Source organism: Algoriphagus sp. (genome assembly GCF_013373065.1).
GTDB lineage: Bacteria > Bacteroidota > Bacteroidia > Cytophagales > Cyclobacteriaceae > Algoriphagus.
On record NZ_JABXIN010000008.1, the window covers coordinates 1 to 115,343 of the forward strand.

The window sequence follows — 115,343 nt, forward strand, 5'->3', positions numbered from 1 at the left end:
CAACACGCTGGTTTTCACGGAACTGGCCGCTTTGTTTGAGAAGTTCGTCCACCAGAGTCGTTTTACCGTGGTCAACGTGTGCGATAATCGCGATATTTCTAATATTCTGCATGCGCTGCGTTTTTCAAGCCGCAAAGGTACGGAAAATAAATGGGAAGAAGGTTAAGGGATTGTGAATTGAAAGACTTGATTTTAAAATATCTAAGCAATCGATAAGAAAACCTTAAAAAGCATCAGAAAAATATCCAAAAGCCCATTATATATCCTCTTTTGAAATTTTTGAATGAAGTTCAAGTAAAAGTGGTAGAGCTGCCGAACCATACCATTCTTTCAATTCCATTTTAAGTACTCCCGCTTTGATGGAGGGATCTGATTCTGTTAATGCTTTTGCCTCTTCGATGGATTCAACATTAAAGAAAAATAGTCCTCTAAGGTCTTCATTTCCGAAAAAAGGACCCGCCAATACCATTTTCCCTTCTTCTGCCAGGCGGGTAATGTTATCCATATGACCACGCTGAAGTTGGGCCCGCTCTTCTTCGCTGTACTCACTGATCTTGTCTCCTCGGTATAAAAATGCAATGACATACTTCTTCATCCCATAATCATCGGCGCCAAGTTTTTTTGCCAATTCCTCATCATAAGAAGAGTTTTGGGCATAGGAACTAAGCATGCAAGAAAATATGAGAGCAAAAGAAAGGCTAAGGATTTTCATCGTGGATTTATTTTAGAATGAGGGCAACAGTATCGGATTTCGTTCTAATTTTCAGCCAATCCAAAAAGCGCTTGGTTTCAGAATGGGTTGGTTTTTTTCTAAATTCTGCAAAAGCCATCAATAAAGTATCTGATTGAGCTTTTTCCAAATCGCTTAAGACTGTCCGATTTAAAGTGAATTTACGCAAATTTGGATGGTTAATTTTTGCTTCTTGGGCAATTTCTGGCCCCAAAGCCCGGATCTGTCCATAATTCGCTACTTCTTCCTCCAATAAGGAAATGCGCTCATCTTTATTTCTAATGATCTCTTCATTTCGCTCATACAAGTCTTTCAAAATATCGGATCGTAGCACATTTAGGTCGGTAGGGGAGTTGCCACTTTGTTGAATGATAATTTCAGTATTCCCCAGATTATAGTCTGCCGCCTTTGATTTGGTAATTTCCAGGATTTCCTCATCCAATTCCTCCCCAATAAGCATCACTTCGATTTGAGGTGGGTTATTTGAATAATCAAAATTAGAGTTTAAAACTTGAGTTCGGGGAAACTTCATTTCTACCTGAATAAATTTTCGGGCTTGTTCTTGCCAAAGAGTCCGGATTACAATTCCATATGCCAAAAAAACACTCGGGATGATGGTCAATAAAGTGAACAGGGTGATGTACGTTTGGACCCGCTTTTCTTTTTTCTCATCCATGAATTCCTTTTTCGGATACTTCATGAATCGAACAATCAAATAAGTGGAAAGACTGATAAAAACTGAGTTGATAAAGAAGAGATAAAAGGCTCCGAAAAAGAAGTAAAGATTCATTGTCGCTAGGCCGTATCCAGCCGTACAAAGAGGGGGCATCAAAGCCGTCGCAATGGCTACTCCGGGGATTGCATTACTCTTCTCTTTTCGTGAGCCTGCCACGATTCCGGCAAGGCCTCCGAAGAGGGCAATTAATACATCCCAGATGGTTGGTTCGGTCCTTGCCAAAAGCTCTGATTGTGCATCATCGAGAGGTGTAAAAAGGAAGTAAATAGAAGAGGTTAAAATCGCAATAAATACAGCCACTCCCAAGTTTCGCAAAGAGCGTTTCAACAACTCAAAATCATTGATGCCGGCAGCCATCCCAATACCCATAATTGGACCCATTAATGGGGAGATCAACATGGCACCAATTATGACTGCCGTGGAGTTGACATTAAGTCCGATGGAGGCTACAAAAATCGCAAAGATCAGGATCCAAAGATTAGCTCCTCTAAACTCTACATTCTTTCGGATATACTCGATAGTTTCGAGCTCATCTTCCTTTCCATCATGAAGATCAAAACGTTCTCTGAGGTAAATTAAGAATCGGATAAATTGGTTTCGTTGTCTTTTTGTTGGAGTCGTTGATTCCGGCATAGGTTAGTTCTTAGAAGCGGAAAAATACTTAGATATAGGGAAAATCTATCGTAATCGATACTCCTTTTTTCTGGCCCGAATCTTGAAATAGGATGATGTAGGATTGCTGGAACAATTATTTTTTTATTTCACACATGGCTAAAAATTAGCTTATAAATAAGTTTAGTAAAAAGTTCATAACTAATTGATTTAAAATTGTATATACCTAGTTTAGGAGTCTCAAAATTAGTGTTAGCTAAAAAAATTAGATTTATCTAAAAAATAAAACTTTCATTCAAAATTCAGCTTTTCAGCAATTCGGAATATTTTTGGAGATCCAAAATTTTCAGGAGAATTAGATTTCCAAAAGTTTAATCAGATCAACCTACTTTACCTTATGCCCCGATTGATTTTTTTAGATGATGATCGAATCCAGCACCTATTGTTGCGCAAGTTATTTCAAATTCACCTTCCGAATTGGGACTCTGAATTTTTTGAAAATGCCCAAGATGCGAAGGGTTGGTTGTCACAAAATGAGGTTGATTTGATAATCTCAGATTTGAATTTGGGCAGTGAGATTGGTTGGAAATTTGTGTCCGAAATCCAAAAGTTTTCACAGGCTCCTGTTGTCTTTTTAACCGGTAATATTTCGCCACTAGACCAACAGAAAAAAGCGCAAGTTGATCAGGTGAAATTGATCCTCGAAAAGCCGTTGGAAGAGTCAGGATTTATCCAAATTTTGGACGTCTTGAAGGCATGATTTTTTACGTCTCTATTGAGTAAAAATTATTAGAAAAATTGACTTTTATTTCCTTCCATAATTCTCTTTTTCCAGTTCAGGAATTCTCTAAGATTTCACTTAAAAGATTGAACGAATTTTATCAATATTTCATCTTTTGACCAGAAGTCAAAATCATTTTTTTTTGCTTGGCCTTTGTGAGTTTATTAAAATTAAATTCAGGTGAATTTTTCTTGAATCACCTTCTAGCTTTGGTCAAAGAAATAGCTCTTTTTTTCTCCATTTTTAATGGCTTCAAAATTCTTTCATTTGTCAAAAATTTTGTTTCCTCTTAATTGAATCTTTGGAAAGTTTTCGGTTCAAAAAGATTAAAGGAGAAAACATGTAAAATTTTAAAGATGATGTTTTCTGAAGCCCTTTCTTTTAAAGTAAAGAGAAGGCTGGAAATCATATTTTAAGTTGAAGTTGGATTTAGAATAAAGTTTTGTTTCAGGTCACTAAAGTTTCGTTAAATTTAATGGTGATATTGAACTCGTTGATTTTTATTTTATTTTCTTTGCAAAGCTTCCTACGGGCAATTAGACCAAACTCTTTAGATTTAGCATCCTATGGCTGAAGAAGCAGACGATCGTAAACCATTTCTTTCAAAAAAAATTGACAAATTTTTCACGGGTCTCGCTGACGCGTGGAATTTTGTGAGACGATTTTGGCAGGAGGTATTTCTTCCACCATATGAGTTTAAAGAGGTGGTGCATCAATGTTACCGTATTGGTGTAGAGTCCCTTCCTTTAATCTCTTTGACAGGATTTATTGTCGGGATTGTATTTACCAATCAATCGCGACCATCCTTATCTGAATTTGGAGCGACTTCCTGGTTACCTTCCTTGATATCAATTGCGGTTGTTCGTGCCATGGGGCCTTTGGTTACAGCCTTGATTGCTGCTGGAAAGGTAGGATCCAGCATTGGTGCTGAAATCGGCTCTATGAAAGTAACCGAGCAGATTGATGCCATGGAAGTGTCAGCTACAAGTCCATTTAAATTTTTGGTGGTTACTCGAGTTTTGGCTACCACCTTTATGATTCCGGTTTTGGTAATGTATACCGACTTCGTGGCGCTTATCGGATCTTTTCTAAATGTTAATGCAAACGAATTGGTCAGTCTTTCAACCTTTTTTGTTCAAGTGTTTGAATCCATCTCGTTCTTAGATATTTGGTCTTCGGTTTTAAAATCCCTTCTTTTTGGCTTCACAATTGGAATTGTGGGCTGTTATAAAGGCTATCATTCTTCCAAGGGAACCGAAGGAGTAGGGCGTGCTGCCAATTCAGCAGTCGTTATTTCTATGTTCTTGATCTTTATTGAAGAATTGCTTGTTCTTCAAGTAGTAAACGCAATACGGGGGATGTAGTCATGACAAATAAAGTTGTTGAAGTAAGGGGTTTATACAAGAGTTTTGGTGATCTAGATGTCTTGAAAGGTGTTGATTTGGATCTCCATCGGGAAGAAAATTTGGTGGTTCTCGGACGATCTGGAACGGGAAAGTCCGTATTGATCAAAATCATGGTTGGACTTCTCAAACAAGATAAAGGTCAGATGGAGGTTTTGGGTCAGGAAGTATCCAACCTTACTCAAAAAGAATTGAATGCCCTGCGGCTTAAAATTGGATTTTCTTTCCAAAATTCAGCTTTGTATGATTCCATGACTGTTCGGGAAAATATGGAGTTCCCTCTGGTAAGAAACATAAAGAATCTGACAAAGAAAGAAATCAATTATCGAATAGAGGAGTTGCTCGATGCAGTTGGGCTTCCTCAAACTATCAATCAAATGCCTTCCGAGCTTTCGGGCGGACAAAAAAAGCGAATCGGTGTAGCCCGCACGCTAATCCTTAACCCTGAGATTATGCTTTATGATGAGCCTACTGCAGGATTGGATCCAATTACTTGCGTGGAGATCAATAATTTGATCAATGAGGTGCGAGAGCGGTACAAAACCACTTCCATCGTGATTACCCACGATTTAGCCTGTGCAAAAATGACAGGAGATCGAATGGCGGTTCTTTTAGATGGACAATTTAGAGCAATGGGGACTTTTGAGGAAGTATTCCCTCATGCCGAAGACAGGCGAATAAAATCATTCTACGATTATAATTTTATTGAATCATGAGAGGCGAAAATAAACGGTCCGTTATCGTCGGAATCTTTGTTTTTCTGGGAATTGCTATTCTCGTAGCAGGCGTATTGACCTTGGGAGGTCAGCAGAAAAAATTTGTGAAATCTATTGCGCTTAAGGCCGTTTTCGATGATATCGGCGGTTTGCAAACAGGAAATAATATTTGGTTTTCAGGTGTTAAAATCGGAACTGTTCGTAAAATCAATTTCTATGGAGATTCCCAGGTTGAAGTAGAAATGAATGTGGAGGAGTCCGTCGCCGAATTTATCAGAAAAGACTCTAAGGCCACCATTAGCTCAGATGGTCTTATTGGGAATAAAATTATTGTGATCTATGGAGGGTCAACTCAGGCTCCACCTGTTCAAGATGGAGATCGATTGGAGGCGGTAATGCCTTTGGATACGGATCAAATGATGGAAACTCTTCAGGTTAATAATGAAAACCTGGTGGAAATCACCAATGATCTCAAATTGTTAACAAGCAAGCTTGCTCAAGGAGAGGGGATTGTGGGAGCGGTGATGACAGATTCATTATTGGCTGAAAACTTCAAGTCTATTCTGAATAATCTTAATCGAGCCAGTATTAACAGTAATCGAATGTTGGCTGAGTTGAATGAATTTACAGGAAAGTTGAACGAAGAAGGAAATCTATTCAACGATTTGGTGAGCGATAGAGAAATAGCTCAGGATATTCGTGCCACCATGGAAAGCTTCAAATCCGCTGCTTCAAATACAGAGGAATTAACCCAAAAGCTGACGGAAATTTCTGAAAAGCTTGATGATCCTAATAATACCTTGGGCTTGTTGCTCAATGATCCGGAATTCGCCGAATCACTGAAGAGCACCTTGATAAATACTGACTCTGCTACTTATAATCTCAATCGTGGAATGGAAGCTTTAGAATATACTTGGCCATTCCGAAAAGGCTTTAAGAGGAAAGCCAAAGCAGAAGAAAAAGCACAGAATCAAAATTAAAAACGGTACCCATTGGAATCTTTCCAATGGGTATTTTTTAGATATTGGCTAGATCACGAATCGATAAGCTGTTGCTTACTTTTTAATACCTAAGTCTTGGATTCTTAATTCAAGCATAAATCTTATTTTTGTTCCCAATCCTATTGAAACCTATGTTATCGAATATAAATCCTGTAAAAACTGAGGCTTGGGCTAGATTGCAAAGCCTGTCTGAGAAATATAAAGATCTTACCATAGCTAGTCTTTTCTCTGAATACGAAAGGTTTGAACGTTATAGTTTGACCCTTGAGGATATGTTGGTCGATTTTTCTAAAAACCGCATTAATGATGAAATTTTTGATGCGTTGTTTGACCTAGCCAGAGAAACCAAATTGCATGAAGGGATAGAGGCGATGTTTTCCGGTGAGCACATTAATGGAACGGAAGGCAGAGCCGTTCTGCATACTGCATTAAGGAACCGGACAAATTCGCCTGTTTACGTAGATGGGGAAGATGTAATGCCTGAGGTTAATCGGGTGTTGGAGAAAATGAAGGTTTTTTCTACCAAAGTCCAAAAAGGACAATGGTTGGGATATACAGGAAAGCCAATCAAAAGCTTGGTTAATATTGGAATTGGTGGTTCGGATTTGGGACCTGTAATGGTAACCGAAGCCCTAAAGCCATTTCAATCTAAAGACTTGGAAATCTACTTTGTTTCGAATGTGGACGGGACCCATATTGCGGAAACGCTGAAGAAAGTCGATCCAGAGACAACGCTCTTTTTTATTGCCTCCAAAACATTCACGACGCAAGAGACCATGACTAATGCACATACTGCAAGAAATTGGTTTCTCGAGAAGGCAAACGATGAAAAAGCAATTGCGAAGCATTTTGTGGCCCTTTCTACCAATCAAAAAGGCGTAGAGGCATTTGGAATTGATCCCGAGAATATGTTTGAGTTTTGGGATTGGGTTGGGGGTCGTTACTCCCTTTGGTCTGCGATTGGTCTTCCCATCGCATGTGCCATTGGATTTGAAAATTTTGAACAGTTGCTAGCTGGAGGTCATGCCATGGACTTACATTTTAGAAATTCCATGTTTGATCGAAATATCCCTGTAATCTTAGCTTTGATAGGAATCTGGAATACCAATTTTCTAGGAGCTTGTTCGGAGGCGATTTTACCCTATAACCAGTATATGCATCGCTTTGCCGCTTACTTTCAACAGGGAAATATGGAAAGTAACGGTAAGTATGTTTCCAGAACAGGGGAGAAGGTCACCTATACCACGGGGCCGATTATTTGGGGTGAACCTGGAACGAATGGGCAGCACGCTTTTTATCAATTAATCCATCAAGGGACCCACTTGATTCCTTGTGATTTTATTGCACCGGCAATTTCTCACAATCCAATTGGAGATCATCACCAAAAATTACTTTCCAATTTCTTTGCTCAGACAGAAGCTTTGATGAATGGAAAGAGCTTAGATCAAATCCGAAAGGAAATGAATCAAGCTGGAAAATCATTGGAAGAAATTAATAGGGTAGCGCCTCATCGAGTTTTTGAAGGAAATCGTCCTACCAACTCAATTCTGGTTAAAAAAATCACACCATATAGTTTAGGTATGCTGATCGCAATGTATGAGCATAAGATTTTCGTCCAAGGGGTGATTTGGAATATTTTCAGCTTTGATCAATGGGGTGTGGAGCTTGGGAAAGTATTGGCAAGTAGCATTCTTCCCGAACTTCAAAATGATGAGGAAATCACAACCCATGATAGTTCTACCAATGGGTTGATCAATGCTTATAAGAAAATGAGAAATCAATAAAAAAAGGTCCTTAGGACCTTTTTTACTTTTTAAGAAATTTGATTCCTACAGCTTCAATTCCTTTCAGTTGTTCCTCTCGCATATATTGAAGGAGAACAAGGGAATTGACTTGATCCTCCACTTCAAGTGTAATGGAGTCATATACCGTATAAGTGCTTCCAAAACCTTCTCCCAATGGTTCACCTTTGGAGTCAAAAAGGGTAATATCAATTAACTTATCTTCCAGAATGGTGTGGGTAGAATCTCTCTTCAAAAGCCGGATATAGCAATTGGAATAGGGATAATCATCCTTATACCGCACTCCAATTAAAGTATGAGCAGGTTTTTCGGTAAGAGATGAAATATCGTATACCAAACTATCGCTCATTCCCCACCCATCTGGAGAGATGGATTCATAAGATTCATAGAGCCTGTTATCCGTGCAGGAAAACAAGAGGATAGAAAGAACAAGAAAAGGGAATGCTAGCCTATTCATCACTCTTTCCATTATTTGGTTTTTGGTTCCTCCTTGGAGGGAATTTTCGCTTTTGCCGCTGATTGTTAGAGTTTTCAGAAGCAGAAGCCGTGGGTTGATTTGAATTTTTATTCTCCTGCGATCCCATTTCTGGTTTTTGACGAGGTTTTCGCTTCGGATTTCTTCGCTTTTGAGGTTGATTACCAACTCGTTTTCCCTCTTCCCTTGAATTATTTGAAAGCTCTTGTTTCGGCGGTGCAGGTATTTGCTTCGTGTTTTGCGCCGTTCCTTCTTGGGGCCGAGGTCTGTTTCGGTTTTTCTTTTTCTTCTTTTTCTTTTTGGAGAATTTCTTGTCCAAAAGTTCAAGTTCCAAAGTAGATTGAGCGGCTATGTCTTCTAGTTCAGTTGATTCATTGACATGCAAATTGAATACTTTGATGCCTTTTGAATTCAATTCCATAATCTCAATAACCCGGTCGCAACTGATGGTATGCCAGTCATTGTCATTGTTATAGCTAAACCACATCAAACGTCTGAAAATATCCGTCTTTTGAAGTTTTGCTGGACCTTGCTCTGTTTGTAGAGGCTTCTCTATTGTAGGGATATTTTTGATAGCCTCCATGTAGGTGTCCAATTCGTAATTCAGACAGCATTTTAACCTACCACATTGTCCGCTAAGTTTGGATGGATTCAGGCTGAGATTTTGATACCGGGCTGCCGAAGTACTGACGTTTTTGAAATCAACCAACCAGGTAGAGCAGCACAATTCCCGTCCACAAACCCCAATACCTCCCAATCTACCAGCTTCTTGACGAAGGCTGATTTGACGCATTTCTACCCGAATTCGGAATTCTCCAGCTAAGAGCTTGATCAATTCTCTAAAATCAACTCGCTCATCTGCGGAATAATAAAAAGTAGCCTTGCTATTATCCGCTTGGTACTCTACGTCTGAGAGCTTCATTTTGAGCCCTAATTCTTGGATGATTTGACGGCACCGATAAAGGGAAGGTATTTCTCGATTTTTGGCTTCCTCCCATTTTTCGAGATCCTTTTCAGTGGCGATGCGGTAAATACGGGTAATATTGTCATCATCCCGGATTTTTCGCTTTTGCATTTGCAAGCGAACAAGCTCTCCCTGCAAGGATACATATCCAATGTGATGCCCGCTAGGTACATCTACTACCACAGGATCTCCGGTATGAAGGTCCAAATAATCTACATTTCGAAAATATTCCTTTCTGCCTCCCTTAAATTTAACTTCGACGATGTCGAAATTGTCCACTTCGGGAATTCCCATGTGGGCAAGCCAGTCAAAGGAATTCATTTTATTACAATCGCTCGTGCCGCAGGTACCGTTATTTTGACAACCTCCGGTGCCTCCTGTGGAGGTAGAGCAGCTACTACATCCTGACATATATTGCTACAGGAACAAGTCCTGATTTGATTTGGGTTTAGTTAATCAATTTTAGAATATCCTGACCGATATCCTTTCGGTAATAATGGTCTTTCCAGCTGATCTTTTCGACGATAGAAAAGGTCCGCTCTAAAGATTCTTGAAGCTCTTTTCCTCGACCGGTTATCGCTAGTACACGTCCACCCTGATTGGTCAAGTCTCCAGTTTCATTTCTTCCAGTTCCAGCATGGAAAATGGTTGTATTTTCCGTATCTGATGGAAGCGAGATAATATGCCCTTTTTGATAACTTCCTGGATAACCTCCACTGACCATGACTACTGTAGTTGCATAATCAGGAGAGATTTTCAATTCATAATCTTTTAGAGATTCTGTGGCGATTCCCCATAATAAATCCACAAAATCACTTTCTATCCGCGGTAAAACGGCTTCAGTTTCCGGGTCTCCCATTCTTACATTGTACTCAATGACATAAGGGTCACCGTTTTTATTCATCAGGCCTATAAACAAAAAGCCTTTATAAGGAATGTCTTCAGCAGCAAGTCCAGCTACTGTCGGTTGGACGATCCGCTCTTCTACTTTTTGCATGAAGCTGGCGTCTGCAAAAATCACAGGGCTTACAGCACCCATTCCGCCGGTATTCAAACCAGTATCTCCTTCACCGATTCTTTTATAATCTTTCGCTTCAGGGAGAATTTTGTAGTTCTTGCCATCTGTTGCTACAAATACAGAAAGCTCAATTCCTGTCAAAAACTCTTCGATTACAACTTTTGCTGAGGCCTCTCCAAATTTTTGTTCAAGAAGCATTTCTTGAAGAGATTCCTTGGCTTCTTCCAGTGTCTGGCAAATGAGGACACCCTTTCCAGCTGCTAAACCATCGGCTTTAAGGACAATCGGGAGATTTTGTTTTTCCAGATAGGCTAATCCTTGTTCCAGTTGATTGGCATCAAAGGTTTCATATGCGGCCGTCGGAATTTGATGGCGCTGCATAAACCTCTTCGAAAAATCTTTACTTCCTTCGAGCGTTGCCCCAAGTTGGGAAGGGCCAACAACTGGAATGGATTTAGTGGATTCTTGACTGGCCAAATAATCGACTAGCCCTTTTACCAAGGGTTCTTCCGGCCCAACGACCAATAAATCAATCTGATGGTTGATAATTGCGGATTTGATTTTTTCAAAATCAGTTACGCCAATGGCCAAATTAGTAGCGATAGCTGCAGTTCCGGCATTTCCCGGGGCAACAAAAAGTTGACTGCATTTTGGACTTTGTACAATCTTCCAAGCAAAGGCATGTTCACGGCCTCCGCTTCCAAGGAGTAGTATATTCATTTAATTACGTCGATTTAATTTGCATGCTCTGAAATAAACTTGATTCGGTAGACTCGCAGTTCATCTTCTGCAAAGTCTTCCTCTTCCAGCTCATCCAGTGCAGCTTGAATGTTGTCGCTTTCTGCATTCATAAAGTAATCATGGAGAATGTCTTCTCGTTCTTCATCCATGATGTGCTGAATGTAGTAGTCGATGTTCAATTTGGTGCCGGAGTAAATGATTTGTTCAATTTCCTGAAGCAATTCATCCATACTAATATTCAGGTTGTCGGCGATTTCGTCCAAGTCAATTTTCCGATCGATTTGTTGAATGATGGAAATTTTAACTTTTGACCTCGCTCCGGCTGTTTTTACAACAACCTCAGATGCCGTTTCGATCTCATTTTCCTCCACGTAGTTGGCAATGAGTTTTAGAAAAGGTGCTCCAAATTTAGCGACTTTTCCCATTCCCACTCCATTGATTTGTGCCAGTTCCTCACGCGTAGTAGGATAGAGGGTGGCCATTTCTTCCAATGAAGGGTCTTGGAAAATCACATAAGGGGGTAAACCTTTCGAACGGGCAACTTTTTTTCGTTCCGCTTTGAGGAGTTCAAAAAGCTTCTCATCATAAGCTACTCCTCCTGCAGAAACATCAATTTCCGGCTGTGCATTTTGAATTTCGTGTTCATAATCATGATCCTTATACAGATCCACTTCATTAGGGCTGTCTAAGAACTCTAAGCCTTTTGGTGTGATTTTAAGGATTCCATAATTCTCGATATCCTTTTCAAGGAAATTCATGACCAATGCCTGCCTTATGACTGAAGTCCAGATTTTAGGAGATTCCCCTTTGCCTTTTCCATAGACAGGAAGCTTATTATGCTTATAGCTTTCAATATAGTCATTGGATTCGCCTAGGATCACATTTACCAAATGATCCAAACCAAAGCGTTCTTGCGTTTGAGTAACTGCTTCTAGGACGGTTTGCAGCAATTCCATGCCTTCAAAGGTTTCCCGCTCCCGCTTACAATTGTCACAAAAGCCGCAATCCTCTTCCATGGTCTCCCCGAAATAGTCCAGAATGAATTTCCTTCGGCATACTCCAGTCTCAGCATATGCAGCCATTTCTTGGAGAAGGATTTTTGCATTTTCCCGTTCTGTTACCGCCTTGTCTTTGTTGAATTTATCCAGCTTGATAATGTCTTCATAGCGATAAAACATCAAGCAGTGGCCTTCTAATCCATCTCTTCCCGCACGACCGGTTTCTTGGTAGTATCCTTCCAAAGATTTCGGAACATCATAGTGAATGACGTATCGTACATCCGGCTTATCGATTCCCATCCCAAAGGCAATGGTAGCCACTATCACATCCACTTCTTCATTTAGGAAGTCATCCTGATTCTTCATTCTCACAGATGCTTCCAAACCTGCATGGTAAGGAGCAGCGTTGATTTGGTTGACGCGAAGTAAATCAGCGATTTCTTCTACTTTTTTACGACTTAAGCAGTAAATAATTCCTGATTTCCCTTTATGGGATTTGATGAATTTAATCAGCTGTTTTTTGGTCTCATTTTTCACTTTTGCCCGAACCTCATAGAAAAGGTTGGTTCGGTTAAAGGAAGATTTGAACAAATCCGCACTTTCCATTTGTAAATTGCGTTGAATGTCCTGTTGCACCTTTGGGGTAGCGGTGGCAGTCAAGGCAATTATGGGTAATTGAGGAGCAATTTGTGCTACTATTGATTTGATTTTTCGATATTCAGGACGGAAATCATGCCCCCATTCGGAAATACAGTGCGCTTCATCGATAGCGACAAAACTTATTTTTGCTGACTTGAGGAATTCGATATTGTCTTCCTTGGTCAAGGATTCCGGCGCTACGTAGAGCAACTTGGTTTTTCCCGAAAGAACCTCGGATTTCACCCGATTTGATTCGCTTTTGGTTAGGGTAGAGTTCAGGAAATGCGCATTGACTCCAATTGCATTGAGTTGATCGACTTGATTTTTCATTAGAGCGATCAATGGCGAAATTACAATAGCCGTGCCTTCGCTGACCACCGCGGGAAGTTGGTAACAAAGTGATTTTCCTGCACCAGTGGGCATGATCACGAAGGTATTCCGATCTTTGAGCAAATTGTCTACAATGGGCTCTTGATTTCCTCTGAACTGACTAAATCCAAAGATTTTCTTTAATTCCGATTTAACTTTCTCTTCCACTGTAAGGGGTGATTAACAGATGCCAAAATCTCAATAGATGGATTACTTTTATACCTTTGTACAATATTAATGAATAACGCAGGTAAAGTTGAATTTAGCGAAAAATATTAGAAAAACAGCCACGCGGGTTTTGCAAAATGAAGCAAATGCAATCAAAAACCTGATTGGATTTTTAGACGATGATTTTGAGTCCTGTGTCAATACTATTTTGAATTCGAAAGGGCGAGTGGTAATTACGGGGGTTGGAAAAAGCGCCATTATTGCGAATAAAATTGTAGCCACCCTAAATTCAACAGGGACCCCAGCCTTATTTATGCATGCGGCCGATGCTATCCACGGAGATTTGGGGATGGTACAAGAGGAAGATGTGGTCATTTGCATTTCAAAAAGTGGGAATACTCCAGAAATCAAGGTCTTGGTGCCTCTTTTGAAAAAGCGCGGTTCAGTGTTAGTTGCTTTGGTTAGTAATCTCAATAGTTATCTGGCGGAACAGGCGACCTATATATTAAATGCAACGATTTCGGAAGAAGCCTGCCCTCATAATTTGGCTCCTACAACCAGTACGACCGCGCATTTGGCTCTTGGTGATGCCCTAGCTGTTTGCTTATTAGAGGCTAAAGGATTTACATCGGATGATTTTGCCATATACCATCCAGGAGGAGCGCTTGGTAAGCAATTATACCTGAAGGTGGAGGATATTATTCGAGAGGATGAAATTCCTTTGGTATTGGAAAGTGCTGGTTTGGCGGATGTGATTGTTGAGATATCCAGCAAACGACTCGGTGCTACGGGCGTGGTGGACTCGAATGGGGAATTGTTGGGAATTATTACTGATGGCGATTTGCGGAGAATGCTTCAGAAAACTTTGGATATCCGATCCCTCGTAGCAAAGGATATAATGACCCGGAATCCAAAGACAATAGCCAAAGATGATTATGCTATTCGAGCATTAAACATCATGAAAAGACATAATATTACACAATTGGTCGCGATGGATGGCCAAAAAATTGCGGGGTTCATCCATATTCATGAACTTATGAAAGAAGGAATCGTCTAATCGTATCAATGCAGCAAAAACCTTTTATTGTTATCATGGCAGGGGGAATTGGTTCCCGCTTTTGGCCATATAGTCGTAGAAAAAGACCCAAGCAGTTTTTAGATATTCTCGGAACAGGTCGAACCTTGCTCCAAATGACCTATGATCGTTTTCGAGAGCTTGCCGAGCCCGAACAGTTTTTTGTAATTACTTATCGTAAGTATGTCCATTTGGTCAAAGAGCAACTTCCAGAATTGGAAGACCATCAAATTCTAAGTGAACCTAATCGTAAAAATACGGCCCCATGTATCGCTTACGCTGGGTATAAAATTCATTCTATTAGTCCTGGAGCGACCATGATAATCACACCTGCAGACCATTTGATCCAGCAGGAGATGAAGTTTTTCAAGGCTATTCAAAAGGCGCTGAATGCAGCCCAGACCGAAGGACATTTGATTACGCTCGGAATCCAACCGAACCGACCGGAAACAGGGTATGGATACATTCAATATGTGGAAGGTAGTGGGAAAGATGCTGTTAAGGTGAAGACCTTTACGGAAAAGCCAAATTTGAAATTGGCTAAAACCTTCTTGGAAAGTGGGGATTTTGTTTGGAATTCGGGGATGTTTGTCTGGAAAAGTACCAGTCTAATCTACGCCTTGGAAAAGCACATGCCTGATTTGGCAGAAGTGTTTCAGGAAGGAATGGAAAATTTTGGTACTGAAAAAGAAGCTGAATTCATTTCCAAGGCTTATCTCCAGTTCAAAAACATTTCTGTTGATTATGGTCTCATGGAGAAATCCTCGGATGTATATGTGGTTTTAGGAGATTTTACCTGGTCAGATTTAGGCTCTTGGCGAAGTCTCCATGAGATTCGAGAGAAAGACGAAGAGGGAAATGTAATTGAAGGTCAAGCCATTCTTATTGATACTAAAAACAGCTATATCAAGTCTGATTCTGAAAAATTGATTGTCGTGGAAGGACTGGAAGATTACCTAGTCAGTGAGTCTGAAAATGTACTTCTCATTTGCCCTCTAGATGGGGACAAGCGATTCCGACATTTTGTAACTAATGCTAGAAAAAAAGGGGAGGAATATATCTGATTAGGCTTTTCGCTGCCGAATGGCTTCATAAATAGCGATGCCAGCCGACACAGAAACGTTCAAACTATCAATGTTTCCTGCCATAGGGATTTTTACACGATCATCAACGATCTGTAAAATTTCATTCGAAATCCCACTTTCTTCGGATCCTAAAACCAAGGCGGCAGGAGCTGAAAAATCAGCTTCGTACATTTCCTTTTCTGACTTTTCTGTAATAGCAACTAGAGAAAGTCCCATTTTTTGTAAATCCCGGCACGTAAAAAATAGATTTTTGACTCGGGCAACAGGGATGAAATTGAGCGCTCCTGCCGAAGTTTTTACGGCTTCTGCGTTAATTTGAGCACTTCCTTTTTCTGGAATAACCAAGGCATCTACGCCTGCACATTCTGCGGTACGTGCAATAGCTCCAAAATTCCGAACATCCGTAATCTGATCTAAAACGAGAATTAGGGGAGCTTTTCCAACTGCATAGCAATTATCAATAACATGGTCTAGCGATGCATAGGAAATCGAAGAAAGATGTGCGATTACCCCTTGGTGGTTTTTACGGGTAATGCGGTTTAGTTTTCCTTCTGGAACCCGAACAACCGGAATACCAGCCTGTTTACTTTCGAGGAGAAGTTCTTTGATCAAATCATTGTTAGCATCCTTTTGAACTAGGATTTTGTCAATTTCCCGGTTGGCATGAATTGCCTCAAGAACTGCACGGGTACCGAAAATAAAATCCTTATCATGTTCGCTTTTTTCGATCAAAAAGCCATCTTTCCGCTTCTCCATTGAGATATGTTTTTGAACCAGATCGGTTGGTAAGCCCGAGATCGGTTGAGGGTATAATAGTGTGGGCTTAGAATATTTTTAACGCGGGCAAAGGTAAATCGAATTTTTGAACTTTCGCCTATTCCCTGATAGCTCCAAACTTCCCGATCCAGGTAAAAATTAACTTCTTGCGGAGGCCCCATAATGATGTAGACCATGCCCTTATCCGTTTTCCAACCTTCTTTGAAGTCTGTAAATAAAATGTTGGCAAATTCAACCTGTCGGAAATACTCTCGAATTAAATCCTTGGCAATCTCCGGATTCCTTGTGAGTTTGAGCCAATATTCATCCAATGCTTTCTTTTTGTCCTGAGCTAAAAGCAAATCTTCATGTTCTTTTCGCGTGGAGATGTAGGTGACCATTTGGACCATTTCATCCCAATCTCTCACTTTTGGAAAAGCCTCATGTGTGGTTTTGATTAATAATCCCGTAAGCTCACTGGTATCCTGTTGAAAGAAATAGTAACCTACAGCATCCAGTTCCTTCGGAATGTTCTCTAAAAAATCTCCCTGATCTATTACTTCCAATTCTTTGGGAACGGGAGCTGGTTTGGTTTCCATGGGAGGATATGGAACCTCAAATTCCACCGGGTAAAAGAAAGAGTGTATAGAAGGGCCTTGGGTGGTTTTAAATAATAATGCCTCTCCGGCATTCAAATAATTTTGGTCGAAAGGAACCTCATTTGCATAATAGGCACCGAATGTCGGATGCTCTTGTACAAAAGGACTTTTTAGATCGAGATGATAAAAATATTCGTCTCCTTGTCGAGTGTCTAATGCAGTGAACAAAATAATGGCTTGGCTTTGTCCCGCAGGTAGTATGATTGTTCTTTCGAAGACCCAATGACGGTCTGTGTCATATTTAAGGTCCTCAGAAGCGAACAGTTGGGTGTCTTCCTGCTGAATATCTTGATCATAGCTGCTCAATATTTTGTAAGAAAAACTATAAGCACTCAAATCAGGGTTTTCTTCAATCTTCTCTGCCAGAAACTGAACTCGATATTCGTTATTATCTACTTTTAAAGGAATGATTTTCAACCCTAACCTGGAAAACCGGGAATAGCGAAGTGCCTGATTCAGACTGCTCAAGTTTTGCTGAGCGGTTAAGGAAAAAGGTAGGTTGAGAATAAGGAGAAAAAATATCCAAAGGAGGAGGTTTTTCTGCTTCATTGGTTCGATTTCAGTGGTTTTAAAAATTAAACTTACTTTTGCCAAAATAGTAAAATTTTACATGGCTACCTACACTACGGAAATTGCCTCAGATAAGTTGGTTAGTGACAATCCGATTCACCAACGATTACTCAAAGCCTATATTGCTGCAAAGCCTTGGATCAGTGGAAAATTACTGGAAATTGGCTGTGGAGAGGGAAGGGGAGTGGAGACCTTGCTTCCTTTGGCTGAGTCCTATGTCGGGATAGATAAGATCGGAGAGGTAATCGAAAATTTACAGCAGAAATTTCCCGGCGTGGATTTCCGTCAGGCAGTAATTCCGCCTTTTCGAGATTTTGAAAATGAAAGCTTCGATACCATTGTGAGTTTCCAGGTGATCGAGCATATACAAGATGACCGACTTTTTCTCCAAGAAATTTACCGGATGCTAAAGCCAGGTGGGAAAGCGATTATATCTACACCAAATAATACCCACACTTTATCTAGGAATCCATGGCATGTTCGTGAATATGTGCCTCAGGAGTTAATTGATTTATCTGCAGGGATTTTTGATCAGGTGGAGGCAAAAGGCATCGGTGGAAATGAAAAAGTGTGGAATTATCATGAAGCCAACCGGAAATCTGTTCAAAAAATCATGCGGTTCGATGTCTTGGATTTGCAGCATCGACTTCCAGCATGGATCCTTCGCATGCCTTATGAAGTGTTGAATCGTATGAACCGTAAAAAGCTCCATCAACAGCAAGGGGAATCGGTAGTCAAGATTAGTCATGAAGATTATCCCTTAGTGGATGATCCGGCAGAAGGTTTGGATTTGTTTTATATTCTTTGGAAGAAATAAGGAAAAAAAGGCTGGAATCATCGTTCCAGCCTTTTTCAATTTATCTTCTTGGCAACAAGGTTCCTGATTCTTCAGGACCGAGTAAGCTTTCCATTCGGGTTCGAAGCTCTTCAGCTTTTTCCTCATAGCCTCGCTCTTCCAGGAGTGGAATGAAATAGCGGATCATTTCGATGGAGATCATCATGTCTCGATCGTAATCGCGATTTTCAGCCAGATAAAATTCGATCATATCCAAAGAACGCTTGGAGACCTTATCTACGATTTCCAATGCGGTTTCATCTTCTCCCACCTCAAAGAACAAAGGAACAGATTGACCATTGGATAGATCGTATGGGATCGCTTCATTCGGCATGGCTTGAATACTCTTATTAAGTATTTCTGAGGCTTTATCCATTTCATCCCGATCCAATAGCGCCATGGCAATGCTATTTGCTGTACTTCTATGGTTAGAAGCAAAGCGTCTGTATTCCTCGTCCAAATATGCCTTTGGATTATCCATTCCACGGAAAGCAAATTTGTTCATGTAGTTATCATAGGCCAGTTCTGCATTCACCAATTCTTCCCGGATGAAAGAAGGCTTACGGATTGGCAATAGTCGATATGTCAAGCCTTCCATGACTACATGATCTTCTAAGTTTAATCCGATTGTCGCAAGGGAAGTATTGTTGAAATAGATAGGACGTTCCCAATTGTTGGATACAATTAGGTCGATCAACATCATGGTGCCTTTGCTGACATATTGCCCTTTTACCTGCAAATTGATTTGAGGTGTAAAAAGCGGTTCAAACTCATAAGGAATGATTCCTTTTTGGAATACGGAAGCACTATCCACCTCCAAAATCAAATTGCGGGAAGGAACCATATTGATCTCGCTTTTTCCTCCGGTTTGCATTTTCAACAGATTAGAACCTGAATTCAAAAGCTTTAGGTATTCTCTAGCGGAAATTGCATCCAGGCCATCACGCTCCATCACAAAGAGCACATCATTGGTGCCTTTTTGATAGCGGTCCGGCTCCAAAGAGAATGGAAGAGGAGCAGATTCATTCGCAGGTCGGGTCATTTGATCCACATACCAATCAGTATCAAAATAGCTGAGTACAATTACCCGAACATCAGTTCGGAACCCTTCAACTTCTTGAACATACCACAAAGGGAAGGTGTCATTATCCCCACCTGTAAATAAGATGGCATTCGGTGCGCAAGAAGCGAGGAAATTACGAGCCGCATCTACCGAAAAGTATCTTCCTTTCCGGTTGTGGTCATTCCAGTTTTCAGCTGCCATCAAACCTGCAACAGGTAGTGTTAAAAGGATGGCAATGATCCCTGCAGTCGTCAGATTTTTAGTGGCTTTTTGGAGTCCTTGCGCAATAGCCATTACGCCTAATCCCGCCCAAATGGCAAAGGCATAAAAACTACCCACGTAAATGTAATCTCGCTCTCGAGGTTCGACAGGAGGAGAGTTTAAATAAAGCACCAATACAACCCCCATCATCAGGAAAAGCATCAGATTAACGTAGAAAGACTTTGGATCTACTTTGGCCTGAAAGAAAAGCCCGATGATGCCTAGCAAAAGGGGAAGCATCAGGTAATTATTATGCCCCTTGTTTTCTTTGATATAATCGGGGTATTTATCTGATAGTGCATCCGTCAAACCAATCCATGGAGCATCGGTGAAGTCACTTTCTCGTCCGGAGAAATTCCACATGAAATAACGCCAATACATATGCCCTAGCTGATGGCTGAACATAAAGTATAGGTTGTCCCCAAAAGTAGGTTCTTGTCCTTCCCGTAATCCCAGTTTTTGACGGTAAATCCGCTTATGATTTTCTTGGGTGGAATAAATTCTAGGGAGAATAGTGGTTTTTTCTTTTTCGTAGGTATTGATTAGCTGGTAGTCAGCAATTTCATACTTGTCTTTTCCTTTTCGGTAGATCGGGTCTCCTTCTTCCTGGTCGACTAATTTGGCGGTAAAATACTGTCCATGGAGTAAAGGGCGATAGCCATATTGCTCCCGTTTCAGGTAGGATACAAAGCTGATGATGTCCTTAGGGCCATTTTCGTTGATCACAGGATCCTGATTGGCTCGTACGACAATCAAGGTATAGGAACTATAGCCTATGAGAATAAAAATCAAGGAAAGCAAAATCGTATTAAGACCGGCCATTTCCTTTTTATAGGAGTACCGGTAAGCGAAATAAAGTGCTGAGAAAAATAATACGATGAAGAAAATTATTCCTGATCCAAATGGAAGTCCGAGACTGTTGACAAAGAAAATTTCCGTAGAGCCCGCCAAACTTGGCAATCCAGGTATGATAATATTGTTGATGATAACCAATGCGACACCTCCCAAGAAAAAGGCTGTGATTGCATCTTTCAGGTTTGGATTAGGGTATTTTTTGAAATAATAAATCAATGCCAGAGCAGGCAGAGTTACCAAGTTCAACAAGTGTACTCCTATGGAAAGGCCAACTAAATAAGCGATAAAAATCATCCATTTATTGGCCTCTTTCGGGTCCTCAATTACATCCCATTTTAAAAAAGCCCAAATTACGATCGCTGTAAAAAAGGATGACATGGCATATACTTCTGCCTCAACCGCTGAGAACCAAAAGCTATCAGAGAAGGTGTAAATCAAAGAACCAACGATGCCGGCTCCCAAAAGGCTGATGGTTTGGCCTTTGCTTTCTTGTCCTGGAAGGATTCCCAAAAGTTTTCTTCCGAATAGGGTAATTGACCAAAATAAAAATAAAATGGTCAGGCCAGAGAAAACCGACGAGCCCACATTCATCCAATAAGCGATGTTCAGTTCATTGCCAAAGGCTAAAAAGCTGAACATGCGGTAAACCAATAAGAAGAAAGGTGCTCCAGGAGGGTGGGGGACCTGTAATTTGTAGGAAACGGCAATAAATTCTCCCGGATCCCAAAAACTAGCTGTTTGTTCGACAGTAAGGATATAGACAAGCGTTGCGATCACGAACATCACCCAGCCGGTAATGTTATTGAGTTGCTTAAAATTGAGCATCAATGACTGTAATTTATGACGGACGAAAATAGGAAATTTATTCCCAAGTGAGGGTTTTTTAGCACTTTTTAAAATTTCCTCTTCCTGACTCCTGTGATAAAAATTACTGATCGGAGGAAGCGAGTCCCTCTATATTTGTTCCATCATTTTAAAAATGCAGATTATGAGCGCACAACCAAAAACCTTTCAAGAATTGATTAATGGGGATACCCCGGTGTTAGTGGACTTCTTTGCTACTTGGTGTGGCCCCTGCAAAATGATGCAACCGATTTTAGAAGATACGGCTAAGCATTTGGGAGACCGATTGAAAATCGTCAAAGTGGACGTTGACAGAAATCCTTTAGCGGCATCGACATTTCAGGTGCGAGGGGTACCTACCTTGGTGCTTTTCCAGAAAGGAAAAATTCTATGGAGAGAATCCGGGGTTGTTCCAGCGCATCAGTTGATCAAAGTTGTTGAATCCCAATTAGGGGTAAATGCTTGATCCAGAAGTGACAAAAGTCATTTAACGCCCTAAAGGCAACCATTAAATTTGAATTATTATTTGAAAGAACCTAAATAAACTTAATCTATGAAGATCGAACAAATCTATACCGGATGTTTGGCTCAAGGAGCTTACTACATCGAGTCTGACGGCGAAGCAGCAGTCATTGACCCTTTGAGAGAGGTACAACCTTATATTGAGAAAGCAGAACGTAGAGGTGATAAAATCAAATATGTATTGGAAACACACTTCCATGCTGACTTTGTATCTGGACATAAAGATTTAGCAGCTAAAACCGGCGCCAAAATCGTCTATGGACCTACCGGTATGAAAATGGGATTTGATGCGATTATTGCTGAAGACAATCAAGTATTTGAATTGGGTAAGGCAAGAATCAAAGTGATCCATACACCAGGTCATACTATGGAGTCTGTTTGCTACCTTTTGATCAATGAAGAAGGAAAAGAAGAGGCGTTGTTCACAGGTGATACCTTGTTCATCGGTGATGTAGGCCGACCTGACTTGGCTCAGAAAGTTGTAAAAGATTTGACTCAGGAAAAATTAGCGGCACACTTGTACGATTCACTTCGCAATAAGATCATGCCTCTTCCTGATGAATTGATCGTTTATCCAGCGCACGGAGCAGGTTCTGCTTGTGGTAAAAATATGAGCAAGGAAACTTCTGACACTTTGGGTAACCAAAAGAAAACCAACTATGCGCTTCAGGAAATGACCAAAGAAGAGTTTATCAAAGAAGTCTTGACAGGATTGACTCCTCCTCCAGCTTATTTCCCTCAAAACGTGCTGATGAATATCCAAGGATATGATAGCATCGATGAGGTATTGGAAAGAGGTATCAGACCGTTAACTCCTGCTGAATTTGAAGCTGCTGCTAACGAGACTGGAGCAATGATTCTAGATACTCGCGATGCTCAGGTATTTGCCAAAGGTTTTATTCCAAACTCAATTAATATTGGTATCGATGGAAGCTTCGCCGTATGGGTTGGAGCTATGATTCCTGACTTGAAGCAAGAAATTTTGATTGTTGCTGAAGAGGGAATGGAAGAAGAAGTAGTGACTCGATTGGCACGCGTTGGTTATGATTACTCTTTGGGATACTTGAAGGGTGGTTTCAAATCATGGAAAGAAAGTGGCCACGAAGTTGATTCTATTACTTCCATCACTGTTGATGAATTAGCAAAAATCCAAGAAGGAGATCCAGATATTCACATCTTGGACGTAAGAAAGAATTCTGAGTTCTTGTCTGAGCATGTGATTGGCGCTGAAAATGCACCTTTGGATTACATCAACGATTCCATGCTAAAAGTGAAAAAAGATGAAACCTACTACGTGCATTGCGCTGGTGGTTATAGATCGATGATTTTCAACTCTATCCTAAGAGCTAGAGGATATGATAATCTTATCGATGTTGCTGGTGGTTTTACAGCCATCAAAGAGTCGGGGAAATTCAAAGTTTCTGATTATGTGTGCCCTACCACTCTATTATAAGTTGTGTCAGAGAAAAGTTGCTTAAAGGAAAATGGCAGGCCGAAAGGTTTGCCATTTTTAGTATTCACCCTACAGATGTGATTAAAGTCACAATTCAAAGCAAGAAATGAAACGCAATTTTGTCATCGGTTTGGTGTTTTTGACCTTTCTGTTTGCTGGCTCAGGTACTCTGAAGGCACAGCACGGTCACGATTCCGAACAAGAGGCTACCAACGAGCGTCTTTTTGGAAAGGTGTTAGAAAGTGGCTCCTTCGAATTCCATCTACGTTCTTTCTTTATGTCTACCATAAATCAGGGCGCTTTGACAGATTATAGCACTTGGGGTACAGGTGCGGGTCTGGGTTATTTCAGTCCAAGATGGAAGGGACTTGGTGTTGGGTTTAGTGGATTTTTTGTTTTCCGACATTATGAAAACAATATCCAAGAACTCGATCCTACCACGGGGGTTGGAAATAGATATGAAATAACGCTCTACGATGTCCATCATCCATCAAATTACAAGGATATGGATCGTTTGGAGGAGCTTTACATTTCCTATCAAAATGAAAATCTATCCGTTTGGGCTGGAAGGCATCATTTCGAAAGCCCTCTTCTGAATGCTTCTGATAACCGGATGCGACCAAACCTCTTCAGTGGTATTTCCATTGATTATACCCCAGGTAAATTTCATTTCAATGGAGCTTGGTTTTCTCATGTAATTTCAAGGGGGTCTTTGGAATGGTTGCCGGTTGAGGAGTCTTTTGGGTTTTATAATACGGGAAGAAATCCTCTGGGCGCAGATGAATCGTACAAGCATCATGTTGAATCGAAGGGAATAGGAATTGTTGGGTTTGAGTATTTGGCAGAGGATGTTCATATCCAATCTTGGAACTATTTATCAGAGGGGGTTTTTGGACTTTCTTTCCTTCAAGGAACGGGTACAGCTAAATTCAATGGAGCGGTTGATGGTGTTTGGGGGGTACAGGGTTTTGCCCAAACTGCAATTGGTGACGGTGGAAATCCTGATCCGGAGAAGGCCTACATTCTTCCAGACGAAAAGTCGTATGGACTTGGTCTTCGAGCGGGAATCAAATGGCCACATGCGCTATTGACCTTCAATTACCTAGGTGTATCCACTCACGGCAGGTTTTTATTTCCACGAGAGTGGGGGAGAGAGCAGTTCTTTGTGAGTTTGCAGCGAGAGCGATTTGAAGGATTAGGTGGAGGAAGTTCCTTTATGATTCAATACGACCACACCTTTATTCATGATAAATTAAAAATTAGTGTGGGAGCCTCCCATACGGATACTGCGGATTTTGAAGATGTACGTCTAAATAAATATGGAATACCAAACTATTACCACTTTAGTGGGTTGGTTGATTACCGTTTTGATGGCTTCTTCAAAGGCTTAGATTTGCAATTATTGGTAGTAGGAAAAAAGCAATATAAGAATCAATTGACCCCGGTTGAATATGTAATCAACCGCGTAAATATGGTCAATACATCGATAATATTAGATTATAGATTTTAAACAACGTAAAACTTAATAAACATATGAATCAATTTATGGAGTGGATTACACAACCTTGGCCTTGGTACGTGGCGGGTCCCTTGATCGGACTAATGGTGCCGGCGCTTTTGATTTTGGGGAATAAGACCTTCGGTATTTCTTCCTCATTGCGACATGTCTGTGCGATGTGTGTGCCTTCAGGTATTCCTTTTTTTACCTATAACTGGAAAAAGGAAATTTGGAACCTGTTGTTTGTATTGGGAATCTTGATAGGTGGTTTTGTAGCTACAAACTATTTGGCAAACCCTGATTCTATCATTGTCTCCGAAGCGACACAGGCTGATTTAAAAGCCTTGGGAGTTACTGATTTCGGCAACTTGCTTCCAGCTGATATTTTCTCTTGGGAAAATCTCTTTACTGCAAAAGGCTTGTTGTTTTTTGTGATTGGAGGGTTTCTAGTTGGTTTTGGTACTAGATATGCCGGAGGATGTACATCAGGCCATGCTATTATGGGTATCAGTTCCCTTCAGTGGCAATCCGTATTGGCAACGACCTTCTTTATGATTGGTGGTTTCCTTATGACCCACGTATTCCTAGAGCCATTAATGAAATTAGTAGGATTTTAAAATTTAAATGAAATGAAAGTAGCAGAAAAAGAAAACCCTACGAAGAATATCACCTTTGAAACGCTGGGGAAAAAGCCTTACGAGGAAAAAGGTTTAGAATTGCTTAAATACCTGATTTTGGGTGTATTGTTCGGAATTGTATTTGTGAAAGCTGAGATTATTTCTTGGTTTAGAATCCAAGAAATGTTTAGACTGCAATCCTTCCATATGTATGGAGTGATTGGCTCAGCTGTGGTAGTGGGAATTATTTCCGTTCAAATCATCAAGCGATTCAATATCAAATCCATCCATGGAGACCCGATTAATATTCCAAACAAGGAATTCAGAAAAGGCCAGATTATTGGAGGATTTATCTTTGGCTTGGGTTGGGCATTGACAGGAGCTTGCCCGGGACCATTATTTGCACAGATCGGAAGTGGTTATACCGTGATATTGGTAACCTTGATTTCTGCCTTAGCGGGAACCTGGGTTTATGGTCGATTTGCCAATAAATTACCGAATTAATATACGAGGTTTAATGTAAGCCGCTGTTTGAAAAAGCAGCGGCTTTTTTGTAGGTATCGGATAATCAGAGAGATACGGTTCTAATTCGTGCGAAATAGAATTTTCTGAAAAAAATCGAGTTGAAAAATGTCGAAAAGCCTTTTGCAAAATTCAGAATCGTCTTACTTTTGCAAACCGAAACGGAGAAATCCGAATCTTTAAAAGAGTGGCAGAGTGGTCGTCCCGATAGCTATCGTGGAGAGGCTGTTTTGAAAACTCTACAATTAGAGGAGTGGCAGAGTGGTCGATTGCGGCGGTCTTGAAAACCGTTGTACCGAGAGGTACCGGGGGTTCGAATCCCTCCTCCTCTGCAACAAAAAAGCCAAGCATTTCGCTTGGCTTTTTTATTTCCTTCTTCTCCGAGTCATTTTTAAACTACTCCTCATCGTAATCAATCTCTGTATATTTCTCTTCGGCGATTCGTTTCTTTTTCTCATCCATTAAGTCTAAGGTAACATTCATCTCGAAGGAAATTAACACGATCAAGGAAGTGATGTAAAGCCAAAGCATGAGACCGATCAAGGTTCCTATTGACCCATAAAGCTTGTTGTAACTGGCAAAATTGGTCAGGTAATATGTGAACCCATAAAAAGTCAACGTGATCAACAGACCAGCGACGTTGGATCCGATTGAAAAAAAGTGCCATTTGTCATGGACGGCAGGGGCATTTCGGAAAATAAAGGCAGAAGTGAAATAGAACACCATTAAAAGGACCAAAAATTTCAAAGCATTAAATAGGAAGATCAAAAAATCGGAATTGAATAGGTGAGTGTTTTCAACTCGCTGAATGGCAATACTGCCAAAAATCATAATGGTACTCGCCGCACAAATGGTTAAGACTAGAATGACCACAATTGAAACAGCAATCAAACGGCTTTTGAAAAAACCTCTACTTTCCTTGGTCTGATACACCGAATTAAAGGAGCTCATCATGGAGACCACGCCTTGGGTAGAGGCAAATAGGGCAAAGAAAAAACCAAAGGATAATAGACTTTGTCGCGGTTTGGACACAATATCCATAATGGTTCCCTCCATCTGTTGGTAAATTTCATTAGGAAGGATTTCCCTTACAAAATTCAGGATATTCTCTGTGGTTACTACTGGGAAAAAATCCTGAATGTAGGGAATGAGGTTTAATAGGAATAGTAGCAAAGGAAAAAGTGCAATGATAAAGCTGAAAGCCATAGAGCCAGCCCGCTCATTGATATCGTCTTTTTGGAGTTGCTGTATAAAAAGTTTTGAGGTATCGTAGAGGTTTTTGTCTGGATTGCCAAAATGAACTTTTCGCAATCGCAAAAGTTGATCATGAACTCGATCCTCTATTTTTCGAATGTGTTTTTTGACCACAGATTCTAACTATTGAAAAAAGGTTTTAATAAATCTAATAAATTCTGAGGGGGTCTCGTAGGTTGATGGTTTTCTTTTTTCAGAAAAGCCAATACCGTCCATCCTTCAGTAATAATTTCCCCAGACTCATTAAGGACCTCGTATTCAAATCTTATTTTCACCCCTGGAAGTGTGGGGATTTTAGTTCGGATTGTCAACAACTCATCGTATTTACCCGGTTTAAGATAGCGGAAGTGACTTTCTAAGACGGGCATCATAACGCCTTCCTGCTCCATTTTTGCATAAGAAAAGCCAATTTGACGCATAGCTTCCACACGCCCGACCTCAAAATACATGGCGTAGTTTCCATAATAAACATAGCTCATTTGGTCAGTTTCGGCATATCGAACACGAATTTGAGTATCAGCTTGGTACATTCTTAGAATATTTTTGCGCGATTGAGGGCTGCTTGATATCGTCGGGCATTCGCATTATGCTGTGCTAGGTTGGTAGCGAAAACATGGTAACCTGAAAAATCTTCCTTGGCACAGAAATACAGGTAATTGTGTTTTTCAGCATTCAAAACCGCATCCAATGCACTGATGTCGGGTAGGTTAATTGGTCCCGGAGGAAGCCCTGCGTATTTGTAGGTATTGTATGGACTGTCAATTTCTTTATGGACATTCAGGACCCGCTTGATGCTGAAATCACCTAAGGCAAACACTAAGGTGGGATCGGCCTGTAAGGGCATGTTCAAACGTAATCTGTTTAAATAAACACCTGCAATACGGTCGCGCTCATCATTTTTTTGACTTTCAGCTTGAACAATGCTGGCAAGTGTTGTCACTTCCTTTGGAGTCAATCCCAAGGCTTGTGCTTTTTCTTTGCGGGCATCTGTCCAAAAAGCTTGATACTCTCGGTACATTCGATCAAAAAGCGCCTCTGGACTTGTATTCCACCATACTTCGTAGGTGTTTGGGATAAACATACCCATGATGCTTTCTTCATCAAAATCAAATTTCCGAATATAGACAGAGTCTTGAAGCAAGGATAAAAATTGATCCGATTCCAATTCTAAGTTAGCAGTGATTTTTTCAGCTAAATCCTCCTTGGTACGGACATTATTGAAGGTAATCCGAACAGGGGTTTGATCTCCAGATCGTAGAAGGCGGACCAGTTCCAAATTGGTCATTCTCGGCCGAATGCTATACAAGCCGGGTTTAACGAGCTCTTGATAATCCAGAACCTTGGCTACAAAACCAAAACTGACCGGATCATTTATGATTTGCTGTTCAAAAAGCTGATTGGATACATATTTATAATTGGCATTGCTTGGAATTCGAAATGCAATGGGTTGGTCCGTTTCACTTTCAACCAAGACGTTTGGACTGAAAAAAACCTGATAGAAATAAAAGGTCATAGAAATCCCCAGAACTGAGAAAGTAATCATCAGGATCAGAAGGAGCTTTTTCTTTTTGTCAGTTAGCATGGCTGTAAAAATAGGAAAAGGTCTTTGTTAATTATTCAGGAAATAGAATAGATCCTCTAAAAGTTGGTTTTTGGAGTGTTTTACTGTCCATTAGTTTTAATATTTGAAACTTGTAAAGTAAGCCATCGGATTTTATTTTATGCCTAATACTATATTCCTCAATCTTTTTATTGGATTTTTCAATTGTGTGAATTCGCGTAAACCTATTCCTAGTCAGCATGATCATTCCTGTAACCTGTGCTTTGATTTTTAAAAATCAAAAAGTATTAGCTGTTCGACGGTCAAAGGATATGCCTTTACCGGGGTGTTGGGAATTTCCGGGAGGAAAAATGGAATCAGATGAAAGTGCTGATCAATGTATTGCCCGGGAAATAATGGAGGAATTGAATGTGGAGATAAAGCTTGGAGAAATGCTCCCGGTTTCTGAACATTCGTATACATCTCATAAAACCATTCGGTTAATTCCTTTTTCATCAAAAATTATTGCTGGAGAAATTCAACTTCATGAGCATGATCAGCTTCGATGGCTAGGTCCAAACGAACTTTTTGAAGTAACTTGGGCGGCAGCTGATATTCCCATTGTTCGGTTTCTAGAACTGAATTGGAATACAGTCATCCAGAATTTAAAATAAAAGACTATGCCGGCTGAATTTATCAAACTCTATGAGGAAAATCCCGACCCAAAGCGGATTAGGCACATTGCCGAGATCCTCAGGGATGGGGGAGTGGTGATCTACCCGACTGATACGGTTTATGGAATCGGCTGTGACATCACCAATCAACGTGCCGTCGAACGCATTGCAAAAATCAAAGGGGTCAATCCAAAAAAACATAATTTCTCATTTATCTGCTCGGATCTCAGTGATATTGCCCAATACACAAGGGTGATTGACAAACCCGTCTTTAAAATGATGAAGAAGGCTTTCCCCGGCCCCTTTACTTTTATTCTGGAGGCGAGCTCTCACGTTCCTAAAATCATGCAGATGAATAAGAAAACGGTTGGTATCCGAGTTCCGGACCACAATGTTCCTCGCATGCTGGTGGAAGAATTGGGACAGCCGATTTTGACAACCTCCATTCATGATGAAGATGATGTCATTGAATACAGTACAGATCCGGAATTGATTTTTGAAAAATATCAGAATTTGGTTGACGTGGTCATTGATGGGGGCTATGGACAAAACGTAGCTTCAACCATCTTGGACTGCACCGGTCCGGAAGTAGAAATCATCAGACAGGGCTTAGGTTCTTTAGAGGATATTCTTTGATTGGCCGCAAGAATGAAATCCATCCTGACTGACTTGTTTTATTTTCCCAATTTGGAGTTTTTCTGTACGTTGTTGGAGGTCGATAAGGTATATCTAAAACCTGATGACATTTATCGGCGAAAATCTTTTTTTAACCGGACACAAATCCGTCTTGCCAATAAAATTGAAACTCTTTCCGTACCCTTGGTAGGGCGTCGACCCAACATCCCTTTGGGAAAAGTAGAAATCGATTATAATCAGAAATGGCAAAAGGTTCACCTTCGAGGCATTCAGAGTGCCTATGGGAAGACCCCCTTTTTTGAATATTTTTTTCCTTATATCGAGGAGCTTTTTGAGCAAAAGCCTGCACTTCTTTGGGATTTTAATCTTAATATTCTGACAATCTGTCTGAGGTTACTTCAGTTGCCTGCCACATTGGAAATACTTTCTTCTGGGGCTGAAATAAGTGGTTTGGAGGATCAAAGAGGCCTCATTTCACCTTCAGGGCATTTTTCAGAACGAGAGATCTATAGGCCGGTGAGGTATGCTCAGAATTTTGGCTTGGACTTTGAACCCAATCTTTCCATCCTGGATTTGTTATTTGCGGAAGGGCCAGGTGCAAAACGCATCTTGGAAGCTTCTTTAAAAAAACATTGAACATTCGTTAAAATGATTGTGTTTTTAAAACAAATTCGGTAACATACGTACAGTATTTATAATTATTCAGAAAGGAATTAAATGGAAGCAAAATTTTCGAACAGGGTCAAAGAGGTGATCTCTCTCAGTCGTGAAGAAGCGCTTCGCTTGGGTCACGATTATATTGGTACTGAGCACCTCTTGCTAGGGATGATTCGTGAAGGCGAAGGGGTAGCTGTTTCCATTCTTAAGAAACTGGGAGTTCCATTGGATGAACTTCGGGCTTCGATTGAGCGGGCAGTTCGTGGTACTGCCAACCACAATGTTAAAAATATGGCTAATATTCCGCTGACTCGTCAGTCGGAAAAAGTATTGAAAATCACTTATTTGGAAGCAAAAATTTTCAAAAGTCAATTGATTGGAACTGAGCATTTATTGCTTTCAATTTTGAGAGATGAGGAAAATATTGCGACCCAAATTCTCAATAAGTTTGATATCAATTACGATACAATTAAGGACATGCTGGAAATGCAATCAGATCCGGGAATGACACCTCGCTCTAGAGCAGAGGCTGATGACGCGGATGATGATGGTTCTAAGCTATTTGGGTCTTCTGGTGGAGGTTCCGGTGCATCCAAATCTGGAAGCGAAAAATCCAGAACTCCGGTTTTGGATAATTTTGGTCGTGATTTGACCAAAATGGCCGAGGAAGATAAGTTGGATCCAATCATTGGTCGTGAAAAAGAAATTGAGCGGGTTGCTCAAATCCTTTCCAGGAGAAAGAAAAACAACCCAATTCTTATTGGTGAACCTGGAGTTGGTAAAACAGCCATTGCTGAAGGATTGGCCCTTCGTATTGTTCAGAAAAAAGTTTCCCGTGTACTCTTCAATAAGCGCGTGGTGACCTTGGATTTAGCTTCCTTGGTAGCTGGAACGAAATATCGTGGGCAATTCGAAGAGCGAATGAAAGCTGTCATGAATGAATTGGAAAAGTCACCCAATGTGATTCTATTCATTGATGAGCTTCATACCATTGTGGGAGCTGGAGGAGCTTCTGGTTCTTTGGACGCATCCAATATGTTTAAACCTGCTCTCGCAAGAGGGGAGATTCAATGTATCGGTGCGACGACTTTGGACGAGTATCGTCAATACATTGAAAAGGATGGTGCTTTGGCCCGTAGATTCCAAATGGTTATGGTCGATGCGACTACGCCGGAAGAAACGATCCAAATCCTCAACAATATCAAAGACAAGTATGAGGACCATCATAATGTGAACTATACAGACGAGGCTATCGAAGCCTGCGTAAAGCTTTCAGATCGATACATTTCGGATCGCTTCTTACCAGATAAGGCAATTGATATCCTAGACGAAGCAGGTGCGCGCGTACACATCAATAATATTCATGTGCCAGAGGATATCCTAAAACTGGAAGCTGAAGTTGAAGAAATCAAAGCTGAGAAAAACCGAGTGGTTAAGTCTCAGAAATATGAAGAGGCGGCACAGCTTCGGGATAAGGAGAAAAAATTGCTGGAACAATTGGATTTGGCTAAAGCCCGATGGGAAGAAGAATCCAAAACCAAGCGATTTACTGTAGATGAGGATAATGTCGCTGAGGTCATTGCGATGATGACTGGAATTCCTGCGAAGCGAATTGCTCAAAATGAGGGCAATAAGCTGTTGAATATGGCTGAGGAGCTAAAAGGCAAGGTCATCGGACAGGAAGAAGCGATCAAGAAATTGACTAAGGCGATTCAGCGTACCCGAGTGGGATTGAAGGATCCTAAAAAGCCGATCGGTTCCTTTATTTTCTTGGGGCCTACCGGTGTCGGAAAGACTGAACTGGCAAAAACCTTAGCTACCTACCTCTTTGACAAGGAAGACTCTTTGATTCGTATCGATATGTCGGAATACATGGAGAAATTCTCCGTATCCCGATTGGTAGGTGCGCCTCCAGGATATGTTGGATACGAAGAAGGTGGACAGTTGACCGAAAAGGTGCGAAGAAAGCCTTATTCCGTTGTCTTGTTAGATGAAATCGAAAAAGCCCACCCGGATGTATTTAATATCTTGTTGCAGGTTTTGGATGATGGAATCTTGACAGACGGTTTAGGTCGCCGGGTAGATTTCCGAAATACCATCATCATCATGACATCCAATATTGGGGTTAGAGATTTGAAGGATTTTGGAGCGGGAATCGGTTTTGCAAGCAAAGCCAAGCAGGATAGCATGGATGAAATCATGAAGTCCACGATTCAATCTGCCTTGAAAAAGGCCTTTAGTCCTGAATTCTTGAACCGTCTCGATGACGTGGTTGTATTCAACTCCTTGACTAAGGAAGATATTTTCAAAATCATCGATATTTCTTTGGCCAAATTGTTCCATAGAATCACTGATTTGGGATATAAGATCGAGTTGACTGAAAAAGCGAAAGAATTCTTATCAGAAAAAGGATATGATCAGCAATATGGAGCTCGTCCGCTAAACCGTGCGATTCAGAAGTATTTAGAAGATGCGGTTGCTGAAGAAATCCTTAAAGGAGATCTTTCAGAAGGCGACGTGATTACAGCCGATTATGACGGGAAGTCTGCCGAATTGACCATTACGGTGAAAAAGAAAAAACAGAAGGCAGAAGAATAAATTGATTGCTCTCTAAAAAAATCCCAAAGTGAAAATCTTGGGATTTTTTTATTTAAAGTGAAAAGATGAAAAAGACCAGGGCTACACCAATGACTAGGGTCATCACTTTGGCTTTTTCTAAATCCTCTTTTTTAACTTTTCGTTTTCTGAGAACCATTACTGACAAGCCCAAACCAAACATTTGTAACAAAAGCGCTACACCATTTAAAGGGCCCATAGGGGCATCGAGAAGGTGCAATTGAGTATTAACAAGGGAAAGCATACCTAAAACAATCCCTGTGATACCAAAAAGAAATGATCGTTGAAGAAGTACGCCTTCAGGCAGATTGGTCCAGTTCATAGGTTGGTTTGGAATTTGGCGAAGATAGGAAATCCTCAGAATTCAGAAGGATTCTATTTTTTAATCATTTTCTTTTTTCGATCTGAAAAATAATCCTCGATTTCTTTTCTGGAAAGTGCATTTAAGGTCATTTCTTTTGTTAAACCACCTTTTCTTCCCACTAATACCCCATATTTCATATCCCCATATCCGGCAATTTCATGGGCATCAGGATTGATGGAAAGCATTACACCTTGATCCATGGCATAGCGTACCCATCGCCAATCCAAATCCAATCGCCAAGGGTTGGCATTGATTTCGATCACTACTTGATGCTTTGCGCAGGCATCAATGATTGTCTTATGGTCAATGGGATAACCTTCCCGTCTTAGTAGTAGCCTTCCCGTGGGGTGTCCAAGAATAGTGGTATAGGGATTTTCGATGGCAGTAAGTAATCGATGAGTCGCTCGCTTGATGTCCATGTTCAAAATGGAATGAACTGAGGAAACGACAAAATCGAAAGTCTTTAAAATATCTTCCGGATAATCAAGACTTCCATCTCCTAGAATATCAGATTCGATTCCTTTAAATATTTTGAAAGGAGCGAGTTCTTGATTCAGTTGGTCAATTTCTTCCTGTTGCTTGATCACTTTTTCGATTTCTAATCCCCCTGCATAGCTGGCAGTCCGGGAATGATCAGAAATTCCAAGGTATTCATACCCTAGTGTCTTGCATTGCTCAGCCATTTGACGAAGGCTATTCTTTCCATCACTATAGGTTGAGTGATTATGAAGTATTCCCTTTAAATCACTTTCTACTAATAAGGTTGGGATTTTATGCTCTTTTGCTAATTCTACTTCGCCAAACCCTTCCCGCATCTCCACTGGGATATATTGAAGGTGGTGTTTGGAGAAAAACTCTTTGTCATTTTTAAAACCATTTAGCCGAAGTGCATCTGCTATGGAAGTTTTTGAATCGAGTTTACTTTGAAGGTGAAGGGGACTTGCTGAAAGTGCGTAAGATTTAACTGGAAAATCCTCAGGGTTCGTTAAATAAAAAGTGAATTTGAGATCCCATTCCTTGATTTTTCCTCTCAGCGTAAATGGCCCTGAAAAAGATTTATCAATCTCCAAATCTTTAATTTTGGATAATTTATGCTGAATTTTTGGAATGTCTTTCGTGCCAATTAGCCACTCGGCTTGGGAAATGATTTCTATTTTCCTAGCAAATTCTCCAACAGGAGTAATGGTTGAGCTTGAAAATTCTTCTTGTAATTTTTCTGTCAACTCATTGATATATTCCTCAATATCGGCATAAAGCCATTTTCCTGCATTTGAGGCTTTAAATTCCAGGTTTTGAATGATGGTATCTTGGGTTTTTTCTCCAAACCCTTTGATTTTTGCAACCTTCCCACTTTGGCAAGCCTCCATCAATTCATGAGTAGAAGTTATACCCAATTCTTCCCAAAGAGTTTTTACTTTTTTTGGTCCTAATCCTTTGATCTGAAGGACTTCTAAAATTCCTTGTGGAGTTTTTTCAATCAAATCATCCAATAATGGAAAAGATTCGGATGATTTTAAAGACTTAATGGCTTCTAAAATACTCTTTCCAACTCCTGGGATTTTTTCCAATTCTTCAACACTTAGCTCCATGATATCTGCATCTCCCCGTTCCAAAGAGTTGAGCGCCGATTGATAACTTCTGATTTTAAAAGTATTTTCATCATGAAGCTCCATCAATTGGATACAGAGCTTGAGTTTTTTAAGGATAGTTTTATGGTCCAAAACAAGGAAGGTTTTAATTACGTCTACTTAGACAAATGTCCAAAAATATTGTTTCAAATTAAAGTTGATTAGGGTATCTTCCACAGAATGGTAAGGTCAGTTTTGGATTTTGTTTCAATTGAATTGTAAAGTGTAAATGGAATTTGAATCCTTGGGTTTTTGTTCCTTCCATGTGTACCAAACTAAATCACCAACGCAGCTATGAAATATTGGATGGTAAAAAGTGAACCGAATTCTTATTCTTGGGATGACTTTGAAAAAGCCCAAGAGGATATTTGGGATGGAGTAAGAAATTATCAAGCCCGGAATTATTTGAATGAGATGGGGATAGGAGATCAAGTCCTTTTTTATCATAGTGGTAAAGAAAAGGCGGTGGTCGGTATTGCAGAGGTCTCTTCTGCTCCGCTTCCCGATCCTAAAGATGAGGCTTGGACAGCTGTGATGCTTAAGGTGGGGAAGCGCTTAACAAATCCAGTTTCATTGAAGCAGATCAAGGCTGAGGATAGGCTTTCAGATTTGCCCATGCTTAAGCAATCCCGACTCTCCGTGCTTCCTGTTTCGAAAGATGAGTTTGAATTGATTGTGAAGATGTCTCTATGAGAAAAGCCATTGTATTATGCCTGAGTTTACTTTTTAGTTTGCCTGCATTTTCCCAAGTGGAATATGTAGCTCGATTTGAAATAGAATCGGATTATTTTGATCCCCATTTTGAAATGGTTCGTTACGGTGAAAATATTGTCGCTTTTCGGACACTTGCAAAGCGAGCTTTTTCAGTAGATCGGATTTTCCAATATGTCTTGTTGGATCCAGAACTGAACACAGAAAGGGGATTAATTGAATTGCCTGTTCAGCCGGGTTATGACTTGATCGGTTATGATTTAGACGGAGATTTTCTATATGTCCTTTTTCAGCGAGGAACCGGGGTTGGGGGAGAAAAATATGTGCTCAAAGTGGATTTGGTAGGTTTGGATGCCTTTGAATTCTCCGTGGAAAACCTACTTGATATAGAGCTAGCTGAATTCTTGGTTCAGAATGAGCGGGTTATTTTTATGGGCTCAGCTAATATGCGGCCTGTAGTCCAGGTTTATAGCTTAGTAGACAAATCCATTCAAACAGTTCAAGGGGTTTATGGAAATGATACCCAGATCCTTCAGATTCGAAAAATGCCTGAAATCGAAGCCTTTGAAGTCGTTTTGAGCCGGAAAGGTCAATATCGTGATAAGGAGGTAATTCTTAATACCTATGATCTGCTGGGGAATTTGCTGAGGGAGATTCGAATTGATCAATTTGGGGATGAAGATCAGGAAATCATCGAGGCCTTGGTAGTGCAGGAAGACTTATATAGAAAATCCATGATCGGGTCTTTTGGATTAGCAAGAAGAGATTCCTACCTCGGAATGTATCGAACCGAAATCAATGAATTTGGAGAATACGATACCAGATTATACACCTTGGAAGACTTCCCTAATTTTTTTAACTATCTCGATGAGAAAAGTAAGTTAAAGAAAGATGCCGAAGTGCTTAAGCAAGTAGACCGGGATAAAATCCCAAGTATCCGTAATGTCTATTCCATTCGGGAAGTCCGGCAAGAACCCGACGGTTTGTATGTGTTTTTTGATCACTACAATATTATAAATTCCCGAGGAGTCAATAGAGGATGGCCTTTTTCACCTACCTCGATGTATCGTTATGACCGATGGAGTAGAATGAGCTATTGGCAGGATTACTGGGATCCTATTTCGGTTAGGAGATTTAATCAGGGACCACTTCAGATCAATACCGAATTCAGTTATATCTCTGCCCACTTCGTCAAGTTGGGAGAAGAAGGTCGGGTTGTTTGGGACAATTCTGCCACTTATGATGATTTGCTTACGGATATTCCGGAGCCATTTGGAGAAATCGCCATTGTGGGTGATGAATTTTACCATGCCTATGTGCGAAATGACAAAATCCGATTGGCTTATATAAAAAAAGGAGAGAAAAAATTCGATAATCTTGATTTCGAACTAAAGCTGGTCAATGAAACCGAACGAATCGGTGACACAGATATGCCCAGTCTTCGATTGGTGTATTGGTATGACCGCTATTTTATTCTAACTGGAAACCAACGGGTTCGCTATCAAAAGGAAAATGGACAGGCTGCAACTCGGGAGGTGTTTTTCTTTTCAAAAGTAATGGTTTCTGGAGACCTCTATCAGCCTGAGGAAACTGAAGACTAGAATTTCTTTTTATATTTACCGGCAAATCCTACCCATGCAAAAACGGCTCGTTTTAAATCAGCAACAAATCCAAATCATCCTGAAACGGTTTTGCCATCAGCTGATCGAAAATCATGATAATTTTGAAAATACGGTGCTACTTGGTCTACAGCCCAGAGGGATTATTCTTCTCGATCGGATTGTAGAAGAATTAGAAAACATTTCTGGGAAGAAAGTACCTGCAGGCTATTTGGATGCAACATTTCACCGAGATGATTTTCGACGAAGGGATTTTCCATTAAAAGCGAACGAGACAAAGATTGATTTTCTGGTCGAAGGCAAAAATGTAATCTTGGTAGATGATGTTCTTTACAAAGGACGATCTGTGCGTGCGGCAATGGATGCGATGATTGCTTTTGGAAGGCCACAGAAGGTCGAGCTAATGGTTCTTGTGGATCGAAAACTTACCCGGGATTATCCCATTATGCCAGATTATTTTGGGATTCGGGTTAATACCCTGGACTCTCAATATGTCGTGGTGGAATGGGCTTCTCAAGGACAGCCGGAAGATGCAGTTTGGATAACCGAAAAAGAAAAATAACAACTAATGTCGCAACTCAGCACCCGTCACCTGCTTGGAATTAAAGATCTGACTTCAGCGGATATTCAGTTGATTTTGGACACTGCAGAGAATTTTAAGGAGGTAATTAATCGTCCCATCAAGAAGGTGCCTTCGCTTCGGGATATTACGATAGCAAATATATTTTTTGAAAATTCTACCCGAACACGTCTTTCCTTTGAACTAGCAGAAAAGCGACTTTCTGCGGACGTTGTTAATTTTTCATCAAGCAATAGTTCCGTAAAAAAGGGAGAAACCTTGGTCGATACGGTCAATAATATCTTATCCATGAAAGTGGATATGGTCGTTATGCGCCACAGTAGTCCGGGTGCTCCACATTTTTTGGCAAGAAATGTTAAAGCAAATATTGTCAACGCCGGAGATGGAACTCACGAACATCCAACCCAAGCTCTTTTGGATGCATTTTCCATGCGTGAGAAATTGGGAGATCTTCAAGGTAAAAAAGTGGCCATCATTGGAGATATTTTACATTCTCGAGTTGCCCTTTCTAATATATTCTGTTTGCAAAAGTTAGGAGCAGAGATAATGGTTTGTGGGCCGATTACCTTACTTCCAAAGCATATTGAAAGTTTGGGGGTAAAAGTGGAATTGGATGTGAGAAAAGCCTTGGCTTGGTGTGATGTGGCAAACGTCCTTCGAATCCAGTTGGAAAGACAGCAAATTAAATATTTCCCAAGCCTGAGAGAATATTCGCTGTATTACGGGATTAATAAAAAAATGCTGCAGGAGTTAGATAAGGAAATTGTGGTGATGCATCCTGGCCCAATTAATAGAGGGGTAGAATTGGCCTCCGATGTTGCCGATTCGGACCACGCCATCATTCTCCAGCAAGTTGAAAATGGGGTCGCAGTCCGAATGGCAGTTTTGTACCTTTTGGCAGGGGTTAAGGCTTAAAGTTAGTTTTTTCGCCAACGGCCACCACCTACATAGAATCCAAATGTAAATCCAAAGTATTGGTTGATCGCCTCACCAATCACCTGTCCGCTGGTATTTTGTAAGTCTGAATTTGGGATAAAGTTGTATTCCGCCCCCATTCTAAATTTACCCAATTCAATACCAGCCCGGACCATAGGAGCCCATTTGAAATTTGCTTCTAAATTTCCTACATCCACATCATCAATGTTGGAGGCATCAATCTCTACTGAACTCAAGCCATAATAGCCAAATCCAGCACCGATGTAAGGTGCAAAATTGCTTCCCCCATTATTAAAGTAATAATCAAACGTTCCGGTAATCGAAACATTTCCGGATACCTCTCCCTCATAATCTTCAGTGATGTCATAGTAGGTGACATTTTTAGCAAGTCCAGCCACCCCAAAACGGATTCCAACATTCATATTGTCACCGACATTGATTTTGGGTTCAATATTCACTAAGGCACCAATTCCCCCATCTTTTGGAATTGCCGGCCCCAGTTCAAGACCCATTCGGAATTTTCCTGCTTGCTGTGCATACGATGCAGCACCTATACCTAGCAAAATGATTAGTGTGAGAAGTTTTTTCATCGTCTGTTTTATTTTTTCGATATGCTGTCAAAAAAGGTTCCAAAACGTCTAAACTTCCCCCAAAGAATTCTAGTTTTAATTCAAAATTGAATTTTTATGCTGCTTGTTCAGAATTTGATCAAACGATATGGGAAGCAAAATGCTGTCAATGATATTTCTTTTGAACTTCAAGGTGGGGAAGTGGTAGGCCTTCTTGGGCCAAATGGTGCAGGTAAAAGCACTACCATGAAATGCATTGTTGGACTGCTTCGAAAAACTTCGGGAGAAATTACAATTGGAGGATTTGACCACCTGTCTGTGGAGGCAAAGCGACTATTCAGCTACATCCCTGAAACACCTTATGTGTATGATTTACTCACAGTGGAGGAGCATTTGCAATTTATTGCCCAAGCGTATGGGATCCGGGATTGGAAGAAAAAAGGACATGAATTGTTGGAGATATATGATCTAACCGATAAGGCTAAAAGACTTGGAAAAGACCTGTCCAAGGGAATGAGGCAAAAAGTTTCTATTTGTTGTGCCCTCTTGCCTGATCCTCAAGTCTTATTTTTTGATGAGCCGATGATTGGCCTAGATCCAAAAGCGATCCGAAACACCAAACGAATTTTCAGAGAGCTAAAAGAAGCAGGAAAGACGATTCTGGTCAGTACGCACTTGATCGATTCGGTAGAAACAATCGCGGACCGAATTATGATTTTGAAAGAGGGCAATATCATTGGGAATGACACGCTGGAAAATCTTAAAAATCAATTTGAGCAAAAAGAGGGTGGAAGTTTAGAGGATATCTTTTTAGAATTGACCAAAGATGAATGAGATTAAGCTTTTGCTTCGAAAGGATCTCTTGATTTTAAAAAATAACATCTTATTGATCCTTCGGAATCCTGCCAGATTACTTCCTTATGCTGGTCTGATCGGCTATTTTTTCTTTATCTACACTATGCGGATGAAGGATAGAACCAAAAAGCTGGATAATACTCTTCCGGAACTGGACGCTAGTGGATTACCTGAGATAGATTTTGCAACTCAGAATATTGTTGGAGGGATTACACTGCTTGCTTTAGGGTTTTTGCTTTATCAGCTTTTCCGAGCCACAAAACGAAATGTCAGCTTTTTTTCTATGGCTGACGTTAATTTACTATTTACAGGACCAGTTAAACCCGAAAATATTCTCCTCTACTACATGGGGAGGTCTATTTTACCTTCTCTGGGAGGAAGTATTATTTTTTTGATTTATGGGGGAAGTCAAATGGCAGGTTCTTTTGATTTTTCATTGGGGAATATTGTTTTCATTTTACTGGGATTTGCCTTGTTCTTTTTTCTCCTTTCACCTATTCGTTTTTTGATTTATACGCTGCATACCAAGTATGATATTATGGAGCAGATAAAGACGGTAATCACGGTTTTGTCTGTGCTTTTGGCAGTAATGATTTTGATCCCCGGCTTAATGGCTGAAAAGTTTTGGCAGGGTATGTTTTCCTGGATTGCTTCTCCTTGGTTTGATTTATTTCCTTTTGTCGGATGGAGTAGGGGAATGATGGGATTCGTTATTCATCAAAATCTCATTTTGGCAATCTCCTTTTTGGGTTTATACTGTTTGACTTATTACCTCATCGTACGCCTAGTGATCCAATTTGCAGGCTACTATTATGAAGATGTACTGGAGGCGACCAAATCCAATGAGGTGCAGCGCGATAAAGTCAAGGGAAAGCGGGAAAACTCCGAAGCCAACCTTAGTTTAAATGAGAAGAAACAACTTGCCCTTCCGGATTTCGGTGTAGGAGCAAAGGCTTTTTACTGGCGAAATTATGTGCATTCCAGTAGGCAGGATTTTCACCCACTTTTTGGAATTTACAGTTTGGTATTGGCAGTCCTCGGAATTGCTTTTGCGGTTTTATCGCATTTTGATTGGTTTTCACATAAGATTCTCAATGGTTACATATTGGTGTTATTGGGGTTTTACTTTTTGGCGGGAATTGGTCGGTCTTCGGTGGGGGATTTGAAGAAACCTTATTTCTTTTTGGTGCCAGCCTCCTGGACTTCCAAGTTCTGGAATGTCATCAAACTGGATCTCGTTCAGATCCTTTTATTTGCTGTGGTAATGATCGTTCCTTCGGTCTTAATTGCCGGTTTGCATATGTTGATGATTCCAATATTTATTGTTGGAATCCTCATAGCTTACCTGGTAGGCTTATGTATTAATTTAATTCCCCAGATTTCATTTGAGGAAGGCTGGGACCGAAAGCTGATTAAACCAATTATGATGATTGGGATTTTTCTTTTCGGAATAATTCCAGCCTTGGTCTTTGGTATTCTTGTTTTTGTATTTACCAAGCAATTTGTTTGGATGCTTCTTACAGTCACTATTGGGATGGGATTTGTAGCAGCTATTTTAATTCATGTGACTTTAGATGTGCTTTCCCGATTAGAGTTTAAGGAGGAAAACTCGTGACTTTGATGGAAGAAAAGGATTCTTTTAGCTAGCATTCGCCATGGCCCAAAAATTCCTTTAATTTTGCCCCGACCCAAATAAAACGAAACCATGATTTATAACTCCATCATTGAAACCATCGGTAATACACCGATGATTCGTCTAAATAAACTTGCAAAAAGTATCAAAGGAGAAGTCCTTGTTAAAGTAGAATACTTCAATCCAGGGAATTCTATGAAGGACCGAATGGCGATTAAAATGGTGGAGGATGCTGAAAAAGCCGGGATTCTAAAACCAGGAGGAACTATCATTGAAGGAACTTCTGGAAATACAGGGATGGGGCTGGCATTGGCAGCAGTGGCCAAGGGTTACAAGTGTATTTTCACGATGGCTGATAAGCAGTCCAAGGAAAAAATTGATATTCTAAAGGCGGTCGGTGCGGAAGTAATTGTCTGCCCTACCAATGTGGCTCCTGAGGACCCTAGGTCTTACTATTCTGTAGCGAGAAAGCTTAATGCTGACATCCCGAACTCGTTTTATCCTAATCAGTATGATAATCTTTCAAATACAGCGGCCCATTACGAAACAACCGGGCCGGAAATTTGGAAGGACACAGAAGGAAAAATTACGCACTATGCAGCCGGGGTAGGAACGGGCGGATCTATGTGTGGAACGGCGACCTACCTGAAAGAACAAAATCCCAATATCGTAACCGTAGGGATTGATACCTATGGATCCGTTTTCAAAAAATACAAGGAGACGGGAATCTTCGACGAAAAGGAGGTATATCCTTATTTGACGGAAGGAATTGGGGAAGACATCCTGCCTAAAAACGTCAATTTTGATGTAATTGACCACTTTGTAAAAGTTACTGATAAAGATGCCGCAGTAATGACTCGGAGATTGGCTCGCGAAGAGGGGCTTTTCGTTGGCTGGTCTTGTGGTTCTGCGGTTCACGGGGCGCTAGAGTGGGCCAAAGAAAACCTGAAAGAAGGGGATGTGATGGTGATAATTCTTCCAGATCATGGGACACGGTATCTCGGTAAGGTTTACAACGATGATTGGATGCGCAATCATGGGTTCTTGGAAGATAAAAGTTATGCCACGGCCAAGGATATTATTGCTAAACGCCCAACTGATTATAGCCTCATTTCCGTGAAAAAATCAGATGCTGTCAGGGAGGCTATTTCCTTGATGAATAAGACTAGTGTGTCTCAAATTCCGGTAATGGATGGAGGTGAAGTAGTCGGTAGTGTAACAGATACCAAATTACTCTCCAAAATCATCGAGAATCCGGTATTAAAAGATGCACATATTTCTGACGTGATGGAGGATTCGATGACTTTTGTGGCTGGAGATAGTACCCTTGATGTGCTTTCATCTATGATTGAAAAGGAAAAAGCGGTCTTGGTTCGCGATGATTTGGGAAAAATCCATATAATCACCAAGCATGATATTTTAGAGGCATTTACCCAATAATGAATTGCTGTGATCAGTCCATATAAAATGGAGCAATTGCTCCAGAGCAAGCCAAATTTTAGCATCGATGATGCTTTGAAGAGAGGCTGGGAGCTATATAAAGAAACTCCCATCTTGCTTTCCCTCTTCTTCTTTATTTACATAGGGATTGCGGCGGCTTCTAGCTATTGGTTGGAAGATTTTTCTTTTATTATTAGCATTTTGATTTCACCAGCTTTGATGGCCGGATTTTATTTGGTTGCCAATAAAATCAGTAGAGGAGAAACTATTGCATTTGAAGATTTTTTTACGGGCTTTAATTTTTGGTTTCCTGTTGTTGTAGTCAATTTGGTATCTGGAATTTTGACCGGATTGGGAATTTTGGCCCTTATCCTTCCAGGGATCTATTTAGGAGTTGCCTATGCCTTTTGTCTTCCTTTTGTGTTGTTTGCAGGCACAGAATTTTGGACTTCCATGGAGCTAAGTAGGAAATTAATTACCAAAATCTGGTGGCGGTTTTTTGCTTTCCTATTACTCCTGGTGGTTATCAATATGGTAGGTTTACTGTTTTTAGGAATAGGCCTATTGGTTTCTGGACCAGTTTCATTGTTGGCAGTATACGCAGCTTTTGAAGATTTAGCTGGAAGTTACCTAGCGGATGATGATCAAAAGGTTAATCTTCCTCATGAGCCAGAACCATAGCTTCTAATCGATTTCGACATTGATCTGTAAAATCCAAAACAGCGCTGTCTGAAGTCGTGGGAGGTGTAAGCGCTTCAGAAAAATAGATTCGAATTTTTCCCGGCTTTAATAAAAGTGATCCCCGTTTCATAATGTGATCGGCGCCTAGAACAGCCATTGGAAGAATAGGTATTCGGGTTTCTATGGAAAGTCGAAATGCACCTTTGTGAAAAGGGAGTAGCGTTTCAGAGGTGTCATTTCTTGTCCCTTCAGGGGCTACCACTACTGATTTCCCTTTTGATAAGATTGTAACCAACTTAGCGAGGCTTTCCTTTCGGGATTCAGTTGAGGTTCGGTCAACCCAAATGGCAAATTTTCCAACTACCCATCCAAAGACAGGAATTTTAGATAGTTCTTTTTTTCCAAGCGCTTTTAGCGTTTGAGGGATAGCGATGGGGATGACAGGGGCATCTATAAAAGACCGGTGATTGAAAATAAAAATGTAAGGTTGCTTTGGGTCAATAAATTCTAATCCTTGAATTTCATAGCGAATCCCCGTTAAAAACGACCAAATTCCAGCCCAAGCCCGGATAAAAAAGAAGGATAAACGATCTCCCTTTTCCGAAATCATGGCGGGGATGACTATAAATAAGCCTAGCAATAGCATCAGAGAAATAAATAACAAGGCAGAATAGAGGGTGTAAATTGCCTGAAAGAACTTGATCATCCGGAAATTTGATTAATTTTGGGTACGAAAATAATCCTTTAACTCTTTGCTTGCATAGGCCCCGAAGCGTTTGGGGCCTGTTTTTTTCAAGTCTAGGTGGAATTCGGTAGAAAAACAAAGCCTTTATAATTCTAGAGGTTGAATTTCCCCATTCATTTTTTAGGATGCTTTCCTCAAATAAAAGAAAATCAGTACCTTTGCAGTCCGTTCGGGTGAACGGGGTGTTTTAGTAGGTGCTAAAGCATTGATTGTCAAACAAAAAACCGCAGCAGTAAGACCCGGTTGCTGTAGGATTTTCAGGGTCAATATTTATTATGTCAAACAATTCAGATTTTAACTGGGAAAACTTCGAAACCAAAGGATTCGGAGAAGGGTACTCCAAAGAGCAGCGCGAGCAAATGGCCGCGATGTATGAGGGTACATTGAATGAGATCACTGAGAAAGAAGTGATCAAAGGAACCGTAGTAGGTGTGAACGACAAGGACGTGATCATCAACATTGGTTTCAAATCCGATGGTTTGGTTCCATTGAACGAATTCCGTGACTTGGAATCTATCAAGCCAGGTGACGAAGTAGAAGTATTCATCGAAGAGCAGGAGAATGCTTTGGGTCAGTTGATCCTTTCCCGTAAAAAAGCCAAGATCGTCAAGGCTTGGCAGGACATCGAGAGCGCATTTGAAAATGACAGCGTGATCGAAGGTCTTGTGAAAAGAAGAACCAAAGGTGGTTTGATCGTAGATATCTACGGCGTAGAAGCCTTCTTGCCGGGTTCTCAGATTGACGTGAAGCCTATCAGAGATTTTGATATCTATGTAGGTAAGAAAATGGAAGTGAAAGTGGTTAAAATCAACCACGCTAACGATAACGTAGTTGTTTCTCACAAAGTCTTGATCGAGAAGGATCTCGAGAAGCAAAAAGCAGAAATCCTCAACAACCTAGAAAAAGGTCAGGTTTTGGAAGGGGTGATCAAGAACATGACCAACTTCGGTGTATTCATCGACTTGGGTGGTGTAGATGGTCTACTTCACATCACAGATATTTCTTGGGGACGAATCAATCATCCGGAAGAAGTATTGCAGCTTGATCAGAAAGTTCAGGTTGTAGTTCTTGACTTCGATGATGATAAGAAGCGAATCTCCTTGGGTATGAAGCAATTGACTGCTCATCCTTGGGATTCTCTAGCTGCTAACTTGGAAGTAGGTTCTCGAGTAAAAGGTAAGATCGTAAACGTAGCTGACTACGGAGCATTCTTGGAATTGGCTCCTGGAGTAGAAGGATTGATTCACGTATCTGAAATGAGCTGGTCTCAGCACTTGAGAAACCCTGCTGACTTCGTGAAAGTAGGAGACGAAATCGAAGCAGTAGTATTGACTTTGGACAAGGAAGATAGAAAGATGTCTTTGGGTATCAAGCAATTGACTGAAGATCCTTGGACTAAGGAAGATATGGCTACCAAGTATGCGGTAGGTACCAAGCACAAAGGTGTGGTACGTAACTTGACCAACTTCGGCTTGTTCTTGGAATTGGAAGAAGGAATCGATGGATTGGTTCACGTTTCTGACCTTTCTTGGACTAAGAAGATCAAGCATCCATCTGAATTTGTGAAAGTAGGAGACGAGCTAGAAGTAGCTGTTTTGGAACTTGATGTTGAAAACAGAAGATTGGCTTTGGGTCACAAGCAATTGGAAGAGAATCCATGGGATACTTTTGAAACTGTATTCCCATTAGGTTCTGTTCATAAGTGTACTGTAGTGTCCAAAAACGATAAAGGTGCTGTACTAGAGCTACCTTACGGATTGGAAGGCTTTGCTACTTCCAAAAACTTGGAGAAAGAAGACGGATCTCAAGTTGAGGTTGGTGAGTCTTTGGACTTCAAAGTGATGGAGTTCTCTAAGGACGATAAGCGAATCGTTTTGTCTCACACGGCTACTTTCAAGGAAGATGTGAAGCCAGCTCCTAAAAAAGCTCCTAAGAAGAAAGAAGTAACTCAGGAGCCAGTTGAAAAGTCTACCTTGGGTGACTTGGATGCTTTGGCAGAATTGAAAGAAAAAATGGAAGGAAAGAAATAATCTTCCTTTTCAATAAACTAGAAAACGCCGGCTGAAAAGTCGGCGTTTTTTTTGTTTCATTTACTTAGTGGGAATTGTTTCAAAAACGGATAAAGTAAAAAAGAGGCTTTCTCATAAAATGCCTTTTGTTAAGTTGAGCGCATGTCTGTCCAGCAAAGGCAATGAGTCGAAACGTTGTTAATTTAACCAAATACAGGCTTCGACTTCGCTCAGCCTGACAAAAAATCGACTTTTGAGACAGTCGCTTTTGATTTTTGAGGTCGCGAGCGGACCTGCCTGTTGGCAGACAGGTTCTAACAGTTGTGCAAGGCTTTAAAAGGAGTCATTAAACCAAAAAAGCATCCCAATATTTAGGATGCTTTTTGATTTCTGAGGTCGCGAGCGGATTCGAACCGCTGTACAAGGTTTTGCAGACCTCTGCCTAGCCACTCGGCCACGCGACCTTTTATTTTTTTACTTTTCTCCGACCAAAACCGCTTGGAAAAGATTCTTCGGGTCTCGAATCGGATGGCAAAGGTAGGCAATATCCTATTTTGAGCAAAAGGTACATCTAGATTTTTTTCAAAGTCTGAAAAACCAAAAATTCCAAACCAGGCTTTAGAGATTTAACCCGAAAAACCAAGGTTTTTGGTGCCATTCTTTTCCCGAATTAAAACAATATTATTTATAATAATTCTAAATAAATAAAGCGCTTGATTTTCAATTATAACCTATTGTAAATCAATGATCTATAATTGTAAATAGATTTTCACTTTCTAAAGCTTCTTAAAAAATTCCATATTTGAAAAATAAACCCTTGATACTACCTTTGCAGGGGTTAAAGAGGACCGAATAAACTATTTAATTAGCTATAATATGTTATCCAAACGCTCGTTAGTAGGAGTTCCATTGAAATTCCACACGCTGGCATTGCTGTTTTTCTTATTCCTGGGTGGGCAGGCTTTTGCTGCTGATCCGGCGGTAAGTGACAGTGAGGAAGCCATTGCGGCGGGAAAGACAGTTTTCAACGCAAACTGTAAGCAGTGTCATAAACTAGATCAAAAAGCAGTAGGTCCTGCACTTCGCGGAATTACTGACAGAAGATCTCCAGATTGGGCAAAGAGCTTTATCAAAAACTCACAGGCTGTTATCGCATCTGGCGATGACTATGCCAATGCATTGTATGCGGAGTATAATAACTTGATGATGCCTTCTCATGAATTTTTGTCTGACGCTGATTTGGACAATCTCTTGTCATACATCGAATATGGTGATAAGGTAGATCCAGCTGCTGCAGCTGCTGCCACTGCCAGTGCTGCAGGAGGTGAAGGTGGCGGAGGCGGAATCCCTACGGAGTACCTTACCATCATCGTGGTTGTTCTTGTTATCGTTCTTTTGTTGATCTTGATTGTTTTAGGCTTGATTATTTCTATCCTTACCAAGTATGTCAACAAGCAGGAATTGGATGAAGAGGATAAAGAATTTATATCCCAGAAATTTCAATTAGGTAAAGTCCTCAAGAGTGATGCGTTTGTAATTATCGTGACTGCCTTGGTAGTAGCCTTGGTTGCAAAGACAGCAATTGACGGTTTGTATTCTGTGGGTGTGCAGCAAGGATATGCACCTACTCAGCCAATCGCTTATTCTCATGCACTCCATGCTGGTACTTTAGAAATTGAATGTCAATATTGTCACACCGGTGTAGAAATTGGAAAGTCAGCGAATATTCCTTCTGCGAATATTTGTATGAACTGCCACATGCACGTGCAAAATCTACAAGGCAAAGAGGGAGTTTCACCTGAGATTCAAAAAATTTATGACGCGATCGATAACAACCAGCCAATTGAATGGGTTCGCGTTCACAACCTTCCTGACCTAGCTTATTTCAACCACTCTCAGCACGTGAAAGTCGGTGGTATTGAGTGCCAGACTTGTCACGGTCCTATCGAAGAGATGGAAGTGGTTTATCAATATTCCTCCCTGACAATGGGATGGTGTATTGACTGTCACCGTCAGACAGAAATTGCTGCTGGTGGAAATGAGTATTATGACAAATTGGTACAACTCCATGCTGATTCCAAGGATGCCTTGAAAGTGAAGGACATCGGTGGTCTTGAGTGTGCAAAGTGTCACTACTAAAATCATTCTGAAATTCTATTCCTAGATCATAAAATGAAGGAAACTAAAAAAACATACTGGAAAGGGCTTGAGCAACTCAGCAACGATCCAGAGTTTGTTAAAAACGCAGATAGGGAATTTCCTGAACTTCCCTCCACGCTTTCCGAGGATGGAAATGCTTCTCGAAGAGATTTTCTGAAATTGATGGGCTTTAGCTTGGCTGCTGCTTCTTTGGCAGCATGTGAGGCACCCGTTCGAAAGGCGATCCCTTATGTCAACAAACCAGTTGATATCCACCCTTCCATTCCAAACTATTACGCATCAACTTTTGCTTCCGGTGGTGATTATGCTTCCATCGTTGTAAAAACACGGGAAGGTCGTCCTATTAAAATCGATGGAAATGAGCTTTCTCCTATTAATAAGGGAAAAGTAAATGCTATCGTTGAAGCTTCTGTTCTTTCACTATATGATAAAGAACGACTTGCTGGCCCATATTTGGGAGGTCAGAAGACTGATTGGGCGAGTTTGGATGCTGAAGTGAAATCAAAGCTTGCTGGTGCCGGTTCCGTAAAAGTTGTTGCAAATACCATTCTTTCTCCGTCTACTGAAAAAGCATTGCAGCAATTCTCAGAGGCATTTGGTGCTGAGGTGATCATGTACGATCCTTTGTCCAATTATGGTATTGCAAAAGCTTCTGAAACTTATTATGGCCAATCAGTAGTTCCTTCTTACTTTTTCGATAAAGCCAAAACCATTGTATCCTTTGGTGCAGACTTCTTAGGTTCTTGGATTTCTCCAATTGAATTTGCCGGTCAATATGCAAAGACCCGTAAGATCAGCAAGGAAAATCCAGTAATGTCACGTCATTTCCAGTTTGAGTCCAACTTATCTCTTACTGGTGCAAATGCTGACTACCGTACGCCAATTAAAGCCTCTCAAAGTGGGTTAGCTGTATTGGCATTATATAATATGATCGCTTCCAAAGCAGGTGCATCTACTGTTTCAGCTCCGGCTGTTGAAGTTGCCCATTTGGAAAAGGCGGCTAACGAACTTTGGGCTAACAGAGGTGCTTCTTTGGTAATTTCTGGTTCTAATGATCCTAACGTCCAAACTGTCGTTCATGCAATCAATGAATTGCTTGGAAATAATGGTTCAACAGTAGATTTCGGTTCCCCAGTCAATTTCCGAAAAGGAAATGATGCTGTTATGAACCAATTTGTAACTGATTTGAATGCAGGTAGAGTTGGCGCAGTTGTATTCTACAATTGTAACCCAGTTTATGATCATCCAAGAGGCGCAGAAATCGCTGAAGGTATCGGTAAAGCTCGATTCAGTGTAGCGACAAACATGACCATGGATGAGACATCCTCTTTGGTACAAGCTATTGCTCCAGATCATCATTATTTAGAGTCTTGGAATGACTTCGAACCAAAACCAGGTCATTTCTCTCTTTCTCAGCCTACCATTTCTCCTTTGTTTGATACTCGTCAAGCGCAGGAATCTTTCTTGGTTTGGGCTGGAGACACCACTTCTTACTATGATTTCTTGCAGCAAAGTTGGGAATCTGGTTTGTTCACCCAATTAGAAACGGGTGGTGAATTCCAGGAATTCTGGGATCAATCACTTTATAATGGTGTGTTGGCAATCGAAAGACAAAGCGAAGCAGTTGCTCCTGTAGGAGATGTTGCTGCTGCAGCAGCTGCAGTTGCAAGAACTTACAGTGCTGAAAACTCAGGTGCTGAATTGGTTCTTTATACCAAAGTGGCCATAGGTAATGGTACTTTCGCTAACAACCCATGGCTTCAAGAAACTCCAGACCCTATTTCCAAGGCTACTTGGGACAACTATTTGACTGTTTCTCAGAAGTGGGCGACTGAAAATGGTGTTACGATGGTCGAGGAGAATACCCGAAAGGCGACAATCAATGTAAACGGAAAGCAATTGACTGTTCCAGTTTTGATTCAGCCTGGACAAGCTGAAGGTACCTTTGGCTTGGCATTGGGTTACGGAAGAACAAAAGCTGGTCGAGTAGGAAATGGAGTAGGGGTGAATGCTTATGAACTCCTAGACGCTTCTGCTGGCTTTGTGAATTTTGATATTACTTCTGGTGTAACTGTAGAAGTTACTGCGGATAGCTATAAAATCGCAAGAACTCAGACCCATCAGACATTCATGGGTCGTGAAAACGTAATTCAGGAAGCTACCTTGGCTGAATACAAGCAAGATGCTTCTGCTGGTAGATATAAGCCAGAGATTTACAAGGAAGGTGAATTTGTTAAGCCTTCGAAAATTTCCCTTTGGAAAGGCCACCAATACTCTCAGCATCACTGGGGATTGGCGATTGACATGAACTCCTGTATTGGATGTTCTGCTTGTTCTGTAGCTTGTCAGGTTGAAAACAACGTGGCCGTTGTAGGTAAGCAAGAAGTCTTGAATCGTCGTGAAATGGCTTGGATCCGTATCGATCGATATTATTCTTCTGATGCGGCAGCTGATGATTTGGACGGATTGGAGAAAGCTTCAGAAAATCCTGAGGTTACCTTCCAGCCAATGATGTGTCAGCAATGTAACAATGCTCCATGTGAGACAGTATGTCCTGTAGCTGCAACGACCCACTCTTCTGAAGGTCTGAATCAGATGACTTACAACCGTTGTATCGGTACTCGTTACTGTGCTAACAACTGTCCTTACAAAGTTCGTCGATTTAACTGGTTCAAGTACCATGACAATTCTCAGTTCGCTGGAGTGAACGTAGCTCAAAACGACGATTTGGGTAAAATGGTATTGAACCCAGACGTTACCGTTCGAGCTCGAGGTGTAATGGAGAAATGCTCCATGTGTGTTCAGCGAATCCAAGCTGGAAAACTGGAAGCGAAGCGTGAAAAGCGTAAGGTGAAAGACGGAGATATCAATGTAGCCTGTGCGGTTGCTTGTCCTACTGACGCCTTAGTATTTGGTGATATGAACGATCCGGAAAGCCGAATTTCTAAGCTTTTGAAGATCGAGGAAAACACTACTTCTCCTTTGAAAGAAGTGAATGAAGAGCGTGCTTACCACGTGTTGGAGGAAATCAACGTGAGTCCAAACGTATGGTATTTCACCAAAATCAGAAATAAAGACAAAAACGAAGCGTAATCATAATTTTATAAACTATGCAGGTTACTTCATCCGTACGTCAGCCATTAGTCACCGGCGGTAAAACCTATCACGACGTCACGCACGACGTTTCGCGTCAAGTGGAGGGCAAACCATCCTTGGCTTGGTTTCTGGCCTTTTTGACTGCCGCTGGCGTGTTGGCACTTGGAGCCATCGCCCTAGTTGCTACCCTTTGGGAAGGAATCGGGATGTGGGGTCTTAACAAAACCATCGGTTGGGCTTGGGACATCACCAACTTCGTGTGGTGGGTCGGTATCGGTCACGCCGGAACGCTGATTTCAGCAGTATTGTTGCTATTCCGCCAAAAGTGGAGAACATCCATTAACCGAGCTGCAGAAGCGATGACCATTTTTGCGGTTATCTGTGCTGCGATGTTCCCGGTGATTCACATGGGACGTCCTTGGATCGGGGCTTATTGGGCGCTTCCACTTCCAAATACCTTCGGATCCTTATGGGTAAACTTCAACTCGCCTCTTTTGTGGGACGTGTTCGCGATCTCTACCTATTTCTCGGTTTCCTTGGTGTTCTGGTACATTGGTTTGATTCCTGATTTTGCAACAATCCGAGATCGAGCTACTGGTTTAAGAAAGACTATTTATGGTGCGCTTTCGTTTGGGTGGGATGGTGCCGCAAAAACTTGGATGCGATATGAATCTGTTTCCTTGATTTTGGCTGGTCTTGCAACACCTTTGGTACTTTCTGTACACACCATCGTTTCTTTTGACTTTGCAACTTCTGTAATTCCAGGATGGCATACGACGATCTTCCCTCCATACTTTGTGGCTGGTGCGATCTTCTCTGGTTTTGCAATGGTATTGACCTTGATGATCATTACACGTAAGGTCTTCAAATTGGAAGATTACATTACAATGGGCCATATCGAATTGATGAATATTGTAATCATCATTACAGGTTCTATTGTAGGTATTGCATATATCACGGAATTCTTCATCGCTTGGTATTCAGGTGTTGAAGCAGAACAATATGCTTTCATCAACCGTGCTACGGGACCTTACTGGTGGGCATACTGGTCAATGATGACTTGTAATGTGATTTCACCTCAATTGTTCTGGATTAAGAAAATCCGTACCTCTATTGTTGCAACCTTCATTCTTTCTTTGGTTGTAAACATCGGTATGTGGTTCGAGCGATTTGTAATTATCGTTACTTCTCTTCACAGAGACTTCTTGCCTTCTTCTTGGGCGATGTTTTATCCGACTTGGGCTGATGTTGGGGTATACTTATTCACCTTCGGTCTATTCTTCACCTTATTCTTCTTGTTTGCCAAGTTCTTCCCTGTGATCAACATGGCAGAGGTGAAGTCAGTGTTGAAATCTTCATCTGAAAAAGCTGCTAATTAATATGGAAAGAGATACTCATTTTGTCTTAGGCGTATATGAGGACGAAGATGTCCTGATGAATGCCGTGAAGCAAGTTCGATCAAGTGGTGTGAAAATCCACGAAGTATATTCTCCTTATCCTGTGCATGGATTAGAGCATGCTTTAGGATACAAGCGAAGTAGACTTCCAATTGCAGCTTTCTTATTCGGTATGCTTGGAACATCCCTTGCATTAACCATGCAGTTTTACATGATGAAATTTGACTGGCCAATGATTATTGGTGGTAAAGATTTCGCAGCTTTCCCTGATTTCATTCCAGTTTCATTTGAAATGACCGTATTGCTTGCTGCTTTCGGTATGGTAGGTGTATTTATGGTTAGTTCGAACTTGAAGCCTTGGGCTCAGCCTCGAATTTTTGATCTCCGAATTACGGATGACAAACATGTAATGGCTATTGATTTGGCGGTTAATTCGGGCATGGATGAGGAAAAAATTAAGGAAATCCTTTCTTCCTCTGGTGCTTCTGAAGTAAACAATAAAAGTTTTGACGAGTAATTCCCGATAATATGAAAATGATGAATAAACTTGGGATTTTGGGAGTAGCATTGGCTGGGTCAATCCTTGCAGGCTGTAGAGCCGGAGAAGATAATCCAGGCTTAGAATATGCCCCTCAAATGTACCATTCTGTTCCTTACGAGCCCTTGTCTCAAATTAAAGATGAATCACAAGGTTCTTGGCTTTCCAATCGGGAGGACGAAAAGGGTGAATTCTTTAATAGTAACATCAACAATCCTCATGGAATGAACATGCGGGAGCCTGTTGCGGGTACTGTTCCTCGAAATAAAAATGGGATGCTTCCTTATCGCTTGCAGGCTTTTGAATTGGAGCAGGCAGCATTGGTAGAAAATCCTTTAACTGTCGATGATGCGATCATCAAAGAAGGTGAAACCCTTTACACTCAATATTGCTCTGCTTGCCATGGAAAAGGTGGCGAGGGAGACGGTAAAGTAGGTGAAATTATCGGTGGTGTAGCAAACCTAAAAGGTGGTGCTTACATCAATCTTCCAGAAGGTCATATTTTCCATGTGATCACTAAAGGAAAAGGAAGAATGGGAGCTCATGGTTCTCAGATTACTCCTGAAAATCGTTGGAAGATCGTTTCCTATGTTAAACAAGTAATTCAGAAGCAATAATCATGGCTCACGAAGTTCAGAATTTTAACCTAGATCAAAAATTTGATTTCACTGCCGGAATCAAAAAGTCTATCATGACCGTACTCCTAATTGGGGCTGCGCTTTTGGTAGTAGGAATTGTATTGGCTATGATGGGTGGAGGTCATGCTGAAGAAGGAGCCGAGGCAGGGGGACATGCTTTCCACTGGTATCAACGACTATTCGCCAATATTTGGATCAACAATGTGTACTTCACAGGTATTGCTATTGTTGGTGTTTTCTTCTTTGCTATTCAATATGCTGCGCAAGCAGGATGGTCTGCACCGATTACTCGAGTAATGCTTGCGTTCGGAAATTGGCTTCCAATCGCTGCAATTCTTATGGTTGCTAGTTTCTTTTTGATGGGGCATGATTTGTTCCACTGGTGGCATGCTGAGCTATTTGATAAAGCTTCTCCAGAATATGATTCAATCATTGATGGAAAGGGAGCATTTTTCTACTGGCCGATGGAGAAAGGAACTTTCCCTATTTTCTACATTGCTAGAATGGTTATTTTCTTCGGATTTTGGGTATTCTTCTTCTCCAAATTCAAGAAAATTGCAGCAGCTGAAGACCAATTAGGAGGAACTTCCCACTGGTTCAAAATGAGAAGTTGGTCTGCTTACTTCTTGGTTTTCTTTGCAGTTTCTTCTTCTATTTCTGCATGGGACTGGGTAATGTCAATTGATACACACTGGTTCTCCACTCTTTTTGGATGGTATGTATTTGCATCTTGGTTTGTAGCTGGTCTTTCATCCATTACTTTATTGGTGATTTTCTTGAAAGGAAAAGGATATTTGGAAATGGTAAATGAAAACCACGTTCATGACCTTGGAAAATTCGTATTTGGGTTCTCCATTTTCTGGACTTACCTATGGTTTTCACAGTTCCTTTTGATCTATTATGCAAACATACCTGAAGAATCAGTTTACTTTATTGAGAGATTGGAAAGTGACGTGTATGGAGGGTTCATTTTCGTAAATATTGTGATGAACTTTGTCCTACCTTTCTTAGTTCTTATGACTAGAGATGCCAAGCGACATGGAATTTTCCTTAAGTTAGTATGTACATTGTTGATTGTAGGACACTGGGTAGACTTCTTCTTGATGGTTCAGCCAGGTACTTTGGGTCACAATGGAGGTATTGGATTTATGGAAATTGGAACGTTCTTGGTTTATGGTTCAGCAGTGGCGTTGGTTGTGCTTGGAGGACTGGCCAAAGGAAACTTGATTCCGAAAAATCACCCAATGCTTGAAGAAAGCTATCATCATCACATTTAATACAAACTTGAAATAGTAATAATATGTACGGATTTCTAATTGCAGTTGGGGTAGTTCTCCTTTTATCCATTGTTTGGATGGTTTATCGGATCCAAACCTTGGTATCTGTAGTCAAAGGCTCTGACAAAAAAATTGCTACGGGAAGCAATAAGGTGAATGCCTTTTTATTCTTGGTCTTTTTGGTAGCAATTGGTGGTTTGATGTTTTGGTATTCGATCAAAGAATTCCATAACTACCAGCTTCCTATTGCTTCTGAGCATGGAGCGGTTACTGATAATTTGTTCTGGGTTACAATGGCTGTTACGGGTATCGTGTTTATCATTACCCACATTTTGCTATTCATTTTCCCTTATAAGTATCAATATAAGGAGGATAGAAAAGCATCCTTTTATCCAGAAAACAACAAATTGGAGGTTATTTGGACCGCTGTACCTGCAGTAGTTCTAGCGATTCTAGTAATTACTGGATGGATGGCTTGGTCTGACATCACAGCTCCTGCTCCTGAAAAAGCGCATGTAGTAGAAATCATGGGATATCAATTTGCTTGGGATATCCGCTATCCAGGTCAAGATAATGTCTTGGGAGATTACGATTATAGACTTACAACTGCAATTAATCCGATGGGGATTGATTTTACAGATCAGAACTCTGTAGATGACTTTCCTTCTCCAGTTGTAGTAATTCCAAAAGGGGAGCCGGTATTATTCAAAATTAGAGCTAGAGACGTATTGCACTCAGTTTTTGCTCCGCATATGCGATTGAAAATGGATGCAGTTCCTGGAATGCCTACTCGTTTTTGGTTTGTACCTACCAAAACTACTGCTGAAATGAGAGCAGAATTGAACGATCCTGAATTCGTTTATGAAATTGCTTGTACGGAAATTTGTGGCCGCGGTCACAATTCAATGCGAAGAGTTATCGAGGTTGTTGAGCCTGAGGAATACCAAAAGTGGCTTACGGAACAAAAGACCTTTCTTCAGATGAATCCTGCCTTGGCTGAGGGGATAGAAGTAGAGGTGAAAGAAGTGGCAGAAATTCAATAAAGAAAAAACACAAAAACAATAACTATGGCTACAGCATCTGTTGCAACACATGATACAGCACACGATCATCATGATCATGAGCATCATGACAATTTTGTGACCAAATATATCTTCTCTACCGATCACAAAATGATCGGAAAGCAATTCTTGGTGACAGGTATATTTTGGGCCTTGATTGGTGGTCTTTTATCTGTTCTTTTCAGACTTCAACTGGGTTTCCCAGATATGAATTTGGAATGGCTAAGACCATTGCTAGGCGGTTGGATCACGGAAACCGGTCAATTAGATCAAACGTTCTACTTGGCGCTTGTTACAATGCATGGTACCATCATGGTATTCTTCGTATTGACTGCTGGTTTGAGTGGTACTTTCTCCAATTTTCTAATTCCACTTCAAATTGGTGCCCGTGATATGGCATCAGGGTTTATGAACATGTTGTCTTACTGGTTCTTCTTTATTTCCAGTGTGATCATGTTTATTTCCCTATTTATTAAAACCGGACCTGCTGGTGGTGGATGGGTTGTTTATCCTCCATTATCTGCTCTGGAACAAGCTATTCCGGGTTCTGGACTTGGAATGACTTTGTGGTTGATTGCCATGACCTTCTTTATTGCTTCTTCCTTGTTGGGGGGTATTAACTACATCACAACGGTAATTAACCTTCGAACAAAAGGGATGTCATTCTCTAGACTTCCATTGACCATTTGGGCGTTCTTCCTAACTGCTGTCATCGGTCTATTGTCATTCCCTGTATTGTTTGCCGCTGCTTTATTGCTAGTATTTGATAGAAGTTTTGGTACTTCGTTCTACTTATCTGATATCTATATTGGAGGAGAGGCATTGCCAAACACAGGCGGAAGCCCTGTTTTGTACCAGCACTTATTCTGGTTCTTAGGGCACCCTGAAGTTTATATCGTATTACTACCTGCTTTGGGTATTACTTCTGAAGTAATTGCGACCAATTCAAGAAAGCCAATCTTTGGATATAAGGCAATGATTATTTCCATGTTGGGGATCACCATCCTTTCATTCATCGTTTGGGCTCACCATATGTTCGTGTCCGGAATGAATCCTTTCTTGGGATCTATCTTTATGTTCCTGACATTGATTATTGCGATTCCTTCTGCGGTAAAAGTATTTAACTATTTGACAACGCTTTGGAGAGGAAACTTGATTTTTACTCCAGCGATGTTGTTCTCCATCGGTTTGGTTTCCTTCTTTATTTCTGGAGGTCTTACCGGTATTTTCTTGGGTAACTCTGCTATTGATATTCAATTGCATGATACCTATTTCGTAGTTGCCCACTTCCACTTGGTAATGGGTTCGGCTTCATTCTTTGGATTGGTAGCAGGTGTTTATCACTGGTTCCCTAAGATGTTTGGTCGAATGATGGATGCCAGATTGGGATATGTTCATTTCTGGTTGACATTCGTTGGGGTTTACATGGTATTCTTCCCAATGCACTACATCGGTATTGCTGGATTCCCAAGAAGATACTACTCTTGGACAGGTTTTGAGTTCTCTAACATGTATACTGATTTGAACATGTTTGTGTCTGTTGCGGCTATTATCACTTTTGCTGCTCAGTTTATCTTCTTGTTCAATTTCTTCTATTCTATGTATAGAGGAAGAAAAGCAACTCAAAACCCATGGAGATCCAATACATTGGAATGGACAACTCCAATCCATCCTGGTCACGGAAACTGGCCTGGAGAAATCCCAACAGTTTATCGTTGGCCTTATGATTACTCCAAGCCTGGAGCTAAGGAAGATTTCATTCCTCAGACAGTTCCGCTTTCTGCTACCCCAGAATCCAATCTTCCTCACGAGCAAGAGCTAGTGAAATTGGAGCTGGAAATTATGAAAGAAGAATCCGAGGCTTTGGTTGCTAATGAAGCAAAAGAATCATAAAGAAATTTACAGCTTCCGCAGTATCAGTTTGATGACGGTGGTTGCTGTTTATTTTCTCATACTGGTCGGAGGGATTGTCAGAAGTACCGGTTCTGGTATGGGCTGTCCCGATTGGCCGAAATGTTTTGGGAGCGTGATACCACCGACAAGTGTGGATCAGCTCCCAAAAAATTATCAGGAGATTTACCTTGAAAAAAGGTTGGCTAAAAACGAAAGGTTTGTAGCTACACTTGAAAAATTGGGTTTTGAAAAAGCTGCGAATCGCATAGCAACAGACAAGTCCATTTTGGTTGAGCAGGAGTTTAATGCCACCAAAACTTGGATTGAATACGTGAATCGATTAATCGGAGTGGTCATCGGATTATTCATTATTCTCACCGTTTGGAGATCTTTCAAACTTTGGTCTAGAGATAGATGGATTCCCATTCTCTCCGTGTTTTCTCTGATTCTTGTTCTATTTCAAGGTTGGATAGGTTCCTTAGTGGTTTCAACCAACTTATTGGAATGGATGATTACCCTTCACATGATTCTTGCATTGCTCCTTGTTGCTCTTTTGCTTTATATTAATCATAGAGCCTTGTATTTGGATAAAGAGGAAAAAGCTTTGGATGAAGTTCCACTCAAACTAAAGGGTTTATTGATCCTTGGAACTATATTAATGTTGGTTCAAGTTGTGATGGGAACGCAAGTTCGGGAGCACATTGATCAGATTGCCCTCCAGCTTGGTGGATTGATGCGGGATACTTGGGTAGAAAGTGCAGGGATGATTTTTATCATCCATAGATCTTTCTCACTATTGCTATTGCTAGTGCATGTAGTGTATTTCATCTGGGTTTTTCGATACACCCATCGAAAATCCTCTTCCAATATGTGGTCTCAAGTTCTGATTCTATTGATTCTATTTGAGATTGCCTCAGGTGTAGGTATGGCATATTTTGCAATACCAGCCTTTTTACAACCCATCCATCTATTAGTTGGGTCTTTGATTATAGGAGTACAGTTTATGTTAATACTTCAACTCAAAACCCAAAAAGGTTTGACTTTAATTTCAAATCCGGCATGAGGACAGTTGGTGTAACTGACCATAGTATATTTCAAGCTTTAATTCTTAGAGTTAAAGCCTATGCAGAACTCATTAAAGTTCGACTTTCGGCTTTAGTGACCTTTTCTGCTGTATTCGGGTATATCCTTGGAGATTCCAGTCCTAATTTTGGATGGTCAGGATTCCTTGGTTTAGCCTTAGGTGGATTTTTGATTTCAGGAGCATCTGGTGCCGCCAATGAGATTATGGAGCGGGATTTGGATAAGCTGATGAAGCGAACTCAAAATCGTCCTTTACCCCTTCAAATCATCAGTGTAAAAGAAGCTACTTGGTTTACCATTTTAGTAGCATTTCTTGGAATTACGCTTCTTTGGATATTTACTAACCCATTGACCACTTGGCTGGGAGTATTGAGCATGATTCTTTATGTTTTTGCTTATACTCCTTTGAAAAGAGTGGGGCCTATTGCTGTTTTTGTTGGTGCAATTCCAGGGGCGATGCCTCCCTTGTTGGGATGGACAGCAGCGACAGGAGCGATCAGTTATGAAGCTTTGATCATTTTTGGGATTCAATTTATTTGGCAGTTTCCTCACTTTTGGGCTATTGCCTGGGTAAGTGACGAAGATTATAAACGAGCTGGCTTTAAATTGTTGCCAAGCGGAGGTGGCCAAGATTTGAATACTGCTATTCAAATCATGATTTACACCCTTTTCTTATTACCCTTGGGACTTCTTCCAACATATTTTGGATTAACTGGCTTGAATTCAGGGATTGTAGCCACGATTTGCGGAGTTCTTTTTCTTGCGCAAACCTTCACTTTAATGCGTGATTGTTCAAGGAAGTCTGCGCTGAAAATCATGTTCGGATCTTTCCTTTATTTACCGATCGTACAAATAGCTTACCTATTAGACAAACTACCATAACATGGAAAAAGAGCTAAAATATGTCGATTTGGTGGAGCAACCAATCTCCATGCATCCTAAGAAGTTTGCCTTGTGGCTCTTCATGGTTACTGTGGTTATGATATTTGCTGCTTTAACTAGTGCTTATATTGTTAGACAAGCTGAAGGGAATTGGTTAGAATATGATTTACCGGAAATTTTCTGGTATACATCGGGTATTGTGCTTTTGAGTTCTGTCTTTCTACATTGGGCTTACCTTTCAGCCAAAAAAGACAATCTGCTACAATTGCGGATTGGTATGACACTGGCGGTAGTCCTTGGAATAGCTTTTTTGGTGGGCCAATGGTATAGTTGGGTTGCCTTGGTGGATCGTCAGGTTTTCTTCGTTGGGAACCCGTCCGGTTCATTCCTTTATGTTTTCACCGGCTTGCATGGGCTTCACTTAATTAGCGGTGTGATATTTCTGATTATTGTATTAATTTCGTCTTTCAGATATAAAGTTCATTCTCAATCTATGGATACAATGGAAATGGCCACTAGTTATTGGCATTTTCTAGGTGGTTTGTGGATTTATCTCTTTATGTTTTTGCTTTTGAATCATTAATTTACCTGGTACAAATAAATAACATATGTCTGCGCATTCTACTGCAATAGGAGTTAGCTCGAAAAGGGGCACTTGGGGCGGGGGTAACGAACCTCTCAAGGCTAGTTATGGAAAACTGATGATGTGGTTTTTCCTATTATCGGATATCTTCACATTCGCTGCTTTTCTGATTAGTTACCTTTCCATTCGCTTGAGCTATCCATCTTACAATGGTCCTCTTGATTCTTTTATTGGATCTAATGAATACTGGCCAGTTCCGGAATTGGTTTTCGAGGCAGTTCCTTTCCTTCATGGATTCCACGCTCCATTGGTGTTTGTTGGTATCATGACATTTATCTTGATTTCTAGCTCTGTGACCATGGTATTGGCAGTGGAAGCTGGACATCGAAATGATAGAAATGATGTAGTAAAGTGGATGCTTTGGACGATGGTAGGTGGAATTACCTTCCTTAGCTGTCAGGCTTGGGAGTGGAATCACTTCATTCACGGAACCGATACTGGTTCTATCATGACTTACATCAACTCCTTGAGTAGAGAAGTTACAGAAACTGTTTTTGGAGCCAATTTAGTGGTTAACGAATATGGACCACCAGCATTTGCCCAGCTATTTTTCTTCATTACTGGCTTCCACGGTTTCCACGTAACAATCGGTGTTGTTTTGTTATTCTTGGCTTTCTATCAAGCTGCAGTGGGTGTGTATGATCGAAGAGGTCATTATGAAATGATTGAAAAAATCGGTCTATACTGGCACTTCGTTGACTTGGTATGGGTCTTCGTATTTACCTTATTCTATCTGATCTAACGTATTAAAGAAATTAAGAAATGGAAATCCAAGATTCTAAATCTACACTTCAAGTTATTCCTCGGAATAATGAAAAAATAAAGAAAATCTGGAAAACAGCAGGAATCCTTCTAGCTATTACTGTAGCTGAGTTTATCATGGCGTTTACCATGGATAGAGGTTTACTTTTATATGCACTTTTCATCATTTTGACGATTTGGAAAGCCAAATACATCATGATGGAATTTATGCACCTTGGTGATGAAGTGAAGCCTTTATTCTATTCCATCATTGTACCATTGATTTTCTTGGTGTGGTTACTGATTGCACTTGCAAAAGAAGGAACAGACATCTTTATGATGCGCTGGTAGAATAAAAATAAAAATGGATAAAAAAAGTAGGTTGAGGTGTGACACTTCAACCTACTTTTTTGTTGTAAGGACATTATGAAAGGATTGAGGATTTTACAAGGGTTAGTACTTGTTTGTATTTTGTTGATACCGGTACTAATCATTCTGTTTCTAAAAAACTTTGGGGAAAATAAATACGACTTACCCGTATTTTATGAAAATGGAGTTAGTAATCCATTTATGGAGTGTCCACCCAATGACAGTACCCAACATTATATTCCCGAATTTACCTTCACCAACCAGTACGGTGAATCAGTGGGTAGAAAAGAAATGGAGGGAAAAATTACCATTGTAGACTTCTTCTTTACTTCCTGCCCGAGCATTTGCCCAATCATGTCAAAGGAAATGGAGAGAGTAAATGATATGTTTCGAGATGAGCCCATGGTTCAAATCATGTCTATTAGCATTGATCCGACCTACGATACGCCACAGGTTTTGATGGAATACGCAGACCGTCATAATGCGATTCCAGGTAAATGGCATTTTTTGACGGGTCCACCTGAACTTACCTATCAATTAGCAAAATGTGGCTTTGTCCTCCCAACTATTGACGGAATGGGGAATCCAGATGATTTTGTACACAGTGATAAGTTTGTTTTAGTAGATGAGTTAGGGAGAATCAGGGGATATTACAGCGGGACAAACAGAGAGGACGTAGATTTGTTAATGTTAGAAACAAAAGTATTGCTTCATGGAAAACAATAATTCGCTTCTTCAGAATGAGGCTAAAGTAAAGAACTGGATCATTTTCGTTTCAGTTCTAGTCCCCTTGTTAGTGGCAGTTTTACTTTTTATGCCAGAAAAAGTAGATGTAGGTGCTGAATGGGTTTATTTTTTACCCCATCTGAATGCCGTGATTAATTCTGCAGCTAGTATAGCCTTGCTGCTTGGTTTGATGTTCGTGAAGAAAAAAATGTACAATTATCATGGGGCTACGATGAGTGTGGCTTTTGTTTTAGGAGCCATTTTCCTAGTTTCTTATGTGGTATATCATGGTGCTGCGGAGAGCACGCCTTTTGGTGGAGAGGGATGGATTCGTCCGGTCTATTATTTTCTTTTGATATCTCATATTGTTTTGGCAGCAGTGGCACTATTTCCGATTCTTTTCGCTTATTACTATGGATACACTGATCAGCGGGCAAAACATAGAAAAGTAGTTAAATTTGCTTACCCCATTTGGTTGTATGTATCTGTTACAGGTGTTATCGTTTATTTGATGATTTCACCATATTACACTCATTAAGTAATCCCATTAGGGTGATTCAAAACGTATGAAGTTAAAATCAGTATTAGTCATTATTTTCTTTTTTGGATTTCAGGTAACAACATGGGCTCAATGTGCCATGTGCCGGGCCTCCGTGGAAAATAATGTTAGTAATGGAGACACCACAATTGGGGCAGGATTGAATACGGGGATCCTTTATTTATTCGCCATGCCCTATTTAATTGCCTTGGTAATTGGCTTGCTTTGGTATCGTGCCGCAAAAAAAAGAAAGTCTAAAATCGCAATCCGATAATTCTCCTTAGAGCAAAGTTTGAATCAAGACTTTGCTTTTTTTATTTTTAGAGGAAATGAGCTCAAATATCAAAAGGCTGATCATCCTGATCAGTGCCCTTTCCTTGCTTATCGTTTTGATTGTGAATTTCTTTTTCTTTCAGAAGAGCGAGGAAGAGGGATTTTATCAAGCTGTTCAAGACGAAATCATCCAAATAGACCGGGAGTTTGATGAGGATTTTGTACAGATCCTTATGGATGTTCGTCCTGATGAGCAATTGAGTTTTGAGCAAGTTTCGGCCCCCGAAAAAAATCATCCCTTTTTTATTCTTGACATTGAAGAAAAGCTACTCTATTGGACGGATTTCTCTTTTAGCTTCGATTTGGATCAAGTGGATCTTTCCAAGGAATATCAAGTGGTGGAGGATCCTTATGGTACCTTTTTATTGAAGTCTAGAAAATTATCCCGGAATGGAGATTCTTTTTATGTAGTCCATGCTTTTCGATTGTATTGGCCTGGTTCTATTTCCAATGATTACTTGCTTACAGGAGCTAATCGCCGCTTGTTTGGAAATGATCAAATCCGGATTTCTGAACCTTCAGGTAACGCAGCTTTCCTGGTGACAAATGCTGCAGGAATTCCCCTCTTTGGACTTGATTTTGAGTTTGGATATCAATCTGCTGGGCGTATTGCTAATCCAGCCATATTGATATTTTTCATTTCTGTCTTCCTATTGTACTTCATTCTCAGTTCGGATTTTGTTCTTAGGAAATGGCGAAAAGGAAGGCGATGGCAAGCAATAGGCTATGGAGCTTTGGTTTTTTTTGCATTTCGATTAGTCATGCTCCTACTAAGCTTCCCAGGTTCTTATTTCAATCAAAAGCTTTTCGACCCAACGAATTATGCTTCTTCCTGGCTAAATCCAAGTTTGGGAGACTTACTGGTCAATACGGTCTTCGGAGTAGTAGTAGGTGGAATGCTGGCTTATCAATTTGCAACGCCGGTAGTTCAGAAAAAAATCAAAGTACTGGATACGGATCGGGACCATCAAGTCTTTTTTGGGATCTTATTTTTGATTTCCTCCATAGGATTTTTCAATGTTTGGTTCCTTCCTCAAGATCTGATAGAAAACTCCCAATGGTCCATGGATATTTCTGCCATCCCAACGTTTGGATGGTTCGAAGGGATCAGCTTTTTAATTGTTTTTCTATGGGCAGGAGTATATGTTATGTTTAGCCTCACCTTGGTTAGTTTACTTTTTGAACTTCGATCAGACCGCGGCTTTTTTACCAAATATTTATTGATCCTTGGAATTCCAATCGCGATTATCCTCTTTTTGTTTTCAACTTGGCTCGGGGTTTCATGGTTGGTTCATCTGGGTTTCCTCTATGCTATAATTCGGTTAAAGCTTTTTGAGCATGTCTTCCGATTAGGGCTCAATACCTTTTTAACTTTCTTCTTCGCCAGTCTGGTCTGTGCAATCATTGCAGGGCTTTCTACCTTTCAAACAGAGGGAGAGCAGCTGAATCAATCCAAAACTCGGTTTGCAAAACAGAATTTAATCGAGAGCGATGTCATGACTGAATTTTTCTTGGGAGAAGTTTTCGGAAGAATTCAGTCTGACCTTTTCATTCAAAATAGACTATCAGATCCGCTTCTTTCTAAGGAGCCGATTGAAACAAAAATCCGGAGAATTTACCTCGATAATTACTTTGATCAGTTTGAAGTGAATATCCGAGTTTTTTCAGCGAATGGTCAAGATTTGATAAATACGCAAGATGCTCGAAGCTTCAATGAACTTCGAGATCAATACATAAAATCGGACTATTTAACCAGCCAACGCGGGCTTTATTTCATTCGAGGAAATCAAGCAGATCAAGGAAATCAATTTGTAACCTTCATTCCTGTTATTCGGGATGGGAGTAATTTGGGAACTGTTTATTTGGAGTTAACCCAACTTCGAGTCCAACCCGGTTCCGTATATCCTCGCTTGCTTTTAGATCGGGAATTCAGTGATCGGTTGGATCCGGTAAGCTATGACTATGCTGTTTTTAGGGAGGGTGAACTCTTAAGGAATGTTGGAAACTTCAACTATTTGAGTTCTACTCTTTTGAATAGATTGGACGAGGGCAAACTCTTTCGAACGGGAATTCATGCCGATGGGTACTACCATTTAGGAATTCAAAATGGCGATGAATTGGTGGTGATTTCTTCTCCCAATCAACCTTTCTCTTACTTTTTGGGGAATATTTCGCTCTACTTTGTTGTGTTCATCATTTTGACTTTTTCTGCAATTCTTTTCAATGCCCTCCTCAAAGGGTATAAAAAGTGGGAGTTTAATTATTCCACCAAACTCCAGCTCTATCTCAATTTTGCATTCTTTTTCCCGATCATAATTATTTCAATTATCACTATTGGTTTATTGGCGAATAGCTATCGAGAAGATTTGGATCGTCAATATTTTCAAAAGTCTTATTTGATCAGAGGGAATTTGATCAATTTTCTTGGTAACAGAACACTTTCAGAAATTAATTCAGAAGCGCTTGATGAGGAAGTGGTAGGATTGGCAAATACAGTGGCTGCGGATCTGCATTTGTATGATTCGGCCGGGAACTTGATCGCGACTAATCGTCCCAACATTTTTTATAAAAAAATTCTTTCAGAGCGGATAAATCCCTTGGCTCTGGCTGCAATCGTTGAAAAAAATCAGGTTCAATTTCTTGCAGATGAGAAAGTCGGTGAGCTGTCTTACAAGTCTGTTTACCTCGCAATCCCTGACGTGAATGGGTCAGGAATTTTAGGAATTCTTTCTGTTCCTTTCTTTGAATCTGAATCAGAATTGAATGTATTGATAGCAGATGTTCTCAGTAATATTTTCAATGCTTTTGTGGTCATTTTTATTCTCTTTTTAGTGGTTTCTTATTTTGTGTCCAAGAATCTCACCTTTCCTTTCAAACTGCTTACCCAAAAACTGAAAACCACTAATCTTGAAAATAACGAACCAATGCATTGGGAGGCAAAAGACGAGATTGGGTTGCTGGTCAACGAATACAATAACATGCTTTATAAGCTGGAATCCAGTAAGAAAGTCCTGGCTTCCACGGAGAAAGAGTCCGCTTGGCGAGAAATGGCGAAGCAGGTAGCTCATGAGATCAAAAATCCGCTGACCCCGATGAAACTGACCTTGCAGCATCTACTGCGGTTGGAACAGGAGGGAAGACTGGACAATTCGACCAAACTTCGGGAGTCATTTGAAACCTTAATTCACCAGGTAGATGCGTTAAGTGGGATTGCCTCTTCTTTTAGCACTTTTGCCAAAATGCCTCTTCCCAAAAACGAGCGAATGAATTTCAAGGCAGTACTATTGAAAGTCATTAAGTTGTTTATGAATGATGAGCGAGTTGAACTGACATTCAAGGATGATTCGTATACAGATGAGATTCCAATCAAAGGCGATGATAAGCTATTTGGTCGCGTAATTTCTAATTTGATTATCAATGGAATTCAGGCTGTAGAACCGGGAAAAACTCCTAAAATTGATGTTTGGCTTTGGATGACCGAGCAGGATGTCTTTTTGGAAATTACCGATAATGGAAAGGGAATTCCGCCTGAACTTCGAGATAAAATATTTATTCCAAACTTCAGTACGAAATCCACTGGATCGGGATTGGGGTTAGCGATCGCTCGAAGTGGGGTAGAGACTGCAGGAGGCAAAATTTGGTTTGAGACTGAAATGGGTGTTGGTACGACCTTTTATCTGACCTTTCCTCTTACAGATTAAGGAGCATTTGTTACTTTGGATCCGATGCTTTGAAGGATATGAGGACCTGGGTATTTATTTTCTGTTTTTTTTTAGGCTCGATTTTTCAATTGAGTGCTCAGGAGAAATGCCAAAAATTCCCGATTGAATTACTCAGGTCCGGGGTAGTTTTAGATTCGCTTTCCGTGATCGAAGAAACGATTCGCTTTCCGGATTCTTTGGGGAATGGGTTGATTTTCTCTTTTGACTTAAATAGTAATCAGCTTCAAGTTCCTATTCCCTCCAATTTTTCAAGTGATAGCCTTACCGTTTGTTATCGTACTTTTTCCATTCGGTTTGACCGCCCAATTTCCAAGCGTACGTTATTGACCGATTATGATTCAACTGCACGGTTTTATGATAATAGAGCCGTTCAGGTGGAAACATATGATTTTCGAGAGGAATTGTTTCCTTCTACAAACTTGTATAAATCCGGTAGTTTGACTCGTGGGATATCCGTAGGAAACACACAGAACGTTTTCGTGAATTCTGCATTGAATCTTCAACTGGAAGGAGAAATTGCCGAGGATCTTCGGATTCGTGCAAGTATTACTGATCAGAACGTTCCCTTTCAGCCGGAAGGAAATACACAGCAGTTACAGGATTTTGATAATGTGCTGATCGAGTTATACAATGAAGATTTCAATCTGGCTGCAGGGGATGTGGTTTTACAGCAAAGGCAATCTGAATTTCTCCGGTATTATAAAAATGTTCAGGGACTTCAGCTTACAACACAATACCAAAAGGGAAATTGGAAGGCAATTACACAGGGATTTGCATCTGTTGCCAAAGGTAAATTCGCCTCGATTCTTGTTCCTGCTTTGGAAGGTGTTTTAGGTCCGTATCGGTTGACCGGCCCCAATAATGAAAGGTTTATTATCGTAATGGCTAACTCTGAACGGGTTTTTGTTGACGGGAAACAACTTCAGCGAGGCTTTAATGCGGATTATGTCATTGATTATAATCAGGCAGAAATCACCTTTACTCCATCCGTTTTGATTACTCAATATTCACGAATTCGGGTCGATTTTGAATATGCAGAGCGTAATTTCTCCCGTTCCATTTTGGGAGCAAATCATTTCCAAACGAATGGAAAGGCAGAAATTTATTTGAACTATTACCGTGAAAAAGATAATCGAAACCGGCCCTTGTTCCAGGAGTTTTCACAGGAAGAATTGGCTTTATTAGCTCAAGTTGGAGATCAAGTGGAGGATGCAATGATTCCGAGAATAGATAGTGTAGCCTTTGATGTGAACAAGATTTTATATGAGAAGATTGTGGAGTTGGATGGAGCAGGGAATCCTTTGACCTTCTATCGATACAGCACCAACCCTGAGTTAGCTCACTTTGAATTATCTTTTTCGCTAGTAGGAAGTGGGCAAGGAGATTATCGAAGAGTTAATCAGTTAGCAAACGGGACCGTTTTTGAATATGTTCCCCGTGTAAATGGACAACCACAAGGGGATTATTCCATATTATCGCAACTTCCAGCTCCCGATAGTCGAGGAATGCTGACAGCAGGAGCAAAAATTAATTTGAGTGAGAAAGAAAAAATCTATTCTGAAGTTGCATGGTCTTCGAGAGATCAAAACCTTTTCTCTGAATTGGATGATTCGGATAACCAAGGGCTCGGTTGGAAGCTGGGGATTAATTCTGAAAATCGAACCCTTCAGTTTTTACCTGAATATTCTCTGAAAAGCCAAGTGGAGTTTGAATACAACTCCAAGAATTTCAACTTTATTGATCGCTTTCGATACATAGAATTTGATCGGAATTGGGGAATAGATCCTGCTCAACTAGCCCGTACCACTGCAGCTGAACGGTTTCTGAAATCCAATATTTCCTTACAGAAAGACGCTCGAAACAGATTTGATTATCAATTGTATCTGAGGAATAGGGAAGAGGTTTTAAACGGTCAACAGCATACTGCAAATTGGGACCTGGAGTTGGCTAAACGTTGGAGGGTGAAAAATGAGTTCTTCTTGCTGAAGAGTAACCAAGATACTGTTCGATCTGATTGGACAAGATATTTGGGTCAAATTGCTTATCAATCCAAGATTTTTGTTCCAGGGTATCAATTTTCGTTGGATCAAAATGCAGTTCGAAATACGGAAAGCGATTCAGTAATTCGAACCGCTATGAATTTTCAGGAGCACATGCTTTTTATTCAAAATCAGGACAGTCTGAATCTGAAATTCCGTGCTGATGCAGCTTGGCGAACGGATAAGGCTCCATTTGAAGGAGATTTGCTCAATGATACAAAAGCTTTCACCGGTAATATGAGACTTCAAAAACAGTGGAAGAATCATAGTCTTCAATCGACCTTTACCTATCGTAACCTGCGCTACCTTCAGAGGGATTTGCCTGAGGAATTAACGGTCATGGGAAAGGTAGATTATTTTGGGACGCTGGGAAAAAACCTGATACGGAATGAATTAAGCTATGCTTTAGGTAATGGGCGAGAACTTCAGCGAGAGTATGTATTTTTGCCCGCACCCAATGGAGATGGGACCCACACTTGGCGTGATGATAATGAAGATGGTATTCAGCAGTTAAACGAATTTTACCTCGCAATCAATCCAGAAGAAAAGCTCTACATCAAAGTTTTTGTACCTACCGATACCTACGTTCAGGCATACACCACTATTTTGAATTACCGAATACAAGCAGGTTTTCCAAGGGAATGGCAGGAGTCTGGTGGCTTCAAAGGATTCATTTCGAAGTTTTCGAATACTTCCAGTTTGAGTGTCGAGAAAAAGGTAAGTTCCAATGATTTTTTGGATCGAATCAATCCTTTCATTGGGTCATTGGATCGGGAGGATATACTATCCCTTCGTCAAGTTTTGCGATCGAGTTTATTTTTCAATCGGGCATCCGCCAAATATGGCCTCGATTTATCCTATTTTGATTCCCAATCCAAGCAGTTGCTTGCGGGTGGGTTTGAGGATCAAATCAATCAGGAATGGAGACTTAATACTCGGTATAATATTGGTGGTACGATGACTTTACGTGCCATTGGAAATCGGGGACAAAAGCAGGCACAATCTGATTTTTTGGATAATCGAAATTATACCGTTGAGCAGTTTATGGTGGGGCCTGAGTTAGCTTGGCAACCGAACCCTTCCTTTCGATTTACAACCAATTATTCCTTTACCCAAAAAAGGAATCTTGCAAATCTCGAAGGAAATGAGAGAGCCTATCTTCATCAATCAGGCTTGGATATTCGCTTCGCGAAAGCCATTCAAACAACATTGACTGGAAATTTGAAATGGATTGAAATTGATTACAATGGAATTGTGAATTCCCCGGTAGGCTATGAAATGCTACAGGCTCTGACTCCTGGTACAAACATCACTTGGTCCATCAACTGGCTGCAAAAAATTGGGAATGGCCTTCAATTGAACTTAGTATATGAAGGACGAAATTCACAAGGACTGGACCGTATCGTCCATGTTGGAAGGATGCAGGTCTCTGCGCTCTTTTGATAAAAAAAATATAACTTTGTTTCTTATAGATAGTTGTCATACTAACTATTGAATCACGAACAAACTATGCGAAAAAGCATCCTGATCACAGGAGGTACAAAAGGAATCGGAAGAGCAATTTGTTTCCGATTTGCAGAGGAAGGATTTGACATCGCTACCTGTGCTCGGCATCAGGCGGATTTGGATAATCTCAAATCGGAATTAGAAAGTAAATTCCAAGGTATTCGAGTATTGACGGAGGTAGCTGACCTTTCAAAAAAAGAAGAGGTCCAGGAATTTGCTTTAAAAGTAAAGTCATTTGATCCCATTGACGTATTGGTGAATAATACTGGTGTATTCTTGCCAGGGGCTATTCATGATGAACCTGATGGGAATTTTGAGTTAATGATGCAAACCAACCTCTATTCGGCATATTATCTTGTTCGTGCTATTCTTCCAGAAATGATGAAACGTAAATCAGGGCATGTCTTTAGCATGGGATCTATCGCAGGAACCACAGCTTATCCTAATGGAGGGAGCTATGCGATTTCCAAATGGGCCATGTTAGGAATGACGAAATGCTTACGGGAAGAAATGAAGCCTTATGGAATTAAAGTGACTTCCGTTTTGCCGGGAGCTACCTACACCGCAAGTTGGGAAGGAGTAGATCTTCCTATCGAGCGATTTATGAAAGCTGAAGACGTTGCGGATTCGGTATGGGCAGCTTATAACCTGTCCCCATCCTCAGTTGTTGAAGAAATAACCATTAGACCCCAACTTGGAGATATTTGATCATATGGAGCCATTGATTCAATCCCCAGAAATCAACTATTGCAATAGCTTAACGCAATATAGTCGTCGGAAAACGATCCCTGTCCGAGTAGGAGATGTCACCATCGGAGGGGATAATCCCATTGTTGTTCAATCCATGACTACCGTTGACACCATGGATACCCAAGGCTCAGTGGAGCAATGTATCCGAATGATCGAAAGTGGTTGTCAACTTATTCGGATTACGGCACCCAGTATCAAAGAGGCTGAAAATCTTCAAAATATAAAAAATGAGCTCCGCAAAAGAGGTTATCAAACTCCTCTGGTAGCGGATATTCACTTCACACCAAATGCTGCGGAAATTGCTGCCCGAATCGTTGAAAAGGTGCGGATCAATCCTGGTAATTACGCAGACAAAAAGAAATTTGAGGTAATCGAGTATACAGATGCCAGTTATCAAGAGGAATTGGAGCGGATTCGTGAACGTTTTCTTCCTCTGGTGAAAATCTGTAAAGAGCATGGAACCGCGATGCGAATAGGTACCAATCACGGATCCCTTTCAGATCGGATCATGAGCCGATATGGAGATACACCGCTTGGAATGGTGGAGTCAGCTTTGGAATTTCTGAGGATTTGTGAGGAAGAGAATTATCATGACATCGTGATCTCCATGAAGTCTTCCAATACCCAAGTAATGGTTCAAGCCTACCGATTACTTGTCCAAAAATTGAATGAAGGAGGCTTCAAACCGTATCCTTTGCATTTAGGGGTGACGGAAGCAGGAGAAGCAGAAGATGGCCGGATCAAATCGGCCGTTGGAATCGGAACTTTATTAGAAGACGGCCTGGGGGATACCGTGCGGGTTTCCTTGACTGAGGACCCCGAATTTGAAGCTCCGGTCGCCAAGGCTTTGATCGATCGCTATACCCATCGGGAAAATCATCAGCCCATTTCAGCAATTACTGATTATCCCATTAATCCATTTGAACATACAAAAAGGGAGAGCAAGGAGGTCTATAATTTTGGTGGGCAGAATGTTCCCCGTGTGATTACAGATATTTCTCGAGTGGAGAATATTTCTGAAAAGGAAATGAAGGCTGTGGGCCATTTTTACCTTCCGGAATTGGATAAATGGAAAATGAATGACCTGGGATGTGATTTTGTCTACTCTGGAAAAAATCCCATTCCTTTTATGCTGCCAAATGGCATGCGGGAGATTCAGGATGTTGAGGTTTGGAAAAATACCAAAGATCAAACCAATAAGTACCCATTATTTTCCTTGATAGAATTTCATTCAGCCAGTTCTTTTCACAGTGAACTTAACTTCCTTCAAGTTTTAGATACTGAAATTGAAGCTGCTTCTAAGCTTGTAAAGGATCGTACCGATGTAGTTTTAATTTTAAATACTACAAATGCCCATGGAATGCCGGCTTTGAGGAGGGCTTTTGTAAGCTTGATTCAGGAAAATAATTCGATCCCAGTTGTGGTGAAGGTGAGTTACCCTGATCAATCTTCAGATCAGACGATGCTTTATGCTGCTACGGATGTAGGAGGCCTGCTTGTCGATGGACTTGGAGATGGGATTATGATTTCTTTGGAAAAAGAAGGGGGGCATACTCGAGAGGAGGTCTTAGATCAAATCAAATTACACAATAATGTATCATTTGGTGTCTTGCAAGCCGCTCGTACCCGCATGTCCAAAACCGAATATATTTCTTGTCCATCCTGTGGAAGAACCTTATTTGATTTGCAAGAAACCACAGCTATGATTCGAAAGCGAACGGATCATTTGAAGGGAGTCAAAATTGGGATCATGGGCTGTATTGTAAATGGTCCTGGTGAAATGGCGGATGCGGATTATGGATATGTGGGATCCGGAAAAGGAAAAATTACCCTCTACAAAGGAAAAGAAGTCATTAAACGTTCTGTGCCTTCAGAAAAGGCGGTAGATGAATTGATCGAGATCATCCGGGCAGATGGGATGTGGACAGAGCCGGAAATCATATAAGGTAGATTTTCAAGAAAAATAAACTTATCTATCAACTTAGCTGTTGGTGGAGAAAAGCGAGAAAAAAATGGCGGAGAAAAATAAAGTCAAGGAGTTTTTCAAATTGGGGGAAGTAGGCAACTATTTCATCCGAGTATTTCAAAAACCAGATCCCAATAAGAAAACAAACTTCAATCTTCGGATGATGCATGGGATCAATAAGATCTCGATCATTATGTTTCTATTTGCGATCATTGTTTGGACTATCAAGCGATTGATGTAAGACAAAAAAAAAAGGATTTGAAGGGCTATCGAAAAAAACGATAGCCTTTTTTGTTGAAATGAAGTATTTTGATGATTCAACCAAACCCTTCACCCCATTATGAAAACTTTATTTGGTAGTATATTTCTGTTGTTCTTCTCCTTTACCCTTTGGGCGCAACAGCAGCCTTTGAAGAATTCAAATTACTATGAGCTCCGGATTTACACAGCCCATCCCGGTAAATTACAAGACTTGGTCAGTCGGTTTGAAAATCATACAAGGTTTCTTTTTGAAAAAGCCGGAATGGAAAATATCGCCTATTTTCTTCCAACTGATCCCAATGAAAATAAATTGTACTACATCCTAGGCTATCCTGATGTTCCTTCTCGGGATCAAATGTGGCAGAAGTTTTTGAACGATCCTGATTGGAAAAAGGCTTATGAAGAATCGAGAAAAAATGGTCCTTTGGTTCAATCTATTCAGGAAATATATATGGTTCCTGCTCCGGGATTAAATGAAAAAGCCATTTCGGGTACTTCTGGAATTTTTCAATTGCGAACATATACCTGTTTTGATAATAAGTTGCCTGACCTTGAAAAGCGATTCAGAGATCATACACAAGATTTGTTTGCCAAGCAGGGCTTGATCAATTATCCATACTTCCAAACTGTCGAAAAAGATGGAAGTCAACCCAAATTGGTTTACTTGCTAGGTCATGCAGATCGTGCCCAATTCGATCAAGCTTTTGAAAACTTCCGAAATGACCCTGAATGGATAAAGGCCAGAGATGAGTCTGAGGCCAATGGAAAAATCGTAGAAAAAGTAGATGCAGTGTTTCTAAAGACTTTGCCTTTCTCTCCGATAAAGTAAAGAATGTAAGAGGTTAGAGGTAAGTAGTAAGTTGTTTTGATATCAACTTACTACTTACAAATTTTTCTGTTTACAACTTACGTAAAGAGCTATTTCTCAACCTCTTTCAAATTCTCAATCTTTTTGTTTCTTAGGAATCCGTTGATATCCTCAAAGTGTTCTTTTACTCGTTTGTTGCCAAATTCAAAAACCTTGGTCACCAAACCATCTAAAAAGTCCCTGTCGTGAGAAACCACGATCAATGTGCCGTCAAAAGCTTTCAAGGCATCCTTGATGATATCTTTGGTTTTCATGTCCAGATGGTTGGTCGGCTCATCTAAAATCAGGAGGTTTACTGGTTCCAATAATAATTTGATCATTGCCAAACGGGTTTTTTCACCTCCCGAAAGAACTTTCACTTTTTTGTTGATATCGTCACCTTTAAACATAAAGGCTCCCAAGATATCCTTGATCTTAGTTCGGATTTCACCCACTGCGATATGGTCAATGGTTTCAAAAATTGTCAAACCTTCATCCAAAAGCGAAGCTTGATTTTGGGCGAAATAGCCGACCATGGCATTGTGTCCCAATTCACACTTTCCTTCAAAGTCGATCTCTCCCATGATGGCTTTGATCATGGTGGATTTACCTTCTCCGTTTTTACCGACAAAAGCTACCTTTTGTCCTCGCTCTAGCCGCAAACTAGCGTTTCTGAAGACTACGTGATCGCCATAGTTTTTGCTCATATCTTCTACCACCACAGGATAGTTTCCTGAGCGTGGAGAGGGTGGGAACCGAAGTTTAAGGGCTGAAGTGTCCACTTCATCCACTTCAATGATTTCCAACTTTTCCAGCATTTTTACTCTAGACTGCACCTGGAGCGTTTTGGAATAGGTTCCTTTAAATCGCTCAATAAATTCAGTAGTCTCTGCAATGAATTTTTGCTGTTCTTCGTACTGTTTTTGTTGCTGCTCTCTACGTTCCTTTCGAAGCTCGAGGTAGTGAGAATATTTCGCCTTGTAGTCGTAAATCCTTCCCATAGTCACCTCGATAGTTCGGGTGGTGATATTGTCAACAAAAGCGCGGTCGTGGGAAATTACCACAACAGCTTTGGCCTTATTCATGAGGAATTCCTCAAGCCATTGGATAGACTCGATATCCAAGTGGTTGGTAGGTTCATCCAATAAGATCAAATCAGGCTCTTTCAGAAGAATCTTAGCCAGTTCAATTCGCATTCTCCAGCCACCGGAAAATTCTGAAGTCGGTCGATTAAGGTCTTCCCTGGTGAAACCAAGTCCCAACAATACCTTTTCTACTTCTGCCTCATAGTTGACTTCTTCAATCGCATAGAATTTTTCACTCAGTTCGGAAACTTTTTCAATGAGTTTGAAATATTCTTCAGACTCGTAATCTGTCCGCCTAGTCAACTCTTCATTGATTTGATCTATTTCGGACTTCATGTTGAGGTAGTCTGCAAATGCTTTTGAAGTTTCCTCTGCAACCGTGCACTCGTCCGAAATAAGGAGATGCTGAGGAAGGTAAGCAACGACAAAGTCCTTTGGGTAAGAGACTGAACCGGAACTGGGCTTATTTACTCCAGCTATGATTTTCAGTAAAGTGGATTTTCCAGCGCCATTTTTACCCATGAGGGCGATTTTATCAGTTGGATTGATGGCAAAGGAAACATTGCTGAAAAGGGTATTGCCGCTGTGAATGACGGCTACATTATCGACAGAAAGCATGATCTAAATTTTCGAAGCACAAAGGTAGATGGATCTCTTTGATTAAGTGCATGGGGTAATAAAAAACCGCTTCGAAATCAATCGAAGCGGTTTCCGAAATTCTTATCCGATATCAGACATCGGAAAGCTTAATTATGCATCTACGCCCAAGGCTTTTGCCATGGTCTCGCCAATCTCAGCAGGAGATTCTGCGACATGGATGCCATTTTCTCTCATAATTCTCATTTTGGCAGCAGCTGTATCATCAGCTCCACCGATAATCGCTCCAGCATGTCCCATTCTTCTTCCTGGAGGTGCTGTCTGTCCTGCGATGAATCCTACAACAGGTTTTTTGTTACCTGTCTCACGAATCCAACGTGCAGCTTCGGCTTCGTAGTTACCACCGATTTCACCGATCATGACGATGGCATCAGTTTCTGGATCGTTCATAAGCATTTCTACGGCTTGCTTGGTAGAAGTTCCAATGATTGGATCTCCTCCGATACCAATAGCAGTAGATACACCAAGACCAGCTTTTGCTACTTGATCAGCAGCTTCGTAAGTCAAGGTTCCAGATTTGGATACGATACCGATTCTACCTTTTTTGAAAACAAAGCCAGGCATGATACCTACCTTAGCTTCTCCTGGAGTGATTACGCCAGGGCAGTTAGGTCCGATTAGCACTGCGCCACGCTCTTTGATGTAAGGCTTAGCTCTCATCATATCTGCAACTGGAATACCCTCGGTGATCGCGATTATCACTTTGATGCCTGCGTCAGCGGCTTCCATGATTGCGTCAGCAGCAAATGCTGGCGGAACAAAGATGATGGAAGTGTCTGCACCAGTCTTTTCCACAGCTTCTTCTACAGAATTAAAGACAGGCTTGCCCAAATGCATCGTGCCTCCTTTGCCAGGAGTAACACCACCCACAACCTGGGTCCCGTATTCGATCATTTGCTGGGCGTGAAAAGAACCTTCAGAGCCGGTGAATCCTTGAACGATCACCTTGGAATTTTTATTGACTAGTACACTCATGCTTCGTTTGTTAAAGTTTCGCACAAAAATAAAAGAAAGCGTCCGCTGACAAAAGAAAAGCAAAACAATATCCATGTAATTCTGCATTTCCGATCTTTTTATAACTTGTGAATAATGAATCGCTTCCTCTTTTTGGGTTTATGGCTTGGCTTTCTCTTCGTTGGAGGAAACCTGTCTGGTCAAACCTTTAAGTTTGATTTGAATCCCAAAGGGGTCAATCTGCCTGTTCAAAATATTTTTCAAATCGAACAGGATACGTTGGGAAGGATCTGGTTTTCTACATCTAGGGGAGTTTTTTATTCGGATGGGATCCAAACTTATTCCATTCCTGATTCACTTCGATCAGAGTTTGATTATCAGATATCCATTCACAGGGATGAAGATGGTGCGATTTGGCTTTACAATGACCGGGGGGAATTTAAGTTTTATAAAGGAGGATATGGTGATTGGGAGGAAGTTCGATTTCAAGGATTAGAGGATGCCGGACTTTTGGGTTTCATTAAATTCTTTACCAAAGGGGAAGATTCTAAAAAGGAGTATTTGATTGATGTGCCGGATTACCTTTTTCATTTTCAAGGCACTGGCGAAGCAAGAAGGTATTATAAAGAGCCATTCAAAAATGTTGTACTAACCCATTGGGGAGGTGATAAGGACCAATCCATATTTTATTTTATGGGGTTTGGGCCCTATGTTTTCAAGGATAAATGGGAACCAGTCTCCTTAGATGGGATTTCCTTACCTTCTCCTCCTTTGATGGTTAAAAAATGCCTTGAAACAGGGGAGTTTTATTTTTTGGGGAAAGGATACTTGGCAAAAGGATCTTCACCAACAAATCCTCAAGTAATCTTAGATCAAGATTTTAATCAAAATTACCCTTCCTACAACAATCTCTTGGGGATGGAATTCTCCAAAGGAAGTGTGTTTTACTTTTTTAATTCAGGGCTGAGGAAATTAAAATTTGGTACCAGACGACCATTATTGATTGATTCAGAGGATATTTTTAGAGTTTTCATGTTGCAAGACTTTATGATTGATCAAGAAGGATTGCTTTGGTTAGTGAGTAGCAGGGGGCTCGCTAATATCAATAATTTGGCTTTTCAAAATTATTCCCGCTTGCAATCAGGCTTGCTTTCTGATGAAGTGACTGCTATTACCCTCTTACCCTCAGGAGAATATTTGCTTGGATTCAATAATGGAATTCAAAAAATATCAAGAACTGGTATAAAAACCCTCTATGAATACCCATCCTCAGGGGTTGCTCCTACTAGTCGAATAGTGAATTTTTCCACAGCAGTAAATGGGGGAGTTTGGTTTTCCGCCTCCTTTAATGGAGTAGGGAGGCTGGATTTGCAAACTGACCGAATTGAGATTTTCTCTCCTCCTGAGGAGGAAAACATCGCATCTGTTCAAGTTGCAGGGGATAGTTTGATTATTACAAGTTCTAGAAATCTCTATTTAGCATCGATTCATGATCGGGGACAAGAGCTGTATAAAAATGGGATCCAAGATAAATTAGAAGAAGTATTCGAGGGGAATTTTTATCATCTACGAAAAGCTGGGAAACTTTCAGATGGCAGGATGATGGTCATGCGTGCCAGTCGGTTAGAAAATCCAAGGCCTTTGATCCAATTGCCAGGAATATTAATTGCCGAAGGGTATGATTATCTAGAGACAGAACAGGGGCTGTTACTTGGAACAGAAGGTGGCGTAAAACAAATTTCGGGTAATGAAGTGGAGCCTTATTTTCCGGTTGGTAAACCAATCAATAATCCCGTTTTTTCCATTTTAGAAGATAGCCAAGGGGCAAAATGGTTTGGGACCGATGATGGCGTCTTTAAATACACCGGAGATTCCTTACTTCATTTTAATGATAAATCTGGCTTGCCCAATAATGAAACGAATAGGGGAGCTTTAATCGAAGGAAATGAAAATCGAATTTTAATTGGTACAGTTGAAGGGTTGACGATTTACTTCCAAGATGAAAAATTCATTTCTAAAGGAATACCTCGACTTAATCTCAATTCAGTCAAACTTGGAGGTGATGAAATACTTGGGGGATCCAAAGTCGAGACCTCCTATACTGATAATACGCTTGAAATTGATTTTTCAGCAATTGCATTCAATCGCGAGAAGGAGTTGTGGGTTCAATATCGCCTTATAGGTTTGGAAGAAGATTGGGAGCTGCTGAAGGATCCCAAGTCGAATCGGATTTTTTACCCAAATATCCCTCCTGGAAATTATCAATTCGAAATTAAAGCTTCATTTGAAGGAGAACGTAATTCTCCGACTTTTCAAACAGCAACTTTCGAAGTTCTTCAGCCATTTTATCTTCGGTTTTGGTTTATTCTGCTGCTTGCTTTATTCCTGATTGGTTTAGGTGTTTTGATCCAGTCTTTTTATTCACAACTTCGAAAATTGGGGATCCTAAGAACGGTAGTTGATCGGAAAGACCAGGAAAAGGCAAGAGCTGAAGAACAATTTAAAAATGTTTGGGATAGCTCAAAAGACGCTTTATTGCTTACAATTGATGGAGAAAAAATAATTGCAGTGAATCCTGTATTTACTCATTGGTTACTTCGAGAGGAAGAGCAATTGAAAGGGTCGAATCTATCGGAAGTCCTCAGCGATAATTCCTTTTGTGAAGTATATGCGGCTAAATTGAAAGCCTTGCCCCAAGAAGGAGAAACCTTCGAAAAGGAGGTTTTTTGGCCAATCGGTAAAATGGAGATGGAGATTTATCTCAAACAAATCCCTTCTAAATTAGAAAGTGGCCAACTTTTACTAACTGTTTTTCGGGATGTCACTGCTGAGAAAGAGATTGAGAAAAAACTTCGCGAGGCCAAAGAAAAAGCCGAAGAAGCTAATCGTTTTAAAACCAGTCTTTTGTCCAATGTTAGCCATGAGATCCGAACTCCCTTAAATGTGATTTTAGGAGGAACTGAACATGTGATGATGACACGGCAGAATGATCCCAAGCTGCTCGCTGAATTGGATATCATCCTTCAAAGTGGAGAGCGGTTATTGACTACCATCACCTCTATTTTGGATATGGCAAAGATTGAGGCAAAGAAGATGAAGGTCATCAAAACGGATACAGCGATAAATGCCTTTATCGAAAAGGTCATTCCTCCTCTCCATTCCTTAGCCTCAAAAAAGGGCTTAAAGATTACCACCAAATTCTTGAAAAATGATATCAATGGGCCTTTAGATCAGCGTTTTACGGAAATAATTCTCAATAATCTTATTGGAAATGCCATCAAATATTCTGACCAAGGAGAAATCACGGTCACAGTTTCGGAGAATGAGGGGAATTTGATTTTGGAAGTTGCTGACCGAGGTGTGGGGATTTCTGAAGAGTTTTTGCCAAAAGTATTTCAACCATTCGAACAAGAAAGTACGGGAAATCAGCGACAATTTGAAGGAACGGGTTTGGGAATGACTATCACAAAAAATTTGGTAAAAATTTTGGGAGGTAAAATTCAAATTCAAAGTAAAAAAGGAGAAGGTACCATTGCTAATGTTGAAATTCCATTAACCGAATCATAATTTTTGTATTTTCCCGTTTAGATTCATTTTGACTTAATCTTACATGTTTAGCCTCAAAATCCTCATCGTAGAAGATGACTCTGTTTCTGCCTTGCTACTGCAGCGAGCTTTAGAAAAAAATAATCACGAAATCATTGGGATTGCCGATACGGGTGAAAAGGCATTGGATATTCTGGAAGAGCAGCAGGCAGATATTGTGATGATGGATATCAATTTGGCGGGAGACTTGGATGGAATCAAGACTACTGAAATCATTAATGAAAAATATGACATTCCGGTAGTTTACCTAAGTGCAAGTTCAGATGCTGAGACCCTCAATAAAGTAGTCGGAACCAATCCTAGTGCCTATGTAATTAAGCCTTTTAATATCCGTGAACTCAATATGGTGATTGAGTTGGCGATTTTTAAAGACCGAAAGGAAAAAGAACTTCAAAAACTCAATAATGAGCTGGAAGAGAAAGTACGAATTCGAACTGCAGAGCTTTATGAAGCCAACAAAGAACTTACCAAAGCACTGGAGAAGGAAAGAGAAATCAATGAGCTTAAATCCCGTATTGTTTTGAATGTATCTCATGGATTCAAAACACCTTTAACCTCCATTCTGAGTTCAGCTCAATTGCTTCAGATGTATGCTGAAAAAGACCATCCTTTTAAGCCTAAAATTACCAAGCATGCTTTTAAAATCGAGAATTCTGTACGGGCTTTGAATAATCTTTTGACCAGTGTGTTGTTTTTTGGCAAAGCTGATGCAAATCAGATGGAATTCAAGCCTAAAAAAATGTTCTTAGGGGCTTTTGTGAAGGAACTGTTGGATACTGTGAAAGCAGGAATCGAAAATGGGGTGAAAGTCACAACCAATTTGGGAAAGCTGCCAAAGACAATTACCTCCGACTCAGAATTGTTATACCAAGTCTTTGAGAATTTGCTTTCTAATGCCATCAAATATTCCAAAGAAAATGGGAATGTGATTTTTACCCTCGATTTCGAAGATGGAATGTTAAAAGGGAAGGTTGAGGATTTTGGAATAGGAATCCATAAATCCGAACAAAGTCAGCTTTTTGATCGTTTTTTTCGAGCAAAGAATGTTGGAATAGTGGAGGGATCAGGTCTCGGGCTTTCCATCGTCAAAAAGTGTTTGGAAGTAATGGGTGGGGATATCACTTTTACAAGCGAAGTAGGTAAAGGTACCACCTTTGAGGTTTCCATTCCTGTAAAATAATCGTATGCTTTTCCATACCAAAGATTTACAATTTGCCCATCCCGGGCAGTCTGACTATCATTTTCCGGATATCGCTTTGGATGCGGGTGAATCATTGCTTGTTTTGGGTAAATCTGGAAGTGGTAAAACCACCTTGTTAAATTTAATTGCGGGACTATTGGCGCCAAAATCCGGAACAGTTGTCTTAGATGGAGTGGAGGTAAATGCACTCCAAGGTGTAAAAGCTGACCGATTTCGAGGTGAAAATATTGGCTTTGTTTTTCAAAAACCTCATTTGTTGGCACCTCTATCGGTGAAAGAAAATCTTCAAATGGCCCGCTATTTTTCCAAGAAAAAGGGATTGGGATTGGAGAGTCTTTTGGAAGAGCTTAGTCTTACCTCAAAAGCAAATTCTTCGGTTTCAAGCTTAAGCGAAGGGGAGGCGCAGCGGGTTTCAATTGCCCGCGCTTTGATTAATCGTCCTCGATTAATTTTAGCAGATGAGCCGACTTCCAGTTTGGATGATGAAAATGCTCACAAAGTGATCGACTTGCTCCAAAAGCAAGCAGAGAAAATTGAGGCTGCATTGATCATTGTGACCCATGATCAGCGCGTGAAAGATCAAATCTCAAACTTTATCCAAGTGCAGCCGTCATGAATTTATTAAAGCTAAGTTGGAAATACCTGACTCATCGGCCGCTCACAACCGGTTTGAATGTGTTTCTACTCTCCTTAGGTTTGGCCATCATCACAGTTTTATTACTGGTTCAGGATCAATTTGAAAAAAAGATGACCCAGGACGCTGAGGGGATTGATTTGGTTGTAGGAGCAAAAGGCAGTCCTTTGCAATTGATTCTTTCCAGTGTCTATCACGTGGATTTTCCAACAGGAAATATTCCTATGGAGGAGGCTATTCGACTTTCTCGAAGCAGATTGGTCAAGCAAACAATCCCGCTTGCCCTTGGAGATAATTTTCAAGGTTATCGGATTGTCGGTACGAATCATGATTACTTAACTCTCTACCAAGCGGTATTTTCAGAAGGAGAGGCTTGGAATGAACCATTCGAAGTCGTTTTGGGAGCTGTGGTCGCTGAAAAATCTGGATTTAAAGTTGGGGATTCCTTCTCAGGAAGCCATGGAATCAGTGAAGGAAGTCATGATCATGATGAGCATGCTTTCAGGGTGGTGGGGATTTTGGAACCCAAAGGAAATGTTTTGGATCGACTGGTTTTAACCTCTATTGAATCTGTTTGGTTTACCCATGATGAATCGGAAACTAAGGATGAGTCCTCTGAAAATGAGTCCGATCATCATGAAAAATTTCATCAGGAAGTTGCTAAAACAGGATTTCCAGAATCGGACCAAGAACGGGAAGTAACCTCTTTGTTAGTTCAATACCGAAGTCCAATGGCTGCGGTACAATTGCCTCGAATGATCAATTCAAATACGTCTATGCAAGCGGCTTCCCCTTCATTTGAAATTTCCAGATTATTTGAATTATTGGGAGTAGGAGTCAAAATTCTTGAAGGCCTGGCTTATGTATTGATTATCATTTCAGGCTTGGGAATTTTTATCGCGCTGTACAATTCTTTGAAAGAACGACGCTATGATCTAGCTGTACTTCGGGCAATAGGAGCCAGTCGCTTTCAACTTTTGCTATTGATACTAATGGAGGGACTTGCTTTGACTTTTCTTGGGTCAATACTCGGGATTTTATTGGGTCATGTATTTTTGGCGGCTCTTGCATCTCAAAATGAGACAGGAGTTGGGGCAGGCTTGGAAGCTTGGATTTTCTTACCTGCCGAACTTTGGATAGTGATTTATGCGTTAGGAGTTGGATTGGTCGGTTCTTTGCTACCAGCCTGGTCGGCATACCGCACAAGTATTGCTGATCAATTGATGAAAAAATAATCAAGATAAAATGAATAGAAAATACGTCTTTTTGCTTGCCAGTTTAGGTCTGATGATCTTGAGTTTAGGTTCTGCAAAAGCTCAGGATACGAATGTCTGGCGAAGTTTGGCTGAGGTAAGTTATAAAATCAGCGAAGATGAATTTGGGGAGTTGTATGTTCCTGTTTTTTCAGAAAATATCAAAAAGTTGGAAGGCAAAACAGTGGAAGCAGACGGATACATTATTCCATTTGAAGGTATGTTTAAGCCCGAGCATATCATTCTTTCGAGCTTGCCTTTGGCAGAGTGCTTTTTTTGCGGCTCAGGAGGTCCTGAAACTGTGATGGAAGTGATGCTTCGAGATCCAATAAAATACACTTCTAAGCGGGTAAAAGTGAGGGGTAAATTGACCTTGAACGCCAAAGACCCCGAAAAGCTGATGTATATTTTACAAGATGCAGAATTGGTTCAATAAGTCTTTTATTGAATTAAATCAGCGATTGTTCATGCTTTCTAAAACGGTCAAGTAGGTCCATTGAAATTGGCCCTGGTTGACCGTTTCCTATTTTTTGTTCGTCAATTTGAGTAACAGGGAGCAGTATTTTTGTTGTGGACGTAATAAATGCCTCATCAGCTTCTAATGCTTCGATCAAAGTAAGGGGTCGAATGTGTACTGGCACCTTCGCTAGGTTCAGAATATTTTTTCGAGTAATTCCCAGTAAAATATTCTCTGAAGGAGTGATGATTTCTCCATTTTTTACAATGAAAAAGTTACTTCTAGAACTTTCGCTAACATATTTATTCCAATGATAGAGCACATCCTCTGCTCCTTGCTCTTTCCAAATATGGGAGTGCCAAACAGCCAAGGAATAATTCGTTGTTTTTATTGAAGCAATGGGTCTAACATGTTCCAAGGAAAGTAGTTTGATTCCGCGCTCATATTTTTCTTTTGCAGGAAAAATCAAATCTTCAGCAAAGACGAAAAGTTTGCCATTAGCTGGTGAAAAGTGATTTTCTGAAACACCTCCGCTCAAGACCATTCGAATACCACCTTCCTTGAGGTCGTTTTTTTCAATTAATTCCCGAATGATTGCTCCTAACTGTTCTTTGGAGTAAGGAAGTGGAAGGTAGGTTTTCTTTGCCGAATTCATGAAGCGATCCAAATAGTCCTCCAGAAATAAAGGCTTGTAATTGACGGTTCTGAAGAAATCGAAAATTCCGTATCCTCGAATCAAACCTAAGTCAGCAGGATGGATGGTTGCGTCTTCTGTGTGGATAAATTTCCCGTCGGCAAAACAAAAAGGCTTCATTTTATTGTCAAATTTTGGTTAAAAATAGCATGAGGAATTTATATTTGCTCCATCTATTTTCAATCATAAAATATTTAATTAATTAAAGATTAAATTGTAAATTATCCCTTTAATTATTCAAACACATGAAGAGAAATACATTCATTTTTACTTTATTCACAATTTTATTGTTAGTGGGCTGTGGTCCGAGCATTTCTGATGAAAATAAAAACCTTCGTGCTGAGGTAATTGGAGTGCATGATGAAGTAATGCCCTTGATGGGAAAGCTTAAAAATTTGGAGCGCGAAGCCCTTAATCGAGTGGAAGAGCTTGAATCCAATCCAGAAATAGATACCCTTCAAGTTGAGGAGTTGAAAGCCTTGGCATATGATCTTTCGCAGGCTTACGAAGGAATGTTTGTTTGGATGCGTCAGTACGAAACGGAGGATGGAGATCGTACACCAGAAGAGGTGAAGGCCTACTTGGAAGATCAAATGATCAAGGTTCAAAAGGTCAACGAAGATATCAAAGCGGCCTTGGATAAGGCAGATAAATTGTTAGGTACCGAATAGGATTAGGGAATTTCTGGTTTGGATCGAAGGTATTTTTCAACTTCAGAAGAAGTGATGACTCCCTCATTCATTCCCCAAATATTGTACAGATAGGTTGCAATCTGGGCAATTTCCAAAGGTTTTAACGCTGAATTAGCTGGCATTGCCTGATCGTATTTTTCCCCATTCACGATGATTTCTCCTTCTTGGCCGTGACGCATAATCCAAACCGTTCGGTGGACACTTTTTCTAAAGTAATCCGCCTCTCGCAACGGAGGAATCAATTTTCCCAAGCCTTTCCCATCATTCTGGTGGCAATTTCCACAATAATTCTCATAGAGGGTTTTGCCGTGGATGGCATATTTCATGACCTCTGGGTCTGAAATTTCTGAGAGGTAATTTTCTTCTTCGGTACTTTTTGGAGCACAAGCTATAAACAAGGCCAAAAAGATGCCCCAAAGGCTATATTTCATGGTTTTAGTAATTTTGGGATGTCGCGAATCAAACGGTCCACTTGGTCACTTTTCGTTCCATCGTAAACCCCACGGATATGGCCTTCTCCATCCACTAAAACAAAGGCACCACTATGTAAAAAACCACCGGGTTCATTTTGGTCTTCCATTGCTGTTGTCAAGTAGCTTGTTTGACCGATTTCATAAATTTTTTCAGCATCCCCGGTCAGGAAATTCCAAGTGCTGGCATCTTCTACCCCTAGCTTTTCTGCATAGGATTTCAAAACCTCCTGGGTATCATGGGTAGGATCGATGGTATGGCTTAAAATGAGAAAATTGGGATTGTCCTTATAGGTTTCATAAACCCGAAGCATTTCTTTTTTCATGATAGGACAAATAGTCGGGCAGGTAGTAAAAAAGAAATCAGCCACGTAAATTTTTCCTGAAACGTCCGCTTTGGAAACCTTTTGCCCCATTTGATTGGTGAATTCGAAATCAGCTATTTCATGATAGACCGTGTCTCGTAGTACATTTCCTTCTATCTCGATTTCATTAACATGCCAGTTTCCTAAAATAGGAAGCTTTGAGTCTTCAACTTCTTCTTTGGTGCCTTGGCATTGCCAAAAGGCTCCAACTATCAAGAAAGCGATAAAAAGCCGCTGTAAAGTCTTCATTCGATCACTAATTAGTTCTGTATTTTTTATAAATCTTAATCCCAAGCATTAACAATACCCCAAGTCCAACCAGGCTAACAATCCCCCAAACCATACTCAATGTACTTTTGAGAACAATCAAAAATACAATGGCAAAGAGAAGTAGAGTGGAGACTTCATTCCAAATTCGTAACTGAGTGGAGGACCAACGAGTTCGACCTTTTTGGATTTCTTTAAAAATAAAATGGCATCCCAAATGGTATCCATATAAAAGAACCACAAATCCTAATTTTGCATGCATAAACCCCAGCTGAAGGTATCCCATCCGATAACTCAAAATCCAAATCCCAAAGATTAAGGTCAGAATGGCCGATGGCCAGGTGATTATATACCATAACCTTGATGCCATCAAATCCAGTTGAGGTTTTAAGATGGCCCTTTCTGATTCTGGCCGTTCCATGGCTTCGGTCTGATAAATAAACAGACGCACAATGTAGAATAGTCCTGCAAACCAGGTAACTACAAAAATGATGTGAAGTGCTTTTATGTATTCAAATCCCATTTTCAGAATTTTGGGCTAAATTAAGGCCAAATGGTTTGAACCCCTAATGATTTGATGAAGTCTCGTCGCTTATTTCTGGTAATTGTTTTTTTTGTATTAGCCTTGATCTTGTATATCGGTGTTGATAGTCTAACACAACCTGGTTTGGAGAGGTTTGAGGGCAAATATGAAGAAATAGGTTTTTATAGAAATGAAAATAATACCGGACCTGTAAAACGAATCTATGCGATTTATGCCCTGGATGATGAGCCGCTTTGGATGAAAGAATTTGGAGAGGCTCTTCCTCATACAAAGTATGGAAAAACCACGGTTTATTTTTTCTCCCAAAAGCTTCAACCTGAAATTACCCTTTCTCCAGTTGAACCTTATTTTCCAAATGAATGGGAGTCGTATTTAATAGCAACTTTTGAAAAATCTCCAATGGGGGAAAGTCGATTTACCTTTAAAAACGATGATTAAAAACCGTAAATCTGTTGAGGAATATAAAGCTGGGATCTTAGCTGGAGATAGGGCTGTTTTGGCTCAGGCAATTACCTTAATAGAAAGTAATCTGCCTTCGGATTCGGTTTTAGCCAGTTCTTTAGTTCAGGCGATTTTACCTTTTTCAGGTAAATCCATTCGAATCGGAATCACGGGAGTTCCGGGAGTGGGAAAAAGTACGTTCATCGAGGCTTTTGGTACCATACTGCTGGAGAAAGGAAAAAAGGTTGCTGTCTTGGCAGTCGATCCCTCCAGTCAAAAAACAAAAGGAAGCATTTTGGGTGATAAAACCCGGATGGAGAAATTAGCAGCTGATCGACGGGCTTTTATTCGACCCAGTCCTTCGGGTTCTACCTTGGGAGGAGTGAGTGCAAAAACCAGAGAGGCCATGCTTTTGTGTGAGGCAGCTGGTTTTGATGTGATCTTGGTTGAGACAGTAGGGGTAGGTCAATCCGAAACAGCTGTAAAGGGCATGGTTGACTTTTTTCTTCTATTGATGCTGGCCGGCGCTGGAGATGAACTTCAGGGGATTAAAAAAGGGATCATGGAGATGGCTGATGGGGTTTTGATCAATAAGGCTGACGGAGAAAATATCCAAGCAGCTAAAAAGGCCAAAACACACTATCGCAATGCACTTCATTTGTTCCCACCTTCTGAAAATGGATGGTATCCTTCCGTCATCACAGGTTCATCCCTAACTGGAGAGGGATTGGGAGAATGTTGGGAAACCATTGAAAAATATCAGCAAAAAATGCTGGAATCTGGGTTTTTTGAAAAAAATCGAGCTGAGCAGCGCTTGAAGTGGTTGGATGAATATGTGCAATATTTACTAGGGAAAGCATTTCACGAGCAGGCTAAAGTGCAAGAATTATTAGCTGCAGAGAAAGAACATGTGAAAGCAGGAACCCTAAGTCCTTTAACCTTTGCTCGACAACTCATGGATATCTTTTTTGAGAGTTTTCAAGCAAATCGCACTTAAGTTTTTAGACAGGAAAGAAGCAGCACGGGAAATAAAAAGCCTCCTTTTTACAGCAAAAAAGAAGGCTTTTGGTGATTACTTAGTCTATCGCATCAAGAATCCAGAAGGTCCTCTTCCAGATTCAAAATTCCTTTTTTCAGTACCACTTTCATCCAAAACGGTAATTGTGCCATTTCCTTGAAAACCATTGGCATAGGCGAGATATAATTCCCCTCTTGTTTTGTCAAAGCCAATTCCATAAAAACCGGAGCCGCTGTACCACTTGGGGTTTAACTCAGGTCCCAATACTGAAACTTGTGCAATTCCATCTTCGTAATCCGGCCATCCAGAGCTAGTTAGAAGATACATAATGTCATTATTACCAAAGGCGATTTTCCCTGTTGCATTTTCGATAGGGAAAATATTAGTGGTGGCTAAGGTGAAATTGTCTAAATGGAAACTATAAAAATACACTTCATTAGATCCTGTAGTATAAAGCCAGATTTTTCCGGCAGCTTCATAAAATACAGCTGGTTTTCCTTCTACTTCCAAAGTTTTGATAACTTCCTCTTTTTCGGCATCGATCACATGAACCTTACTTTCCTCTGAACCCGCGACTAGTATATATTTTCCAAATGAAATCAAGTCTTCGGGCTTTCTGGAGACTGGGATTTTCTTAGCAACATTTCCACCTAAGATGTTTTTCACTACAGCGATGTATGAATTAGGTGTCCCGTAGTTTTGATCATATGAACCATAGTCGGAGATAAAAAGCTTTTCCGAATTTACAGTTAATGATCGGGGCTGGTCCAAACCTGAATTTACAGTTCCTAAACTTGTAAAATCCCCAGGATTGACTACTTCAATTTTTCCGGTATTTGCCACTAAGTATAATTTATCGTCTTCATAGACCAAATCTTCCAATAGACCAGCAAAAGGTCTTCCGTTAGCCGTTTCGAAAATATTGGTTTTTAGGGTTCCATTACTGGGGTTTAAATGGGAAACCTCCCCATCATTTGCTCCAAAAGCACCTTCATTCATAATTAATATTCCCGAATCAAACTCACCCAAAATTCGTTCAGGTTCATTTTCCATACAGGAAAAAAGAATAAGGCTGAGGCTTAAGCAAATGATGAATTGATTAAAATTATTTTTCATAGTTGGATTGATAAATTGATGTGAAAAGATCTTCCTGGCATTGGGCGCAAGTAGAGGACTTGGTATTCTTTATTAAAGAGATTTTGAACTCGAAATTGAATGGTGTATTTGAAGGGACCCAAGTTTAGATTATCGAGGCCTAACTGAGTTTGGGAAAGGAAATATCCTTTCAATAGTCGTGTTTGGTCAAGGGTGGTTGCTCTTGACCCCACATATTGTGAGCCGATTTGGAATGTGAATTTTGATTTAGAAAGCTTCAGTGAAGCCTGCCCCTGGTGCCGCGGGGTGTAGGGCAGTTGTTGGTTCCAAAAGGTTGTTGGATCTTCTGGATTCGGCAAGTTAACGGAATGGGTAAAGGTATAGCTCCAAAAGAATAAGAGCTTGTTTTGACCAAAGGAACTATGAAGTTTGTTTTCCCATTCAATGCCACGATTTCGGACTTTCCGCAAATTTTGAGGCGTCCAAATGGATCCTTCAGGTTTCCAAATTATCCAATTATCCACCTCCATTCCATAAAATGTAAGTTGTGACTCTAAACTTCCTTTTTGCCACAAGACTCCCATTTCTCCTTGCCAACTTTCCTCCGGAAGAAGATTTGGATTGCCTCCCGGCTCCCAAAAACGATCGTTCAGCGTAGGAATTTTAAATCCTTTTCCAAAAGATGCTTTTAGCAAAAACTCTTGTGAAAGTTTCCAATTCAGCCCAAAGGAAGGAATAAATGGAACCCACTGATTCTCGTATTTCAATTGACGGAGGTTAAAGGAAACGTCAACGTGTTTTATTCCAGAAAAGTTGATGAATTGGTAGGTTTCTAATCGAGTTTCTCTTGCTGAATAGGAAGAGAAATTTCCCGAATTCAAAGAAACCCTTCCGCCCAATCGAAATTCCCAGTCAGAAAAATGGTGAATACTCCAATCTGAATTAAAAAAAATACTCGAAGTCTCATTTTTTATCTGATTGAAATACTGCGAGTCTTTTACCCAACCCGAGCGAAATTCTAAAATACTGTTTTGCTTTTGGATAAAATATTGGAGAGAAATTCGGTGGCTTTCATCAGATTGGGTGTCCTGTATGAAAGAACCTAAGATGGGTTGGATTTCCCGGTTAGCTTTATTCCACCAGTAGGAGGTTTTGAGTAATTGATTGGTATTGATTTTCCAGTGAACATCTTGCTGAAATCCTTGCTGTTGAAAAGCCGCATGATCTTGCTTTTTTACTGGAGAACCTACTTCTGAAAAATCCCGGTAGGAGTATTCATTTGGATTATTTTGATGATAGATTTTGGTTTGAATCCCAATCTTTTCAGTGGAATAGCTTCCTTCTAATCCGATATGAAACTTACCAAAACTTCCAGTTTCCTGTAGAATAGAAAGGTTTGGAGATTGGTTGAATTGAGGGGTAGTCGAGAGGTGGACGGCACCTCCTAAGGATTCATTTCCCAAAAGGGCTCCGTCCGACCCATAGCTAAGATCAATTTGATCGGCTATGATCAAGGGTAGGATTGATAAATCGCTTTGACCTAAGGAAGGGCTATTAATGGGGATGCCATTCCAGAAAATCGCAGTATGGCCTGCAGAAGTTCCACGAAAATTAGGTGAGGCAAGCATTCCCGGGCCATATTGCCGAATGAAAACCGGGCTTTTTTCTGCTAATAGATCAGCTAAGGATCTGTTTTTATAACTTTTCAATTCCTCCTTATTCCAAGAAATACGCTTTTTACCCTGGCCATAGGTTTGGTATGCAGGGGCTTCGATTTGAATTTCTTGTAATAGCAATGTGTCGGCTTTTTCGACTTTTTGGTCGAAAAGCAACATTACCCAAACAAATAACATCATGCCTTATCGAAATAATAGGGTTCATTTCGATTCGGGCTTGAAAGAAATGGGAAGAAATGGTTCGAAGAAGATTCCAAAGAATCTCCGTTGGCATGTCTTCTCAGCTTTTCCTCCGAAAGCGCAGAATCTATCAGAAAAAGGCAGGTCTCCTGGCTTGTCTGACTTTTGCTGCCTTCTCAAACCTTCCCGATAGGTATCAGGATTGGATCAATGGCTTTGTTTGCAAAAGCTTTTTCCAGACTCACAGTTGCGGGGACAGCTCCGGTTTTTAACCGGATTCCCTTTTAATCCATGACTTTTATTTGAAAAAGTCAGGAACCTAATTCCGCCTCAAACATACGTTCATTTCTGGGTTTGAGGAAAAGCATGTCTAAAAAAATTTTGTTCCATGATTGGATAAGGCCTTACTTTGAGTCAGCTAAACCCCTCATCGCTTGAAGTATTTATCATTTTCGGTTATTGTTCTTCTTTTCTTCTGGGGCTGTGGGTCAACTTCAGAACGCTCAGAGGAGGATTTGGAAATTATTCCTCTTGATTATGCAAAAGGGTTTAGCATTCGAAAAGGAGAAGGATTTTGGGTCATAGAGGTGCTCCAACCCTGGACCGGCGCTATGGAAAGCTTTCGATATTTAGTAGTAGAAAATGGGGTTGAGCCCCCTTCTTTAAAGGTGGATGCCCTTGTTCAATTGCCAATCAATAAAGTCATTGTCACATCGACTACTCATATTCCGCATTTAGATTTATTGGAAAAGACTGAAGCGCTGGTGGGATTTCCAAATTTGGATTTGATTTCCTCTCCAGAGGTTTGGAGCTTGATAGAAAAAGGTCGTATCCAAGATTTAGGTTCAGCACCATCTGCCAATATTGAAATGCTCATAGACCTTCAACCGGATTGGGTTATGATTTCGACCCTTGGAGATGATCTAAAGCAGATCCAATTGCTGGAGCAAGCAGGAATTCCAGCTTTTATTAATGGAGAATATGTGGAGCAGCATCCCTTAGGAAGAGCGGAATGGATTAAATTTACTGGAGTTTTGTTCGGGAAATTTCAGGAGGCGGAAGAAGTTTTTCATTCCATTGAAAACTCTTATCTAAGTGCTTTGGAATCTGTTGAAAATTTGAATAATCCATTGCGACCTACTGTGCTTTCAGGGGTGTTGTATGAGGATAGTTGGTTTGCTCCGGGGTCTGATAGTTGGGGAGCTCAAATCTTGAATCAAGCTGGTGGAGATTATGTTTTTTCAGATCAAGCCGGAACAGGAAGTGTTCCGCTCAGTTATGAATTTGTAATTGACCGAGCTATGGATTCCGAGTATTGGATTGGGTCTGCGGATTTTGAGAATTTGGAGGAAATGAAGGAACAAGAGCCTCGATATCAAATCTTCCGAGCATTTCAAGAAGGAAAGGTATTTACCTACAGTAGAAAAAGAGGGCCTCGAGGAGGATTTGAGTATTTTGAGTTAGGATATGTAAGGCCGGATTTGGTTTTAAAGGATCTTGTAAAGATTCTTCATCCGGAATTGCTTCCTGACTATGAATTATACTTTTATAAAAAGCTGAATGAAAAGTAACAGAACCTCCTATTTATTTCTGGCATGCCTCTTCCTATTGGGGGTATTGTTCCTACTCAATTTGAGTTTAGGTTCTGTGAAAATTGGGTTTTCTGAAATTCTAGAGGGGATCTTCACGGACCATTGGGAAAGAGCTTCTTACCGAGAAATCATCCTTAATTTTCGACTTCCCAAGGCTCTAGTAGCAATTTTGGTAGGAATTGGATTAAGCTTGAGTGGCCTACAAATGCAAACATTTTTCCGAAATCCCTTGGCAGGGCCCTATGTGCTAGGGATCAGTTCAGGTGCAGGTTTTGGTGTTGCCATACTTATATTGGCAGGTTCCGCACTAGGATTTACGATGGGAGGTGTTTCCCCATGGAGTACCGCTTTTGCCGGGATTTTTGGAGCAGGAAGTATCTTGCTTTTGGTCAGCGTAGTGGCTTGGCGTGTTCGGGATAGTATGACGCTTTTGATTGTCGGGGTTATGTTTGGAGCTACTGTTTCGGCATTGATTTCGGTAATGGCCTACTTTTCCCAAGCGGAATCTTTGAAATTATATACCATTTGGTCTTTAGGAAGCCTGGGTGGATTGGGATGGTATCAGGTAGTAATATTGGCTGTTTTGATCCTAATAGGTGCTATTCCTGTCCTTGCCTCCACAAGATCCTTCAATGCGCTTTTATTGGGGGAATCCTATGCTGAAAGCATGGGGATAAATTCGCTTCGGTTGCGCTGGTTGGTGATCATTAGCACCGGAATTTTGGCTGGAGGGATTACAGCATTTTGCGGTCCAATTGCCTTTGTGGGTATCGCTGTTCCGCATTTGGCACGATTGATTTGGAAAAGCCCCGATCACCGGGTTTTATTTCCTGGTTCTGCTTTGGTCGGGGCAGGACTTTTGTTGCTCTGCGATACAATCAGTCAGTTACCAGGTTCTGCTCAAACACTTCCCATCAATGCGGTAACTTCATTAGTAGGGGCTCCTGTAGTGATTGGCTTGGTCATCAAACGCAACTTTAGCAAGGAGTTTTGAAATGAAACAGCAGGTTCTTATCGGCAAAAATCTATCCTTGGGATATGGAATCGGAAACCAGCAGAAGGTGGTTTTGTCCAATCTGGATTTTGAATTGAGTTCGGGACAACTGACCTGCTTGTTGGGACCAAATGGAGTAGGGAAATCAACCCTGATTAAGGCGATAATGGGTAAAATGGAGCCTTTTTCAGGGTCAATAGATTTGTTTGGAGCCTCTCCTTCTTCCTATCATCGAGACGATTTATCCAAGAAACTTTCTGTGGTTTTGAGCGAGCCGATTTTTCCGGCACAAATGACAGTGGAGCAATTGGTGGCTTTGGGACGTACTCCTTATTTGAGTTGGTCAGGAAGGCTGTCTGAACAAGATAAAAAGGAAGTTAGCCTTGCGCTAGAGGCAACCAAGATAGACTACCTGCGTCAGGAACGATTGGGAGAATTATCCGATGGACAGCGACAAAAAGCGATGATTGCTAGAGCATTGGCTCAGAATTGTCCGTTGATGGTCTTGGATGAGCCGACATCTCATTTAGACTTGGTCAATCGATACGAAGTGATGCAATTGCTGCAAGAGATAGCCAAGACTCAAAACAAGGCTGTATTGGTAGTGACTCACGATTTGGATATTGCTATCGAAACCGGTCAGCAGCTATGGATTCTCAATTGCGGAAGTCCGTTAATTTTTGGGACTCCCGAAGATTTGATTCTTCAAGGAGAGATCAATCACTTATTGCCAGATGATCAATACTTTTTCGATTCAAAAAGAGGCAAGGTGGTGCTGCGTCATCAAATTTCATCTATTCAAGTAGAAGGGCCTGAGGAATTGGTGTATTGGGTGAAAAAGGCTCTTGTTAAGAGTGGTAAGCCAATTCCAAAAGATTCTATTATAATTTCAGAAAAACCTTTTCGAATTTTTTGTGAAGGGAAAGAATTTACTCTGATATCAGAATTTATCCAACATCTCTAGTATTCAAGTTTTGCGTCTAAAAAAGGGGCTGTTATAACATTCATCTATAAAATTCATATATTTGTCACACTAACTATTTGTATGACACAAGAGCAATTTGCCAAATATTCCTTTTTACTCGATCGTACCGCTCGAAAAGTAAAGCAATATGCCCAGCAGCAATTCAAGCAGGGTAATTTCGATGTGACGGTGGATCAATGGATTGTGCTGAAGAACTTATCGGAGGGCGGAGCCATGAGTCAAACGGAATTGGCAAACTTGGTATTTAAGGATCATCCTACGCTTACCCGGATCATTGACCTTTTGGTCAAAAAAGGGTACGTGGAACGATTGCCACATCCCCAAGACCGAAGAAGTTTTCAGCTTCATTTGACTGATTCTGGGGTGTCAAAAGTCACTTCTCTGCGTCCAAAAATCCTTCAAATTCGCGAGAAAGCCTGGGAGAATTTAGATGAACATGATTTTGAGGAATTCAAACGGATTCTTAATACCATCTATCAAAATTTGGGTGGCACACTACTGGAATAAAAATAATTAGTATACGAATAATATTTATACGAACAATTTGATTTAACGGAGGGTTTTCTCTAAAAAATAATTCAATATGATCCAGACCGATATTTGTATCATTGGAGCAGGTCCAGTAGGGCTTTTTGCAGTATTCGAAGCAGGGTTGCTTAAAATGCGTTGTCATTTGATAGATGCCCTTCCTCAAATTGGTGGACAGCTCTCTGAAATTTACCCGCAAAAGCCGATTTATGATATTCCAGGCTATCCTGAAATCAAAGCACAGGAGTTGGTGGATAATTTAATGGAGCAGATCAAGCCTTTCCAACCTACTTTCACCTTAGGAGAGCGAGTGGATCATTTGGATAAGCAAGAGGATGGAAGCTACCTCATTACGACAAATGAAAAGACTAAGGTTCATGCGAAGGTGATCATCATCGCAGGAGGATTGGGTTGTTTTGAACCACGGAAGCCAGCCTTGGACAATTTGGAAGAATTTGAAGGGAAAGGTGTTACCTACATGGTAAAAAACCCTGAGACATTCCGAGACAAGCGTGTTGTACTAGCTGGTGGAGGAGATTCTGCTTTGGACTGGACCATTTATTTAGCCAAAGTTGCCAAAAAAGTTACCCTGGTTCATAGAAATGAAACCTTCCGTGGCGCACCAGATTCTGCTTCTAAAGTCTTTGATTTGGCTAATGAGGGTAAAATTGATTTGATTCTTTCAGCCAATTTGAAAGAGATTTCCGGAGACGGCAAACTAGAATCAGTAACCTTGGAAGACAAGTCTAAATCAGAGATTAAGATTGATGCGGATTACTTGATTCCGCTTTTTGGGCTAAGTCCAAAATTGGGTCCAATTGCTGATTGGGGACTTTCTATTGACAAAAATGCCATCGAAGTAGATACACGGGATTATTCGACTGGCGTAGAGCGAATCTATGCGATTGGAGATATCAATACCTATCCAGGAAAATTGAAATTGATTCTTTGCGGATTCCATGAGGCTGCGATCATGATGCATTCTGCCTTCAAATATGTGTATCCTGATCAAAAGCTCAGCTTTAAATACACCACCGTAAACGGGGTCAATGCATTTTAATTTTATCTTTGCGCCATGGTAAAATTTACAGTTGAAGATCAGGATGGAAATCGACAGGAGGTCGAGGCACCAATGGATATGGGGCTAAGCCTCATGGAGGTTTTAAAGGCTTCAGATTACCCGATTTTAGCTACATGTGGAGGGATGGCATTGTGTGCTACTTGCCACGTCGAAATTTTGGATGGGCCAGATGAATTAGGAGAAGCCACTGATGTTGAATTGGATCAATTGGAAAATCTTCCGGAATATTACCCAACTTCCAGACTATCCTGTCAAATTCGAATCAGTGACCAATTAGATGGTGCTGTGATCAAGTTGAGAGGGGAAGACGTTGTCTGATTCTAATCAATAAAAAATAATATGTAAAGCTGCCTAATAATGGCAGCTTTTTTTGTATCGATACTATTTAACAGTTCGTATGGGATGAAAAATAAAAAGATGAAGCGATTTCTAATGCCTGCTCTGTTTTTGGTTTTCACCTCTTGTTTTATTTTTGATTCGGGGGATCAGATAGAATTTTCTGATGATTTGGAAGTGTTGTACCAGGATATACTGCGGCTTGCCGAATCTCAACCTTGTACTGATCCGAAAGATTGGTCTTTCATTGCCCTAGGCAGCAAGCCTTGTGGAGGACCTTGGGAATATATTGCTTACCCAAAGAGTATTAACATCCCGGAGTTTTTGGCGAAAGTCAAACGATACAACGAACTCCAACAAGAAGATAATATTAAAAACAATCGGTATTCGGATTGTATGTTTGTCTCTCCTCCTAAATCAGTGGCTTGTGAAAATAGCAAACCCGTACTGCTTTATGAGTGAGATTATTGTATCGTTTTGAAACAATATTTTTTTTGATTTTCTTGATAGGCTAATCCAATCCTATGAGAAAATTACTCTTTTTAGCCACGGTAATCATCCTTGTATCTTGTCAAAAAGAAGTTGCAGATGAACCCATTTCGGTAAGTCAAGTCAAAGTTACAGGGGGAATGATTGCCGGAAAACTTTCAGATGATCAATCCATTAAGGTTTTTAAGGGAATTCCCTTTGCAGCTCCTCCCATCGGGGAACTGAGATGGAAAGCCCCTCAACCGGTGGTTCCTTGGGGGGGTGTGTTAGAAACGAAGGAGAATCCGGCCTCATTTACACAAAATCCGCCTGTGCCATTTTTTGCTTGGTCGGAAGAGTTTTTGATTCCAAAAGAGCCTATTTCGGAAGATGGCTTGTACCTCAATGTTTGGACTCCGGCAGAAAAAACCACAGAATCTTTACCTGTTATGGTTTGGATTCATGGAGGCGGGTTTAGTGGAGGTTCCGGAACTGTGCCCTTGTATGATGGGGAAGCTTTGGCAAAGAAGGGGATTGTGGTAGTGACGATTAATTACAGGTTGGGGATTTTTGGATTTTTGGCCCATCCTGAATTAAGTCAGGAAAATCCTGAAGGAGTTTCAGGAAACTACGGGGTTTTGGACCAAATTGCGGCATTGGAATGGGTAAAAAATAATATACAATCCTTCGGAGGTGATCCTTCAAATGTAACCATTGCAGGGCAATCGGCAGGAGCATTTAGTGTCAATGCGCTCGTGGTTTCCCCAAAAGCAAAAGGACTTTTTCACAAAGCTATCGCCGAAAGTGGAGGAATGGTAAGTCGTGGGAATGGTTTGGTTTCGGGTTTAAAAAGTGTAGAAAAAAGAAATGTTGAGAATCTGAAGGAAAATGGGATAACCGATTTGGATGACTTGAGGCAAATTTCAGCAGATAGCCTTTTGAAAATACCCGGTAGGTTTTCGCCCGTTGTAGATGGAGTGGTTATTCCTTCGGTGAAAAATGCGATCGAAACTGGTCAATATGCAGATGTTCCTTTGCTAACCGGATGGAATGCAGATGATGGGGTCGGTCTTGGTCCTGAAGTGAAGCCGAATTTATTTCGGAAAAATGCCCAAAAACAGTATGGAGGAAGAGCCGGGGAGTATTTGGAGCTTTTTCCTGCCGATGACGAGGAACAGTTGCTAGAAACTCGTCAATTGATTTCGGAGTTGTTTTTTGGCATTCAGAATTACACTTGGGCAAAACTTCAAGCACAATATGGCACTCAGCCTTCCTACTTGTATTACTTTACCAGGATCCCACCGGGAGAACCTAATTATGGGGCTTTCCATTCTGCGGAGTTCGCCTATGCCTTGCATACCTTAAAAAACTGGAATCGTCCCTTTGAAGAAGTAGATTATCAGTTGGAAGAGACGATGTCCACCTATTGGGTGAACTTTATCAAATCTAGAAATCCTAATGGGGAGGGATTACCTGAATGGCCAGAATTTGATCCTGAAAATCCATTGGTGATTCAATTCGGTGAGGAGGTGAAATCCGTAGCGGTTCCCCATTGGAGACAATTGAAATTTATGGAAAGCCTAAATCAATAATCTATGTTGGCTCTCTTGGGTATCCTAACTATTGCATTGCTTCTCTACCTGATTCTGACTAAAAAGACATCTGCGGTTGTCGCATTGATATTGGTACCCGTTCTGACAGGGATTTTGGCTGGGAAAACTGCTGAGTTCCCCCAAATGATTTCGGAGGGGATTTCATCTATTGCTCCTACTGGCGTCATGTTCGTTTTTGCCATACTATTTTTTGGAGTGCTGATGGATGCGGGTACCTTCAAACCAATTATCGGCAAACTCCTCCAACTTGCAGGAAATGATCCTTTGAAAATCGTCATGGTAACAGCCATTTTAGCTATGTTAGTGCATTTGGATGGCTCTGGTGCGGTTACTTTTTTAGTTGTAATCCCTGCTATGTTGCCTATTTATGATCAGCTTGGGATGAGTCGCTTAACTTTAGCCTGTACTACTGCGCTTGCTGCAGGAACCATGAATATTTTACCTTGGGGAGGCCCCACTATTCGGGCGGCATCGGCTTTGGAAGTTTCAGTCACAGAGCTATTCAATCCCGTATTTATTCCTTTTTTGGCAGGTTTGCTGACAGTTTTGGGAATTGCATATTTCTTAGGGAAAAAAGAACGAATTCATATTCAGTCTGAACCTTCTATAGAAATTGAATCCTCCGATATAAATGAAGTCAAGCTTCCAAAGTGGAAGTTTCTGGTAAACATCGGGTTGATTCTTTTGGCGGTAACTTCCATCGTGTTGGGCTTTGCTCCTCCCTATGCGGTTTTTATGATTGCTTTTGGGTTGGCGTTAATTATCAATTTTCCCAAAGTTGCCGATCAAAAGGAGCGGGTGGATGCACATGCCAAGGAAGCCTTATTGATGGCAAGTATTTTATTCGCAGCAGGATGTTTTACTGGTATCCTAAAAGGAAGTGGAATGATGGAGGCCATGGCAAATGGAATCCAGGTTATTCTCCCTGAATTCATGGGAAGGCAATTGCCGCTATTGACTGGAATCTTGTCCATGCCTGCTAGTCTGGTCTTTGATCCTGACTCTTTCTATTTTGGTATTTTGCCCTTGCTTTCCTCGACTGCTGAGTCTTTTCAGGTTAGTGGCTTAGAGGTAGGGCAGGCAGCTATTTTTGGTCAAATGACTACTGGTTTTCCGGTTAGCCCCCTAACTGGATCCACCTATTTATTGGTTGGCTTGGCAGGAGTGGATTTAGGCGATCATCAAAAAAAGACCATCCCGCTAGCCTTCTTGGTAACCATGGTGATGTTGACGGTGGCTGTCCTAATCGGAGTAATCCATATTTAATATGAAGGAAAAAATTAGAATCGGTTGCGGGGCAGGCTTTTCGGGTGATCGGATCGAACCAGCTTTAATTCTTACAGAAAAAGGGAATCTGGATTATTTAGTATTGGAATGTCTTGCTGAGCGAACGATTGCTTTGGCACAAAAAAGAAAATTGCAAAATCCAGAACTTGGGTATGATGTCCTTTTGGAAAAACGGCTCAAGGATTTACTTCCATTGTTGCTGCGTCATAATACCCGATTAATTACAAATATGGGAGCTGCAAACCCCATTTCTGGAGCGAAGAAAATTATAGAGCTCGCCAAAGCCCAAACTCTTTCTCTCAAGGTAGCTGCAGTCATTGGAGATGATGTCTTTGAATTCCTTTCAGGAGAGGAGCATTCCCTAGAAAATAAACAGCCCATCCGATCTCAGGGGAAACTGGTTTCAGCCAATGCTTATTTGGGAGTAGAGGCAATCTTACCAGCTTTGGCTTCAGATGCAGATATAATTATAACGGGAAGAGTAGCTGATCCTTCGCTTTTTTTAGCTCCTATGATTCATGAATTCGGTTGGAAATTGGATCAGTTTGATTTATTGGGAAAAGGAACAGTATTGGGACATCTCTTGGAATGTGCCGGACAGTTGACCGGTGGATATTTTGCGGATCCTATTTCCAAACCTGTTCCTGATTTAGACCAATTGGGGTATCCTTTTGTGGATGTTTTTCCCGATGGGAGAGGGATTATTTCAAAAGTCAAAGGAACTGGCGGTATGATTTCTGAGCGAATTGCCAAAGAGCAGTTACTTTATGAGGTATTGGATCCTTATCATTATTTCACTCCTGATGTAGTTGCGGATTTTTCGACCGTCCAATTTGAAGAGATTGCTTTTGATCAACTTCAGGTAACTGGAGGAAGTGGAATCGAAAAGCCGGAAAAATACAAGGTAAGTGTCGGGTATGAAGCTGGATTTAAAGGGGAAGGTGAGATTTCTTATGCTGGGGCGCATGCAATTGAACGAGTCCGATTGGCAGGAGAGATCATTGAGAAGCGAATTAAAAGACTAGTGGCTAATCTCAGAATCGATTTTATCGGTTTGAATTCGCTACACCCGGCTGAATTATCAAAGAATTCCAACCCCTATGAAGTCAGGCTTCGGGTGGTGGGGATGTGTGAAAATATGGAGCAGGCACAACTAATTGGAGAGGAAGTCGAAGCGCTATATACCAATGGACCTGCTGGTGGAGGAGGTGCTAGAAAAATGGTCACTCAAGTTGTTGGGGTGGTGTCTACGCTTTTGGATCGGAATCAAGTTAAACCCAGCTTTCATTTATTTTCAGTATGAAAAAATTAGCAGATATAGCCCACAGTCGAGCAGGTGATAAAGGGAATATTTTGGTGTTGTCTTTGATCCCTTTTGATGTGAAAGATTTTGATTGGTTGGTTCAAAACATAACTGCTGAACGGGTGAAAAGTCATCTTCAAAATCAGGTAAATGGGAATGTGACCCGCTATGTTTTGCCCTCAATTCATGCATTACAATTCACTTGTGAAGATGCATTGGCAGGAGGAGTCACCACCTCTTTGGCTTTGGACGCGCATGGGAAAAGCCTGAGTTATGCTTTGTTGGAAATGCAAATCTAACTATTCAAAAACCTTCACACCAAGGGTTAATTCCAATTCGATAGGTTCACCCACGACTGATTCTATTTCTCGTTTTATTTCTAAATAATCCGACTCTTTAAGCTCTTTTTCAGATAGGATGGTGACCGAAAGGCGAAGTGGGCTCATTTCTAAAACATTGACTTCCCGCATCAAACCATGGGGAATTTCTTTCCCACTTAGATTTTGAATTAGATCATTTTCAGCCACCATATTTCGAAAGCTCAATACCAAGGGAGCTGTAACCAAAATGAAAATGATCACACTCAGCAGAAGACCCTTGGTGGCAAGCCGAAACGGACTATATCCAAGCATTAAGAAAGTCAGTGCTGCAGCCAATACGATTCCTGCTAGGTTTGTTCCATATAAAAGTGCGGCTCCCCAGAATACATTCCAATTAGCCCAGGCTAAACCAATTCCGACAACTGCCAAAGGAGGAACTAGGGCTACTGAAATGGCGACTCCAGCCAATGTTTTGGCTATCTCCTCTCTTGAATGTGCATAAGCGCCTGCAATTCCTGCGGCAACAGCAACACCCAAATCCAATAAATTAGGGCGAATCCGAGCTATGATTTCAGAATTAAGGCTTTTTAGAGGAGTGATCCAGGTAATTAAAACAGCAAAAAACAGCCCGATCAACATCCCGAAAAAAATGGTGCGAAGACTGTTTTTGACCAAACTTCCATCCTGCCGCAGAACTCCCATAGCCAACGAAATAATAGGCCCCATCAAAGGAGCTAGAATCATCGCCCCTATAACTACAGGGCTCGAATCTCCAAAGAGCCCGAAGGTGGCGATCAATGTTGACAAGGCCATCAATACCAAGAAGCTTCCCGAGGCTTCGGCATTTTGTCGAAGGAGGGTGAATAAATCCTTAAATTCTTCCGTAGTAGCATGCCGAACCCATGGTAGATGGCTTCCTGTTAATGCTTCAAGAAGGGTTCCCTTTGGCAATTTTTGAACATTAATCTCCCGTTGCTTGGTTTCTTTAGTTTTCTGACTTTCAAACCCAGAAAGGATACGAACGTTTTTCTCAGCTAATTGTAAGTCGATTTTGGATCCTTGCTGTTCCTCCCCATCAATGGCAAAGGGAATGGGTTCCTCTGTTTCAATACTAATCTTGGACGTTGAAATGTAGGATAGGAAGTCCGGGATGGTATTGGATTTGATAGAGAAAAACAGCGTTTTTATTCCGAAATAAATGATAGATAGTAAGCTTTTGGGCGAAACGAGGATTATATGAATCAAGGAATCATCCAAGCCACTTTGGGGAATTAGGCGCTTAAAAAGGAGGTTACTTTCACAATGTGGAACTGCCAATACACCCATAGCTGCAGTTTCAAGGACTTTTTCTTCTTCTCCTGACTGATAGGTGATTCGAAACTTTTGAAGTTTTACTCGTTTGAATAATTTGAAAAATCGAGCAAATCGTTCTTTCAGGTTCTCAAAAAAACCTTTGCCAAATGTATCGTACAAAACACTCAATGAATCTCCGATCACCAATGAGTTAAGGCATAATTTGCCATTGATCTCTAGAAGATCGAATTGAGGTACTTCTTCTGCGTCTTGAAAATTTTTGAAAGCCGTTTCTTTAGAAACAGGAACTCCAATTGACCTTGCAATTAGTTGCAGCTCGGGATGAGGTAAAAAAATGAGCTTGGGCCCTTCTTCGGGATAGCTTTTCAAGATTTCTTTTCCTTGAATATCATTTACCCAAAGGAGGAGGAATTCATCTTTTGAAAAAGAGGACCAATCCAGCTCTTCTAAGATTTGGATACTTTCAGGTTGGGGATCAAGTTTCTCGAAGAAATTTTTTCGTTCTCCTTCATCCAAATTTGGGTCAAAAAATAAGTGGTAATTTTTCATGGTGGGCTACCCTAAATTCTTCTTTAAGATAGCCTAAAATTCACCAAAGCTCAAGTAAATAGGGGGCTATTTAACCCCCCTTTTAATTCATTAATTTATTCAAAATTTTGATGGCCGCTTCCGAAAGAACTGTTCCGGGTCCGAATACTTCAGAGACCCCAGCTTCATGGAGAAACTCATAATCTTTTGGAGGTATCACGCCTCCCGCAACCACCATAATATCCGGGCGGCCGAGCTTCTTAAGCTCTTCAATAAGTTGAGGAATCAGTGTTTTGTGACCTGCAGCTAGAGAGGATGCTCCTACGATGTGAACATCATTTTCAATGGCCTGAGTGGCGACCTCTTCAGGGGTTTGGAAAAGTGGCCCAATGTCAACATCAAAACCCATGTCGGCAAAACCTGTAGCGATTACCTTGGCACCTCGGTCATGACCATCCTGTCCCATCTTGGCAACCAGGATTCTTGGTCTGCGGCCTTCCATTGCTGCAAATTGATCAGATAATTCAACCGCTTTTTTAAATGAATCTTGATTTTTCACTTCTCCTGCATAAACACCTGTGACAGATTTGGTTTGGGCTTGATGCCTTCCAAATACCTTTTCCATGGCTTCTGAAATTTCACCTAATGTGGCGCGATTTCGGGCTGCTTGGACGGCTAAATCTAGTAAGTTTCCGTTTTTTTCTTGGGCTGCCTTGGTAATAGCTTTCAAGGATTTATGCACAGCCTCTTCGTTTCGCTTGGCTTTAACTTCCTGAATTCGCTGAATTTGAGAAAGACGTACAGATTGATTATCTACTTCCAGTAGTTCAATATCAGAATCCTCTTCAACTTGGAATCGATTCACTCCGACTATAATATCTTGTCCGCTGTCAATTCGGGCTTGTTTTTTAGCCGCAGCTTCTTCGATTCGAAGTTTTGGAACTCCCGCTTCGATAGCTTTTGCCATTCCTCCCAATTCTTCGACTTCTTCGATCAGCTTCCAAGCTTGTTTAACTAATTGATCGGTCAGGTATTCTACATAAAGGGATCCTCCCCAAGGATCCACCACTTTTGTAATTCCCAATTCTTCTTGAAGGATTAATTGGGTGTTTCGGGCAATTCGAGCCGAAAAATCCGTAGGAAGGGCAATGGCTTCATCCAAGGAATTGGTGTGGAGGGATTGCGTATGTCCCATGGCTGCACCCAAAGCCTCTACAGCTGTCCGGGTAATATTATTAAAAGGATCCTGTTCAGTCAGGGACCAGCCTGAAGTTTGGCAATGAGTTCGCAAAGCCATGGATTTGGGGTTTTTGGGATTGAATTGCTTTACAATCTTTGCCCATAGCAATCGACCGGCTCGCATTTTTGCAATTTCCATGAAATAATTCATCCCAATGGCCCAAAAGAAAGATAGGCGAGGGGCAAAATCATCTATATCCAAGCCAGCCTGAACTCCAGTCCTTAAATATTCCAATCCATCTGCTAAGGTATAGGCCAATTCCAAATCGGCTGTCGCCCCTGCTTCCTGCATGTGATAGCCAGAGATGGAAATGGAATTGAATCGGGGCATTTTCTTAGAAGTATATTCAAAAATATCCGCGATGATTCGCATGCTTGGGGCAGGTGGATAGATGTAGGTGTTTCGAACCATGAATTCCTTCAAAATGTCATTCTGAATGGTTCCACTTAGCTTTTCAGGACTTACTCCTTGTTCTTCAGCTGCAATAATGTAAAAAGCCAAAATTGGAATCACAGCCCCGTTCATAGTCATGGAAACTGACATTTGATCCAGAGGAATCTGATCAAAAAGAAGCTTCATATCTTCTACCGTATCGATGGCAACTCCAGCTTTCCCGACATCCCCAACAACTCGAGGGTGATCAGAATCATAGCCTCGGTGAGTTGGTAAATCAAAAGCGACAGATAGTCCTTTTTGACCGGCTGCTAAGTTTCTTCGATAAAACGCATTGGATTCTTCTGCAGTTGAAAAGCCTGCATACTGTCGAATGGTCCATGGGCGCATCACATACATCGTACTGTAAGGACCCCGTAGATAGGGTGGAAGTCCCGCTGAAAATCCTAAATGCTCAATTTTTTTTATCGATTCTGGATCAAAGCTTGAAGGAATAGTAATTTTTTCCGCTGCAATCCAATTTGAGCTCACCTCATTGTTTGAAGTGGAGGCCTTTGCCTTTATTTTCCAGTTAGTTAAATCCGGTCTCATGCCTGAAGGGTTTCTTGTTCGACAAGGTAGCTTTCTCTGCTGGGTAGAAGTTGATAGTCTTTTTCTACCTCTGACTTTAATGGCAAATTATTAATCAAATTACCGCTTGCCTGATAGCGGTTAACACCCACTTTGCTCACTTGATTTTCTAGAATAGCTTGTTGATTGTCATGCCGCTCTTGCCTAACCTTTTGGTGTATGGATCGGTCTAGGAATGCTTTTAGCCATCCCCCCTCAGCTTCTAATTTTTCAATTTCTAGGGTGACTGTATCTAGCAGATTTTGAATCAGAGACTCCAAGTAATAGCTTCCGGCGGCCGGATCCATTACTTTGTCCAAGTAGCTCTCTTCTTTCAAAATACTAGAAATATTTCGAGCAACCCGTCTTGATAGTTCGGATGCCTTTGCCCTTTCTACTGTTCTAACCAAGAGGGTATTGCCACCCCCTAAGATTGCTGAAATAGCTTCGTAAGACTGACGGATATAATTGTTGTTTTGGTCAATAAGACTTTTGGTCCAAAGACTGGAGGTGGTAATGAACTCAATCTGGAAAGCATTCAAATCAACACCAAACTTGTTAGCTAGGTCTGATATCAAAATTCGAAGTGCTTTCAGCTTAGCAATTTCTGGAAAGTGATTTTTTCCGACGCCGATAAAAAAGGACAGGGAGTTGAAACAATCGTTGGTAGAAACTCCGGTTTTTTCCAAACCGTCAGCTAATTCGATCAACTCTGATATTCCAAAAACAGATTCGCTTAATCCATTAGCCCCCGCATCTGAATACCGGGTAAAATTGGCTGTCAACCCGTGAAAATGTAGGTATTCTGATGATTTGATGATTAATTTTTTGGCCAATTCTAAATTTTCATTCCAATCCGAATTGGTTTCAAATAGTGAATCGGCTGGTGACCAAAGGATAGCCCCTTTTAATTTTTCTTTTGCGAAGCCGGAGTTTTCCAGAAATTCAAAAAAATCAAAAACAGAGGACAAATTGCTTGGGATAGGTTTTATATAGATCGTGATGTATTCCAAATGGACTTGTTTCAAAATCACTTCCCAGTTCATCTCTTCCTCAGCATAGATCACTAGGGCATCTGCTCCCAATTGAAGATCATGGAGGATTTGTTTATTCATCGAACTAGGATCACTTGAAAAAATTTCAACAGCATTAGCCCATTGGCGTGCTCCCAGTGCTGGAATTTCAGGATTGGGATGAAAACTCAAGGCAGTCACATTATCATCCGTATCAGACTCGTCATAATAGGGTTCCTGCCGAATGGAATCCCAAACAGTACTTACTAAGGTTTTTTCGAAGTCCTTTCCTTTCAAGTCCTTTTCAACCTGCTTTTTCCAGGTTACCTTATCTGTTGGTCTAAAAGGAAAAAAATCCTGATTGCTCATGGTAGGTTTTTGGGTTTTTATTCTCTCAGATTTATTGTTAGTCAAAATTAATGAAAGAGCCGGGATTGTTGGAAAAAGAATACTTCAATGGAATAAAGGCTGCTCTTCAGAAAGACAAATCCAAATCATTTTGACTGCTAAAAGTTGCTAAAAAGGAATTGGAGTAGCTTAAATAGGAAAATTAAAAATCTTATTAGCGTTAATTTGAACCATGTTCCAAAGTTTGCCTTTAAATAGATAGTTTTAGATGAATGGGACTACAGTTCAAGTTTTCAATATTTCAAGGGGGATAAGATTTTTTATTTAATTGATTTTTACTCAAATTTGACTCCCTTGTAGAAACCTGACCGGTTAAAAATTTCAGAAATTTTCTCTAATGAGTTCAGAAGCTAGCGCAGTATGGAATGAGTGTTTACGTGTGATTGAACAGCACGTTAACGAGCAGAGCTTTTCTACTTGGTTCAAACCCATCAATCCGGTCAAGTTGGAAGGGACATCCCTGACCATTCAGGTTCCCAGTCAGTTTTTTTATGAATGGCTTGAAGATAATTACATACAAGAGCTCAAACTTGCAATTAAAACGGTCTTAGGACAAAGTGGGCGCTTGGAATATGCAGTGGTTGTAGATCGGGGAAACTCAGCAAATCAGCCATATGTAGTTTCGTATCCACAAGGAAATCACGGAGCAAAAAAAGCCTCCAATACCTCCGAACAGGATCAAAAAAAATCACCATTTCAAATGGAAAGTTTGGCCGATGATATGGTGATGCAGAGTAATCTGAATCCAAATTATACTTTTAGCACCTACATTGAGGGAGATTGTAACCGATTGGCAAGGTCTGCCGGTTTTGCAGTAGCTACAAAACCCGGGATTACTTCTTTCAATCCGCTCATGGTATATGGAGGGGTAGGTTTAGGTAAAACTCACTTGGTGCAAGCGATCGGCAATGAAATTAAAAATGGACCTGAAGATAAGTTTGTCCTTTATGTTTCCTCAGAGAAATTTGTGAATCAATTCATGGATTCCATCAAAGATGGTAATGTGAAAAGCTTCACGAATTTTTATATGCAGGTGGATGTCCTGATTATTGATGATATTCAATTCCTAGCAGGTAAAGATCGTACCCAGGAGATGTTCTTCCACATTTTCAATCATCTCCATCAAAATAAGAAGCAGATTATCATGACCTCGGATTGTCCTCCAAGAGATTTGAAAGGACTTGAAGAGCGATTGCTTTCACGTTTTAAATGGGGTTTGACGGCAGATCTTCAAATGCCAGATTTTGAAACCCGGGTAGCCATTATCCGGAGAAAAATGCAATCTGAAGGGATTTTTATTCCAGATGATGTGGTTGAATATCTGGCTTATACAGTAGATACTAATGTTCGGGAATTGGAAGGTATTTTGATTTCCTTGATTGCTCATGCTTCCTTGAATCGTGTAGAAATCGATTTGCAGCTTGCCAAATCTGTTATGAAGAACATTATCAAGGATATTGAGACCGAAGTAGGCATAGACTTTATCCAAAAAACGGTTGCTGAATATTTTGGTATCGAACTGGATGATTTAAAAGCTAAAACCCGAAAAAAAGAAATTGTCATCGCACGTCAAGTGGCAATGTATTTTTCAAAAGAATTCACCAATCATTCCCTTAAATCAATCGGTTATCATTTTGGAGGAAGAGACCATTCTACCGTAATCCACGCATTGACTACGGTAAATGATATGATGGATACAGATACAAACTTCAAGAACTCAGTAAATGAGCTGAAAAAGAAGTTTAAAATGCGCTCCTACTAATTTCAATAGAGCTTTTTCTCCATTGTATCTTCAAACTTTTCTAAAAGTTGGATGTATTTATGACAAATATTATCCAAGAAGTTTTTTTGCGTATTCAGATCGTAAATAGGATTATATTTTATCCTGTCAATTACCATATCCAGCCACCCTTTTCCATCATCAATCAAGTCTGCGTGGAAAGCCTCTATTGTAAGGTCTCGAGAACCTGAAAATGGACCCTTTCCTTGGTTTTTTAAATAGGTTTTGATCACTTTCAAAGCCAACTCATGCGTAACTTCGAAATCCGTAATTAACTCTCTGGAGTGGTTTACAGATTTTGTTTTTGCATTCTCTTGTCCTACAAAAAGGCGAAGATCTTCGAGTGCTATTTTAAATTGTTCAAAACACTGTTCGCAAGAGGGGGGGAGAGATTTCATATTGTTGCTCTTTATTTAAAGCTAAAGAATAATTTGTTAGGAAGCCACTTTATCTCACCGTGTAGCTTTGCATAAATGGCTGTCCATTAGGTGCTACACCCTCCAAAAGCAGTTTTCCGCTAAAATCTTCCAAGAATTTCCCGACTTTTTCAGGGTCTTTTGCAGGTTCTCGGTTGATTTGTGTTAGCACAAAGCCATCCCGCAAGCCCAGATCTCTTAAATAGCCTCTTGTCAGACCTGTGATCTTGATTCCATAGGAAATGTCTAATCGGTCTTTTTCGATGGCATTAACGGCCTCAAGTCTTGCTCCTAGTAGTTTAGAACTATAATAATCTCGCTTGAGAATTCCCGTTCCTCCTTCTAGATTTTGAAGGGTTAGCACAGCGGTATTTAATTTCCCTTCTCGGGTATATGAAACCTTGATCTGGTCCCCTGGATAGTGATAGGAAAGTGCTTCTTCGAAACTTCCCATTCCCGTGATTTTTTGGTCATCTATCTGGACGATAACATCACTTCTTTCTATGCCAGCTGACTCTGCTGCTCCTTCCCGGATAACATGCGTTACAATAACCCCGTCTAAGGATTCGATTTTCATTTCCTCTGCTAATTCGGGGGTAATTTCTACTGCTTCTATTCCTGGAATTGCTTTTTGAACCTCGCCAAATTTGATCAGATCATTGGCTACTTTCATTGCAATGTCGACTGGTACGGCAAAGCCATAGCCAGTATAAGAACCGGTACGGGAGAGGATGGCGGTATTAATCCCAACCAATTCACCTTCCACATTGACCAAAGCCCCACCGGAGTTTCCAGGGTTAATGGGTGCGTCCGTTTGGATGAAACTTTCTAAGGGAAAATCACCACCTAGAATATTGATCTGCCTTTCTTTAGCTGAAACAATTCCTGCGGTAACGGTAGAAGTTAAATTAAATGGGTTTCCAACAGCAATAACCCATTCTCCGATTTGTAAATCACGCGAACTTCCGCGCTTGATAGCTGGAAGGTTCTTCGCATCAATTTTTAAAACAGCTATATCGGTGTTTTTATCCGTTCCAACAAGCCGAGCCTGATAAGTTCGCTTTTTATGAATTACTTCTATGGTTTCTGCTCGGTCAATGACATGGTTATTGGTGACGATATAACCATCATCAGAAATGATTACACCTGATCCGGTGCTTACTTGTTGGGTTGGCCCTGTTCCGAAGAAAAAATCGAACATACTGTACCTTCTCGGGTCACTTCCAGAAAAGTTTTTGATGAAAACGACCGATTCGGTACTGTTTTCCGAAGCAGCAACAAATGAAATGGGTGGATTGGTCGAAAAAGTCCTTGGCGCTGGCTTAAAATCTTCACCAACAGAAAGCGAATGGCTTTCTTCAATTTTGATGGGATTGGATGGGACAGTTTCCTTTGGAGAAAAATCTGTCACACTCCAAAAGGCGGCTCCGCCTAAGCCCGCCATAAATCCAATTGCTGTTGTTTTTAATAAATTTTCCATGCTTTTCCGTTTTTCAACCTGACGATCAAAACTCATTTCCGTTGGACGAATTCACATCTTTTAAGGAATATCACTCTCAAAAACTTTTCCGAAGGGGAAAAACTGACGAATTGTACAAGGAAAAGTCTTTGCATCTTGTAATTTTGTCAGCCATCACCAAAACTTTCCTTTTTAAGGGCTGGTTAATTTTCAAAATATAAAAACATACATGTCAGAATTGAAGCGCGTAGCCATCTTGGGTAGTACCGGTAGTATTGGTACACAGACCCTAGAGGTGATCCGTCAGCATCCTGAGGATTTTCAGGTGGAGGTGTTGACCGCTCAAAATAATTGCGAATTATTGATTCAGCAGGCCTTGGAGTTTCAGCCCAATGCGGTTGTCATCACCAATGAAGCCAAATACCAAGTGGTCAAGGATGCGTTGATTCCACATGATATCAAAGTTTTTGCTGGCCCCAAAGCATTGGCTCAGGTGGTGGAAATGGAAACCATCGATGTGGTATTGACTGCATTGGTAGGTTATTCAGGATTAATTCCTACCGTTCATGCTATCCGTGCTGGAAAACAAATTGCCCTGGCTAACAAGGAAACCTTGGTTGTTGCGGGAGAAATCATCACCCAGTTAGCAAAAGAAAACGCGGTAAATATTTACCCAGTAGATTCTGAGCATTCAGCAATTTTTCAATGCTTGGTGGGTGAGTGGCATAATCCAATTGAAAAAATCATTTTAACTGCATCGGGAGGACCTTTCAGGGGGAAGGACCGGGAGTTTCTTCAATCGGTTACCAAAGAACAAGCCTTGAAGCATCCTAACTGGGATATGGGAGCAAAAATCACGATTGATTCTGCTTCTTTGATGAATAAAGGTTTGGAAGTAATTGAAGCCAAATGGTTGTTTGGCTTATCGACCGATCAAATTGAGGTAGTAGTTCATCCCCAAAGCATCATTCATTCTCTGGCGCAGTTTGAGGACGGATCAATCAAAGCACAACTCGGGCTTCCGGATATGCGTATTCCTATTCAGTTTGCTTTAAGCTACCCACATCGTCTCAAAAGTGATTTTGAGCGATTTGATTTCTTAAATTATCCCAATTTGACTTTTGAACAACCTGATTTGAAAACATTCAGGAACCTTCAACTGGCTTTTGATGCTTTGCAGAAAGGAGGAAATGCCCCTTGTATGCTTAATGCAGCCAATGAAATAGCGGTGGAGGCTTTTCTGAAAGATCAAATTGGATTTTTGAAAATGTCCGAGTTGATTGAAGATGCAATGAATCGGGCGGAGTTTATCAGCCATCCGAGTTTGGATGATTATGTAGCCAGTGATGAGCAAGTGCGAGTGATTTCTAAAGAATTAATAAAACAGTACAAATAATGGATACTTTGATTATGGTGGGCCAACTTTTACTGGGATTGTCTATCCTGGTAGGATTGCATGAGTTGGGGCACTTATTAACGGCCAAGCTTTTTGGCATGCGAGTAGAAAAATTTTCTATCGGTTTCCCTCCAAAGATTGCAGGCTTTCAATGGGGAGAGACTGAATATTCGATTGGAGCGATCCCTTTGGGAGGATTTGTGAAGATATCTGGAATGGTAGATGAATCCATGGATACCGCTCAGTTAGCCTCAGAACCTCAACCTTGGGAATTTCGGGCGAAGCCAGCTTGGCAACGCCTAATTGTTATGCTAGGAGGTATTATCGTGAATGTGATTACCGGAATAATCATTTTTGTGGTTTTAGTTTACAATAACGGTGAAACCTATTTTTCTAGAGATCAAATTCTTGAAAATGGCATCATAGCCTATGAGTATGGAGAATCTATCGGCTTAAAAACAGGTGATAAAATTGTTGATGTAAATGGTCAGCCTTATCAGAGTATCAATGAGTTGAGCAGTGGTAGTGTTTTACTTGCCGAGAACGGTTATTACACAGTCGATCGTAATGGAGAGCAAGTGAAAGTGGAAATCCCTCGTGGTTTTATCAATACCTTCAATTCAGAAGAAGCTTTTGCAAAGTTTGTTTCTATTCGAGTTCCATTTGACATTTTGGATGTAGCCCCTGATGGTGCTGCGGAAAAGGCTGGTTTGGAACAGGGAGATAAAATCCTAGCGGTGAACGGAGAATCGGTTCATTATTTTGATGAGCTTCAAGCGGCATTGGCAGCATTAAAAAATCAGGAAGCGGAATTAGTTGTGGAATCCAATGGCGTCCAGGATACGCTTGCGGTCCCTGTTTCTGCGGAAGGTACAATCGGCATTGCAGCAAATCCATTAATTGAGCCTGTAAGAAGGAAATATGGGTTTTCAGAGGCCTTGTCAAAAGGTACGGAACGTGCTTTTAGTGTAGTCATTATAAATGCAAAGGCCTTGGGCAAAATGTTTACAGGAGAGGTTTCTGTGAAGAATGTAAGTGGCCCTATTGGAATGGCTAAAATTTATGGAGACTCTTGGGATTGGGGGAAGTTTTGGAGTATTACAGGTTTAATTTCCATGATTTTGGCTTTTATGAATCTGCTTCCTATTCCAGCATTGGATGGAGGGCATGTGATGTTTTTATTGTATGAAATGGTTTCTGGCAGAGCTCCTTCAGATCGGTTTTTGGAAAACGCTCAAAAAGTAGGCATGGCTATTTTATTGGTTTTGATGGTTTTTGCCATCGGGAATGATATCTTGAAATTTATCACAGGCTAAGGTCTCCTTTTGAAGTTATCAAATACTTAAAACCGAGCCGATCAGCTCGGTTTTTTTGACTCTGCCAATATGACCCTATTTGTCTTTGGCATACCCCTTGAACTTCTCTTGGCGCTACGAAGAAATGAGTGGTATAAATTAAAAATTCGCATTAAACCGACAGCTTGTCTGTCAAAATGTCTATATGAGTCAATTCGAAAAATCCTTATTTGAAAATCTGATCGTAGGTGATTATGCCAATGAAGGTGATTTGATCCAACTGATCACTGATGAGGAGGATGGTCAACAAGGTACA

General features: G+C 40.7%; 101 protein-coding genes, 2 tRNA genes and 1 riboswitch (1 of these 104 running past the window's edge). Of the genes, 72 read left to right on the plus strand and 31 right to left on the minus strand.

Annotation, left to right across the window (positions count from 1 at the left end):
- The 3 genes from HWE15_RS06005 to HWE15_RS06015 all read right to left on the minus strand — a co-directional run.
- Positions 1-112: GTP-binding protein (locus tag HWE15_RS06005; protein ID WP_290506720.1), on the minus strand; the 112-nt coding region annotated here is incomplete at its 3' end.
- Between the two features lie 144 nt (positions 113-256).
- Positions 257-712, minus strand: a complete 456-nt coding sequence (locus HWE15_RS06010) for a YciI family protein (RefSeq protein ID WP_290506608.1) — start codon at positions 710-712, stop codon at positions 257-259.
- A 7-nt stretch (positions 713-719) separates the two neighbouring features.
- Positions 720-2,099 carry a TIGR00341 family protein gene (locus tag HWE15_RS06015; RefSeq protein WP_290506609.1) on the minus strand — a complete coding sequence of 460 codons (1,380 nt, stop codon included), beginning with the start codon at positions 2,097-2,099 and terminating at the stop codon, positions 720-722.
- Between the two features lie 376 nt (positions 2,100-2,475).
- Here HWE15_RS06015 and HWE15_RS06020 point away from each other — a divergent pair, with 376 nt between their 5' ends.
- The 5 genes from HWE15_RS06020 (at position 2,476) to pgi (ending at position 7,763) form a co-directional block, all read left to right on the plus strand.
- Positions 2,476-2,838 carry a response regulator gene (locus HWE15_RS06020; protein WP_290506610.1) on the plus strand — a complete coding sequence of 121 codons (363 nt, stop codon included), beginning with the start codon at positions 2,476-2,478 and terminating at the stop codon, positions 2,836-2,838.
- A gap of 587 nt (positions 2,839-3,425) precedes the next feature.
- The gene (locus tag HWE15_RS06025; RefSeq protein WP_290506611.1) at positions 3,426-4,223 is read left to right on the plus strand and encodes an ABC transporter permease; all 798 of its coding nucleotides are present in this window, start codon (positions 3,426-3,428) and stop codon (positions 4,221-4,223) included.
- A 2-nt stretch (positions 4,224-4,225) separates the two neighbouring features.
- Complete coding sequence (locus HWE15_RS06030) at positions 4,226-4,978, plus strand: ABC transporter ATP-binding protein (protein ID WP_290506612.1); 753 nt, start codon at positions 4,226-4,228, stop codon at positions 4,976-4,978.
- Positions 4,975-5,958, plus strand: a complete 984-nt coding sequence (locus HWE15_RS06035; protein WP_290506613.1) for an MlaD family protein — start codon at positions 4,975-4,977, stop codon at positions 5,956-5,958. The genes HWE15_RS06030 and HWE15_RS06035 overlap by 4 nt, the downstream gene beginning before the upstream one ends.
- A gap of 152 nt (positions 5,959-6,110) precedes the next feature.
- Complete coding sequence (gene pgi, locus HWE15_RS06040; RefSeq protein WP_290506614.1) at positions 6,111-7,763, plus strand: glucose-6-phosphate isomerase; 1,653 nt, start codon at positions 6,111-6,113, stop codon at positions 7,761-7,763.
- Positions 7,764-7,785: 22 nt separating this feature from the next.
- Here the strand turns inward: pgi and HWE15_RS06045 are convergent, their stop codons facing one another.
- The 4 genes from HWE15_RS06045 to recQ are packed head-to-tail and all read right to left on the minus strand — an operon-like array spanning position 7,786 to position 13,153.
- Positions 7,786-8,238, minus strand: coding sequence for a gliding motility lipoprotein GldH (locus HWE15_RS06045; protein WP_290506615.1), 453 nt, complete (start codon positions 8,236-8,238; stop codon positions 7,786-7,788).
- A complete protein-coding gene (locus tag HWE15_RS06050; RefSeq protein WP_290506616.1) occupies positions 8,231-9,631 on the minus strand; it encodes a regulatory iron-sulfur-containing complex subunit RicT in 1,401 nt (466 codons plus the stop codon). Before HWE15_RS06050 ends, HWE15_RS06045 begins: the two co-directional genes overlap by 8 nt.
- A 37-nt stretch (positions 9,632-9,668) precedes the next feature.
- A complete protein-coding gene (purD, locus tag HWE15_RS06055) occupies positions 9,669-10,958 on the minus strand; it encodes a phosphoribosylamine--glycine ligase (protein ID WP_290506617.1) in 1,290 nt (429 codons plus the stop codon).
- A 14-nt stretch (positions 10,959-10,972) separates the two neighbouring features.
- The gene (gene recQ, locus HWE15_RS06060) at positions 10,973-13,153 is read right to left on the minus strand and encodes a DNA helicase RecQ (protein ID WP_290506618.1); all 2,181 of its coding nucleotides are present in this window, start codon (positions 13,151-13,153) and stop codon (positions 10,973-10,975) included.
- Positions 13,154-13,241: 88 nt separating this feature from the next.
- Here recQ and HWE15_RS06065 point away from each other — a divergent pair, with 88 nt between their 5' ends.
- On the plus strand, positions 13,242-14,210 hold the full coding sequence (locus HWE15_RS06065; protein WP_290506619.1) for an SIS domain-containing protein: 969 nt from the start codon (positions 13,242-13,244) through the stop codon (positions 14,208-14,210).
- An 8-nt stretch (positions 14,211-14,218) separates the two neighbouring features.
- Positions 14,219-15,292 carry a mannose-1-phosphate guanylyltransferase gene (locus tag HWE15_RS06070; protein WP_290506620.1) on the plus strand — a complete coding sequence of 358 codons (1,074 nt, stop codon included), beginning with the start codon at positions 14,219-14,221 and terminating at the stop codon, positions 15,290-15,292.
- On the opposite strand, the gene rlmB is transcribed toward HWE15_RS06070, so the two are convergent.
- Together rlmB and HWE15_RS06080 are read right to left on the minus strand one after the other, a co-directional pair.
- Positions 15,293-16,069 (minus strand): 23S rRNA (guanosine(2251)-2'-O)-methyltransferase RlmB, encoded by a 777-nt coding sequence (gene rlmB, locus HWE15_RS06075; protein WP_290506621.1) that lies wholly within the window; start codon positions 16,067-16,069, stop codon positions 15,293-15,295.
- Positions 16,042-17,277 (minus strand): GWxTD domain-containing protein, encoded by a 1,236-nt coding sequence (locus HWE15_RS06080; protein ID WP_290506622.1) that lies wholly within the window; start codon positions 17,275-17,277, stop codon positions 16,042-16,044. The genes rlmB and HWE15_RS06080 overlap by 28 nt, the downstream gene beginning before the upstream one ends.
- A gap of 61 nt (positions 17,278-17,338) precedes the next feature.
- On the opposite strand from HWE15_RS06080, the gene HWE15_RS06085 reads away from it, so the two are divergent.
- The gene (locus HWE15_RS06085; RefSeq protein WP_290506623.1) at positions 17,339-18,115 is read left to right on the plus strand and encodes a bifunctional 2-polyprenyl-6-hydroxyphenol methylase/3-demethylubiquinol 3-O-methyltransferase UbiG; all 777 of its coding nucleotides are present in this window, start codon (positions 17,339-17,341) and stop codon (positions 18,113-18,115) included.
- A 40-nt stretch (positions 18,116-18,155) separates the two neighbouring features.
- Here HWE15_RS06085 and HWE15_RS06090 read toward each other — a convergent pair whose 3' ends face one another.
- Entirely contained in the window at positions 18,156-21,137 is a 2,982-nt protein-coding gene (locus HWE15_RS06090) for a DUF2723 domain-containing protein (RefSeq protein ID WP_290506624.1), read from the minus strand.
- Positions 21,138-21,300: 163 nt separating this feature from the next.
- Here HWE15_RS06090 and trxA point away from each other — a divergent pair, with 163 nt between their 5' ends.
- From trxA to HWE15_RS06120, 6 genes are all read left to right on the plus strand, one after another.
- A complete protein-coding gene (trxA, locus tag HWE15_RS06095; RefSeq protein ID WP_290506625.1) occupies positions 21,301-21,621 on the plus strand; it encodes a thioredoxin in 321 nt (106 codons plus the stop codon).
- Between the two features lie 87 nt (positions 21,622-21,708).
- Complete coding sequence (locus HWE15_RS06100) at positions 21,709-23,130, plus strand: rhodanese-like domain-containing protein (RefSeq protein WP_290506626.1); 1,422 nt, start codon at positions 21,709-21,711, stop codon at positions 23,128-23,130.
- 106 nt (positions 23,131-23,236) lie between these two features.
- The gene (locus tag HWE15_RS06105; RefSeq protein WP_290506627.1) at positions 23,237-24,640 is read left to right on the plus strand and encodes a hypothetical protein; all 1,404 of its coding nucleotides are present in this window, start codon (positions 23,237-23,239) and stop codon (positions 24,638-24,640) included.
- Between the two features lie 23 nt (positions 24,641-24,663).
- Entirely contained in the window at positions 24,664-25,245 is a 582-nt protein-coding gene (locus HWE15_RS06110; protein WP_290506628.1) for a YeeE/YedE thiosulfate transporter family protein, read from the plus strand.
- Positions 25,246-25,257: 12 nt separating this feature from the next.
- Positions 25,258-25,749 carry a DUF6691 family protein gene (locus HWE15_RS06115; protein WP_290506629.1) on the plus strand — a complete coding sequence of 164 codons (492 nt, stop codon included), beginning with the start codon at positions 25,258-25,260 and terminating at the stop codon, positions 25,747-25,749.
- 265 nt (positions 25,750-26,014) lie between these two features.
- Positions 26,015-26,099, plus strand: a tRNA-Ser gene (locus tag HWE15_RS06120).
- Positions 26,100-26,163: 64 nt separating this feature from the next.
- Here the strand turns inward: HWE15_RS06120 and HWE15_RS06125 are convergent.
- From HWE15_RS06125 to mltG, 3 genes are read right to left on the minus strand one after another with little or no spacing between them, the layout of a single operon-like run.
- Positions 26,164-27,135 (minus strand): YihY/virulence factor BrkB family protein, encoded by a 972-nt coding sequence (locus HWE15_RS06125; protein WP_290506630.1) that lies wholly within the window; start codon positions 27,133-27,135, stop codon positions 26,164-26,166.
- 5 nt (positions 27,136-27,140) lie between these two features.
- A complete protein-coding gene (locus HWE15_RS06130; protein WP_290506631.1) occupies positions 27,141-27,551 on the minus strand; it encodes a thioesterase family protein in 411 nt (136 codons plus the stop codon).
- 2 nt (positions 27,552-27,553) lie between these two features.
- Positions 27,554-28,603: an endolytic transglycosylase MltG gene (mltG, locus tag HWE15_RS06135; RefSeq protein ID WP_290506632.1), complete on the minus strand. Its 1,050-nt coding sequence runs from the start codon at positions 28,601-28,603 to the stop codon at positions 27,554-27,556.
- 218 nt (positions 28,604-28,821) lie between these two features.
- Between mltG and HWE15_RS06140 the strand changes: the two genes are divergently transcribed.
- The 4 genes from HWE15_RS06140 to HWE15_RS06155 all read left to right on the plus strand — a co-directional run bounded on the left by HWE15_RS06140 (position 28,822) and on the right by HWE15_RS06155 (position 33,126).
- Positions 28,822-29,235: a (deoxy)nucleoside triphosphate pyrophosphohydrolase gene (locus HWE15_RS06140; RefSeq protein ID WP_290506633.1), complete on the plus strand. Its 414-nt coding sequence runs from the start codon at positions 28,822-28,824 to the stop codon at positions 29,233-29,235.
- Positions 29,236-29,241: 6 nt separating this feature from the next.
- Entirely contained in the window at positions 29,242-29,871 is a 630-nt protein-coding gene (locus HWE15_RS06145; RefSeq protein ID WP_290506634.1) for an L-threonylcarbamoyladenylate synthase, read from the plus strand.
- 12 nt (positions 29,872-29,883) lie between these two features.
- Positions 29,884-30,507: a WbqC family protein gene (locus HWE15_RS06150; RefSeq protein WP_290506635.1), complete on the plus strand. Its 624-nt coding sequence runs from the start codon at positions 29,884-29,886 to the stop codon at positions 30,505-30,507.
- A gap of 81 nt (positions 30,508-30,588) precedes the next feature.
- Positions 30,589-33,126 carry an ATP-dependent Clp protease ATP-binding subunit gene (locus tag HWE15_RS06155; RefSeq protein ID WP_290506636.1) on the plus strand — a complete coding sequence of 846 codons (2,538 nt, stop codon included), beginning with the start codon at positions 30,589-30,591 and terminating at the stop codon, positions 33,124-33,126.
- Positions 33,127-33,178: 52 nt separating this feature from the next.
- On the opposite strand, the gene HWE15_RS06160 is transcribed toward HWE15_RS06155, so the two are convergent.
- Positions 33,179-33,466 carry a hypothetical protein gene (locus tag HWE15_RS06160; protein ID WP_290506637.1) on the minus strand — a complete coding sequence of 96 codons (288 nt, stop codon included), beginning with the start codon at positions 33,464-33,466 and terminating at the stop codon, positions 33,179-33,181.
- A 53-nt stretch (positions 33,467-33,519) separates the two neighbouring features.
- Positions 33,520-35,229, minus strand: coding sequence for a DNA polymerase/3'-5' exonuclease PolX (locus tag HWE15_RS06165; protein ID WP_290506638.1), 1,710 nt, complete (start codon positions 35,227-35,229; stop codon positions 33,520-33,522).
- Positions 35,230-35,430: 201 nt separating this feature from the next.
- On the opposite strand from HWE15_RS06165, the gene HWE15_RS06170 reads away from it, so the two are divergent.
- The 4 genes from HWE15_RS06170 to HWE15_RS06185 are packed head-to-tail and all read left to right on the plus strand — an operon-like array spanning position 35,431 to position 38,961.
- Positions 35,431-35,829, plus strand: coding sequence for an EVE domain-containing protein (locus HWE15_RS06170; RefSeq protein WP_290506639.1), 399 nt, complete (start codon positions 35,431-35,433; stop codon positions 35,827-35,829).
- Positions 35,826-37,448 (plus strand): transcriptional regulator, encoded by a 1,623-nt coding sequence (locus HWE15_RS06175; RefSeq protein WP_290506640.1) that lies wholly within the window; start codon positions 35,826-35,828, stop codon positions 37,446-37,448. The genes HWE15_RS06170 and HWE15_RS06175 overlap by 4 nt, the downstream gene beginning before the upstream one ends.
- Before the next feature lie 34 nt (positions 37,449-37,482).
- Positions 37,483-38,028, plus strand: coding sequence for a bifunctional pyr operon transcriptional regulator/uracil phosphoribosyltransferase PyrR (gene pyrR / locus HWE15_RS06180; protein ID WP_290506641.1), 546 nt, complete (start codon positions 37,483-37,485; stop codon positions 38,026-38,028).
- Positions 38,029-38,034: 6 nt separating this feature from the next.
- On the plus strand, positions 38,035-38,961 hold the full coding sequence (locus HWE15_RS06185; RefSeq protein ID WP_290506642.1) for an aspartate carbamoyltransferase catalytic subunit: 927 nt from the start codon (positions 38,035-38,037) through the stop codon (positions 38,959-38,961).
- Between the two features lie 2 nt (positions 38,962-38,963).
- On the opposite strand, the gene HWE15_RS06190 is transcribed toward HWE15_RS06185, so the two are convergent.
- Positions 38,964-39,572, minus strand: coding sequence for an outer membrane beta-barrel protein (locus HWE15_RS06190; RefSeq protein ID WP_290506643.1), 609 nt, complete (start codon positions 39,570-39,572; stop codon positions 38,964-38,966).
- Between the two features lie 96 nt (positions 39,573-39,668).
- Here HWE15_RS06190 and HWE15_RS06195 point away from each other — a divergent pair, with 96 nt between their 5' ends.
- From HWE15_RS06195 to HWE15_RS06210, 4 genes are all read left to right on the plus strand, one after another.
- The gene (locus HWE15_RS06195) at positions 39,669-40,385 is read left to right on the plus strand and encodes an ABC transporter ATP-binding protein (protein WP_290506644.1); all 717 of its coding nucleotides are present in this window, start codon (positions 39,669-39,671) and stop codon (positions 40,383-40,385) included.
- A complete protein-coding gene (locus HWE15_RS06200; protein ID WP_290506645.1) occupies positions 40,378-42,021 on the plus strand; it encodes a putative ABC exporter domain-containing protein in 1,644 nt (547 codons plus the stop codon). Before HWE15_RS06195 ends, HWE15_RS06200 begins: the two co-directional genes overlap by 8 nt.
- Positions 42,022-42,111: 90 nt before the next feature.
- Positions 42,112-43,479 (plus strand): pyridoxal-phosphate dependent enzyme, encoded by a 1,368-nt coding sequence (locus HWE15_RS06205; protein ID WP_290506646.1) that lies wholly within the window; start codon positions 42,112-42,114, stop codon positions 43,477-43,479.
- 27 nt (positions 43,480-43,506) lie between these two features.
- Positions 43,507-44,160, plus strand: coding sequence for a hypothetical protein (locus HWE15_RS06210; protein ID WP_290506647.1), 654 nt, complete (start codon positions 43,507-43,509; stop codon positions 44,158-44,160).
- On the opposite strand, the gene HWE15_RS06215 is transcribed toward HWE15_RS06210, so the two are convergent.
- Entirely contained in the window at positions 44,132-44,866 is a 735-nt protein-coding gene (locus tag HWE15_RS06215; protein ID WP_367203828.1) for a lysophospholipid acyltransferase family protein, read from the minus strand. The two genes, HWE15_RS06210 and HWE15_RS06215, sit on opposite strands and share 29 nt — an antisense overlap.
- A 314-nt stretch (positions 44,867-45,180) precedes the next feature.
- Between HWE15_RS06215 and rpsA the strand changes: the two genes are divergently transcribed.
- A complete protein-coding gene (gene rpsA / locus HWE15_RS06220) occupies positions 45,181-46,935 on the plus strand; it encodes a 30S ribosomal protein S1 (RefSeq protein WP_290506648.1) in 1,755 nt (584 codons plus the stop codon).
- A 372-nt stretch (positions 46,936-47,307) separates the two neighbouring features.
- On the opposite strand, the gene HWE15_RS06225 is transcribed toward rpsA, so the two are convergent.
- Positions 47,308-47,378, minus strand: a tRNA-Cys gene (locus tag HWE15_RS06225).
- Between the two features lie 412 nt (positions 47,379-47,790).
- Between HWE15_RS06225 and HWE15_RS06230 the strand changes: the two genes are divergently transcribed.
- From HWE15_RS06230 to HWE15_RS06335, 22 genes are all read left to right on the plus strand, one after another.
- Positions 47,791-49,053, plus strand: coding sequence for a c-type cytochrome (locus HWE15_RS06230; protein ID WP_290506649.1), 1,263 nt, complete (start codon positions 47,791-47,793; stop codon positions 49,051-49,053).
- A 33-nt stretch (positions 49,054-49,086) separates the two neighbouring features.
- On the plus strand, positions 49,087-52,167 hold the full coding sequence (locus tag HWE15_RS06235) for a TAT-variant-translocated molybdopterin oxidoreductase (RefSeq protein ID WP_290506650.1): 3,081 nt from the start codon (positions 49,087-49,089) through the stop codon (positions 52,165-52,167).
- A 17-nt stretch (positions 52,168-52,184) separates the two neighbouring features.
- Positions 52,185-53,549, plus strand: a complete 1,365-nt coding sequence (gene nrfD, locus HWE15_RS06240; RefSeq protein WP_259415452.1) for an NrfD/PsrC family molybdoenzyme membrane anchor subunit — start codon at positions 52,185-52,187, stop codon at positions 53,547-53,549.
- Position 53,550: 1 nt separating this feature from the next.
- Positions 53,551-54,084, plus strand: a complete 534-nt coding sequence (locus HWE15_RS06245; RefSeq protein ID WP_290506651.1) for a DUF3341 domain-containing protein — start codon at positions 53,551-53,553, stop codon at positions 54,082-54,084.
- Between the two features lie 11 nt (positions 54,085-54,095).
- Positions 54,096-54,722: a cytochrome c gene (locus tag HWE15_RS06250; RefSeq protein WP_290506652.1), complete on the plus strand. Its 627-nt coding sequence runs from the start codon at positions 54,096-54,098 to the stop codon at positions 54,720-54,722.
- 2 nt (positions 54,723-54,724) lie between these two features.
- Positions 54,725-56,020 (plus strand): quinol:cytochrome C oxidoreductase, encoded by a 1,296-nt coding sequence (locus tag HWE15_RS06255; protein ID WP_290506653.1) that lies wholly within the window; start codon positions 54,725-54,727, stop codon positions 56,018-56,020.
- Positions 56,021-56,043: 23 nt separating this feature from the next.
- Positions 56,044-57,063: a cytochrome c oxidase subunit II gene (locus tag HWE15_RS06260; RefSeq protein WP_290506654.1), complete on the plus strand. Its 1,020-nt coding sequence runs from the start codon at positions 56,044-56,046 to the stop codon at positions 57,061-57,063.
- Positions 57,064-57,087: 24 nt separating this feature from the next.
- Positions 57,088-58,974, plus strand: a complete 1,887-nt coding sequence (locus HWE15_RS06265; RefSeq protein ID WP_290506655.1) for a cbb3-type cytochrome c oxidase subunit I — start codon at positions 57,088-57,090, stop codon at positions 58,972-58,974.
- On the plus strand, positions 58,955-60,037 hold the full coding sequence (locus tag HWE15_RS06270; protein ID WP_290506656.1) for a COX15/CtaA family protein: 1,083 nt from the start codon (positions 58,955-58,957) through the stop codon (positions 60,035-60,037). The genes HWE15_RS06265 and HWE15_RS06270 overlap by 20 nt, the downstream gene beginning before the upstream one ends.
- Positions 60,034-60,939 carry a heme o synthase gene (cyoE, locus tag HWE15_RS06275; RefSeq protein ID WP_290506657.1) on the plus strand — a complete coding sequence of 302 codons (906 nt, stop codon included), beginning with the start codon at positions 60,034-60,036 and terminating at the stop codon, positions 60,937-60,939. Before HWE15_RS06270 ends, cyoE begins: the two co-directional genes overlap by 4 nt.
- A gap of 1 nt (position 60,940) precedes the next feature.
- A complete protein-coding gene (locus HWE15_RS06280) occupies positions 60,941-61,522 on the plus strand; it encodes a cytochrome c oxidase subunit 3 (RefSeq protein WP_290506658.1) in 582 nt (193 codons plus the stop codon).
- A gap of 25 nt (positions 61,523-61,547) precedes the next feature.
- Entirely contained in the window at positions 61,548-62,324 is a 777-nt protein-coding gene (locus HWE15_RS06285; protein ID WP_290506659.1) for a cytochrome c oxidase subunit 3, read from the plus strand.
- Between the two features lie 20 nt (positions 62,325-62,344).
- On the plus strand, positions 62,345-62,674 hold the full coding sequence (locus tag HWE15_RS06290) for a cytochrome C oxidase subunit IV family protein (RefSeq protein ID WP_290506660.1): 330 nt from the start codon (positions 62,345-62,347) through the stop codon (positions 62,672-62,674).
- Positions 62,675-62,749: 75 nt separating this feature from the next.
- Entirely contained in the window at positions 62,750-63,418 is a 669-nt protein-coding gene (locus HWE15_RS06295) for an SCO family protein (RefSeq protein ID WP_290506661.1), read from the plus strand.
- Positions 63,405-63,956 carry a DUF420 domain-containing protein gene (locus HWE15_RS06300; protein WP_290506662.1) on the plus strand — a complete coding sequence of 184 codons (552 nt, stop codon included), beginning with the start codon at positions 63,405-63,407 and terminating at the stop codon, positions 63,954-63,956. The genes HWE15_RS06295 and HWE15_RS06300 overlap by 14 nt, the downstream gene beginning before the upstream one ends.
- A 28-nt stretch (positions 63,957-63,984) precedes the next feature.
- Positions 63,985-64,230, plus strand: a complete 246-nt coding sequence (locus HWE15_RS06305; RefSeq protein ID WP_290506663.1) for a hypothetical protein — start codon at positions 63,985-63,987, stop codon at positions 64,228-64,230.
- A gap of 55 nt (positions 64,231-64,285) precedes the next feature.
- Positions 64,286-67,990: an ATP-binding protein gene (locus tag HWE15_RS06310; protein WP_290506664.1), complete on the plus strand. Its 3,705-nt coding sequence runs from the start codon at positions 64,286-64,288 to the stop codon at positions 67,988-67,990.
- A gap of 164 nt (positions 67,991-68,154) precedes the next feature.
- Positions 68,155-71,493, plus strand: a complete 3,339-nt coding sequence (locus tag HWE15_RS06315; RefSeq protein WP_290506665.1) for a hypothetical protein — start codon at positions 68,155-68,157, stop codon at positions 71,491-71,493.
- A gap of 66 nt (positions 71,494-71,559) precedes the next feature.
- The gene (locus tag HWE15_RS06320) at positions 71,560-72,264 is read left to right on the plus strand and encodes an SDR family oxidoreductase (RefSeq protein WP_290506666.1); all 705 of its coding nucleotides are present in this window, start codon (positions 71,560-71,562) and stop codon (positions 72,262-72,264) included.
- Between the two features lie 4 nt (positions 72,265-72,268).
- On the plus strand, positions 72,269-74,251 hold the full coding sequence (gene ispG, locus HWE15_RS06325; RefSeq protein WP_290506667.1) for a (E)-4-hydroxy-3-methylbut-2-enyl-diphosphate synthase: 1,983 nt from the start codon (positions 72,269-72,271) through the stop codon (positions 74,249-74,251).
- Positions 74,252-74,318: 67 nt separating this feature from the next.
- On the plus strand, positions 74,319-74,513 hold the full coding sequence (locus tag HWE15_RS06330) for a DUF6728 family protein (protein ID WP_290506668.1): 195 nt from the start codon (positions 74,319-74,321) through the stop codon (positions 74,511-74,513).
- A 99-nt stretch (positions 74,514-74,612) separates the two neighbouring features.
- On the plus strand, positions 74,613-75,362 hold the full coding sequence (locus HWE15_RS06335) for an NIPSNAP family protein (RefSeq protein ID WP_290506669.1): 750 nt from the start codon (positions 74,613-74,615) through the stop codon (positions 75,360-75,362).
- An 89-nt stretch (positions 75,363-75,451) separates the two neighbouring features.
- Here the strand turns inward: HWE15_RS06335 and HWE15_RS06340 are convergent, their stop codons facing one another.
- Both HWE15_RS06340 and sucD read right to left on the minus strand, forming a co-directional pair.
- A complete protein-coding gene (locus HWE15_RS06340; protein WP_290506670.1) occupies positions 75,452-77,083 on the minus strand; it encodes an ABC-F family ATP-binding cassette domain-containing protein in 1,632 nt (543 codons plus the stop codon).
- A 132-nt stretch (positions 77,084-77,215) separates the two neighbouring features.
- On the minus strand, positions 77,216-78,097 hold the full coding sequence (gene sucD / locus HWE15_RS06345; RefSeq protein WP_290506722.1) for a succinate--CoA ligase subunit alpha: 882 nt from the start codon (positions 78,095-78,097) through the stop codon (positions 77,216-77,218).
- Between the two features lie 114 nt (positions 78,098-78,211).
- Here sucD and HWE15_RS06350 point away from each other — a divergent pair, with 114 nt between their 5' ends.
- The 5 genes from HWE15_RS06350 to HWE15_RS06370 are packed head-to-tail and all read left to right on the plus strand — an operon-like array spanning position 78,212 to position 85,206.
- Positions 78,212-81,643: an ATP-binding protein gene (locus HWE15_RS06350; protein ID WP_290506671.1), complete on the plus strand. Its 3,432-nt coding sequence runs from the start codon at positions 78,212-78,214 to the stop codon at positions 81,641-81,643.
- A gap of 43 nt (positions 81,644-81,686) precedes the next feature.
- Positions 81,687-82,862 carry an ATP-binding protein gene (locus HWE15_RS06355; RefSeq protein WP_290506672.1) on the plus strand — a complete coding sequence of 392 codons (1,176 nt, stop codon included), beginning with the start codon at positions 81,687-81,689 and terminating at the stop codon, positions 82,860-82,862.
- Between the two features lie 4 nt (positions 82,863-82,866).
- Positions 82,867-83,499 (plus strand): ABC transporter ATP-binding protein, encoded by a 633-nt coding sequence (locus HWE15_RS06360; protein WP_290506673.1) that lies wholly within the window; start codon positions 82,867-82,869, stop codon positions 83,497-83,499.
- Positions 83,496-84,752, plus strand: a complete 1,257-nt coding sequence (locus HWE15_RS06365) for an FtsX-like permease family protein (RefSeq protein ID WP_290506674.1) — start codon at positions 83,496-83,498, stop codon at positions 84,750-84,752. Before HWE15_RS06360 ends, HWE15_RS06365 begins: the two co-directional genes overlap by 4 nt.
- Before the next feature lie 10 nt (positions 84,753-84,762).
- On the plus strand, positions 84,763-85,206 hold the full coding sequence (locus tag HWE15_RS06370; protein ID WP_290506675.1) for a hypothetical protein: 444 nt from the start codon (positions 84,763-84,765) through the stop codon (positions 85,204-85,206).
- 13 nt (positions 85,207-85,219) lie between these two features.
- Here HWE15_RS06370 and HWE15_RS06375 read toward each other — a convergent pair whose 3' ends face one another.
- Positions 85,220-86,041 carry an aminotransferase class IV gene (locus HWE15_RS06375; RefSeq protein ID WP_290506676.1) on the minus strand — a complete coding sequence of 274 codons (822 nt, stop codon included), beginning with the start codon at positions 86,039-86,041 and terminating at the stop codon, positions 85,220-85,222.
- Between the two features lie 125 nt (positions 86,042-86,166).
- On the opposite strand from HWE15_RS06375, the gene HWE15_RS06380 reads away from it, so the two are divergent.
- Positions 86,167-86,592 (plus strand): hypothetical protein, encoded by a 426-nt coding sequence (locus HWE15_RS06380; protein ID WP_290506677.1) that lies wholly within the window; start codon positions 86,167-86,169, stop codon positions 86,590-86,592.
- A 2-nt stretch (positions 86,593-86,594) separates the two neighbouring features.
- Here the strand turns inward: HWE15_RS06380 and HWE15_RS06385 are convergent, their stop codons facing one another.
- From HWE15_RS06385 to HWE15_RS06395, 3 genes are read right to left on the minus strand one after another with little or no spacing between them, the layout of a single operon-like run.
- On the minus strand, positions 86,595-87,044 hold the full coding sequence (locus HWE15_RS06385; protein ID WP_290506678.1) for a cytochrome c: 450 nt from the start codon (positions 87,042-87,044) through the stop codon (positions 86,595-86,597).
- The gene (locus HWE15_RS06390) at positions 87,041-87,697 is read right to left on the minus strand and encodes an SCO family protein (RefSeq protein ID WP_290506679.1); all 657 of its coding nucleotides are present in this window, start codon (positions 87,695-87,697) and stop codon (positions 87,041-87,043) included. Before HWE15_RS06390 ends, HWE15_RS06385 begins: the two co-directional genes overlap by 4 nt.
- A gap of 7 nt (positions 87,698-87,704) precedes the next feature.
- On the minus strand, positions 87,705-88,238 hold the full coding sequence (locus HWE15_RS06395) for a CopD family protein (RefSeq protein WP_290506680.1): 534 nt from the start codon (positions 88,236-88,238) through the stop codon (positions 87,705-87,707).
- Between the two features lie 54 nt (positions 88,239-88,292).
- Here HWE15_RS06395 and HWE15_RS06400 point away from each other — a divergent pair, with 54 nt between their 5' ends.
- Complete coding sequence (locus tag HWE15_RS06400) at positions 88,293-88,697, plus strand: hypothetical protein (protein WP_290506681.1); 405 nt, start codon at positions 88,293-88,295, stop codon at positions 88,695-88,697.
- Complete coding sequence (gene meaB, locus HWE15_RS06405; protein ID WP_290506682.1) at positions 88,690-89,697, plus strand: methylmalonyl Co-A mutase-associated GTPase MeaB; 1,008 nt, start codon at positions 88,690-88,692, stop codon at positions 89,695-89,697. Before HWE15_RS06400 ends, meaB begins: the two co-directional genes overlap by 8 nt.
- Positions 89,698-89,781: 84 nt before the next feature.
- On the opposite strand, the gene HWE15_RS06410 is transcribed toward meaB, so the two are convergent.
- On the minus strand, positions 89,782-90,834 hold the full coding sequence (locus HWE15_RS06410; RefSeq protein ID WP_290506683.1) for a YncE family protein: 1,053 nt from the start codon (positions 90,832-90,834) through the stop codon (positions 89,782-89,784).
- Positions 90,831-92,669, minus strand: coding sequence for a TonB-dependent receptor (locus tag HWE15_RS06415; RefSeq protein ID WP_290506684.1), 1,839 nt, complete (start codon positions 92,667-92,669; stop codon positions 90,831-90,833). The genes HWE15_RS06410 and HWE15_RS06415 overlap by 4 nt, the downstream gene beginning before the upstream one ends.
- A 121-nt stretch (positions 92,670-92,790) precedes the next feature.
- Positions 92,791-93,007: riboswitch (cobalamin riboswitch) on the minus strand.
- A gap of 96 nt (positions 93,008-93,103) precedes the next feature.
- Here HWE15_RS06415 and HWE15_RS06420 point away from each other — a divergent pair.
- The 11 genes from HWE15_RS06420 (at position 93,104) to HWE15_RS06470 (ending at position 103,155) form a co-directional block, all read left to right on the plus strand.
- Complete coding sequence (locus tag HWE15_RS06420) at positions 93,104-94,240, plus strand: ABC transporter substrate-binding protein (RefSeq protein ID WP_290506685.1); 1,137 nt, start codon at positions 93,104-93,106, stop codon at positions 94,238-94,240.
- Complete coding sequence (locus HWE15_RS06425) at positions 94,230-95,255, plus strand: iron ABC transporter permease (protein ID WP_290506686.1); 1,026 nt, start codon at positions 94,230-94,232, stop codon at positions 95,253-95,255. Before HWE15_RS06420 ends, HWE15_RS06425 begins: the two co-directional genes overlap by 11 nt.
- Before the next feature lies 1 nt (position 95,256).
- Complete coding sequence (locus tag HWE15_RS06430; protein WP_290506687.1) at positions 95,257-96,219, plus strand: ABC transporter ATP-binding protein; 963 nt, start codon at positions 95,257-95,259, stop codon at positions 96,217-96,219.
- 81 nt (positions 96,220-96,300) lie between these two features.
- Complete coding sequence (locus HWE15_RS06435; RefSeq protein ID WP_290506688.1) at positions 96,301-96,747, plus strand: MarR family winged helix-turn-helix transcriptional regulator; 447 nt, start codon at positions 96,301-96,303, stop codon at positions 96,745-96,747.
- Between the two features lie 76 nt (positions 96,748-96,823).
- On the plus strand, positions 96,824-97,828 hold the full coding sequence (locus HWE15_RS06440; RefSeq protein WP_290506689.1) for an NAD(P)/FAD-dependent oxidoreductase: 1,005 nt from the start codon (positions 96,824-96,826) through the stop codon (positions 97,826-97,828).
- 15 nt (positions 97,829-97,843) lie between these two features.
- Entirely contained in the window at positions 97,844-98,167 is a 324-nt protein-coding gene (locus HWE15_RS06445) for a 2Fe-2S iron-sulfur cluster-binding protein (protein WP_290506690.1), read from the plus strand.
- Positions 98,168-98,266: 99 nt separating this feature from the next.
- Positions 98,267-98,647 (plus strand): hypothetical protein, encoded by a 381-nt coding sequence (locus HWE15_RS06450; protein WP_290506691.1) that lies wholly within the window; start codon positions 98,267-98,269, stop codon positions 98,645-98,647.
- 62 nt (positions 98,648-98,709) lie between these two features.
- Positions 98,710-100,245 carry a carboxylesterase family protein gene (locus HWE15_RS06455; protein ID WP_290506692.1) on the plus strand — a complete coding sequence of 512 codons (1,536 nt, stop codon included), beginning with the start codon at positions 98,710-98,712 and terminating at the stop codon, positions 100,243-100,245.
- A gap of 3 nt (positions 100,246-100,248) precedes the next feature.
- Entirely contained in the window at positions 100,249-101,532 is a 1,284-nt protein-coding gene (locus tag HWE15_RS06460) for a CitMHS family transporter (protein ID WP_290506693.1), read from the plus strand.
- A 1-nt stretch (position 101,533) separates the two neighbouring features.
- Complete coding sequence (locus tag HWE15_RS06465; RefSeq protein ID WP_290506694.1) at positions 101,534-102,856, plus strand: acyclic terpene utilization AtuA family protein; 1,323 nt, start codon at positions 101,534-101,536, stop codon at positions 102,854-102,856.
- Entirely contained in the window at positions 102,853-103,155 is a 303-nt protein-coding gene (locus tag HWE15_RS06470; protein ID WP_290506695.1) for a hypothetical protein, read from the plus strand. Before HWE15_RS06465 ends, HWE15_RS06470 begins: the two co-directional genes overlap by 4 nt.
- Here the strand turns inward: HWE15_RS06470 and HWE15_RS06475 are convergent, their stop codons facing one another.
- The 3 genes from HWE15_RS06475 to HWE15_RS06485 form a co-directional block, all read right to left on the minus strand.
- A complete protein-coding gene (locus HWE15_RS06475) occupies positions 103,156-105,039 on the minus strand; it encodes a TIGR00341 family protein (RefSeq protein WP_290506696.1) in 1,884 nt (627 codons plus the stop codon).
- A gap of 82 nt (positions 105,040-105,121) precedes the next feature.
- A complete protein-coding gene (gene scpA / locus HWE15_RS06480) occupies positions 105,122-107,242 on the minus strand; it encodes a methylmalonyl-CoA mutase (protein ID WP_290506697.1) in 2,121 nt (706 codons plus the stop codon).
- Positions 107,239-108,642 carry a methylmalonyl-CoA mutase family protein gene (locus tag HWE15_RS06485; protein ID WP_290506698.1) on the minus strand — a complete coding sequence of 468 codons (1,404 nt, stop codon included), beginning with the start codon at positions 108,640-108,642 and terminating at the stop codon, positions 107,239-107,241. Before HWE15_RS06485 ends, scpA begins: the two co-directional genes overlap by 4 nt.
- 376 nt (positions 108,643-109,018) lie before the next feature.
- On the opposite strand from HWE15_RS06485, the gene dnaA reads away from it, so the two are divergent.
- A complete protein-coding gene (dnaA, locus tag HWE15_RS06490; RefSeq protein ID WP_290506699.1) occupies positions 109,019-110,443 on the plus strand; it encodes a chromosomal replication initiator protein DnaA in 1,425 nt (474 codons plus the stop codon).
- A 2-nt stretch (positions 110,444-110,445) separates the two neighbouring features.
- Here dnaA and HWE15_RS06495 read toward each other — a convergent pair whose 3' ends face one another.
- Entirely contained in the window at positions 110,446-110,859 is a 414-nt protein-coding gene (locus HWE15_RS06495; RefSeq protein ID WP_290506700.1) for an HI0074 family nucleotidyltransferase substrate-binding subunit, read from the minus strand.
- Between the two features lie 49 nt (positions 110,860-110,908).
- Positions 110,909-112,357: a trypsin-like peptidase domain-containing protein gene (locus tag HWE15_RS06500; protein WP_290506701.1), complete on the minus strand. Its 1,449-nt coding sequence runs from the start codon at positions 112,355-112,357 to the stop codon at positions 110,909-110,911.
- A 208-nt stretch (positions 112,358-112,565) separates the two neighbouring features.
- Here HWE15_RS06500 and HWE15_RS06505 point away from each other — a divergent pair, with 208 nt between their 5' ends.
- From HWE15_RS06505 to lon, 3 genes are all read left to right on the plus strand, one after another.
- Positions 112,566-113,732, plus strand: coding sequence for a 1-deoxy-D-xylulose-5-phosphate reductoisomerase (locus HWE15_RS06505; protein WP_290506702.1), 1,167 nt, complete (start codon positions 112,566-112,568; stop codon positions 113,730-113,732).
- Complete coding sequence (gene rseP / locus HWE15_RS06510; RefSeq protein WP_290506703.1) at positions 113,732-115,048, plus strand: RIP metalloprotease RseP; 1,317 nt, start codon at positions 113,732-113,734, stop codon at positions 115,046-115,048. The genes HWE15_RS06505 and rseP overlap by 1 nt, the downstream gene beginning before the upstream one ends.
- Before the next feature lie 184 nt (positions 115,049-115,232).
- A protein-coding gene (gene lon, locus HWE15_RS06515; protein WP_290506704.1) for an endopeptidase La crosses the window boundary here: on the plus strand, positions 115,233-115,343 show its 5' portion. The gene runs 2,367 nt beyond the window's last position; 111 of the gene's 2,478 nt are visible here — the first part of the coding sequence; it begins with the start codon at positions 115,233-115,235; the stop codon falls past the right edge of the window.

What these genes read in the sequence shown, in the direction of transcription:
- HWE15_RS06310 (WP_290506664.1), top strand. Translation starts at nt 64,286, where the DNA reads ATGAGCTCAAATATCAAAAGGCTGATCATCCTGATCAGTGCCCTTTCC.
- HWE15_RS06440 (WP_290506689.1), top strand. Translation starts at nt 96,824, where the DNA reads ATGATCCAGACCGATATTTGTATCATTGGAGCAGGTCCAGTAGGGCTT.
- HWE15_RS06400 (WP_290506681.1), top strand. Translation starts at nt 88,293, where the DNA reads ATGAAGTCTCGTCGCTTATTTCTGGTAATTGTTTTTTTTGTATTAGCC.
- HWE15_RS06365 (WP_290506674.1), top strand. Translation starts at nt 83,496, where the DNA reads ATGAATTTATTAAAGCTAAGTTGGAAATACCTGACTCATCGGCCGCTC.
- HWE15_RS06290 (WP_290506660.1), top strand. Translation starts at nt 62,345, where the DNA reads ATGGAAATCCAAGATTCTAAATCTACACTTCAAGTTATTCCTCGGAAT.
- HWE15_RS06090 (WP_290506624.1), bottom strand. Translation starts at nt 21,137, where the DNA reads ATGCTCAATTTTAAGCAACTCAATAACATTACCGGCTGGGTGATGTTC.
- HWE15_RS06470 (WP_290506695.1), top strand. Translation starts at nt 102,853, where the DNA reads ATGAAAAAATTAGCAGATATAGCCCACAGTCGAGCAGGTGATAAAGGG.
- HWE15_RS06150 (WP_290506635.1), top strand. Translation starts at nt 29,884, where the DNA reads ATGAAATCCATCCTGACTGACTTGTTTTATTTTCCCAATTTGGAGTTT.
- nrfD (WP_259415452.1), top strand. Translation starts at nt 52,185, where the DNA reads ATGCAGGTTACTTCATCCGTACGTCAGCCATTAGTCACCGGCGGTAAA.
- HWE15_RS06230 (WP_290506649.1), top strand. Translation starts at nt 47,791, where the DNA reads ATGTTATCCAAACGCTCGTTAGTAGGAGTTCCATTGAAATTCCACACG.
- HWE15_RS06080 (WP_290506622.1), bottom strand. Translation starts at nt 17,277, where the DNA reads ATGAAGCAGAAAAACCTCCTCCTTTGGATATTTTTTCTCCTTATTCTC.
- HWE15_RS06295 (WP_290506661.1), top strand. Translation starts at nt 62,750, where the DNA reads ATGAAAGGATTGAGGATTTTACAAGGGTTAGTACTTGTTTGTATTTTG.
- meaB (WP_290506682.1), top strand. Translation starts at nt 88,690, where the DNA reads ATGATTAAAAACCGTAAATCTGTTGAGGAATATAAAGCTGGGATCTTA.
- HWE15_RS06435 (WP_290506688.1), top strand. Translation starts at nt 96,301, where the DNA reads ATGACACAAGAGCAATTTGCCAAATATTCCTTTTTACTCGATCGTACC.
- HWE15_RS06115 (WP_290506629.1), top strand. Translation starts at nt 25,258, where the DNA reads ATGAAAGTAGCAGAAAAAGAAAACCCTACGAAGAATATCACCTTTGAA.
- HWE15_RS06175 (WP_290506640.1), top strand. Translation starts at nt 35,826, where the DNA reads ATGAGAAAAGCCATTGTATTATGCCTGAGTTTACTTTTTAGTTTGCCT.
- HWE15_RS06260 (WP_290506654.1), top strand. Translation starts at nt 56,044, where the DNA reads ATGTACGGATTTCTAATTGCAGTTGGGGTAGTTCTCCTTTTATCCATT.
- HWE15_RS06430 (WP_290506687.1), top strand. Translation starts at nt 95,257, where the DNA reads ATGAAACAGCAGGTTCTTATCGGCAAAAATCTATCCTTGGGATATGGA.
- HWE15_RS06410 (WP_290506683.1), bottom strand. Translation starts at nt 90,834, where the DNA reads ATGAAAAATAATTTTAATCAATTCATCATTTGCTTAAGCCTCAGCCTT.
- rseP (WP_290506703.1), top strand. Translation starts at nt 113,732, where the DNA reads ATGGATACTTTGATTATGGTGGGCCAACTTTTACTGGGATTGTCTATC.
- rlmB (WP_290506621.1), bottom strand. Translation starts at nt 16,069, where the DNA reads ATGGAGAAGCGGAAAGATGGCTTTTTGATCGAAAAAAGCGAACATGAT.
- HWE15_RS06015 (WP_290506609.1), bottom strand. Translation starts at nt 2,099, where the DNA reads ATGCCGGAATCAACGACTCCAACAAAAAGACAACGAAACCAATTTATC.
- HWE15_RS06330 (WP_290506668.1), top strand. Translation starts at nt 74,319, where the DNA reads ATGGCGGAGAAAAATAAAGTCAAGGAGTTTTTCAAATTGGGGGAAGTA.
- HWE15_RS06385 (WP_290506678.1), bottom strand. Translation starts at nt 87,044, where the DNA reads ATGAAATATAGCCTTTGGGGCATCTTTTTGGCCTTGTTTATAGCTTGT.
- HWE15_RS06190 (WP_290506643.1), bottom strand. Translation starts at nt 39,572, where the DNA reads ATGAAAAAACTTCTCACACTAATCATTTTGCTAGGTATAGGTGCTGCA.
- HWE15_RS06475 (WP_290506696.1), bottom strand. Translation starts at nt 105,039, where the DNA reads ATGAAAAATTACCACTTATTTTTTGACCCAAATTTGGATGAAGGAGAA.
- HWE15_RS06030 (WP_290506612.1), top strand. Translation starts at nt 4,226, where the DNA reads ATGACAAATAAAGTTGTTGAAGTAAGGGGTTTATACAAGAGTTTTGGT.
- HWE15_RS06280 (WP_290506658.1), top strand. Translation starts at nt 60,941, where the DNA reads ATGGAAAAAGAGCTAAAATATGTCGATTTGGTGGAGCAACCAATCTCC.
- HWE15_RS06085 (WP_290506623.1), top strand. Translation starts at nt 17,339, where the DNA reads ATGGCTACCTACACTACGGAAATTGCCTCAGATAAGTTGGTTAGTGAC.
- HWE15_RS06340 (WP_290506670.1), bottom strand. Translation starts at nt 77,083, where the DNA reads ATGCTTTCTGTCGATAATGTAGCCGTCATTCACAGCGGCAATACCCTT.
- pgi (WP_290506614.1), top strand. Translation starts at nt 6,111, where the DNA reads ATGTTATCGAATATAAATCCTGTAAAAACTGAGGCTTGGGCTAGATTG.
- HWE15_RS06495 (WP_290506700.1), bottom strand. Translation starts at nt 110,859, where the DNA reads ATGAAATCTCTCCCCCCCTCTTGCGAACAGTGTTTTGAACAATTTAAA.
- HWE15_RS06255 (WP_290506653.1), top strand. Translation starts at nt 54,725, where the DNA reads ATGGCTCACGAAGTTCAGAATTTTAACCTAGATCAAAAATTTGATTTC.
- HWE15_RS06200 (WP_290506645.1), top strand. Translation starts at nt 40,378, where the DNA reads ATGAATGAGATTAAGCTTTTGCTTCGAAAGGATCTCTTGATTTTAAAA.
- pyrR (WP_290506641.1), top strand. Translation starts at nt 37,483, where the DNA reads ATGCAAAAACGGCTCGTTTTAAATCAGCAACAAATCCAAATCATCCTG.
- HWE15_RS06300 (WP_290506662.1), top strand. Translation starts at nt 63,405, where the DNA reads ATGGAAAACAATAATTCGCTTCTTCAGAATGAGGCTAAAGTAAAGAAC.
- HWE15_RS06035 (WP_290506613.1), top strand. Translation starts at nt 4,975, where the DNA reads ATGAGAGGCGAAAATAAACGGTCCGTTATCGTCGGAATCTTTGTTTTT.
- HWE15_RS06285 (WP_290506659.1), top strand. Translation starts at nt 61,548, where the DNA reads ATGTCTGCGCATTCTACTGCAATAGGAGTTAGCTCGAAAAGGGGCACT.
- HWE15_RS06155 (WP_290506636.1), top strand. Translation starts at nt 30,589, where the DNA reads ATGGAAGCAAAATTTTCGAACAGGGTCAAAGAGGTGATCTCTCTCAGT.
- HWE15_RS06250 (WP_290506652.1), top strand. Translation starts at nt 54,096, where the DNA reads ATGAAAATGATGAATAAACTTGGGATTTTGGGAGTAGCATTGGCTGGG.
- HWE15_RS06245 (WP_290506651.1), top strand. Translation starts at nt 53,551, where the DNA reads ATGGAAAGAGATACTCATTTTGTCTTAGGCGTATATGAGGACGAAGAT.
- HWE15_RS06215 (WP_367203828.1), bottom strand. Translation starts at nt 44,866, where the DNA reads ATGATCAAGTTCTTTCAGGCAATTTACACCCTCTATTCTGCCTTGTTA.
- HWE15_RS06235 (WP_290506650.1), top strand. Translation starts at nt 49,087, where the DNA reads ATGAAGGAAACTAAAAAAACATACTGGAAAGGGCTTGAGCAACTCAGC.
- rpsA (WP_290506648.1), top strand. Translation starts at nt 45,181, where the DNA reads ATGTCAAACAATTCAGATTTTAACTGGGAAAACTTCGAAACCAAAGGA.
- HWE15_RS06395 (WP_290506680.1), bottom strand. Translation starts at nt 88,238, where the DNA reads ATGGGATTTGAATACATAAAAGCACTTCACATCATTTTTGTAGTTACC.
- HWE15_RS06505 (WP_290506702.1), top strand. Translation starts at nt 112,566, where the DNA reads ATGTCAGAATTGAAGCGCGTAGCCATCTTGGGTAGTACCGGTAGTATT.
- HWE15_RS06305 (WP_290506663.1), top strand. Translation starts at nt 63,985, where the DNA reads ATGAAGTTAAAATCAGTATTAGTCATTATTTTCTTTTTTGGATTTCAG.
- HWE15_RS06050 (WP_290506616.1), bottom strand. Translation starts at nt 9,631, where the DNA reads ATGTCAGGATGTAGTAGCTGCTCTACCTCCACAGGAGGCACCGGAGGT.
- HWE15_RS06425 (WP_290506686.1), top strand. Translation starts at nt 94,230, where the DNA reads ATGAAAAGTAACAGAACCTCCTATTTATTTCTGGCATGCCTCTTCCTA.
- HWE15_RS06360 (WP_290506673.1), top strand. Translation starts at nt 82,867, where the DNA reads ATGCTTTTCCATACCAAAGATTTACAATTTGCCCATCCCGGGCAGTCT.
- HWE15_RS06045 (WP_290506615.1), bottom strand. Translation starts at nt 8,238, where the DNA reads ATGAATAGGCTAGCATTCCCTTTTCTTGTTCTTTCTATCCTCTTGTTT.
- HWE15_RS06355 (WP_290506672.1), top strand. Translation starts at nt 81,687, where the DNA reads ATGTTTAGCCTCAAAATCCTCATCGTAGAAGATGACTCTGTTTCTGCC.
- HWE15_RS06320 (WP_290506666.1), top strand. Translation starts at nt 71,560, where the DNA reads ATGCGAAAAAGCATCCTGATCACAGGAGGTACAAAAGGAATCGGAAGA.
- sucD (WP_290506722.1), bottom strand. Translation starts at nt 78,097, where the DNA reads ATGAGTGTACTAGTCAATAAAAATTCCAAGGTGATCGTTCAAGGATTC.
- HWE15_RS06025 (WP_290506611.1), top strand. Translation starts at nt 3,426, where the DNA reads ATGGCTGAAGAAGCAGACGATCGTAAACCATTTCTTTCAAAAAAAATT.
- HWE15_RS06445 (WP_290506690.1), top strand. Translation starts at nt 97,844, where the DNA reads ATGGTAAAATTTACAGTTGAAGATCAGGATGGAAATCGACAGGAGGTC.
- HWE15_RS06460 (WP_290506693.1), top strand. Translation starts at nt 100,249, where the DNA reads ATGTTGGCTCTCTTGGGTATCCTAACTATTGCATTGCTTCTCTACCTG.
- HWE15_RS06130 (WP_290506631.1), bottom strand. Translation starts at nt 27,551, where the DNA reads ATGTACCAAGCTGATACTCAAATTCGTGTTCGATATGCCGAAACTGAC.
- HWE15_RS06450 (WP_290506691.1), top strand. Translation starts at nt 98,267, where the DNA reads ATGAAGCGATTTCTAATGCCTGCTCTGTTTTTGGTTTTCACCTCTTGT.
- HWE15_RS06205 (WP_290506646.1), top strand. Translation starts at nt 42,112, where the DNA reads ATGATTTATAACTCCATCATTGAAACCATCGGTAATACACCGATGATT.
- HWE15_RS06140 (WP_290506633.1), top strand. Translation starts at nt 28,822, where the DNA reads ATGATCATTCCTGTAACCTGTGCTTTGATTTTTAAAAATCAAAAAGTA.
- HWE15_RS06390 (WP_290506679.1), bottom strand. Translation starts at nt 87,697, where the DNA reads ATGAAGACTTTACAGCGGCTTTTTATCGCTTTCTTGATAGTTGGAGCC.
- HWE15_RS06170 (WP_290506639.1), top strand. Translation starts at nt 35,431, where the DNA reads ATGAAATATTGGATGGTAAAAAGTGAACCGAATTCTTATTCTTGGGAT.
- HWE15_RS06375 (WP_290506676.1), bottom strand. Translation starts at nt 86,041, where the DNA reads ATGAAGCCTTTTTGTTTTGCCGACGGGAAATTTATCCACACAGAAGAC.
- HWE15_RS06350 (WP_290506671.1), top strand. Translation starts at nt 78,212, where the DNA reads ATGAATCGCTTCCTCTTTTTGGGTTTATGGCTTGGCTTTCTCTTCGTT.
- HWE15_RS06210 (WP_290506647.1), top strand. Translation starts at nt 43,507, where the DNA reads ATGGAGCAATTGCTCCAGAGCAAGCCAAATTTTAGCATCGATGATGCT.
- HWE15_RS06195 (WP_290506644.1), top strand. Translation starts at nt 39,669, where the DNA reads ATGCTGCTTGTTCAGAATTTGATCAAACGATATGGGAAGCAAAATGCT.
- HWE15_RS06370 (WP_290506675.1), top strand. Translation starts at nt 84,763, where the DNA reads ATGAATAGAAAATACGTCTTTTTGCTTGCCAGTTTAGGTCTGATGATC.
- scpA (WP_290506697.1), bottom strand. Translation starts at nt 107,242, where the DNA reads ATGAGACCGGATTTAACTAACTGGAAAATAAAGGCAAAGGCCTCCACT.
- HWE15_RS06485 (WP_290506698.1), bottom strand. Translation starts at nt 108,642, where the DNA reads ATGAGCAATCAGGATTTTTTTCCTTTTAGACCAACAGATAAGGTAACC.
- HWE15_RS06270 (WP_290506656.1), top strand. Translation starts at nt 58,955, where the DNA reads ATGAAGCAAAAGAATCATAAAGAAATTTACAGCTTCCGCAGTATCAGT.
- HWE15_RS06100 (WP_290506626.1), top strand. Translation starts at nt 21,709, where the DNA reads ATGAAGATCGAACAAATCTATACCGGATGTTTGGCTCAAGGAGCTTAC.
- HWE15_RS06070 (WP_290506620.1), top strand. Translation starts at nt 14,219, where the DNA reads ATGCAGCAAAAACCTTTTATTGTTATCATGGCAGGGGGAATTGGTTCC.
- mltG (WP_290506632.1), bottom strand. Translation starts at nt 28,603, where the DNA reads ATGCTAACTGACAAAAAGAAAAAGCTCCTTCTGATCCTGATGATTACT.
- HWE15_RS06335 (WP_290506669.1), top strand. Translation starts at nt 74,613, where the DNA reads ATGAAAACTTTATTTGGTAGTATATTTCTGTTGTTCTTCTCCTTTACC.
- dnaA (WP_290506699.1), top strand. Translation starts at nt 109,019, where the DNA reads ATGAGTTCAGAAGCTAGCGCAGTATGGAATGAGTGTTTACGTGTGATT.
- trxA (WP_290506625.1), top strand. Translation starts at nt 21,301, where the DNA reads ATGAGCGCACAACCAAAAACCTTTCAAGAATTGATTAATGGGGATACC.
- HWE15_RS06265 (WP_290506655.1), top strand. Translation starts at nt 57,088, where the DNA reads ATGGCTACAGCATCTGTTGCAACACATGATACAGCACACGATCATCAT.
- HWE15_RS06380 (WP_290506677.1), top strand. Translation starts at nt 86,167, where the DNA reads ATGAAGAGAAATACATTCATTTTTACTTTATTCACAATTTTATTGTTA.
- HWE15_RS06105 (WP_290506627.1), top strand. Translation starts at nt 23,237, where the DNA reads ATGAAACGCAATTTTGTCATCGGTTTGGTGTTTTTGACCTTTCTGTTT.
- HWE15_RS06010 (WP_290506608.1), bottom strand. Translation starts at nt 712, where the DNA reads ATGAAAATCCTTAGCCTTTCTTTTGCTCTCATATTTTCTTGCATGCTT.
- HWE15_RS06465 (WP_290506694.1), top strand. Translation starts at nt 101,534, where the DNA reads ATGAAGGAAAAAATTAGAATCGGTTGCGGGGCAGGCTTTTCGGGTGAT.
- HWE15_RS06110 (WP_290506628.1), top strand. Translation starts at nt 24,664, where the DNA reads ATGAATCAATTTATGGAGTGGATTACACAACCTTGGCCTTGGTACGTG.
- HWE15_RS06500 (WP_290506701.1), bottom strand. Translation starts at nt 112,357, where the DNA reads ATGGAAAATTTATTAAAAACAACAGCAATTGGATTTATGGCGGGCTTA.
- ispG (WP_290506667.1), top strand. Translation starts at nt 72,269, where the DNA reads ATGGAGCCATTGATTCAATCCCCAGAAATCAACTATTGCAATAGCTTA.
- HWE15_RS06020 (WP_290506610.1), top strand. Translation starts at nt 2,476, where the DNA reads ATGCCCCGATTGATTTTTTTAGATGATGATCGAATCCAGCACCTATTG.
- HWE15_RS06455 (WP_290506692.1), top strand. Translation starts at nt 98,710, where the DNA reads ATGAGAAAATTACTCTTTTTAGCCACGGTAATCATCCTTGTATCTTGT.
- purD (WP_290506617.1), bottom strand. Translation starts at nt 10,958, where the DNA reads ATGAATATACTACTCCTTGGAAGCGGAGGCCGTGAACATGCCTTTGCT.
- HWE15_RS06160 (WP_290506637.1), bottom strand. Translation starts at nt 33,466, where the DNA reads ATGAACTGGACCAATCTGCCTGAAGGCGTACTTCTTCAACGATCATTT.
- cyoE (WP_290506657.1), top strand. Translation starts at nt 60,034, where the DNA reads ATGAGGACAGTTGGTGTAACTGACCATAGTATATTTCAAGCTTTAATT.
- HWE15_RS06145 (WP_290506634.1), top strand. Translation starts at nt 29,242, where the DNA reads ATGCCGGCTGAATTTATCAAACTCTATGAGGAAAATCCCGACCCAAAG.
- HWE15_RS06185 (WP_290506642.1), top strand. Translation starts at nt 38,035, where the DNA reads ATGTCGCAACTCAGCACCCGTCACCTGCTTGGAATTAAAGATCTGACT.
- HWE15_RS06415 (WP_290506684.1), bottom strand. Translation starts at nt 92,669, where the DNA reads ATGATGTTATTTGTTTGGGTAATGTTGCTTTTCGACCAAAAAGTCGAA.